Source organism: Microbulbifer mixtoriginis (SeqCode) (assembly GCF_052466695.1).
On the sequence record NZ_CP174285.1, the window covers coordinates 4,534,698 to 4,650,040 of the forward strand.

Annotated in this window: 95 protein-coding genes and 2 pseudogenes (2 of these 97 cut by a window edge); 58 read left to right on the forward strand and 39 right to left on the reverse strand. The window is 48.1% G+C overall.

The features are described 5' to 3' along the window. The 4 genes from ACJJI0_RS19850 to ACJJI0_RS19865 all read right to left on the reverse strand — a co-directional run. A protein-coding gene (locus ACJJI0_RS19850; RefSeq protein ID WP_252083158.1) for a Rieske (2Fe-2S) protein crosses the window boundary here: on the reverse strand, nt 1–109 show its start. The gene continues 236 nt to the left of window position 1, outside the view; 109 of the gene's 345 nt are visible here — the first part of the coding sequence; its start codon is at nt 107–109; its stop codon lies beyond the left edge, outside the window. 97 nt (nt 110–206) lie between these two features. Further along, on the reverse strand, nt 207–1,262 hold the full coding sequence (locus ACJJI0_RS19855) for a S1C family serine protease (RefSeq protein ID WP_444883910.1): 1,056 nt from the start codon (nt 1,260–1,262) through the stop codon (nt 207–209). Nucleotides 1,263–1,386: 124 nt separating this feature from the next. Next, nucleotides 1,387–2,271 (reverse strand): protease HtpX, encoded by an 885-nt coding sequence (gene htpX, locus ACJJI0_RS19860; protein ID WP_252083156.1) that lies wholly within the window; start codon nt 2,269–2,271, stop codon nt 1,387–1,389. A gap of 205 nt (nt 2,272–2,476) precedes the next feature. Then, nucleotides 2,477–2,761: a TfoX/Sxy family protein gene (locus ACJJI0_RS19865; protein ID WP_252083155.1), complete on the reverse strand. Its 285-nt coding sequence runs from the start codon at nt 2,759–2,761 to the stop codon at nt 2,477–2,479. Between the two features lie 243 nt (nt 2,762–3,004). On the opposite strand from ACJJI0_RS19865, the gene ACJJI0_RS19870 reads away from it, so the two are divergent. The 3 genes from ACJJI0_RS19870 (at nt 3,005) to ACJJI0_RS19880 (ending at nt 5,228) form a co-directional block, all read left to right on the forward strand. Further along, nucleotides 3,005–3,721 (forward strand): M15 family metallopeptidase, encoded by a 717-nt coding sequence (locus tag ACJJI0_RS19870; protein WP_444883911.1) that lies wholly within the window; start codon nt 3,005–3,007, stop codon nt 3,719–3,721. Nucleotides 3,722–3,863: 142 nt separating this feature from the next. Further along, nucleotides 3,864–4,688 (forward strand): serine O-acetyltransferase, encoded by an 825-nt coding sequence (cysE, locus tag ACJJI0_RS19875; RefSeq protein ID WP_252083153.1) that lies wholly within the window; start codon nt 3,864–3,866, stop codon nt 4,686–4,688. 51 nt (nt 4,689–4,739) lie between these two features. Continuing rightward, nucleotides 4,740–5,228, forward strand: a complete 489-nt coding sequence (locus tag ACJJI0_RS19880; RefSeq protein WP_252083152.1) for a hypothetical protein — start codon at nt 4,740–4,742, stop codon at nt 5,226–5,228. A gap of 121 nt (nt 5,229–5,349) precedes the next feature. On the opposite strand, the gene ppa is transcribed toward ACJJI0_RS19880, so the two are convergent. Continuing rightward, nucleotides 5,350–5,886 (reverse strand): inorganic diphosphatase, encoded by a 537-nt coding sequence (gene ppa / locus ACJJI0_RS19885; protein WP_020412430.1) that lies wholly within the window; start codon nt 5,884–5,886, stop codon nt 5,350–5,352. 162 nt (nt 5,887–6,048) lie between these two features. Here ppa and ACJJI0_RS19890 point away from each other — a divergent pair, with 162 nt between their 5' ends. The 6 genes from ACJJI0_RS19890 (at nt 6,049) to ACJJI0_RS19915 (ending at nt 12,607) form a co-directional block, all read left to right on the forward strand. Continuing rightward, nucleotides 6,049–7,422, forward strand: coding sequence for a glutamine synthetase family protein (locus ACJJI0_RS19890; protein ID WP_444883912.1), 1,374 nt, complete (start codon nt 6,049–6,051; stop codon nt 7,420–7,422). Nucleotides 7,423–7,503: 81 nt separating this feature from the next. Further along, nucleotides 7,504–8,892, forward strand: coding sequence for an aldehyde dehydrogenase family protein (locus ACJJI0_RS19895; RefSeq protein WP_444883913.1), 1,389 nt, complete (start codon nt 7,504–7,506; stop codon nt 8,890–8,892). A gap of 24 nt (nt 8,893–8,916) precedes the next feature. Continuing rightward, complete coding sequence (locus ACJJI0_RS19900; RefSeq protein WP_444883914.1) at nt 8,917–9,378, forward strand: hypothetical protein; 462 nt, start codon at nt 8,917–8,919, stop codon at nt 9,376–9,378. A gap of 232 nt (nt 9,379–9,610) precedes the next feature. Beyond that, a complete protein-coding gene (locus tag ACJJI0_RS19905) occupies nt 9,611–10,795 on the forward strand; it encodes an iron-containing alcohol dehydrogenase (RefSeq protein ID WP_444883915.1) in 1,185 nt (394 codons plus the stop codon). Between the two features lie 63 nt (nt 10,796–10,858). After that, a complete protein-coding gene (gene msrA, locus ACJJI0_RS19910; protein ID WP_252083147.1) occupies nt 10,859–11,461 on the forward strand; it encodes a peptide-methionine (S)-S-oxide reductase MsrA in 603 nt (200 codons plus the stop codon). Nucleotides 11,462–11,593: 132 nt separating this feature from the next. Beyond that, entirely contained in the window at nt 11,594–12,607 is a 1,014-nt protein-coding gene (locus tag ACJJI0_RS19915) for a hypothetical protein (protein WP_444883916.1), read from the forward strand. A gap of 154 nt (nt 12,608–12,761) precedes the next feature. Here the strand turns inward: ACJJI0_RS19915 and pdxR (ACJJI0_RS19920) are convergent, their stop codons facing one another. Then, on the reverse strand, nt 12,762–14,240 hold the full coding sequence (gene pdxR, locus ACJJI0_RS19920) for a MocR-like pyridoxine biosynthesis transcription factor PdxR (protein WP_444883917.1): 1,479 nt from the start codon (nt 14,238–14,240) through the stop codon (nt 12,762–12,764). A 923-nt stretch (nt 14,241–15,163) separates the two neighbouring features. Between pdxR (ACJJI0_RS19920) and ACJJI0_RS19925 the strand changes: the two genes are divergently transcribed. After that, complete coding sequence (locus ACJJI0_RS19925) at nt 15,164–17,614, forward strand: hypothetical protein (protein ID WP_444883918.1); 2,451 nt, start codon at nt 15,164–15,166, stop codon at nt 17,612–17,614. Between the two features lie 239 nt (nt 17,615–17,853). Here ACJJI0_RS19925 and pdxR (ACJJI0_RS19930) read toward each other — a convergent pair whose 3' ends face one another. Next, a complete protein-coding gene (gene pdxR / locus ACJJI0_RS19930; RefSeq protein ID WP_444883919.1) occupies nt 17,854–19,338 on the reverse strand; it encodes a MocR-like pyridoxine biosynthesis transcription factor PdxR in 1,485 nt (494 codons plus the stop codon). A 408-nt stretch (nt 19,339–19,746) separates the two neighbouring features. Here pdxR (ACJJI0_RS19930) and ACJJI0_RS19935 point away from each other — a divergent pair, with 408 nt between their 5' ends. Both ACJJI0_RS19935 and ACJJI0_RS19940 read left to right on the forward strand, forming a co-directional pair. Continuing rightward, on the forward strand, nt 19,747–22,200 hold the full coding sequence (locus ACJJI0_RS19935; protein ID WP_444883920.1) for a hypothetical protein: 2,454 nt from the start codon (nt 19,747–19,749) through the stop codon (nt 22,198–22,200). Between the two features lie 314 nt (nt 22,201–22,514). Beyond that, nucleotides 22,515–23,360, forward strand: coding sequence for an oxidoreductase (locus tag ACJJI0_RS19940; RefSeq protein ID WP_444883921.1), 846 nt, complete (start codon nt 22,515–22,517; stop codon nt 23,358–23,360). Between the two features lie 155 nt (nt 23,361–23,515). Here ACJJI0_RS19940 and ACJJI0_RS19945 read toward each other — a convergent pair whose 3' ends face one another. The 4 genes and pseudogenes from ACJJI0_RS19945 to ACJJI0_RS19960 all read right to left on the reverse strand — a co-directional run bounded on the left by ACJJI0_RS19945 (nt 23,516) and on the right by ACJJI0_RS19960 (nt 27,076). Further along, complete coding sequence (locus ACJJI0_RS19945; protein ID WP_444883922.1) at nt 23,516–24,424, reverse strand: 1-acyl-sn-glycerol-3-phosphate acyltransferase; 909 nt, start codon at nt 24,422–24,424, stop codon at nt 23,516–23,518. Between the two features lie 90 nt (nt 24,425–24,514). Next, the gene (locus ACJJI0_RS19950; RefSeq protein WP_444883923.1) at nt 24,515–25,354 is read right to left on the reverse strand and encodes a hypothetical protein; all 840 of its coding nucleotides are present in this window, start codon (nt 25,352–25,354) and stop codon (nt 24,515–24,517) included. 220 nt (nt 25,355–25,574) lie between these two features. Further along, nucleotides 25,575–26,230: pseudogene (locus ACJJI0_RS19955) on the reverse strand (IS30 family transposase); the annotation flags it as partial. A 663-nt stretch (nt 26,231–26,893) separates the two neighbouring features. Next, a complete protein-coding gene (locus ACJJI0_RS19960; RefSeq protein ID WP_444883924.1) occupies nt 26,894–27,076 on the reverse strand; it encodes a helix-turn-helix domain-containing protein in 183 nt (60 codons plus the stop codon). A gap of 113 nt (nt 27,077–27,189) precedes the next feature. On the opposite strand from ACJJI0_RS19960, the gene ACJJI0_RS19965 reads away from it, so the two are divergent. Further along, complete coding sequence (locus ACJJI0_RS19965; protein WP_444883925.1) at nt 27,190–27,567, forward strand: YybH family protein; 378 nt, start codon at nt 27,190–27,192, stop codon at nt 27,565–27,567. Between the two features lie 11 nt (nt 27,568–27,578). After that, nucleotides 27,579–28,490 (forward strand): alpha/beta hydrolase, encoded by a 912-nt coding sequence (locus tag ACJJI0_RS19970; RefSeq protein WP_444883926.1) that lies wholly within the window; start codon nt 27,579–27,581, stop codon nt 28,488–28,490. A gap of 404 nt (nt 28,491–28,894) precedes the next feature. Here ACJJI0_RS19970 and ACJJI0_RS19975 read toward each other — a convergent pair whose 3' ends face one another. Together ACJJI0_RS19975 and pdxR (ACJJI0_RS19980) are read right to left on the reverse strand one after the other, a co-directional pair. Next, complete coding sequence (locus ACJJI0_RS19975) at nt 28,895–30,235, reverse strand: hypothetical protein (RefSeq protein ID WP_444883927.1); 1,341 nt, start codon at nt 30,233–30,235, stop codon at nt 28,895–28,897. Nucleotides 30,236–30,549: 314 nt separating this feature from the next. Next, complete coding sequence (gene pdxR / locus ACJJI0_RS19980; protein WP_444883928.1) at nt 30,550–32,022, reverse strand: MocR-like pyridoxine biosynthesis transcription factor PdxR; 1,473 nt, start codon at nt 32,020–32,022, stop codon at nt 30,550–30,552. Nucleotides 32,023–32,125: 103 nt separating this feature from the next. On the opposite strand from pdxR (ACJJI0_RS19980), the gene ACJJI0_RS19985 reads away from it, so the two are divergent. Beyond that, nucleotides 32,126–32,725 (forward strand): pyridoxamine 5'-phosphate oxidase family protein, encoded by a 600-nt coding sequence (locus tag ACJJI0_RS19985; RefSeq protein WP_444883929.1) that lies wholly within the window; start codon nt 32,126–32,128, stop codon nt 32,723–32,725. Here the strand turns inward: ACJJI0_RS19985 and ACJJI0_RS19990 are convergent. From ACJJI0_RS19990 to ACJJI0_RS20000, 3 genes are read right to left on the reverse strand one after another with little or no spacing between them, the layout of a single operon-like run. Beyond that, nucleotides 32,718–33,188, reverse strand: a complete 471-nt coding sequence (locus ACJJI0_RS19990; RefSeq protein ID WP_444883930.1) for a GNAT family N-acetyltransferase — start codon at nt 33,186–33,188, stop codon at nt 32,718–32,720. The two genes, ACJJI0_RS19985 and ACJJI0_RS19990, sit on opposite strands and share 8 nt — an antisense overlap. Before the next feature lie 55 nt (nt 33,189–33,243). Further along, a complete protein-coding gene (locus tag ACJJI0_RS19995) occupies nt 33,244–34,206 on the reverse strand; it encodes a S41 family peptidase (protein WP_444883931.1) in 963 nt (320 codons plus the stop codon). Continuing rightward, entirely contained in the window at nt 34,203–34,742 is a 540-nt protein-coding gene (locus ACJJI0_RS20000; protein ID WP_444883932.1) for a MarR family winged helix-turn-helix transcriptional regulator, read from the reverse strand. The genes ACJJI0_RS19995 and ACJJI0_RS20000 overlap by 4 nt, the downstream gene beginning before the upstream one ends. 195 nt (nt 34,743–34,937) lie before the next feature. Between ACJJI0_RS20000 and ACJJI0_RS20005 the strand changes: the two genes are divergently transcribed. The 3 genes from ACJJI0_RS20005 to ACJJI0_RS20015 all read left to right on the forward strand — a co-directional run bounded on the left by ACJJI0_RS20005 (nt 34,938) and on the right by ACJJI0_RS20015 (nt 38,825). Beyond that, nucleotides 34,938–37,784, forward strand: coding sequence for an ExeM/NucH family extracellular endonuclease (locus ACJJI0_RS20005; RefSeq protein ID WP_444883933.1), 2,847 nt, complete (start codon nt 34,938–34,940; stop codon nt 37,782–37,784). 265 nt (nt 37,785–38,049) lie between these two features. Then, nucleotides 38,050–38,424, forward strand: coding sequence for a hypothetical protein (locus ACJJI0_RS20010; RefSeq protein ID WP_444883934.1), 375 nt, complete (start codon nt 38,050–38,052; stop codon nt 38,422–38,424). 35 nt (nt 38,425–38,459) lie between these two features. Next, the gene (locus ACJJI0_RS20015) at nt 38,460–38,825 is read left to right on the forward strand and encodes a VOC family protein (protein WP_444883935.1); all 366 of its coding nucleotides are present in this window, start codon (nt 38,460–38,462) and stop codon (nt 38,823–38,825) included. Nucleotides 38,826–38,941: 116 nt separating this feature from the next. Here the strand turns inward: ACJJI0_RS20015 and ACJJI0_RS20020 are convergent, their stop codons facing one another. Both ACJJI0_RS20020 and ACJJI0_RS20025 read right to left on the reverse strand, forming a co-directional pair. After that, nucleotides 38,942–40,753, reverse strand: coding sequence for a hypothetical protein (locus tag ACJJI0_RS20020; protein ID WP_444883936.1), 1,812 nt, complete (start codon nt 40,751–40,753; stop codon nt 38,942–38,944). A 707-nt stretch (nt 40,754–41,460) separates the two neighbouring features. Then, complete coding sequence (locus tag ACJJI0_RS20025) at nt 41,461–42,723, reverse strand: 6-phosphofructokinase (RefSeq protein WP_252083130.1); 1,263 nt, start codon at nt 42,721–42,723, stop codon at nt 41,461–41,463. Nucleotides 42,724–43,003: 280 nt separating this feature from the next. Here ACJJI0_RS20025 and mpl point away from each other — a divergent pair, with 280 nt between their 5' ends. The 4 genes from mpl to ACJJI0_RS20045 all read left to right on the forward strand — a co-directional run bounded on the left by mpl (nt 43,004) and on the right by ACJJI0_RS20045 (nt 48,040). Further along, entirely contained in the window at nt 43,004–44,392 is a 1,389-nt protein-coding gene (mpl, locus tag ACJJI0_RS20030; protein WP_252083129.1) for a UDP-N-acetylmuramate:L-alanyl-gamma-D-glutamyl-meso-diaminopimelate ligase, read from the forward strand. 29 nt (nt 44,393–44,421) lie between these two features. Next, nucleotides 44,422–45,048, forward strand: coding sequence for a flavin prenyltransferase UbiX (locus tag ACJJI0_RS20035; protein ID WP_435583650.1), 627 nt, complete (start codon nt 44,422–44,424; stop codon nt 45,046–45,048). Nucleotides 45,049–45,069: 21 nt separating this feature from the next. Then, nucleotides 45,070–45,345, forward strand: a complete 276-nt coding sequence (locus ACJJI0_RS20040) for an Rdx family protein (protein WP_286036977.1) — start codon at nt 45,070–45,072, stop codon at nt 45,343–45,345. A 118-nt stretch (nt 45,346–45,463) separates the two neighbouring features. Continuing rightward, nucleotides 45,464–48,040, forward strand: a complete 2,577-nt coding sequence (locus tag ACJJI0_RS20045) for an efflux RND transporter permease subunit (protein ID WP_252083128.1) — start codon at nt 45,464–45,466, stop codon at nt 48,038–48,040. Nucleotides 48,041–48,117: 77 nt separating this feature from the next. Here the strand turns inward: ACJJI0_RS20045 and ACJJI0_RS20050 are convergent, their stop codons facing one another. Continuing rightward, nucleotides 48,118–48,420: a peptidylprolyl isomerase gene (locus tag ACJJI0_RS20050; RefSeq protein WP_286037026.1), complete on the reverse strand. Its 303-nt coding sequence runs from the start codon at nt 48,418–48,420 to the stop codon at nt 48,118–48,120. Between the two features lie 33 nt (nt 48,421–48,453). On the opposite strand from ACJJI0_RS20050, the gene ACJJI0_RS20055 reads away from it, so the two are divergent. The 14 genes from ACJJI0_RS20055 (at nt 48,454) to ACJJI0_RS20120 (ending at nt 63,511) form a co-directional block, all read left to right on the forward strand. Then, nucleotides 48,454–49,170, forward strand: a complete 717-nt coding sequence (locus ACJJI0_RS20055; protein ID WP_252083126.1) for an LON peptidase substrate-binding domain-containing protein — start codon at nt 48,454–48,456, stop codon at nt 49,168–49,170. 88 nt (nt 49,171–49,258) lie between these two features. After that, a complete protein-coding gene (locus ACJJI0_RS20060) occupies nt 49,259–50,542 on the forward strand; it encodes a glutamate-5-semialdehyde dehydrogenase (RefSeq protein ID WP_444883937.1) in 1,284 nt (427 codons plus the stop codon). Continuing rightward, entirely contained in the window at nt 50,520–51,263 is a 744-nt protein-coding gene (gene nadD, locus ACJJI0_RS20065) for a nicotinate-nucleotide adenylyltransferase (protein WP_444883938.1), read from the forward strand. The genes ACJJI0_RS20060 and nadD overlap by 23 nt, the downstream gene beginning before the upstream one ends. Further along, entirely contained in the window at nt 51,263–51,640 is a 378-nt protein-coding gene (gene rsfS / locus ACJJI0_RS20070; protein WP_252083125.1) for a ribosome silencing factor, read from the forward strand. Before nadD ends, rsfS begins: the two co-directional genes overlap by 1 nt. Nucleotides 51,641–51,644: 4 nt before the next feature. Beyond that, the gene (gene rlmH, locus ACJJI0_RS20075) at nt 51,645–52,121 is read left to right on the forward strand and encodes a 23S rRNA (pseudouridine(1915)-N(3))-methyltransferase RlmH (RefSeq protein ID WP_444883939.1); all 477 of its coding nucleotides are present in this window, start codon (nt 51,645–51,647) and stop codon (nt 52,119–52,121) included. Nucleotides 52,122–52,243: 122 nt separating this feature from the next. After that, nucleotides 52,244–54,136, forward strand: coding sequence for a penicillin-binding protein 2 (gene mrdA, locus ACJJI0_RS20080; protein ID WP_252083123.1), 1,893 nt, complete (start codon nt 52,244–52,246; stop codon nt 54,134–54,136). Next, nucleotides 54,129–55,274, forward strand: a complete 1,146-nt coding sequence (gene rodA, locus ACJJI0_RS20085; protein ID WP_444883940.1) for a rod shape-determining protein RodA — start codon at nt 54,129–54,131, stop codon at nt 55,272–55,274. The genes mrdA and rodA overlap by 8 nt, the downstream gene beginning before the upstream one ends. A 43-nt stretch (nt 55,275–55,317) precedes the next feature. After that, nucleotides 55,318–56,328: a lytic murein transglycosylase B gene (mltB, locus tag ACJJI0_RS20090; protein ID WP_252083121.1), complete on the forward strand. Its 1,011-nt coding sequence runs from the start codon at nt 55,318–55,320 to the stop codon at nt 56,326–56,328. A gap of 148 nt (nt 56,329–56,476) precedes the next feature. Further along, on the forward strand, nt 56,477–57,343 hold the full coding sequence (locus ACJJI0_RS20095; protein WP_444883941.1) for a septal ring lytic transglycosylase RlpA family protein: 867 nt from the start codon (nt 56,477–56,479) through the stop codon (nt 57,341–57,343). Nucleotides 57,344–57,705: 362 nt separating this feature from the next. Further along, the gene (locus ACJJI0_RS20100; RefSeq protein WP_252083120.1) at nt 57,706–58,851 is read left to right on the forward strand and encodes a D-alanyl-D-alanine carboxypeptidase family protein; all 1,146 of its coding nucleotides are present in this window, start codon (nt 57,706–57,708) and stop codon (nt 58,849–58,851) included. A gap of 176 nt (nt 58,852–59,027) precedes the next feature. Then, the gene (locus tag ACJJI0_RS20105; protein ID WP_252083119.1) at nt 59,028–59,309 is read left to right on the forward strand and encodes an HP0495 family protein; all 282 of its coding nucleotides are present in this window, start codon (nt 59,028–59,030) and stop codon (nt 59,307–59,309) included. Beyond that, entirely contained in the window at nt 59,309–60,010 is a 702-nt protein-coding gene (gene lipB / locus ACJJI0_RS20110; RefSeq protein ID WP_252083118.1) for a lipoyl(octanoyl) transferase LipB, read from the forward strand. Before ACJJI0_RS20105 ends, lipB begins: the two co-directional genes overlap by 1 nt. Continuing rightward, a complete protein-coding gene (lipA, locus tag ACJJI0_RS20115; RefSeq protein ID WP_444883942.1) occupies nt 60,003–60,986 on the forward strand; it encodes a lipoyl synthase in 984 nt (327 codons plus the stop codon). The genes lipB and lipA overlap by 8 nt, the downstream gene beginning before the upstream one ends. An 815-nt stretch (nt 60,987–61,801) precedes the next feature. After that, the gene (locus ACJJI0_RS20120; protein WP_252083116.1) at nt 61,802–63,511 is read left to right on the forward strand and encodes an AMP-binding protein; all 1,710 of its coding nucleotides are present in this window, start codon (nt 61,802–61,804) and stop codon (nt 63,509–63,511) included. A gap of 88 nt (nt 63,512–63,599) precedes the next feature. On the opposite strand, the gene ACJJI0_RS20125 is transcribed toward ACJJI0_RS20120, so the two are convergent. Next, nucleotides 63,600–63,890, reverse strand: coding sequence for a DUF1540 domain-containing protein (locus ACJJI0_RS20125; protein WP_252083115.1), 291 nt, complete (start codon nt 63,888–63,890; stop codon nt 63,600–63,602). 612 nt (nt 63,891–64,502) lie between these two features. On the opposite strand from ACJJI0_RS20125, the gene ACJJI0_RS20130 reads away from it, so the two are divergent. Further along, nucleotides 64,503–65,021, forward strand: a complete 519-nt coding sequence (locus ACJJI0_RS20130) for a hypothetical protein (protein ID WP_444883943.1) — start codon at nt 64,503–64,505, stop codon at nt 65,019–65,021. A gap of 126 nt (nt 65,022–65,147) precedes the next feature. Here ACJJI0_RS20130 and ACJJI0_RS20135 read toward each other — a convergent pair whose 3' ends face one another. Both ACJJI0_RS20135 and ACJJI0_RS20140 read right to left on the reverse strand, forming a co-directional pair. Next, nucleotides 65,148–65,669 carry a GNAT family N-acetyltransferase gene (locus tag ACJJI0_RS20135; protein ID WP_444883944.1) on the reverse strand — a complete coding sequence of 174 codons (522 nt, stop codon included), beginning with the start codon at nt 65,667–65,669 and terminating at the stop codon, nt 65,148–65,150. Between the two features lie 134 nt (nt 65,670–65,803). Next, nucleotides 65,804–68,176 carry an autotransporter outer membrane beta-barrel domain-containing protein gene (locus ACJJI0_RS20140; RefSeq protein ID WP_444883945.1) on the reverse strand — a complete coding sequence of 791 codons (2,373 nt, stop codon included), beginning with the start codon at nt 68,174–68,176 and terminating at the stop codon, nt 65,804–65,806. Nucleotides 68,177–68,609: 433 nt separating this feature from the next. Between ACJJI0_RS20140 and arfB the strand changes: the two genes are divergently transcribed. Continuing rightward, the gene (gene arfB / locus ACJJI0_RS20145) at nt 68,610–69,017 is read left to right on the forward strand and encodes an alternative ribosome rescue aminoacyl-tRNA hydrolase ArfB (protein ID WP_444883946.1); all 408 of its coding nucleotides are present in this window, start codon (nt 68,610–68,612) and stop codon (nt 69,015–69,017) included. Between the two features lie 317 nt (nt 69,018–69,334). Here the strand turns inward: arfB and ACJJI0_RS20150 are convergent, their stop codons facing one another. Beyond that, entirely contained in the window at nt 69,335–69,964 is a 630-nt protein-coding gene (locus ACJJI0_RS20150) for a DUF2799 domain-containing protein (protein ID WP_444883947.1), read from the reverse strand. Nucleotides 69,965–70,649: 685 nt separating this feature from the next. Between ACJJI0_RS20150 and ACJJI0_RS20155 the strand changes: the two genes are divergently transcribed. Continuing rightward, nucleotides 70,650–72,206, forward strand: a complete 1,557-nt coding sequence (locus ACJJI0_RS20155; RefSeq protein WP_444883948.1) for a M20/M25/M40 family metallo-hydrolase — start codon at nt 70,650–70,652, stop codon at nt 72,204–72,206. Nucleotides 72,207–72,589: 383 nt separating this feature from the next. After that, nucleotides 72,590–75,187, forward strand: a complete 2,598-nt coding sequence (locus ACJJI0_RS20160) for a TonB-dependent receptor plug domain-containing protein (protein ID WP_444883949.1) — start codon at nt 72,590–72,592, stop codon at nt 75,185–75,187. Between the two features lie 152 nt (nt 75,188–75,339). Here ACJJI0_RS20160 and ACJJI0_RS20165 read toward each other — a convergent pair. From ACJJI0_RS20165 to can, 4 genes and pseudogenes are all read right to left on the reverse strand, one after another. Continuing rightward, nucleotides 75,340–76,071: pseudogene (locus tag ACJJI0_RS20165) on the reverse strand (glycerophosphodiester phosphodiesterase). Nucleotides 76,072–76,250: 179 nt separating this feature from the next. Next, a complete protein-coding gene (locus ACJJI0_RS20170; RefSeq protein WP_444883950.1) occupies nt 76,251–76,763 on the reverse strand; it encodes a flavin reductase family protein in 513 nt (170 codons plus the stop codon). 105 nt (nt 76,764–76,868) lie between these two features. Further along, the gene (locus tag ACJJI0_RS20175; RefSeq protein ID WP_444883951.1) at nt 76,869–78,527 is read right to left on the reverse strand and encodes an FAD-dependent oxidoreductase; all 1,659 of its coding nucleotides are present in this window, start codon (nt 78,525–78,527) and stop codon (nt 76,869–76,871) included. A gap of 85 nt (nt 78,528–78,612) precedes the next feature. Further along, complete coding sequence (gene can, locus ACJJI0_RS20180) at nt 78,613–79,269, reverse strand: carbonate dehydratase (RefSeq protein ID WP_252083105.1); 657 nt, start codon at nt 79,267–79,269, stop codon at nt 78,613–78,615. Between the two features lie 136 nt (nt 79,270–79,405). Here can and ACJJI0_RS20185 point away from each other — a divergent pair, with 136 nt between their 5' ends. Together ACJJI0_RS20185 and ACJJI0_RS20190 are read left to right on the forward strand one after the other, a co-directional pair. Continuing rightward, complete coding sequence (locus ACJJI0_RS20185) at nt 79,406–79,627, forward strand: hypothetical protein (RefSeq protein ID WP_444883952.1); 222 nt, start codon at nt 79,406–79,408, stop codon at nt 79,625–79,627. Nucleotides 79,628–79,790: 163 nt separating this feature from the next. After that, nucleotides 79,791–80,300, forward strand: a complete 510-nt coding sequence (locus ACJJI0_RS20190) for a GNAT family N-acetyltransferase (RefSeq protein ID WP_444883953.1) — start codon at nt 79,791–79,793, stop codon at nt 80,298–80,300. 51 nt (nt 80,301–80,351) lie between these two features. Here the strand turns inward: ACJJI0_RS20190 and ACJJI0_RS20195 are convergent, their stop codons facing one another. Continuing rightward, nucleotides 80,352–81,572: an MFS transporter gene (locus ACJJI0_RS20195; RefSeq protein WP_444883954.1), complete on the reverse strand. Its 1,221-nt coding sequence runs from the start codon at nt 81,570–81,572 to the stop codon at nt 80,352–80,354. 177 nt (nt 81,573–81,749) lie between these two features. Here ACJJI0_RS20195 and ACJJI0_RS20200 point away from each other — a divergent pair, with 177 nt between their 5' ends. From ACJJI0_RS20200 to ACJJI0_RS20215, 4 genes are read left to right on the forward strand one after another with little or no spacing between them, the layout of a single operon-like run. Next, a complete protein-coding gene (locus ACJJI0_RS20200) occupies nt 81,750–83,615 on the forward strand; it encodes an IucA/IucC family protein (protein ID WP_444883955.1) in 1,866 nt (621 codons plus the stop codon). 34 nt (nt 83,616–83,649) lie between these two features. Further along, complete coding sequence (locus tag ACJJI0_RS20205; RefSeq protein ID WP_444883956.1) at nt 83,650–84,630, forward strand: GNAT family N-acetyltransferase; 981 nt, start codon at nt 83,650–83,652, stop codon at nt 84,628–84,630. Next, nucleotides 84,627–86,441, forward strand: a complete 1,815-nt coding sequence (locus ACJJI0_RS20210; protein WP_444883957.1) for an IucA/IucC family protein — start codon at nt 84,627–84,629, stop codon at nt 86,439–86,441. Before ACJJI0_RS20205 ends, ACJJI0_RS20210 begins: the two co-directional genes overlap by 4 nt. A 2-nt stretch (nt 86,442–86,443) precedes the next feature. After that, nucleotides 86,444–87,757 carry a lysine N(6)-hydroxylase/L-ornithine N(5)-oxygenase family protein gene (locus ACJJI0_RS20215; RefSeq protein ID WP_444883958.1) on the forward strand — a complete coding sequence of 438 codons (1,314 nt, stop codon included), beginning with the start codon at nt 86,444–86,446 and terminating at the stop codon, nt 87,755–87,757. A 104-nt stretch (nt 87,758–87,861) separates the two neighbouring features. Here the strand turns inward: ACJJI0_RS20215 and ACJJI0_RS20220 are convergent, their stop codons facing one another. Further along, nucleotides 87,862–88,800, reverse strand: a complete 939-nt coding sequence (locus ACJJI0_RS20220) for a hypothetical protein (protein WP_444883959.1) — start codon at nt 88,798–88,800, stop codon at nt 87,862–87,864. 623 nt (nt 88,801–89,423) lie between these two features. On the opposite strand from ACJJI0_RS20220, the gene ACJJI0_RS20225 reads away from it, so the two are divergent. The 5 genes from ACJJI0_RS20225 (at nt 89,424) to ACJJI0_RS20245 (ending at nt 95,076) form a co-directional block, all read left to right on the forward strand. Continuing rightward, the gene (locus tag ACJJI0_RS20225; RefSeq protein ID WP_252083096.1) at nt 89,424–90,149 is read left to right on the forward strand and encodes a hypothetical protein; all 726 of its coding nucleotides are present in this window, start codon (nt 89,424–89,426) and stop codon (nt 90,147–90,149) included. Between the two features lie 309 nt (nt 90,150–90,458). Beyond that, a complete protein-coding gene (locus tag ACJJI0_RS20230; RefSeq protein ID WP_252083095.1) occupies nt 90,459–91,574 on the forward strand; it encodes a phospholipase A in 1,116 nt (371 codons plus the stop codon). A 33-nt stretch (nt 91,575–91,607) separates the two neighbouring features. After that, the gene (locus ACJJI0_RS20235) at nt 91,608–92,012 is read left to right on the forward strand and encodes an NUDIX hydrolase (RefSeq protein WP_252083094.1); all 405 of its coding nucleotides are present in this window, start codon (nt 91,608–91,610) and stop codon (nt 92,010–92,012) included. A 227-nt stretch (nt 92,013–92,239) separates the two neighbouring features. Next, nucleotides 92,240–94,303 (forward strand): aminotransferase class I/II-fold pyridoxal phosphate-dependent enzyme, encoded by a 2,064-nt coding sequence (locus ACJJI0_RS20240; protein WP_444883960.1) that lies wholly within the window; start codon nt 92,240–92,242, stop codon nt 94,301–94,303. Nucleotides 94,304–94,335: 32 nt separating this feature from the next. Beyond that, nucleotides 94,336–95,076: an SDR family NAD(P)-dependent oxidoreductase gene (locus ACJJI0_RS20245; RefSeq protein ID WP_444883961.1), complete on the forward strand. Its 741-nt coding sequence runs from the start codon at nt 94,336–94,338 to the stop codon at nt 95,074–95,076. A 4-nt stretch (nt 95,077–95,080) separates the two neighbouring features. On the opposite strand, the gene ACJJI0_RS20250 is transcribed toward ACJJI0_RS20245, so the two are convergent. From ACJJI0_RS20250 to ACJJI0_RS20275, 6 genes are all read right to left on the reverse strand, one after another. Next, nucleotides 95,081–96,841: a hemopexin repeat-containing protein gene (locus ACJJI0_RS20250; protein WP_444883962.1), complete on the reverse strand. Its 1,761-nt coding sequence runs from the start codon at nt 96,839–96,841 to the stop codon at nt 95,081–95,083. A gap of 200 nt (nt 96,842–97,041) precedes the next feature. After that, entirely contained in the window at nt 97,042–97,743 is a 702-nt protein-coding gene (locus ACJJI0_RS20255; RefSeq protein ID WP_444883963.1) for a UTRA domain-containing protein, read from the reverse strand. A gap of 79 nt (nt 97,744–97,822) precedes the next feature. After that, nucleotides 97,823–98,632 (reverse strand): phosphonoacetaldehyde hydrolase, encoded by an 810-nt coding sequence (gene phnX / locus ACJJI0_RS20260; protein ID WP_444883964.1) that lies wholly within the window; start codon nt 98,630–98,632, stop codon nt 97,823–97,825. A 49-nt stretch (nt 98,633–98,681) separates the two neighbouring features. Beyond that, nucleotides 98,682–99,236: an HD domain-containing protein gene (locus ACJJI0_RS20265; RefSeq protein WP_444883965.1), complete on the reverse strand. Its 555-nt coding sequence runs from the start codon at nt 99,234–99,236 to the stop codon at nt 98,682–98,684. Then, nucleotides 99,226–100,410 carry a TIGR03364 family FAD-dependent oxidoreductase gene (locus ACJJI0_RS20270; RefSeq protein WP_444883966.1) on the reverse strand — a complete coding sequence of 395 codons (1,185 nt, stop codon included), beginning with the start codon at nt 100,408–100,410 and terminating at the stop codon, nt 99,226–99,228. Before ACJJI0_RS20270 ends, ACJJI0_RS20265 begins: the two co-directional genes overlap by 11 nt. Nucleotides 100,411–100,429: 19 nt before the next feature. Then, on the reverse strand, nt 100,430–101,755 hold the full coding sequence (locus ACJJI0_RS20275; protein ID WP_444883967.1) for a DUF5690 family protein: 1,326 nt from the start codon (nt 101,753–101,755) through the stop codon (nt 100,430–100,432). Nucleotides 101,756–102,027: 272 nt separating this feature from the next. On the opposite strand from ACJJI0_RS20275, the gene ACJJI0_RS20280 reads away from it, so the two are divergent. Beyond that, nucleotides 102,028–104,613: a TonB-dependent receptor gene (locus ACJJI0_RS20280; protein WP_444883968.1), complete on the forward strand. Its 2,586-nt coding sequence runs from the start codon at nt 102,028–102,030 to the stop codon at nt 104,611–104,613. A gap of 65 nt (nt 104,614–104,678) precedes the next feature. On the opposite strand, the gene ACJJI0_RS20285 is transcribed toward ACJJI0_RS20280, so the two are convergent. Further along, nucleotides 104,679–106,367: an acyl-CoA dehydrogenase family protein gene (locus ACJJI0_RS20285; RefSeq protein WP_444883969.1), complete on the reverse strand. Its 1,689-nt coding sequence runs from the start codon at nt 106,365–106,367 to the stop codon at nt 104,679–104,681. A 668-nt stretch (nt 106,368–107,035) separates the two neighbouring features. Here ACJJI0_RS20285 and ACJJI0_RS20290 point away from each other — a divergent pair. From ACJJI0_RS20290 to ACJJI0_RS20315, 6 genes are all read left to right on the forward strand, one after another. Then, nucleotides 107,036–107,719 (forward strand): response regulator transcription factor, encoded by a 684-nt coding sequence (locus ACJJI0_RS20290; protein ID WP_252083083.1) that lies wholly within the window; start codon nt 107,036–107,038, stop codon nt 107,717–107,719. Beyond that, nucleotides 107,716–108,129 carry a CsgE family curli-type amyloid fiber assembly protein gene (locus ACJJI0_RS20295; protein WP_444883970.1) on the forward strand — a complete coding sequence of 138 codons (414 nt, stop codon included), beginning with the start codon at nt 107,716–107,718 and terminating at the stop codon, nt 108,127–108,129. Before ACJJI0_RS20290 ends, ACJJI0_RS20295 begins: the two co-directional genes overlap by 4 nt. After that, complete coding sequence (locus ACJJI0_RS20300) at nt 108,129–108,530, forward strand: curli assembly protein CsgF (protein WP_444883971.1); 402 nt, start codon at nt 108,129–108,131, stop codon at nt 108,528–108,530. The genes ACJJI0_RS20295 and ACJJI0_RS20300 overlap by 1 nt, the downstream gene beginning before the upstream one ends. Nucleotides 108,531–108,572: 42 nt before the next feature. Continuing rightward, on the forward strand, nt 108,573–109,421 hold the full coding sequence (locus ACJJI0_RS20305) for a CsgG/HfaB family protein (protein WP_444883972.1): 849 nt from the start codon (nt 108,573–108,575) through the stop codon (nt 109,419–109,421). A gap of 321 nt (nt 109,422–109,742) precedes the next feature. Next, complete coding sequence (locus tag ACJJI0_RS20310) at nt 109,743–110,222, forward strand: hypothetical protein (RefSeq protein WP_252083079.1); 480 nt, start codon at nt 109,743–109,745, stop codon at nt 110,220–110,222. Between the two features lie 55 nt (nt 110,223–110,277). Then, nucleotides 110,278–111,468 carry a hypothetical protein gene (locus ACJJI0_RS20315; RefSeq protein ID WP_444883973.1) on the forward strand — a complete coding sequence of 397 codons (1,191 nt, stop codon included), beginning with the start codon at nt 110,278–110,280 and terminating at the stop codon, nt 111,466–111,468. Between the two features lie 93 nt (nt 111,469–111,561). Here ACJJI0_RS20315 and holA read toward each other — a convergent pair whose 3' ends face one another. From holA to leuS, 3 genes are all read right to left on the reverse strand, one after another. Then, complete coding sequence (gene holA / locus ACJJI0_RS20320) at nt 111,562–112,566, reverse strand: DNA polymerase III subunit delta (RefSeq protein WP_444883974.1); 1,005 nt, start codon at nt 112,564–112,566, stop codon at nt 111,562–111,564. Between the two features lie 11 nt (nt 112,567–112,577). Next, the gene (locus ACJJI0_RS20325; RefSeq protein ID WP_252083076.1) at nt 112,578–113,102 is read right to left on the reverse strand and encodes an LPS-assembly lipoprotein LptE; all 525 of its coding nucleotides are present in this window, start codon (nt 113,100–113,102) and stop codon (nt 112,578–112,580) included. A gap of 100 nt (nt 113,103–113,202) precedes the next feature. Continuing rightward, nucleotides 113,203–115,343, reverse strand: the 3' portion of a protein-coding gene (leuS, locus tag ACJJI0_RS20330) for a leucine--tRNA ligase (RefSeq protein WP_444883975.1). It continues 457 nt past the right edge of the window; the window shows 2,141 of its 2,598 coding nt (coding positions 458–2,598); its start codon lies off the right edge, out of view; its stop codon occupies nt 113,203–113,205.

Below are 115,343 nucleotides of genomic sequence, written 5' to 3' on the forward strand. Positions count from 1 at the left end.
TCATTACCGCAAACACATTGTCGGTGCCGGCGGCGGTGTCACCGAGGGAGAAGCCCTTGGATTGCCCTTCCGCTAATTCCTCGTAACGGCACAGGAAGTATTTCTGCATAACTGGTCGGCCTTAGGCGCAATTATTTATTCGTTATTGTGGCGCCTTCTCTCCAGATAGGTTGATTTGGAGAAGCTGCGCCAGATTCTGCCCCGAGTTATTGGGGCGCCGCGAGTGTAATCGAGGTGTAGCGGATTGTCCCGTTGCGCATTATCCCCAAAGTGATCTGGTCGCCGGCGCGGTACTTCTCCAGTGCGTTGAGCAGGTCGTCGTAGCTGCGGACGGGTTGCTGCTCGACTTCCACGATAACGTCTCCGAGCTGCCAGCCCCCTTGGCGTGTGCGATAAATGCCTTGCAACCCGGCTTTTTCCGCCGGCATACCAGGGGCTGTGCGCAGCACCGCCACACCTTCAAAACCGTAGCGGCTGCTCCACTGATCCGGTGCGGATTCAATGCCGAGAATCGGTCGCACCAGGCGGCCGTAGTTAATCAGTTGCGGCACTATTTTCTTTACAGTATCCACAGGAATAGCAAAACCGATGCCCACACTGGCACCGCTGGGGCTATAGATGGCGGTATTTACCCCGATCAGACGGCCGAGGGAATCGAGCAGGGGACCGCCAGAGTTGCCGGGATTAATGGCGGCATCGGTTTGAATCACATTGCGAATGGTGCGGTTGTTGGCGGCCTCGATTTCACGCCCCAACGCGCTGACCACCCCGGTGGTTAGGGTGGTATCGAGGCCAAAGGGGTTGCCGATGGCGAGTACTTTTCGGCCCACAGAGAGTTCACTGGAAGTACCGGCAACCAGTGGTTTAAGTAATTTTTTCGGAGCCTCGATTTTCAACACCGCCAGATCTTTTTCTGGAGCGGAACCCACTACAGTGGCGGGCCACTCACTGCGGTCCTGCAGGGTGATTGTGACTTTACGCGCGCCCTCGATGACATGGAAATTGGTCACAACGTGACCCTGTTCATCCCAGATAAATCCACTGCCGGCGCCTTTGGGTACTGCGTGCAGGCGCAGGGTTCTGCGATCGCGAACCAGGGTTTCATTGGTGACATACACCACAGAGGGGCTGGCAAAATTAAACACCTGCATGGTGTTGCGTTCATCATCTGTGGCGAACTCCTGTACCTCTGCGTACAGGGGAGCACTGAGAATGAATAAAAGGATCGACAGAATAATGGGCAGAGTTTTAAGCGGTGTCATGGTCGCTGTCTTCGCTTTAGCACTTTAATGAAAAGTTTACTTTGCTCGTTGTGAGGGAGTGAAGATGGGGGCGCGGCAAAGAATTAAAACCTGCCCCTAAAACGTGCCAACAGCAATCAGGGTATTACTTACGGAAGTTCTGTAGGGCCAGGATACGATCATCCAAGGGCGGATGGGTGGCTAATAGTGCGCCCATATTGCCGAAAATACCGAAGGCTTTCATATTGCCCGGCAGCGGCTCCTCGTGACCCCGTTCAGATTCCACTTTGAGCCGTTGCAGTGCGGCGATCATTGAATTGGGACTGGCGAGGGTGGCGCCGGCGTGGTCTGCGCGATACTCCCGACGGCGGCTGAACCAAGCGATGATAAACATGGCGAGGAAGCCAAAAATTATATCCATCACGATAGAGGTAACGTAATAGCCGATGCCAAGGCCTTGCTCATTGCGCAGTATCACCCGGTCGACAAAGAAACCGACCAGCCGTGCGAAGAACATCACAAAGGTATTCACCACTCCCTGAATCAACGCCAGAGTTACCATATCGCCGTTGGCCACGTGACCGATCTCATGGCCGATCACCGCACGGGCCTCTTCGCGGCTGAAGCGCTGCAGTAATCCGGCGCTTACAGAGACCAGGGCATTGTTGCGATTCCAGCCGGTGGCAAAGGCGTTGGCCTGGGGCATGGGAAAAATACCCACATCCGGCATACCGATATTGGCCTTGCGCGAAAGCTCCCGCACAGTCTCCACCAGCCATTGCTCATCGGCGCTGCGCGGCTCGGTGATAATCTGGGTGCGGGTACTCATGCGGGCGATGGTCTTGGAGAGAAACAGGGATATAAACGAACCACCAAACCCAAAAAGAGCGCAGAGGAGTAACAGTGCCCCCAGATTCAGGTCGACCCCGTTGGCCTGAAGGATGCCCCCGATGCCAAAAATATTGAAGATGATGCCAACCAGAACTAATACCGCAAGGTTGGTCAGCAGGAATAGCCCAATGCGCAACATCGGCTCTCTCCGTCTCTTTGCCCTTAGACAAGTTTAGATAGGTTGTGGTGGTTTGTGTGACAAAAGCTCGAGTTATTGCGTAGCCGTAGCATGGGGTAAGGCATTAAGGGCCTGTGCGAACGTCTTGGTACATCTTGCGCAGGCACTCAGATGCGCAAGGGCCCCAGCGTAGCTTTTCCCTTTCTAAAATTGTTGGTGACAGGCTTTAGTTTGAGTTCTGTGTAGCCAGCAGGCGGTCGGCTTCAGTGACCAATTGCTGTTTAAGATCTGGGTCCAGATCGTTCCAGTGCACATCAAGTAGAGCACCTTGCAGTGCATAAAGCATGACGCGCGAGGCGTTGATCCCGCGGTTGCGAATACTAATAAAGGCCTCAACCGGGCCAATACGGTGGAGGTCTTCGTAGGTGCGAATACCAATGGAGTGAAGGATGTTAACGGAGGCGAGCCCCAAATTTTTCAGCTTAAGTAGTTCTGATTGACTTGGGTGCATTCAGTTTTCCCTGCAAGGTTTTCCGTCCAGTAGTCACGATCAATCCCCAATCGCGGGGCTGAACTTAACATAAATTAGCAAGCTGCCAACAAAGATAACCGCCGCATGGCCTAAGACAGCGCCTATTACTTTGCCTAGCATTTCCATTGGCCACTTATTCCATGCCGCTCTTTGGTAGAGTAATAGCTGGGGGTTTACTCACTTTAGCCCGCCTTTTGAAAATCGCCTGTCTATAGGAGCCAAATGTTATCCACACCGCTTAAGAGTATGCTCTTCGGGCTAACCGATATGCACGTTATCCTCGATCCACCCTCAGGACAGCTGCTGCACCCTGAGGCACTGGTGGCATTTCAGCGCCTGAGGCGCGATGCGCGAGATGCCGGTTTTGACCCCAAGGTGGTCTCAGGTTTTCGCAGCTTTGAGCGCCAGCGCACCATCTGGAATAACAAGGCACAAGGTCTGCGTCCAGTGCTGAACACCGATGGCGAAGAGCTTGAAGTCTCTGAGCTGCCACCGCAGGAGTTAGTGCTGGCCATACTGCGTTGGTCGGCACTGCCCGGTGCCTCGCGCCATCATTGGGGTACTGACTTCGATATTATCGATGCCGCCGCTGTGGCCGAGGATTACCAGGTACAGCTAACCCCACAGGAAGTGGCCGATGATGGGGTTTTCGGCGCTTTTCACCAATGGCTGGATCAGCGTATAGCCGCGGGGCAAAGTTACGGCCTGTTTCGTCCCTATGCCGAAGATCTCGGTGGCGTTGCACCGGAGCGCTGGCATTTGAGTTATGCACCGCGAGCCCTGGAGCTACAGCACCTGTTGACACCCGAACGCCTGGAGGCGCAGTTGCGCTCCTGCGACTTGGCGCTGTGTGACACGGTTTGCGAGCAGCTGGAGCAAATCTATACGCGCTTTGTATGGATTCCGGATCACTGTTATCCGACAGATATGCCGCTCTGAGCAAAATCTACGTAAATCGGTACGCTTTATTTTCACCGCCGGATGGCGCTTGAAAGGCCCTGGTATTCCTGCGAAGCTGCGCGGGCCCAATGGCGCAAAGTTGTGTGAGACAAATCAAATACATTAGGAAAGCGCCGGGAAAATGAGTACGACAGGTGAGGAACTGAATATCGACAGCCAAACTGAGCCCAGAGACGTATGGAGTGCTATGCGCGCAGAGGCTGCCGCAGCCGCCAGGGATGAACCGATTCTGGCGAGTTATTTTCACAATACGGTGCTGCGCCACAAGTCGGCGGAGCACGCAATCGCCGACCAGTTAGCCTCAGTCCTGGATCACAATGCACTCACCTCCACCGCTTTGCAGGAGGTGATCGCTTCGGCCTTACAAGCAGATACAGGGATATCCCGCAGTATGCTGGCGGATATCTGTGCCTGGTACGATCGCGATCCAGCCTGTGATCAGTACCTCACCCCCTTTCTCTACTTCAAGGGCTTTCATGCACTGCAGTCGCACCGAATTGCCCACTGGCTGTGGAAGCAGGGCCGCACGACGCTCGCGCTGTACTTCCAGAGCCGTGTGTCGGAACAGTTTTCTGTGGACATCCATCCCGCAGCTCAATTTGGTAGCGGCATTATGATTGACCACGCTACGGGCCTGGTCGTGGGAGAGACCTCGGTGGTGGGCGACAACGTCTCTATTTTGCACTCAGTGACTCTGGGCGGCAGCGGTCGCGGTTCCGGGGATCGCCACCCGAAGATTGGTCATGGGGTTATGATCGGTGCCGGCGCCAAGATATTGGGGCCTGTGCGGGTGGGTGAGGATGTGAAGATTGCTGCGGGTAGCCTGGTTCTACAGGACGTCCCCGACCACACCACAGTGGCCGGTGTCCCCGCGCGTCAAGTCGGTGGCCGGATAGAAAAGGCCCCCGCCTTTACCATGGATCAAACCCTGGATTCCGAAGAATAAACTGGCTGCAGCAAGTATTATCCAACCAGCATTACACATAGGGATTGAGTGATGACCCAAGCCACCTATAGCCTGATTTTCCGCGGCGACCTGATTGCCGGGTTTACTGCCGGTGATGTGAAGGCCAATTTGGCGCGCTTGTTTAAGAGCAGCCCGCAGGCAGTGGAAAAACTGTTTAGTGGTCGACCGCTGGTGCTGCGCAAGGGGTTGAGTCGCGCCCAGGCGGAGCAATTTCAAGCGACCCTGGCCAAGGTTGGGGCTCAGGTCAATCTGAAAAGCGAGGGTGGCCCTGAAGACGTCCCTCCGGTGCCCGAACCGAGTCAAACACCTCAGCCAGAGGGCCCTCGCGTTCCAAACTGGACGCTCGCGCCAATGGAGGGCAATCTGATTAAGGACCACGAACGCGAGTCGATAGCGGAGGTGCAGGTGCCCACCGAACATATCAGCCTGCGCGCGGCGGAGGGGTTGTTACTGGATGAGAGCGAGCGGGCCGAAACAGTTGCTGCACCAGTCAATATTCCCCAATGGGATCTCAATTAGATCTTCTGCGATTCGCGTTGATTACAGCGCCCAGGCATAAAAAAACCGGCTAGATGCCGGTTTTTTTATGCCTGTCAGCCCGGCCAATACAAAATCGTGCCGGGCTTAAGAGAAGCTGTGATTAGCCTTCTTCTTTCAGGTAGCGCTCGCGAGAGGAAAGCACTTCTTTGCGCGCTTCTTCAGCGTCGGCCCAGCCTTCCACTTTCACCCACTTGCCGGCTTCCAGAGCCTTGTAGTTCTCGAAGTAGTGTTCGATCTGCTTGAGCAGCAGCTCGGGCAGGTCGCCAATTTCCTGAACGTGATCGTACAGCTTGGTCAGCTTGGTGTGAGGTACCGCCAGCAGCTTGGCGTCAACACCGGATTCGTCGGTCATTTTCAGAACGCCGATCACGCGAGAGCGGATTACGGAGCCAACCATTACCGGGTAGGGTGCCACTACCAGTACGTCCAGGGGGTCGCCGTCTTCGGACAGAGTCTGGGGTACATAACCGTAGTTGGCTGGGTAGAACATGGGAGTGGCAACGAAACGATCCACAAATACGGCGTCTGAGTCCTTGTCCACCTCATATTTGATGGGGTCGGAGTTGGCAGGGATCTCGATGATTACGTTGATATCGCTGGGCAGGTCCTTACCTGCGGGGATCTTGTCGAAGCTCATTGCTGGTCCTGAACTGGGTAAAACGAAAAATTTGGAGCGCGGATTATATATGCAGTTCGGCACGGCTGAAAGTCACGCCCTTAAAGGAAATATGGGGCGTCAAGGCTCGGCTGGCGGGTCTATCCTGTAGGACATTGATAACAACAATGGGCAGGGATGGCCATGATCAAAGCGCGGGAGGTAAAAACCGTTCAGGAGGCTCGTGCCATCGTTGAGGGGCGCGGTCTCAGTCATGTGAAAGTGGGCCTGTTTGATTTGGATGGGGTCATGCGCGGCAAATATATGAGCCGTGAAAAATTCTTCTCTGCCCTGGAGCAGGGGTTTTCCTTCTGTGATGTGGTGCTGGGCTGGGATGTTAAAGACCAGCTCTATGACAATACCCGCTATACCGGCTGGCACACGGGCTACCCAGACGCGCCGGTGCGCATCCTGCCGCACAGCTGTCGCGATATTCCCTTTGAAGACAATATGCTGTTATTTCTGGCGGAGTTTGATGAACGTGCTCAGGTCGTGTGTCCGCGTGCGGCTCTGCAGCGGGTGGTAGACCGTTGTCGGGCTATTGGATTTGAGCCCTTCGCGGCTTTGGAATACGAGTTCTTTTTATTTGATGAGACACCCGAGTCGGTACGGGAAAAGGGCTTTCGCAATCTGAAGCCTTTCACGCCGGACTGGTTTGGCTATTCAATGCTGCGCAACTCGGTTCACGCCGAACTCTACCGGGAAATCCTCGAAATGGGTGAGTGTATGGACTTTCCTTTGGAGGGGCTTCATACAGAAACCGGCCCAGGGGTTCTCGAAGCGGCAATCGCCGTGGATAGGGTCGAGGCTGCTGGGGATAAAGCCGCACTGTTTAAAACCTTTATGAAAGTGCTGGCCCAGCGTATGGGCATGATGGCGACTTTTATGTCGCGCTGGTCTAGCGATCTTCCCGGGCAGAGTGGCCATATTCATTTATCGCTGCGCGATTTGAATAACGGCAATGCCGCGTTTTTCGATGGCTCTCAGCCCCAGGGAATCAGTGAGACCATGCGTTACTTTATCGCCGGCCAACAGCGCCTGATGCCAGAATTCCTGGCTCTGTTCGCGCCAACTATCAACAGCTACCGTCGCCTGGTTCCAGGTTTCTGGGCGCCTACCGGTGCGAACTGGGGCGTGGAAAATCGCACCACGGCCTTGCGTGCCATCCCCGGCGGGGAAAAATCACAGCGGGTGGAATACCGCCTGGGCGCTGCAGATGCCAACCCCTATCTGGCGCTGGCCGCCGCCCTTGGCTCCGGCCTTTACGGAATCATGCAGCAGTGGCAGCCCAGTACGCCCATCGAGGGCAATGCCTATGCACTAGCGCAAGAGGCACAGCAGGCGTTGCCTACCACTTTATGGGATGCCACCCAGCGCCTAAAAAATTCTGAGACGGCTCATGAATTATTCGGCAGTGAATTTATTGAGCATTTCGCCGCCAGCCGGGAATGGGAGGAGCGCGAGTATCGTCGCCATGTTACTGACTGGGAGCTGGATAGGTATTTTGAAATTATTTAAATGGCCCTTTTAAAAGCCCGCTTTTGTGATTTTTTGGATGGTAAGGAAATCAAAATAAGCCGCGGATAAGGAATATTTAATATGCACCACTTGCGCTGTATTTCCCCTGTCGATAACAGTGTATATCTGGAGCGGGCCCTGGCCGGCGAGGCTGAAATTCGTGTAGCCCTGGATAGGGCGGCAGCTTCACAAAAAGCCTGGCGATTGACCCCTCTGGTGGAGCGTATCGCCATTGTCCATCGTGCAGTGGAGTTTTTTACCGAGCGCAGGCATCGTCTGGCTGAGGAACTCTGTTGGATGATGGGCAGACCTATTCGTTTTGCACCGGGGGAAATAGATGGCTTTGCAGAGCGCGCTACGGCCATGGCAAATCTGGCAGAGGAGGCCCTTGTAGATATCCATCTGCCAATTAAACCAGGATTTTCCCGCTTTATACGCCGTGAACCACTGGGAGTTTCCTTGGTGATCGCCCCCTGGAACTACCCCTATTTAACCGCGGTAAATGCACTGGTGCCATCCTTGCTGGCTGGCAATGCGGTCATATTAAAACACTCGGCACAAACGCCCTTGTGCGCTGAGCGTATGGTGGAGGCTTTCAGGGAAGCGGGTCTGCCCTACGGAGTATTTCAATATTTGCACCTCAATCATTCCAATACGCAACGTTTAGCCTGTGCCGAAGAAATCCAGCATATTGCTTTTACCGGTTCTGTGGATGCCGGGGCTAATATAGAGCGTATTGTTGCCGGCCGATTTATCCAGTTGGGACTGGAGCTGGGTGGTAAGGACCCCGCTTATGTGCGTGAAGATGCGGACCTTGAATTGGCGGTAGAGGCTGTAATGGATGGTGCTTTTTTTAATTCCGGTCAGTCTTGTTGTGGTATTGAGCGTGCCTATGTGCAGGAAAATCTATTTGAAGAATTTGTCGAACGCGCCGTGGCACTAGTGGGTGATTACCAGTTGGGGCGCCCCGATGATCCTCAAACAACCCTGGGTCCGTTAGTCAATGCGGAGGCTGCCGACAAAGTGCGCACTCAAATTGATGAAGCTGTGGCCCAGGGCGCCCAGCCCCACCTGCACAGCAGTAAATTTTCCATGGACAGGCGCGGTACTCAGTATATGGCACCACAATTACTCACTGGTGTGCGGCAAAAAATGCGGGTAATGCGCGATGAATCTTTTGGCCCGGTTTTGGGGGTGCAAAAAGTCCATGACGATGGTGAGGCTCTAGAATTAATGAATAACAGCCCTTTCGGTTTGACGGCAGCTATTTTTTCACAAGATGAAGAAACTGCCCTGGCAATTGGCGATCACTTGCGAGTGGGCACAGTGTTTCTCAATCGCTGCGACTATTTAGACCCGGAATTGGCCTGGAGCGGCGTTAAACAATCTGGCAGGGGGTGTACTTTGTCCAGAGTCGGGTTTGAGCAGCTAACCAGGCCCAAATCATTTCACTTTAAAGTTGGGGGCTAGTAAACCAGTAAAGAGGGAAATGTTGTGAGGTGGATTGCTTGTTGTATTTATGGTGTGTTCTTAACTTATCCCCTAGTGCTAAACGCGGAGTCCTATGTTTATAGAGATATTGCTCTAGAGGTCCCTGATGGTTGGTCGATACGCAGAGAATATAATGACTATGTGGGAATAGAATTTTGCCAGAATGATACAGGCAATGTGATGGGGTTTTTTCTGAGGAAAGGGTTGCTGGTTAATGGAGGAGACCCCAGTGTGTTCTTAAAAATGCACCCATCGGAGCATCCAGTTTCTTCGGTACAGATTGGCAAATATTCAGGTTACTTTGTCACTTTTACATCGGAAGAAAAGTGTTCGGCAAATTGGTTTTTGGGGGATGGGAGCGATCTACTGATTGCGTCCTATCAAGGTGACTGTCATTCAGTGGATTTTACTCCAGTGATTAAGTTAGTTGAATCTATCGAGCCCTTCGAAGATGTAGTCGATTAATGATGCTTCTGCTGGTTTTATAGGTCCAATTACTAAAATGACAATCGCGCTTTTTTCAGCTGTAGTTTGGCCTATGGATAATAACCCCGAGCTTTTACAGGTGGGATATCCAGATAGCGGTGAGGTCATAAACAGAAGTTTGTTTTTAACCTTATCCTATCGGTTAAACGCATAGAGACTATGGATAACTAGAAATTTTAAATGGTTAGGCGGTAAAGGCAGAGAGGATAATGTGGATAAATACCGGGTAAACTGGAATTTTCCTACCAATATTTGGGTTGGTCCCGGCCGGATATCAGATCTTGCCAAAGCCTGCTCTGATCTCAATATGCAGCACCCCTTACTGGTAACGGATCCCGGTATTGCAGGCATACCACTGCTTCAACGCGCATTGGCGCCTTGTAAGGAATATGGCTTGGAGGTGGAGATTTTCTCCTCAATCAAGGGGAATCCCAACGGTGAGAATATTGACAGTGGTGTCGAGCTGTTACGAGATAAAAATTGCGACGGCGTAATCGCCTTCGGTGGTGGTTCAGCCATAGATGCCGGTAAGGCGATTGCCCTAATGGCCGGGCAGCGTCGTCCCATTTGGGATTTTGAAGATATTGGCGATAACTATAAGCGGGTTGACCCTGACGGTATGCTTCCAGTAATTGCCGTGCCTACAACCGCGGGCACTGGCTCGGAAGTCGGGCGGGTGGCGGTCATAACCGATGAGCAGGCGAAGGTAAAACGCCTGATATTTCACCCCAAACTATTGCCGGATATCGTCATACTGGATGCCGAGCTGACTCTGGATCTTCCCCCCCAGATTACTGCAGCCACAGGCATGGATGCACTCTCGCATAACCTGGAAGCTTATTATTCCCCCATTTACCACCCCATGGCAGAGGGCATCGCACTACAGGGGATGCGTCTGATTAAGAACTATCTGCCCCGTGCTTACATGATTGGCACTGAGTTGAAAGCCCGCCAACAGATGTTGGTAGCCTCCTGTATGGGAGCCACCGCATTTCAGCGTGGCTTGGGAGCTATTCATGCCCTGGCACATCCGCTCGGTGCCCTATATGACAAGCACCACGGTTTACTCAACGCCATATTGATGCCCTATGTGCTTGTAGCCAACCGGCCTGCTATAGAGGTTCCCATGGGGCAGTTGGCCCTCTCACTGCAATTGACCGGCAAAGATAGGTTCGAGAGCGGTTTCGATGCCGTGCTGAATTGGATTCTCGGTCTGCGTCAGCAATTAAATATTCCCCACACCCTGGTTGAAATCGGTATCAAAGCCGAAGACGCCGATAGAATTGCTCATATGGCTGCGGCAGATCCCTCGGCAGCCAGTAATCCTATGTCGTTTAGTGCAGTGAAATATCGCGATATTTTCCTGCGTGCTTGCCAGGGTAGTGTCACACTGTAAGAGTTTCCCTCTATGAGTCGACAGAAGAGTAACCATCAATAGAACATTCCATAGGAATTCGTTATGCGCGGTATTTTTACTCTGTTTATTCTTCTGGCTGCCACCCTCGGATATGCCCAGGATTCTCCTGATATACGAACCGCTATTTTTGCTGGAGGCTGTTTCTGGTGTATGGAACCGCCGTATGACAAAGTGAATGGCGTGCTGGAAACCACCTCAGGTTACAGCGGTGGTCATGTAAAGAACCCCTCCTATGATCAGGTCTCTGCTGGTGGCACCGGCCATGCCGAGGTGGTGCAAGTTAAATATGATGCAAATAAAGTGAGTTATTCCGAGTTACTCAATATTTTTTGGCACAACGTGGACCCCTTTGATGCCGGTGGCCAGTTTTGTGACCGGGGCGACCAGTACCGTGCTGAGATCTTTTACGGTAATGAAGAAGAGAAGAAGCTGGCCGAAGAGAGTAAGAAGAAAGTAGAGGCCGAGCTGGGTAAGAAAGTTGTCACCCAGATAAAGCCTGCCGCTACTTTCTATCCGGCAGAGGCTTACCACCAGGATTATTATCAGCGCAATCCCCTACGCTATAAATACTACCGCTTTCGCTGCGGGCGGGATCAGCGGCTTGAGGAAGTTTGGGGTAAAGGAAAAGGTAAGAGCAAGAGCTGAAGAGTTTGGGGTGTTTTTTGATCTCTTAAATAGAGGTGCCCTTAAGCGAATAAGTCTGCTGACTAGGATAATTCAGATGTGGTAAACGGCATGGGGAACACCGAATCTGGCAGGTTGCAAGAAGGGGAGGTAATGAGCACTGCAGCAGGATTCCCCGTTCTTTATCGCTATATAGCTGCAGATAAGTCCAAACCTCTAATGGTATTTGTGCCGGGTAACTCTCACTTGGCACGTATCTTTTATGGCTGCCCTGAGGCCAGAGAAGAAGACTTTATCAGTTATTGGGTACATTGTTCAGGCCACCCCTTCCTTGCTATATCCTTCCCCATCGCCAATAAGGCCTTTGAGGGATATTATCCCAATTTCACCATCGCAGACTGGGGTAAGCAGGTCGCGGAAGTAATTGACAAGATTGTCACTGAGAATAACTTACAACGTGAGGTAATCGTTTGTGGCTGGAGTATGGGATGCAAGATTGCCGGAGCTCTTGGGAGGGAAGCGATTGGTAAGAGCTTCTCAATAGTGATGTTTGTTGCCATGTCGGGGGATCCCGCTGTTCCAGGCTTCTTGCCAAAAGCAAATGCTGAAAATATCGCTATGACACCAGAAGGGCTGGCAAACCGGGAGAGCTTATACCCCTGGTTTTTTCAGGCACTGGAAGATCAAAGTACCTATAACGGCCATAGTATTCTCCCAAAAGATATTTATCGGCAGAGGATCCTGGGGGCCACCCCTGTGGGATTGATTGGCACGGGCCTGATGTATAAGAATGGCCAGTTTGTGGAAGACTTAGAATGGAGCCTTAGGTCCGCGAACACTTTCAATTACGACGATTATCCTTTTCCTGTAGTTATTCATGGTGATTCGATATCTGATGCGGAAAACGTATTACTGAATATCTCTAACTGGGCGTTTATTAGAAATAGAGTGCTCATTAAGAGGGTACTTGGGACTAATGCATTAAAGGGTCTCTCTCCTGCTCAGTGGGAGCGTCTTCAAGAACTGGTTGAATGCTCTGGTAGCCACTTTTCAATATCCCTTCCCGGGGGACACTTCTTTTTTTTAGGGGAGCTCGGTGCCAAATCAGTGGTGAAAAGCATATTTAAATTATTGCTGCGAACTAATAGTATCCCAAGATTTTTATGATCATAAAGTTTATTCCAAGCTTGTTTGGGGCGGAATATATCGAATATTTATTGTTAGATATCTTAATGGTAAGGTAGCCTTAGACTATACCTATCCAGCATAGGTACAGTCTAAGTGGAGGTTGGGAAAAGGAATTAGCAAGGTGTAATTTATATTATAAGGAATTATCCTTGTCCATTAGCAGATATTTTAAATACTCCACAAATTGTTCCCGCTGAACCTGTGTTGTATTTACACAGCCAATAATTAATCCCGATTTGGCCGGTTTATTTGCGTAAGATAGGGAAAGTGCTGTACATCCATAACCCCTCTGGTTAATTTTTTGTGCAAGTTTTATATCATTAAATTTTGGAGTGCTAATAACTACATACATAGAAGCACTGCTTTTGATTAACTTTACGCTTGGTTCAAGCACAGCTATGATTAACTCACAAAAATGTCTCCACTTGCCCTGGTAATGTTTTTGCATTTTACGTACATGTCTAACAAAGTGTCCTTCGGCAATAAAATCAGCTAATACTGCTTGATAGAGTAATGTTGATGGACCTGAAAGTATAGATTTAGTGTTGATGAAGGCAGAGACAACGGGTTTAGGCGCTACAAGATAGCCTAAACGTAAGCTGGGTATTAAAATTCTATTAAAACTTCCGATAAATATAACTGGACTATTCTTACGCATACCTTGCAAGGCTGCTAGTGGTTTTTCTCCAAATGAAAATACGCTATTAGATTCATCTTCTAATATCCAGCACTTAGTCTGTTCCGCCCAATCTAGTAGTTGTTCTCTTCCGTAAAGTGGAATAACTCCTCCCATGGGATGCTGATGTGTTGGGCTGGTGTAGAGAATTTTAGCTTTTTGATTATCTTCTAGTACTCTATTAACATCTAGGTGGTTGTCATTTAATCCGATCAGGTTTATTTTAGCGTTCATTGAACCAAAAGCAATCCTTGCTCCTCTATAACCTGGATCCTCCATAAGGACAGAATCATCATAATCTAAAATAGTTTGAGCGCAGATATTTAATGCTTCCTGCCTTCCGTTTGTAATAATAATTTGTTCTGGGTTGCAGCGAACACCTCGAGATAAAAGCAAATACTCGGCAAGATTTTCTCTTAAAGGTAAGTATCCGATCGGGTCGCCATACCCACTAATTGAGATCCTATCTTGATGCCGTCGATATATCTTATTCCAAATAGAAAAAGGGAAAGCCCTTAAATCTGGAACGCCCGGTGCAAACGGAAGACTTGAAGGCCAGCGCGATATAAGAGGAGGCTGAGATTTTAATATTTTACTATATTGAGATAATTCTGGAAGATCACTTAGAGTTTGTTCATTTTCAATAAGAAAGCTAACTTTATTGATATTTTTCACACAATAAGGTAGGTGATAAGATACAAAAACACCTTTACCGGCTTTGCTGAAAAGGAATCCTTCATTCTTTAATTGCTCTATAACTTGAGTGACGGTATTGCGACTGATTTTTAAACATTCAGACATCCTTCTTGAAGAGGGCAACTTGACTCCCGCTGCTAATCGACCATTAGTTATCCAATCGATTAACGCTTTATAGAGCTGTTTTTGAAGAGGTTGATTTCGATTAAGAATTAAATCAGAAAAATCTGGGGCACTCACCGGTGGTACCATTAAACTTCAGAAAACTTTATAGAAAATAGTGGTTGTCAATAGCTGTATGCTCATCTAATTCATTTTGTGAAAAGCATAACAAAATCTATATTCAATTAACTGTTTTTTTTTCTTTTGTAGAATATTTTTCGGCAAGGAGGTAATCATTTTTAATAGTAAGATTTTTAGTAATTTGCAAGCGAGAAATGGTTAATGTGAGGTGGGTTTATATTCACAATTCCTTAATGTTAATAGGGTTTTAGTTTGTTATCATAATTTTATTCTTTAAGCTTACCATCTTCAGCTAACTTTCAGGTACTGGTACCATAGTTTTTTCTAAACTGGACCTTTCTTTGGTCAGAGAGATCTGGCTTATCTACCTCAAAATTCCCAGGAGTGGGATTCGTAGTATTTGTAATGTAAAAATTCATATCACAAGATAGAGAATGGTTGTGATAAATTATATAGCTATGAACAATTGATCTTTATTGCAATTACCAGCATGTATGACCTATGAGCATGGGGCGGGGATTTGCCAATTCTAATACCTTTGCTAATGCTACTTATAGTGATAGCCTAGTTTATATTGAGAGCTATAGCTTTTGAATTATTTAAAATGAAGTGTTGAGAATGATAGTTTAAAGCTCGTTCATGATATAAATAATATTTCAAGGTGTTTTTTGCCATTTAAAGTTTTTGACGGTAGGTGTATTAATTATAGGTTGTAATGAAAATGTAATAATTAAGATTATATAGCATGAATAATTTAGTATCTAAATTTGAGATGTATACACGATGATTATTTAATATCTTCTGGCACCATACTTTTTTTAAAACTGGATCTACTTTTAGTGTTTTCTATTGAGTAATTTTAATGCGCCACTAATGGTTAGGTATTTTTAATTAAAAATTATTCGCTAGGAAAAGGATAAATGAAGATCATAAAAAGGGTTGGCATATGTGCTGGCGTTGCTTTGGCGGTTTCTTATCAAGGGGCCAGTGCAGCCGAGTTAACAGGAGCCTGTTATGACTACGCTACCAGGGAACCTACTTCAGCTGTGAAGCTTGATGGTGAGGCTATAGGTATGGCTGTTGCGAATAATGTAATTAGTTTAGCACTAGGATCTTCTGGGTACTCAGTTTTAGCAGGCTTGTACCCAATAATCTACGATTCAGTTACCGGTGGTTTTGTTACAGAGGGCACAGACGGAGCAGATCCAGAGCTTGTTGGTTGTCTGCAGCAATTTAATAACAGAATCTCCGACTTGGAATCGGCCTTTGTCGAAGCTGATCTAGTGGAATTAAATTCCATTTTATCAAGATCAAAATCGGAAATTATTGATTTAGGAAACTTGTATTACCATGATGAAATTGCAGACGAATACCAAGAACTGGCAGTAAAACTTGGGACGACTATAAAAAACACACTAGATGAAGTGTATGAAGAAAACCCTGTAGTAACCAAGGCCAAATATGACTCTTTAGTTTACAATGTCGCGCCTGCATTTGTTTCTATAATCCAAATGGAACTCCTACATAGAAGAGAATTTAATCGATTCTGCTTTAATCAAGAAGTTTATCCAACCTGGAATGATATTTCTAGTAATGAGTTGGTTGATCCAGAGTTATTGAAAACAATAAAGTATAATGATTCTGAGCCGCTCGATAATTATTTAACTACTCCAGAGGGTTCAGTGGCAAATTGTGATGCAGGGTATAATACCTTCTTAACATTTGATAGAGTGGCCGGTGATGAATTTGATTCATATAAATTGGTCTTAGAAAAGCTAGGCATATTTATTGCTGAAAGCACAAAAACACCAGGTATGATTTCAGTAGCTATTGATATATATAACTCTGAGTTAGGTGCCTATAGAGAGCTGATGTTAACCGAGTGTGATAATAATCATAAATTTATAGATAATTATTATAGCTATTCTTATGATGCCATCGGTTCGAGTTTATGTGAGGGGGCAAGAGAACATCATATAGAAAGGATTACACCTGATGGAGTATTTGCTGAAAATGCAAACTTTTCTTCTGAAGCAGAAAGAAATCATATATTTCGTAATCTGGCGGCGGTTGTCGATTCATGGGATTGGTATAGTCACACCATGCCAGAGGGGGTGGCTCAACTTGATGAAGATACACTACCACTCTATGAGACTTTTGGAGTGCCAACTTATAATGGCGTAAGACTAAAACATATAGATACAGATTTATGTGTTGGTTCAGATGCAAAAGCAACATACATTTGTGATATAAGTCAAAATCACTTTATGTTCCGTCCTTTTGAAGATGGATATAAGATTACTCGTATATCGGATAACAGAAACTTTAAAGATAAAGGGGAAGACTCAGATGGTTTTGTTATTCGCTCTGGCGAAGGGCTGGACTCCAAGTGGATTGCAGATTATGAAGGTGTTTGGGGGCTTGATATCGCACCGAATTTTATTAATGCAAGCACGGGAAGGTGTTTAGCTCTTGATGAAAAAAGCAATCTCACAGCCACTGATTGCGATGAAATAGCTAGTAATGTCTGGGAAATTGACGGAGTCGATATTCCCGATACTCACTCCTGGGTGAGTATGCGACATACTGGTGAGAATACGTGCATTGGCAGTGGTAACGCCGCAGTAAGCTGCGAAGTTGATTCAGTCGTCTATCAAATCCTTCCCTATAACGGCGGATATCGCGTGGTACGAGATGGAAAGAATATGAAAGATAAAGGAGATAGCGGTATATCATTTCTCAGTGGGCTTGGAGATGTTGCAACCTGGGACATAGCAGATTGGAATAGTGACGGAATTTTTCGCTTAAGAAATGTTGATACTAACAAGTGTCTTGACTATGTAAATGGAAGCCTTGTTGCTACTGGATGTGAGCTTGATCCAGCACTGAGTGAATTTTTTGCATTTGATATTGTAGACTTGCCAAACTCATCAAATGCGGAGAGAATTTATTTAGAAGATAATTTGTCTATAAGCAGATGTTTGGGTAGAAGATATACGACCAATTCGGGTACGGGTCATACTGCATATTTCAATACTGTTTGTAGTTTGGCAGATATGGCACTCGTAAAATATAATGGCGGGTACATGATCTATGATATCAATAATGACAAGTATATCGAAGACAGTGACACGGCTGGCGATAGCTATAAGAGCTTAGTTCCGAGCAGTGAACCGAGTGACTCTACCACCTGGGATTTCCTCGGACCATACGATCTTTCTGGTGTCAACCATTTTCGCATTAGAAATAGAGCCACGGGTGACTGCCTGCTAACAGAAACGGTGAGTACTACTACTGCCCCTGCTCTTTCAAAAGGGGACTGCAGCAATAGTACTACGCTAATGTGGAGCATTTACAAGGAAGAAGAGTAGGATATAACAGAAATCTCTTAAAAACGCTCGCTGATGCGAGCGTTTTTAATCGGACATTGTTCTTACATTTGCGTTCTTGATGCATAGAAATTAACCTCGAATTATTATTAAATTACATAAGTATAAAAATTATCGACAGCAATCATTATTTCAATGACCTAACGCAAATAATAATTTTATTAGCTAGTATACTTATTTAAAGTTAAAAACGCGTTCTTTTTAGTGAGTCGGTATTAAGTTTATTGGGAGGCACCTTTAATATTCATGCTTTTTAAAAATTTCGCCAAATATTCTACAAGCTGCTGACGTTGTAGCTGGGTTGTATTGGCGCATCCTAACACCAGGCCGGATACTCCTGACTTTTTAGCATCGGATAGAGAGAGTGGTGCATTTCCAAAACCTCTCTCAATGAGCTTCTCTGAAAGATAAGTATCATCATATCCAGGTGTAGTAATAACTACAAACATAGCCGCGCTGCTTTTAATAAGTTGAATATCTGGCTCTAAATGAGTCCGAATCAATTCGCAAAAATGTGCCCATTTCCCTTTATAGTTTTCTTGCATTCTGCGGATATGTCGAACATAGTGCCCATCGTTAATGAAATCAGCCAATACTGCCTGATGAAGTAAATTACATGGTCCTGAAAGTATGGACTTGGTATCAATAAAAGATGGGGCCACAGATTCTGGAACTATGAGATAGCCCAGTCTTAAGCTTGGTAACAGAGTTCTACAAAAACTGCCAATAAATATAACCGGAGTATTTTTCTTCATGCCTTGCAGGGCAGCGATGGGTTTTTCTTCAAATGAAAATATACTGTTGGCTTCATCTTCTAGTATCCAACAATTAGATTTTTCTGCCCAATCTAAAAGGTTTCTCCTGTCTTTGAGTGGAAGTACACCACCCATCGGATGTTGATAGGTTGCGGTTGTATAAATAAGCTTTGCATTTAAGTTTTCTTGTATTAATTGATCTACATCCAGGCGATTTTCTTTCAGTCCAACCAAATTTACCTTTGCATTCTTGGTATTAAAGGCGAACCTGGCCCCCCTATAGCCAGGGTTCTCCATTAATACAGTATCGCCATAATTTAATATTGTTTGAGCGCATATATTCAAAGCCTCCTGCCTTCCATTGGTAATAATAATTTGATCCGATGTACAGCGAACGCCCCGAGAGGCTAGTAAATGCTCTGCGAGCCTTTCTCTTAGGGCTAAATATCCAGCAGGGTCTCCATATCCACTAATTGGTATTCTATCTTGATGTTGCCGGTATGTTTTATTCCAAATAGAAAATGGAAAAGATTTTAAATCAGGCACTCCAGGTGAAAAAGGAAGAAGGGTAGGCCAGCGTGACTTAAGCCTAGGCCGAGATTTCATAGCTTCATTAAAATCTGATAATTTTGGCAAGGAAAATTCAGAAAAGTGCCCACTCGGAGGAGAGGAGGGCTCTAATTCCATTGCACAGTAGGGTAAATGTTGAGAAACATAAACCCCTTTTCCTGCTTTACTAAGCAGAAACCCTTCTTTCTTTAGCAGCTCTATAACATGAATAACTGTGTTACGGCTGATCTTTAGGCTCTCAGACATCCTTCGTGAAGAGGGTAATTTGGAATTTTTAACGAGCCGGCCACTAATTATCCACTCTATCAGGGATTGATAGAGCTGTTCCTGTAAGGGCCTCTTTCGATCGAGGAATAAATCAGAAAAATCTGGAGCACTCACCACTTGCACCATGATAAATACAAAAACGGAGTCTATCAGCTTTAATATAATTATCCACATTCGACTCGAAGTAATGAGCCGAATGTGGCTTAAATCGTGGGCTATTTCAAAAAAACAAAGTTTATACTCTTGTACCCAGGTAAATAGGGCTTTTATTTTTTGTCATTGGATGACTTTGGCGCTGGATGACTTTGGTGTAGTGAATGATTACCTAAAGCAATGATTTCAGGTGAAACTAGTTTCGTATAATTGTCTCTTTCCTTACAAAATGAAGAGTATGCCCACCTTCTCAAACTGGCACTATAGTTTTTCCAGAACTGGCTCTTAATAATTTGGATTATCTTGGCTAAATTGTTACTGCTATTTATAGCAATAGCAATTTAAAATATATTTTTTGGAAAGGGTAAAATGAATACTTTGGGAAAGAAATTAGCGCTATGCATGGGTGTTGCACTGGCGTTTGCACACCAATCTGCCAGCGCAACAGGCTTAAGCGGCGCTTGTTACGATTATGCTTCGACCGAGGCGTCTTCGGCTATTGGTTATGATAGTCAAAGTGTAGGAATATTGCTCGCAAATAATTTTCTAACTGCGGCTTTAGGTTCAAATGATGCATTTTCAACTGCTGCAAAAATCTATCCGTTTATTTATAGTGCAGTAAAAGGCGGAATAAAAGAAGAAACAACGCCGGGGGCCGATCCTTTATTGGTTGGTTGTCTAGAGCAGCTTGATTATCGTATCACTGATCTAGAGACAGACTATTTGACAACAGAGCTTGAAGAGCTCGAAGCTGAAGTCGGAGCAATTAAACAAAACATTGCAACTGAAGGGAATTACGCATATCACGATGATGCTGCTAATTTTTTACATAAAATAGCGATAAAAATCAGGAATAAAATAATTGATAAGTTGGATGATGGTATTACTACGGCTGAATATGCTGAAATGAATACCAAACTCATACCAGGGTTTATTGCTACCATTCAGATGGAGTTACTACATAGGAATGAATGGAATCGTTACTGTCATCGAAATGGTGTGTCCTCGTATTGGAAAGATTTAGATCGTTTTGAGTTTGTTTCCCCACTTTTATTGGATGATATTGTCAATGGTAGTTTATTTGTAAATGACTACTTAATTGATCCTGAGGGTTTTATTAATGAATGTAATGACGGTCTTGATACGTACGAGACATTTAATCGTATAAAAAATATTAATGCCTTTAACTCATATAATAAGGCATTAGATTATATTGGTATAAAAGTTATTGAAAATAGCGATATTCCTGGTCTCATTAACGCTACATTTGATTTTGAAAATTCGAAATTAGGTGAACAGAGGGCGGCATTTGTAACCGAATGCGCCTATGAGGGGCGGGATTGGTATTCATACACGGATACACTTACTGGTAATGAGGTTCGCACCCTAGGTGAAAATAGATGTGAGCAATTACGTGATAATCTTATAGAAGATGCACTGAGTAGTAGTATTTACTCAGCTGAGCCTGAAATGAAAAGATCTTTTCGGAATCTCACGTTTATGGTGGATTCATGGGATTGGCAAAACCATCATATAGATGCGCAAAGAGCTAGTCTAGATGTAGAGTTAACAGAGTTTTATAATAAAACTAGCTTCCCTTTATATAGCGGCGTAAGACTTAAGTATGTGCCTAGTAATTACTGTTTAGATTGGCGTTATACTATGGATACGGCGGTTTATTGTGATTCACAGGCCAATGATTTTATGATTAGGCCGTTTGGTGGTGGATACACAATTACCCGCATATGGGATAATGGGCATTTCGCAGATGACGGCGGAGATAGTAAATACAGCGTTACGACGTTAGATAATGAGAACGAACAAACGGTCTGGAAGTTTAGAAAAGCCTCAATACTTGATGCTTATCATGAAATTTATAATGAAAAAACGGGAAGATGCTTAGTCGGCGGTAAGGATTCGGTAATCACAGTACAAGAGTGTGATGGCACTCAGCTCTGGCATATTAACGGTGTTTCTGTGCCAGATCATGGACCATTTGTAAGTTTACGTCACGCACCTGAAGACGTCTGCTTAGTTCCTGGCTCAGGAGAAGTTAACTGTGATATTGATGCCTTAGTTTATGAGGTTGTGAAGTATAACGGTGGCTATCGAATAACTAGCCACACTGATAATAAGAATCTGAAAGATCGAGGCGGTAATGATATTGCCTTTTACAGTGGGCTTGGAGATTCCGCCACCTGGGACCTCTTAGATCAAGATAAGAATGGTATTTTTAGATTGATCAATCGTGATACTGAGCAATGTCTTGCTTATGATAATTCTTCTCTAGTTTCCATAGAGTGTGTATTTGATTCTGACCAGGTTGAGTTCTGGTCTCTTGAGACGATGGTATTACCCACTGCGTTAAGTGGAAGCCTTATAAAGTTATCTCCAGATGGTTTGTCAGAGTTTGGCGGATGTATTAGTGATTATGTGGGGAATAGCCCAGGAACTCAATCTCCGGCAGGATATTCACATTATGGTTGTCGAATGGCGGTCAAAAATCATAATGGGGGTTATTTAATAGTGGATACTGATACTGGCAAAGAAAACTTCTATATTGCTGATTGGGATCTGGGGTTAGGATACGACAGTATAGCTCCACGTAAAATTAAAGACCATGATACTACCTGGGATTTTATTGGGCCATTTAAATCTGCTAATGGTACTCACTTTTATAAAATTAAAAATAGATATACCGGATATTGTTTAATACCTCAATCTTATAGCTCTCAAACAAGCGGTTGGCGGCTTGGTAAGGTTAGCTGTGACGATGCTTCATCCGAGATATGGACCATTACAGAGATTCCACCTGAAGTTTAGATAGTTTGTGATGAAGATGATGAGGAAACGGATGAAGAGCAGTGTACCAATTAGGAAGAAGTATAAGATAAATGAAAATTCAATGGTAGTAATTCAAATAACTACTTGATTTACTTTAGGGCTTACATCTGTAGGCCCTTTTTTAATTTTCCTAGTACTTGAGACTGGTGGTGTTTGCCTTTTTGGAGAGTTGATTTATATACCATGTGCTAGCTGACAAATTTTTATTGCTGTTGGATTAAGATCTAAGCAAAAAGATACAATAGAGGCATTAACGTTCTACAACTAATCTAGGATATGGAAGAAATATTGAAATGATAGAAAAAAAAGTATGGTTAATAACCGGTGCATCGAGAGGATTTGGGGCATTAATTGTTGAAAAAGTACTTGAGCAGGGCGATTGCGTGGTTGCAACTGCGCGTAAGCCAGAGGCGATTACTGACCGCTTTGGGGTTAACCCGAACCTGATCGCTGTGGCACTTGATGTTACTAATGAAGATCAGGCCCACTTGGCGGCAAAAACAGCTATAGATACCTTTGGTCGTATTGATGTACTTGTCAATAATGCCGGCTATGGGCTTCTTGGTGCAGTCGAGGAAGCCACCGCTAAAGAAGTAGAAGGGCAGTTTGGCACCAATGTTTTTGGTCTTTTAAATGTCACACGAGCGGTTCTCCCTTATATGCGGAAGCAGCGATCTGGCCACATTCTCAACTTCTCATCAATCGGAGGCTATCAAAGTGGACCGGGCTTCGGTGTCTATTGCGCCACCAAATTTGCGGTGGAAGGTTTGACAGAAGCTTTATACGCGGAGTTAGCACCACTTGGTATCCATGTTACGGCTATTGAGCCGGGGTACTTCCGAACTGACTTCCTTGATTCAAGCTCATTAGCCGTGAGCCCTAAAGTCATCGACGATTATGCCGAGACATCAGGTGCTGTGCGTAAACTGGCTAACGATATTAGTCGCAAGCAACCGGGTAACCCGGCAAAACTGGCGGATGTCATCATGAAGTTAGCTAGCGCGTCGAATCCTCCGGTACGCTTGCCTTTGGGTAGTGATACTGTTGCTGCTATCAAAGAAAAGCATGATTCAGACAAAGCCTTGCTGCAAGAGTGGCTTCACCATTCAGTTTCGACTGACTTTCCTGAGGGGGAGTAATTTAATTTGAAGGGGAGGTTGATTGGCTAGTGTGAACTATTATTAGTTCACGAATAGTGAGGCTAACAAAGCAGCTTATTATAGGTTTTGCGGAGAGTAGTCTTGAAATAGACTACTCTCCGCGCATTTTCTTTACCGTGCTCTGTCAATTAAAGCTAAATATCTTCTAGTTGAGCCCTATGCTTAAATGTGTTTTGAACACCTAAAGCACCAATATTTTCTGCAATAAGATCTCTGATTCTCGCGGAATACTCTGATACCGGCTCACCATCTTTTTTCTTTGTGGAATTGAGTATACGGTATTCAAATACAACAAAAGGTATAAATAAAAACCACAACATATTAATGTTGTGATTCGCACCCAAAGGATGCGGATTGATAAAGAAAGACCATTTTATATTAATTGAAACAGGCAGTACTTCACCCGCAATTCTAAAAGGGTACTTCTGAAACTTGTGTACTGTGCGTACATTTCCAATAGTCCCCTCCGGAAATATTACTACTTTGTTATTTTTGTTTTCTGATAAGTAGTTGATGATATTTTTATCAATCCCGTTGCCAGTTACTTCTAAGATTGACGGGTATAGTTCTTTTGATAATGAAAATACCTTGTTTACTCTCTTGTCTTTTAGGTGTGTGGCTACAACACCAACTCCCCTTTCTACAAAGAAAAGTGAATCCAATAGAGAAATATGGTTACAGATGATGATTCCAGACTTAAATTTCTTCAGTAATTTATTTCCACGAGAGATGAATATAAATCCACAGATTCGAAATAGTATTTTGAAATATTTGCTGGGTACTTTTCTTTTATAGTGAGAGAAAATTCTGGGAATGATAAATAACATGAAAAGGATAAGTAAAGCTCGAATAAATGCAAGGCTTATCCCGATTGGGGCATATAAGATGGTAAGTGGAATGGATAGCCAGGGTACTATAAATCTATTTGTGTCATAGGCTTTAAGGTAAGGTATTTCATTCATTGTTTTAGTTCTCGAGAATCCTGTTTTCGATATTGGTATTTTATTATATAAACCTTTATTAAATGTTGTTCTAATCCCCACATTGTGTTTTTTGTGATTTTTTCTAAAAAATAAAATGTTCAAGTGAGAGGGGGAGGAGTTATGTATTGCTGGATATCAGTTTAGCCAGGATTAAGTCTGGTTGATAATTAATTTTTTGTATTGTCTATAAATATCTACAAGTATCAATATATAAAATAAAGGAATCAGTGTGAGTGCTGCCAAGTGCAATGCTATTATATCGTTTTCTTTGCTGGATGGGGTCACTGAAAATACAATTATTTCCAGGATGAAAAACAAGATAAACAATAGATATTTATCCAGCTTAGATATGGATTCAAACACCTTGGAACCAAGCATCCAGTAACGCCAGGATTTGTATTTTAAGGCATCAAAAAGATAATAAAGGCCACAGGTTAAGCTCACTAAAGTTGTGAGTAGTAGCTCAAACACCCAGGCCGGGGGCTTGCCAGGGGTTGGGGGCCAAACATTGGTTACTCCAAATTCGGTAAAGGAGAGAATGGCGAATAGTCCGGTAGTTAATAGAACAATAGGGAACCGAAAAACTAATATGACCATACAGATTGCGGCAGAGACTTCGAAAACCCTTTGAATGGGCATAAAAATATTGGCATGCTCTGCAACCCAGGCTAATGCATTGCGAAACCATAGCGGGGTGCTTCCGTATTCTACATAGGAGTTCACCAGCCCTCTATAGCCCTCTACGGTAAACCAGTTCAGTAAGCTGTCTTCATAAACCTGGAAAATCAACATAACACCTATGGTGATGGTGAACAGGTTAATCCAACGCCCTACCAGCAGATTGGATTGTTCTGTCTGTAAGACTATTCGATATCGGTCTAAAAATTTTGAAAGTATTGCTAGGGCGGCAATGGTGATACTGGATAAAAGGCTGACTAGAAGTATGTAATTTCCGCCGTTGCGCGACATCAAAAATATCGCGAACAACACGCTAGATGCCACAATCACCCAGAGCACCAGGACAAAAAGCTTATATCGGGTGCCAGAATACTGCCTAATAGACGCTGGTGATAGGGCGTTGGATGGGATGAAGCTTGATACTTGTCCGACCATGTTATGATTAGGGTGTTTGAGTGGTTGTTGCTAAATATTACTTGCTTCTTGGTTTCAAGTAATAGCTGCAATACTTCCATGCTGTAAGAAGATAATCTTACAGCCCCATTAATAGCTCATTCGGAGACCCTCCACCCCAACTCGCTTTTGGTCTACTATTTGGGCGATCTATTACAAATTGAATCTGCTCTTCTGTTACTTAATTGAAGTAGGTACTCTTTGGGAAATACTGCCGAATGAGGTCGTTAATGTTTTCATTAATTCCCCTCTTCCAGATGAGTATGGGTGAGTAAAATAAATATCAGCTTCCAAGCCTTCTGCAATCGTTGTATGACCAGTGAATTCAAGACCATTGTCAAATGGTAATTGTTTTGATTTTTTCTTTAAAACTCACCATGTGGCTAACTGCTGCTTCAGCCAGCAAGCCTGATCGTTTGCCTGTCAATCTGACAATAACAGTAAATAATTTTGGTACTCAATCATATTCAGCAAAGCTCCGCCACGGCTCTTGCCTATAACGGTATCACCTTCCCAGCCGTCAATCCGATTCATTCGGTCTACAACAGCTGGTCGATCATCTATGTACACTTTGTTTTTGATCTTTCCGTGTCGATCATACTTACCGTAGCACTTACGATGGGACTTTGATGCACTCCTAAGATACTTGTATAAGTCCTCACCAATTGTCTGATCTAAGTAAATTAGCTGATAGATCATTTCATGATGTAGCGTTACACCCGTATGTTCCTTTAACTGGCTTGTAGTCTACTTAATGCTTTTAACGAAGTACTGAGCATTCGCTGAAAGTCTATATAGTGAATTGGTGCTAAGTCTACTGTTGTTACTGTTTCCAGAACCCCCTCTTTGACGAGCTTAGCTGCGGTAATATCCGCTTGCCTCGCAATCTCCAAGCCCATTTCTGTTATTTGAAAAATACTGCGCAAAGAGTTACCGCGGACTTTGGTGTGACTCGTATTGTATCTGTATTAGGCAACTTATATTTAACCAGAATTCACTGCTAGCCACTGGCGATATGACTCCATTGGCGTAAATAATAGAGATTCTCTAATAAATTACCTTGCCTATCTATTTACTCTCTATTCGGATTAAGGCTTTCACGGAGCACACCTAGATCGGATACTTTGGTTGACTGCAAATCCAGGCTGATCAGGCGAATTGCAATATCTACCTGGTATTCAATCAGGTCGATAGGGGTATCGTTAGCGAGTAATCGAACACTAAGCTGTGTATGCTGCTCTGTGAGCTGGCTGGAACAATAACCGGCTCGAAAAGTGCGTGAGACGCAGTAATTGTCAGTGTCCCCGAGAGTTTTTCACAGGTGCTTTTTAAGTCTGCCAGGGCAGTGCTATAAATATCTCTGATTTTATAGCAAGGAATGTAGAACTGCGTGCCTGCTTACGTTAACGAGAGCGCTCGGGTACTTCGGTATAGTAGCCTTATTCCCAGACCTTTTTCCAGTTGGGTTACCGTCTGGCTTATTGCCGGTTTAGTACGTGCCAGGCTATTAGCCTCTGCCGTAAAACTGCACACTTTAACAACAGCTAGAAATACTTGCATATCCTCTAAATAGGGTTTCATTGTTTAATTTTGCTAAACACTAATTTAACTTTATGGATGTTTATCAAAAGGCGGTGACTGAGGCAATATGCTTGCAGAACGAGAATGCTTAATATCGTGAAGAGGAATCTGATATGAATAAGGCATTAATTGAAAAAACTGTAATGGCCAGCGAGCGTTGGAAGTCATTTTTCAACCAAGGAAATGCAGAAGGCTGCGCTTCTATGTACGAAAAAGATGCGCAAATGATGGCCAAGCCATTTGGGCTATTCCAGGGGCGGGAGCAGATACAGGCTTTCTGGGAAAACCTTGTGGCTCAGGGGTTCTCAGATGTGACTTATCTGGATACAAAAATCGAGGCAGTAGATGACTCTTCAACCGTACTTTCCAGCAACTGGAGAATGAATAACGCGCAAGGGGTAATTACACGGGAGCTCTGGGTTCTCCAGGAGGACGGCACTATGCGCCTGCGTGAGGACCATTTTGAAGCCTTGGACAAAAATACGAAGTGAAAGGATATAACATGAACGAATATTGGAATAGTTTTACCCGGGAAAAAACTGACGAACAGTACAATCCAACTCTGTGGAATCATCGTTTGCCACCAGAAAAATTGTTACCAGCTCATGTAGAATTCACAGAGAGTCACAGCTCCAATTACCGACAGGCGATCAAAGGTGGACTGCAAACAGTTAGTTTTGGGGAAGGGGAATTTTCAGGTTCAATGGATATTTTTAGGCCTGAGAATGTTGCTGAAGATGCACCCATAGTCATTTATATCCATGGAGGTTGGTGGCAATGGTTCTCAAAAGAGCAGTTTTCCTTTCTGGCTGAGCCTTTTAATAGAAAAGGGATTGCTGTTTATATGCCTGGTTATCGTATGGCCCAGGATTGGAATAATGGCGTGCCTATGGAGTCCATAGTAAAACAGACACAGTATGCAATGGCTAAGGTACTTAAGGAAGCAGAGCTAAGAGGTACGCCTGCAGTTTACCTGATGGGGCACTCGGCAGGTGGTCAGTTAGTAGGGATGTTGCATCAGACAGATTGGAGCCAGTTTGATATTTCAAAATCTACGCAAGATAAGTTCAAAGGCGCATTTTCTCTGGCTGGACTTTTCGATATCCGTCCACTGGTCAATAGCTTTGTCAATGACACGATTAATATGTCAATGGAGTCGGCGGAGAAGGTAAGCCCACAGTTAATGCCGCTAAGTGAAGGTAGAAAGCTCTGTCCACTACATTTAATAGTACCTGAATTTGATACTCCTGAGTTTTTTCGTCAGACAAAGGAGTATCAAGAAAAGCTATTAAAATCCGGAAATCCCTGTCATTTTATTATTGCAAATAATCGTGATCATCTTGATTTACTTGAAAGATTAGTTGTCGAAGATGATGAGGTGCTAAGTTATCTCTTGAATCATATTTTGGTTTAGTTTTAAAGTTAGGGCATGGCAAGTAATGTCCATGTCTTCCTTTCTAAACTGTATTTAAAATTTTGAAATAAATTGTAGAGAAATCCTAGGTGGGGTGTCTTTTAAATAAATAGCTTAATTTTTCTAACTTGGTTTCAAGTAATAAAGATAAGCCTCTATTGACAACCAAGTTGTATGGCTCAGAGTTTGTCTGTTTTTTTAATATAGAAATGCTGTGCTCAGCTTTAACAAGCTTTTAATTCTTTAGTAACCTGTTTTTGATGTTGGATTTTTATCCAAACCTTTGGTTTAGGTTTTTCTGATTCCTGTGCTAAATTTTTGTGTGGATAAATCATGTGGATAAAAGAGTAGAGAGCCGCGAATGGACGCTTATCAGTTTGACCAAGATTAAGTCGGATTGATGATTAGTGTTTTGTGCTGTCTTTTCTATAAATATCTATAAGTATCAATATATAAAATAAAGGAATCAGTGTGAGTGCTGCCAAGTGCAATGCTATTATATCGTTTTCTTTGCTGGATGGGGTCACTGAAAATACAATTATCTCCAGGATAAAAAACAAGATAAACAATAGATATTTATCCAGCTTAGATATGGATTCAAACACCTTGGAACCAAGCATCCAGTAACGCCAGGATTTGTATTTTAAGGCATCAAAAAGATAATAAAGGCCACAGGTTAAGCTCACTAAAGTTGTGAGTAGTAGCTCAAACACCCAGGCCGGGGGCTTGCCAGGGGTTGGGGGCCAAACATTGGTTACTCCAAATTCGGTAAAGGAGAGAATGGCGAATAGTCCGGTAGTTAATAGAACAATAGGGAACCGAAAAACTAATATGACCATACAGATTGCGGCAGAGACTTCGAAAACCCTTTGAATGGGCATAAAAATATTGGCATGCTCTGCAACCCAGGCTAATGCATTGCGAAACCATAGCGGGGTGCTTCCGTATTCTACATAGGAGTTCACCAGCCCTCTATAGCCCTCTACGGTAAACCAGTTCAGTAAGCTGTCTTCATAAACCTGGAAAATCAACATAACACCTATGGTGATGGTGAACAGGTTAATCCAACGCCCTACCAGCAGATTGGATTGTTCTGTCTGTAAGACTATGCGATATCGGTCTAAAAATTTTGAAAGTATTGCTAGGGCGGCAATGGTGATACTGGATAAAAGGCTGGCTAGAAGTATGTGATTGCCGCCGTTGCACGACATCAAAAATATCGCGAACAACACGCTAGATGCCACAATCACCCAGAGACACCAGGACAAAAAGCTTATATCGGGTGCCAGAATACTGCCCAATAGACGCTGGTGATAGGGCGTTGGATGGGATGAGGCTTGATCGGATGGTTTCTGAATGTTTGAGGTGAAGCTACAGCTGCTTACCGCCAAGACTAATGCATATAAAGCCGGTGATAAAAACTCAAAGAACCAGCTATTTTCGCCCATATAAGTAAAGCCCCATAATACTATGAAGCTCACAAACATGAGTAGGGCGCCTAGGGGCATTAATATCCGCAATATTAAGAGTGCCCCGGCAAGTAGAATGGCAAAATGCAGTGAGTAGGTCAGGCTGGTGATGTGCGGGGTGAAAAATATTGCTAAAGATTGAATGGCTGCGGGGGCTTTTTCTGTTCGAATAAGCTGCTCTAATACGGCTGCAAAGGCCTGCGGAGCCATCTCGCCATTCAGGTAGCGCATAATGACTAGTTGGATACAAGCGGCGCCTAAAAAAAGGCTTATCATAGCTAGCCATGCAGTTGGCGTGGTTGCCGCTTTTGTTTGGCTAGTATCTAAAGTTTGGCTGGAATTGTGCATAAACCCAGCCTAGTTGAATTCGACCCCCATAGATCAATACTTGTGCCAAAAAAAGTTCGCTATTTCAGCGTGTATCCATCCAAGTTGTTGTCTTTATCGGCAATAGGAAAGTGTGGATAACTTCAGGCTAGGGCTGGCCTGGCATATGCGGGGTGAGTGTATATAGGAGATACACTAACAGTATTTTCTACTGGTCATAGCATAGAAATGCTGTTGCCAATAATAATGATATTGAAAGTTGGCTAGCTGAATGAGTGTGTTAAAAAACTCTGCAGAAGATCTATACAGTCCTCTCTCTGCTGTTTACTGGTATTGGCAAACCCTAATACCAGGCCATGGTTCAATGATTTGTCGGGATAGAAAAAAGAAAGTGGCGTGCTACCGAAGCGGTGTTCGGCTAATTGCTTTGATAGTTCTAGGTCATTCCTGCCGGGCGTGGCGAGTACCAAGTGCATTCCGGCACTACTTGCGATGAGTTGCGCCTGGGGTTCCAGTTTATCTCGTGCCAAGTCGCAAAAATGCAGCCATTTTTCCCGATAGTTGATGCGCATTTTGCGCAGGTGTCGTACGAAGTGTCCTTCGTCAATAAAGTCGGCAACAACCGCCTGGGCAAGTAGGGGGGAGTGGCCGGAGAGTATTTCCTTTGCTCGAGCAAATGCCTGTACAAAGGGTTTGGGAACGATCATGTAACCTAAACGCAGGCCGGGCTGCAGGCTTTTACTGAAACTGCCCATATAGATAACCGGGGTATGCTCTGCCATTCCCTGGAGAGCGGCGACAGGTTTGTGCTGAAAGGAAAATTCGCTGTCGTAGTCATCCTCTAAAATCCAGCATTGCGTCTTGCTGGCCCAGTCCAACAGCTTTAGCCGTTCACTGGCAGGCATGACTCCGCCCATGGGGTACTGATGGGTTGGCGTGGTGTAGAGGACTTTGCCGTGCAGTTGGCTTTTGATCAGTGCATCCACGTCTAAATAGCCGCTTTGCAATTCGGCCAATGCCAACCTGGCGCCGCAGGCTTGAAACACCCAGCGGGCGCGGCGGTAGCCAGGGTTTTCCATGATGGCGGTATCTCCGGGGCCAAGTAGCACTTGTGCGCACAGGCTCAAGGCTTCCTGGGCGCCATTGGTTATGATGATCTGGTCTTCATCACAGAGCACTCCGCGGCAGCTGCGCAGGTATTCTGCCAATGCCTGGCGTAAGGGTGGATGGCCCTGGCTGTGCCCATAGCCAAGCAGTGGAAACCTATCTTTATGGCGCCTGTAGAGTCTGGACCAAATAGCTAAAGGAAAGGCATTGAGATCCGGTATACCCGGTGAAAAAGGTAGAGATACGCCGCTGTCGGTTTTAAATGCCGTTGCAGTCTGCAGCTTTTGGCCAAGGGCTGAGAGTCCTGGTAAGGGAGCTGTACTATCGGAGCCTTGGGAATGCCATGCCTGGTGCTGTGGTTTCTGTACGTAAGCGGGCAGGGTACTGGATACAAAAACGCCCTGTCCGACATGGCTGGTAACAAAGCCCTCTGCTTTGAGCTGCTCTAACACCAGTGTGACCGTATTGCGGCTGATATTCAGGGTGGAGGATAGTCTGCGAGAGGAGGGGAGCTTGCTCCCTGCTGCGAGACGTCCGCTGCAAATCCATTCCACCAGGCTGCGGTATAGCTGGCTTTGTAATGGTTGCCTGGGGTCCAGGGTTAAGTCGGCAAAATCGGGGCTGCTCAAACTGGCACCATTAACTGATTAAAACTGGATCTAATCAGAGTACCAGCAACTCCCTATATTGGCGATATCTGTTGTTGATAAATCGTTGTGGGAGTTTTTAAGAATGGTAGTTTTAGATTCCGCAAAGAGTGAACTGCCGGTAACTGCGAAAAGCCGGGTGCGCCGTGCTGCCAAGAGGGCCAGTTATCGCCGCGAGGATATTTATCGTTTGGTCGATGAGCTGAAGCTGGGGCATATTGGCTTTACCCAGGATGGTGAAGTGATTGTTATCCCCATGACGGTATGGCGCCATGGGGACTTTTTGTATTTTCATGTGCTCAATAAAAGCCGCCTACAGAAATTACTGGATTCGGGGCAGCAGGTGTGTATTTCCTTTGCCCACTATGACGAATGGGTCCTGGCTAAATCCGCCTTTCATCACAGTGCCAACTATCGCTCGGCAGTTTTGTTTTGCCGCGGTGCGCGGGTACAGGACCCAGAGGAGTTTGATGTGGTTTTCAAATCTATTATCGAAGATATCGAGCCCGGCCGCTGGAGCCAGGTGCGCGCTCCAAACCCTCAGGAGCGCAAGGGTACGGCCCTGATGCGCCTGACCATAGAGGAAGGTTCTTTTAAGAGTCGCACAGGGGCGCCATCAGACAATAAAGAAGATCTCGATTTACCGGTTTGGAGTGGCACTAAGCCCGCCTGCCCGTTTAGATAGCATCAGCCTCTTCAGGAGTTTTATTGGTGAGATTGATAATGGCAAGCATATCTTCGTTGTCCTTATCCATACCCACTTCAGTAAAACCAAAACTGGAATAAAAGTCTTTAGCCACTGGGTTTTTGGGGTTGTAGCAGATTTCTATTTGCTCGATATTGGGTGTTTGCCGGATTTCTTGTAGGGCTAGCTGAAGCGCTGCCCTACCTATCCCCTTCCCCTGCTGCTTCTGGTCAACCATAAATCTCCAAATGGAAATTTTTTCACGGCTCTCTTTCACCCACATAAGAAAACCAACGGGCTTTTCTTCCGTATAAATCGCACGGGTTTCATATCCAGAATTGAACTGTGCCTCCACCAGTGACCACATATTGCAGGCGACGTATTCTTGCTGTGCTTCGGCGACATCCAGATCGCAGACCGCCTCATAGTTATTCTGGGTTATAGGTTGTAAAGAGGTACGCATTGTTGAGTTCTACAATTCCATTGCTTTAAAGTTTAGGTGTGCTTTAAAACGCAGTTTATTTTTTAAGAACCTCTAATGCCACCTGTAAAATTTCTTGCTCGCTGCTTTCAATATTCGGTCTCACCCCCCGACCCTCCCAGTTAACCAGCTCCTTAGATAAAGTCGAAACCGGGCGACTAGAGGGAATTCCAATTTCAAAGTTAAATGGCAGGGTCTGAGGCGCATCCATCATATGGGCTCCGCCGGCGCTGGCACTACCGATAATAGTGGCTCTATCCAGTTGTTGCAGCGAGAAGGCGATGCTTTCTGATGCGGAGAAGGAGCGCCCATTGATCAGTACTACCATGGGTCTCTGGGTGCCATAGGCTGGCCAGGGAAGTTCTTTGATGCGTTCAGGGGAATGTTGCTTCTCTCTGGTTTCAATGACATATGGCAGGGGGTTAGTGGGGTCCACAAAGGATTCGAGGATGGCAGTGGCTGTATCACTATCACCACCGCCATTATTGCGCAGGTCTAATATCAGACCGTCACTGTGTTGCAACAGGGTAAATGCCGCGGCCAGGCTTTGCCGGGCATTTTCAAAAGTGTGGAATGAAGAGAGTTTGAAGTAGGCAATATTACCGGGCAATAATTCTAGTTTCTTTACACCATAGTTGTTCTTGGGCGCCTCGGCCCGCCACTGTGCTATCCAGTTGTTGGAATCTTCGTTAGGGCTTACCGGCTCCAAATAGAAATGCTTGTCTCCGGACAGTGTTCGGATTTTCTCGGTAATTAGCTTGGCAAAACTTTGGGAGTCCCGACAAAGGCGCAAAGCTTCAGGGCTACTGGCCATCTCAGACAACGCCAGGGAAACACTCTGGGCTTTGTCTGCGAGTACATAAGTTTCTGCAATAGCGCTGGCGGCGGATTGGATAACTACGGTGGGATTAAACTGGCAATCCTCATCGTTGTCACTTGCGTAAGTCGCTGAAGAGATGGTGTGGCATAGGGCCAGGCTGAAGGGGGCAATCAGTTTCATGGTTTTTTATTCTCCTTGGCAGTGCACTGCTGAATGCGATCGAGATAGGGGTGTTCCTGCAGAGCGGCAATCGCCTCTTCGACGAGTGCTGTTAGAGGTGTAGACAGTTGCCGATTTAATGAACGTTCCGCTTCAACGGTGGCTTGCCAGTGGACTTCAAGCTTTGGTAGTAAGCGCTGGCCTTTACGGCTGAGGCGGACCTTGCGCTGGCGTGCATCCTCCCCGGTGAGGATTTCTAACAATCCCTGCTGGACCATATCTCTGACTGTCTGGCTAACCGCCGGCTGGGAGATTGCGGCACTGGCCGCGATTTCATTGATGGTGACCGGGCTCTTATGGATAAGGGCTCGCATCACCGGTGTATAACGCGGCTTGTAGTTTTTAATACCGCAGGTGCGGTAACTATCTGCGACATCGCCGTCCAGTAATTCGATTAAATGCCTGAGGCGAGTACCCAGCTGGCTGTATTTCATAGTGTTGAATTTATATAAGTGCTTATATAAATGATTGTAGAGTATCTCCCTACGCTGTGGCATTTCCTCAACCTCCTGTGGACCCGTTAACCCTTCGCTTGATCGCGGACACACGGTTTTAGGCTGCCGGCAAATGCCAAGCCTTTCCAGTCACCACACATTGAAACCGAAATTTAACATTTGTTTCATCGAAATTTAGGAATTCCCCGCCACTCTTTGCGCCGCTTAATCCGTATCAGGCAACTGGGAATAACGACGATGAAACAATTTGGCTTGGCTGCTCTGGCAGCCCTGGGTCTTCCACTGATGGCTGCAGAGGTCCAAGCCAGCGACCTCATTATTTCGGAATACATCGAGGGCAGTGGTAACAATAAGGCGCTGGAAATTTTTAACGGCAGCGAAACTGCGATTGATTTGAGCGATTACTCAATCCAGCTCTTTTTCAACGGTTCCGATAGTGCCTCAGCGAATATCGCTTTGAGTGGCACCTTGCAGAGCGGTGCGGTATTTGTTCTGGCCCACGGCAGTGCCGATACAGTGTTGCTGGATCAGGCCGACCAGATTTATACCAGTGGCCTGTTTAATGGTGACGATGTAGTAGCACTTGTAGGTCCCAATGGTTTTGTTGATGTGATCGGCCAAATTGGTACTGACCCCGGCAGCCAGTGGGGCAATAGCAGCCTCGGCACACAAAACCAAACACTGGTACGCAATCTTGATGTGCAGACAGGCCGCTCCGATGGCAACAGCACCTTCGATCCCGCTCTGGAGTGGTCCAGTGAGGGATTGAATAATTTTGATCACCTGGGCTGGCACGGCGCCGATGGTGGCAATGGAGATGGTGACGGTAATGGCGGTATCGAGCTGGGGGCCTGTGGCGATGCGTCAACCTTAATCAGCCAGATTCAGGGCAGCGGCACCGCGAGTGCGCTTGAAGGCGAGCGCCACGAAATTGAGGCGGTGGTTGTCGGCAATTTCCAAGATCCCAATACCGGCCTGGCTGGTTTCTTCCTACAGGAAGAGGACAGCGATCAGGATGGCGTGGATGCGACTTCAGAAGGACTGTTTGTACACGACAATGGCTTCGGTGTGAGTGTGCAAGTTGGCGACCTGGTGCGCGTGGGGGGTATCGTCGATGAGTTTTTTGATTTCACAGAGTTGAATCAGATCGATGGTGTCAGCATTTGTGGAAGCGGCTATCAGGTAACGCCCGCTAATGTGCAAATGCCATTTAGCTCAGTAGAAGAGCAGGAGCAGCTCGAAGGGATGCTGGTTGAATTCCCACAGAGCCTCACCGTTAACGGTCATTACAACCTGGGCCGCTATGGCGAAGTGATCCTGTCCAACGGCCGCCTGTACATCCCCACCCACAATAATATGCCGGGCGCCGCAGCGGCGGCTCAAGTGGAAGCCAACGCACTCAACCAGATTATTCTGGACGATGGTTCCACAGTGCAAAACCCCGAGACAATGCCTTATCCGGCCTCGGGTCTCAGCGCTTCTAACACCTTGCGCAGTGGCGATACTCTGGAGGGGCTTACCGGAGTGATGGGGTACGGCTTTGGTGCCTACCGTGTTCACCCTGTGGAAGTCCCCCAATTTACCCCGGTCAATCTACGCGATGAAGCGCCCATCTTACCGGGTGATGGCAGCCTGCGCGTTGCCAGCTTTAACGTGCTGAATTACTTCAACGGTGACGGCAACGGAGGTGGCTTTCCCACTTCGCGCGGTGCCGATACTTTGGAAGAATTTGGGCGCCAAAGAGAGAAAATTATTTCTGCAATCTTGCGTATGGAAGCCGATATTGTCGGCTTGATGGAACTGGAAAACGACGGCTACGGTGTCGATAGTGCCATCCAGGATCTGGTCAATGGGCTCAACGCAGCAGCATCAGGACAGAGCTACCAGTTTGTGCAGCCGGATCTCACGCAGCTGGGCAGTGATGAAATCGCCGTGGGCATGATTTACCGCAGCGACCGTGTTATGCCGATTGGCAGCGCCGTTACTCTGCAGGATTATCCTTTTGATGACGGTAACCGCCAGCCGCTGTTGCAGGCATTTGCCGAACTCTCCTCTGGTGAGCGTCTCGCCGTGGTGGTGAACCACTTTAAATCCAAGGGAAGTTGTCCAAATGATGGCAGCCTGAACAGCGATCAGGGGGATGGTCAGGGCTGCTGGAATGCTCTGCGTACTCAGGCTGCCGATGCCCTGGTGAGTTGGGTTGAGAATGACCCTACCGGAACTGGAATTGACCGTGTTTTAGTGCTGGGCGACCTCAACAGCTACGCCATGGAAAATCCAATTACGGCTCTTGAGGGGGCGGGGTATACCGACCTGCTGGAATGGTACGGAGCGGGACAGGCTTATTCCTATGTCTATGACGGCCAGTCTGGCTACCTGGATCATGCGCTGGCCAGCCCTTCACTGGCTCCGTTGGTTACTGCTGCTGTGGACTGGCATATCAATGCCGATGAGCCGCGAGTGCTGGATTACAACCTTGAACACAAGAGCCTAGAGCAGCAGGAAAACCTCTACTCTACAGGCCCCTTCCGTGCATCCGATCACGATCCCTTAATTGTTGAGCTGGATCTGAGTGCAGATAACCTAGCGCCCACGGCAGAATTCAGCTGGGAGTCTGAAGGGTTGTTGATTAATTTTATCGATAACAGCACTGATGCAGATGGTGAGCTGTTGAGCTGGTCCTGGGATTTCGGCGACGGTGTAACCAGTAGCGAGCAAAATCCCAGCCACACTTTCGATGTTCCGGGTAATTACTTGGTACGTTTGCAGGTAAAAGACGATCGCGGTGCGGTATCCACACAAGAACAGATTGTTGAAGTGATGGATGATGCGATTTCATTGCAGGCCAACTTTAAACTCCATCGCTTTTTCCGTTGGGTATGGGTAGAAGATCGCAGCCAATACAGCGGTGATAATAAACTGCAATACCACTGGGATTTTGGGGATGGAGTGCAGCGCAACGGTCGTTGGGCGTTACATCGCTACGCACAAACGGGTAATTACGAAATTACCCTCACAGTGACTGATGGTGAGGACGCTGAAGACAGCGCCTCTCAAGTAGTAAAAATTTCCTGGCCACGATGATATATGTCAATTTTTGATTAATAATAAATATTCTGGTTGCCCTGGCGCTGGGGTTTTGAATTCCCTGTCGTCGCTTCACCAGGATTCTTTGAGTTGATAGCTTTTCCCTAGAAGCGAATGGCCGCACCCTGGTGGTGCGGTCTTTTTTATTTCGCTCTCCTTAAAAAATTAATTGCCCCCATTTGTTTTTAAGCTGATGGCCCCCTTTGGGAGAAAGAAGGACCATACTAGGTTCTGTCTTGTTGGGTTACAGGGGCGCCCCTTTATGTCGTGTGCATTCAAAAATCTCGTAGGTTTAAGCCTGGAGTGGACTGGCACCCATTATTCCGAGGTGGGGGATTTCCCTGATCTCTCCACCTATGTTGTCAGTTATGAGTCAGAATCCAACTGCTATATCACTGCCGGTGGCAAGCTGGTATGTGAAGCCAGTTACTCGTATGCGCCTATGGGAGTACGTATGGCAGCACTGGTTTATCGGCCAAATATCTACCAGGGGCGACGTGGAGTTGTTCTTTACGCCATGTTGGATTTTGACCTGATGATGGATCGCGCCGTTATTATGCATAACGATCAACCCCTCGCGCTAGCCAATGGCAGTTTTCGGGTGGTTGATACACCGGAGAAACCCGTCGTTGGTTAGGGGAGAATTAAATTAAAATATCGGGAGAGTTTGGTATGGATAATCATGAAAAAATTAATTATGTAGAGTTCCCATCTAAGAGTCTGGCAAAGACCAAGGCTTTTTTCACTGAGGCCTTTGGCTGGGAATTTACAGATTATGGACCCGAGTACTCCGCTTTCTCCGGCGCAGGCTTGGACGGTGGCTTTTTCCAGGCGGATATGCACAGCTCAGCAGTGAATGGTGCCGCGTTGGTAGTACTTTATAGTTCTGACCTGGAAGATACGTTACAAAAAGTCGAGCGGTGCGGTGCTAAGGTGGTCAAACCTATTTTTTCTTTCCCCGGAGGAAGGCGCTTTCATTTTGCCGAGCCCAGCGGCAATGAATTTGCAGTTTGGTCAGATACCGGAGAGAAACAGTAATTTTTAGGTTGCACCAATAAAAAAGCCCCCGAGGGGGCTTATTAATTTTTGCTAAGAAATTTTCGCTGAGCCCTCAAGCTGATAATTCAGTTTGTTTCTCATCGGCTAATTAAGCGCTAATAGATATATACTGCTCCGCTAGAGTATGCTGAATTATCTTGCTGATTGCCGCCGATGCCCGTGGCGCCACTATCTTCTTGAAAGGCCCCTACCGCTAAGGTCTGGCCATCTGCGCTGAGGCTGATATTACCAAAACCAAAATAGTCTCCCTTTTCGGTATTACTGGCTTTTAGATAGGCCTTCTGTTGCCAGTTGTTCTCACTTCGAGCGAAGATATACACGGCACCAGACCAATCTGCACTATTATCGCCTTCATCGCCATTAATGCCAATGGCACTGCTACCCTCCCGAATGGCTCCTACCGCTAGAGACTGGCCATCGGCGCTAAGACTGAGAGATCCACCAAATCGGTCATAAGAATTTGTATTACTTGCCTTAATATAAGCCTGTTGCTGCCAAGTATCGTTGTTGCGAATAAAAATATAAGCTGCGCCAGCACCCGTTGCCTGGTTGTTATTTGCATCGCCATTAATACCGGAAGCATTGCTACTCTCAGCTGTAGCTCCTATCGCCAGGACCTTGCCGTCTGCGCTTAAACTGAGTGAAGAACCAAAATAATCACCTTCATCAGTGTTACTAGCTTTTATGTAAGCCTGTTGTTGCCAGTCGGTGTCACTGCGGGTGAAGATATACACCGCACCAGAATTATATGTACGATTGTTACTTTGATCGTTGTTAATACCGGTAGCACTGCTATTTTCATTTGGTGCGCCCACTCCGAGTATCTGGCCATCGGCACTGAGGCCGACAGTATAACCAAAAAGGTCATTTTCATCGCTATTGCTAGCCTTTATGTAGGCCTGCTGTTGCCAGGTGCCTTTATCTCGGGTGAAGATATAGACTGCTCCGCTATCCTCTCTTGAAGCCCCAACAGCTAAAGTTTGGCCATCGCTACTAAAGCTGAGTGAATCACCGAAGTTTTCAGAGGCATCTGTATCACTGGCCTTAAGGTAGGCTTGTTGCTGCCAGTCATCTTCATTGCGGGCGAAGATATAAACACCACTATCAGTACCTACTGCGAGAGTCTGGCCATCGGCATTCAGACTGAGTTCTGAACCAAAATACTCCCACTTTCTATTGTTGTTGGCTTTAAGGTAGGCCTGCTGTTGCCAGCCGCTTTCACTGCGAGTAAATATATACACCGCACCGGATTCATCTGCATCATTATTGCTTCCATCTCCATTAACACCTGTGGTGTTACTATCCTCTCTAGGTGCCCCTATTGCTAGGGTCTGGCCATCAGCACTAAGGCTGATTGCTTTGCCGAAATCATCGTGGGCATCTGTATTACTCGCTTTGAAATAGCCAATGCTTCCGGTCAGTAAAAAATCGTCAACAGAAAGTATCGTTGAATCACTACATCTTTCTTGAGATCCCTCACCGTTGCAGGCCTGTAGAATATATTGCGCATTAGTTCGGGAATAGAGTGCTGTTTCTAGCTTGAGTGTTAGGGATTCATTACCTTGGGGAATATATTCAGCAACCCGTCTAAAACCGGAGACCCCATCGGGGTTTTCCAGTAAATGATAGTGGCTGGCATTTTCAGCATCAATCCACGCGAAGCGGAACTTCTTTATTGCCTCAAAACTTAAAGCAATTAGCTTTACTTGCTCTGGTGCAATAGAGGTGTCACCTCCATTTGAGGGATCTTCTGTTGCCGGTGGAGTACCGTCTCCTGTTGAAGGGGTACTTGCTACCGGTGGATTTTTTTCAGCAGTATCGCCGGTGCTACTGCTACCAGATCCGCCACCGCTACAACCGGATAGGAGTAAGGCAATTAGGGAGATCTTTATAATTTTTCTGTTCATAACTTTTAACCGGTTATCTTTGGCGCCTGATTATGCAGTTTGAATCTATAGGAATTCAAATATTACTTTCTATAATTTTTATATTTCCAAAAAAAAATTTTTAATTGGCGGGCTTCTATAGAATATGTTTTCGAGAATTGAAAATTTTGTACTTTTGTGCCACTTGCTATTTGGATGTTTCTTTAAGAATTCTGTACCAAAAGGAAGGGTGTATTTTTGCAATTTTCAGGATTTTTGATTTTATTTTTGTTTGGTGGGTGAGCTGGAGCGGCGATTTCTGCGGTTGTGGCTGATTTTTTTGAGTGGGTTGTGTCTACATGCTAGGGGTTGGTTGAGATGTGAGAAAATATAAAGTTACCACAAAGAAAAGAGCATCTTGTTAGATATTTTTAGCGGTAATTTTAGGGGGTTTAGGGTGATGGTTTTTTCTGGCTTTAGTGGCAAGTTGGTGGTGTCAATAAGATATTTGAGATTTTAAAATGAGAATAAAGGGGGATCTGGTGGCATTTCAGCTCCAGGCAGTCAGAGTTGAAGATAGTAAGAGCTAAATCAGGAACAGACGTTTCATTTAGCTAAATTGTATAGTAATAATTTTTTATTTTGATTGGATGTAGAGTAGCAATAACAAGCGCTTAAACAATATTCAATAAAAAAGCCCCCGGTTTTATTCGGGGGCTTTTTAAAATCTGGATGAAAGAGTTTTAAGATTACACCTTAAACTCAGTATCCAGCTTCTTTTCCACCAGCTGCTTTTTTAATTTCGCATACTGGGGTACGCCGTTTTTGTAGGGTGGGTAGTCCTCGCCCTGAATTAACGGTAACAGGTACTCGCGTCCCGCATCGGTAATGCCGAAGCCGTCCTCGCTAATATATTCTTTCGGCATAAATTTTTCGACGTTGGCCACTTCAGACAATGGCGCTTCCGCGATAGACCAGCTGTACTCTTCACCTTCTGCACGAATAATTGCCGGCATAATGGCGTTTTTGCCGGCTGCCGCCATTTCCACGGCGGCGCGACCGACGGCGTAGGCCTGCTCCACATCGGTGGCGGAGGCGATATGGCGGGCGGCGCGTTGCAGGTAGTCGGCCAGTGCCCAGTGGTATTTCAGGCCCAGCTCGCTTTTGATCATATTGGCGAGGGTTGGTGCCACACCGCCCAGCTGCTTGTGACCGAAGGCGTCGGTAGTGCCGGCATCGGCGAGGAAGGTGCCGTCTTCGTACTGGGCGCCCTCGGAGGCGACGATTACGCAGTAGCCTTTCTCGTCCACGGTCTTTTGCACCTTGGCCAAGAACTTCTCTTTATCGAAGGCCACTTCTGGGAACAGGATAATATGTGGTGCATCGCCTTCCTCTTCCTGGGCCAGGGCGCCGGCAGCGGCAATCCAACCCGCGTGACGACCCATCACTTCGAGGATAAAGACCTTGGTGGAGGTGGCGCACATGGAGGCTACGTCCATGGCCGCTTCCTTGGTGGAAACCGCAACGTATTTGGCTACGGAGCCGAAGCCGGGGCAGTTGTCGGTTAGCGGCAGATCGTTGTCGACCGTTTTGGGAATATGGATGGCCTGAATTGGGTAACCCATGGTCTCAGACAGCTGCGAGACTTTCAGGCAGGTGTCAGCGGAGTCGCCGCCGCCGTTATAGAAGAAGTAGCCGATATCGTGGGCCTTGAATACTTCGATCAGGCGCTCGTACTCTGCGCGGTTCTCTTCCAGGCTCTTCAGCTTGTAGCGGCAGGAGCCAAAGGCGCCGGAGGGGGTGTGACGCAGTGCGGCGATGTCTTCCACACTTTCCTGGCTCACGTCGATCAGTTCCTCACGCAGTGCGCCGAGGATGCCGTTCAGCCCCGCATAGACTTTACCAATTTTGTCCTGGTTTTCACGGGCAGCTTCTATTACGCCGCAGGCGGAGGCATTGATTACGGCAGTCACACCACCGGACTGCGCGTAAAAGGCGTTCTTCTTCGACATGGTTATCCTGTTTTCATAGAGATCTTGGGAAGTGACCCGATCCGGTTGTCCGCCGGACGCTCTTCGGCGGCGCCAGTGGGGAACTCCGGGAGCTCGTATCGGGTGTCGGCCGTAGCTGGAAAATTCCTACCACCCTACCGGGGGTGAGGCCGATCTGTGCGGGGGCGGAGTCTAATGGAATAGCGAGTAAATTGCATGGCAAACGGGGCATTTGGCAATTACTGGCCTGTTTTGCCGTGGTAAGCTTGCGCCGCAACCCCCAGGAGTACAGATTTTCGCCATGCATATCCATATTCTCGGTATTTGCGGCACCTTTATGGGCAGCCTAGCCCAATTAGCGGTGGCCGAAGGACACCGGGTCACCGGTAGCGATGCCAATGTTTACCCCCCCATGAGCACTCAACTACAGCAGGCGGGTATTCAGATCACCGAGGGCTATGACCCGGCTCAGTTGGAGCCGGCCCCAGACCTGGTCATTATCGGCAATGCCATGTCCCGCGGTAATCCCGCCGTGGAAGCGGTACTTGAACAGGGGCTGGCCTATACCTCCGGTGCCCAGTGGCTCTGTGACCACTTCCTCGGTGGGCGCTGGGTACTGGCAGTAGCGGGCACTCACGGCAAGACCACAACTGCCAGCATGTTGGCCTGGATTCTGGAAGCGGCGGATATGCAACCGGGCTTCCTGATCGGGGGGGTGCCAGGCAACTTTGGAGTGTCTGCGCGCTTGGGGGATTCCCCTTTCTTTGTGGTGGAGGCGGACGAATACGATACTGCCTTCTTCGATAAGCGCTCTAAGTTTGTGCATTACCGCCCACGCACAGTGATTATCAACAACCTGGAGTTCGATCACGCCGATATCTTCGACGATTTGGCGGCGATCCAGCGGCAGTTTCATCATCTAGTTCGCACGGTGCCCGGCAACGGCCTGATTGTCAGCGCCGCAGAAGATAATGTGGAGCAGGTATTGCAGCAGGGTTGCTGGAGTGAAGTTCAGCGCTTTGCCAGTGAGGATCAGCCGGGAATCAGTGCCGGCGACTGGCGAGCGGTGAATATTGCCGCGGATGGCAGCAGCTTTAGTGTGCTGTTCGAGGGTGCCAAAGTGGCGCGTGTGGAGTGGGATCTCACCGGTATGCACAATGTGCGCAATGGTCTTGCCGCTATGGCTGCAGCTCGTCATGTGGGCGTGGTACCTGAGCTAAGTGCCACCGCACTCGGACGTTTTCAGGGCGTAAAGCGCCGTATGGAATGCCTGGGCGAAGTGGCTGGTATCCGCGTTTACGATGATTTTGCCCACCACCCAACTGCGATCGAATCCACGCTTACGGGCCTCAGGGCCAAAGTGGGCAAGGACAAGATCATCGCCTTGATTGAACCCCGTTCCAACACCATGCGTATGGGCGTGCATCAGGGCCAGTTGGCCAGTGCCTGTAGCGGTGCGGATATGGTGTTGTGGTATCAGCCCCAAGGGATGAATTGGTCGCTGAATGAAGTTACTCACCACTCTCCGGTGCCGGCCAAGATTTTTGACACTATCGAGAATGGTGTGGAATCGGCACTGCAGCTCGCCGGTGAGGGCAGTCATATCGTGGTGATGAGTAACGGCGGCTTCGGTGGTATCCATCAGCGTTTGATTGGAGCCCTGGAGCAAAAATATAACTATTCGACCTGAAAAGAGTCAGCACTTTAGTGATCGGGGAAGTGATCTTGCAGCAAGCCACATTTAATAAAACCGTTACCCTGGCCATGACTGGGGCTTCCGGGGCCCAATACGGCCTGCGTTTGTTGCAGTGCCTGCTCGCTTCTGGCGTGCGCGTCTGGCTGTTGATGTCTGAGGCGGCCCAGGTAGTGATCAATACAGAGACCGACCTGCAACTGCCGGAGGGCGACGATGACACACTGCAGGCTTTTCTCGCCGATCGCTTCGGCGCGCAGGAGGGCCAGTTGAAATTGTTTGGCAAGCGCGACTGGTTTTCGCCGGTGGCATCCGGCACTGGAGCGTCGGCCAGCATGGTGATCTGCCCGGCCAGCGGTGGCACTTTGTCGGCCGTTGCCTGTGGAGCTTCCAATAATCTGATTGAGCGCGCTGCGGATGTGGCGTTGAAGGAGCGCCGCCAGTTGATTTTGGTTCCGCGCGAGGCGCCTTACTCGGAGATTCACCTGGAAAATATGCTCAAACTCACCCGCATGGGCGCGATGATTCTGCCGGCCAGCCCCGGTTTTTATCAGAAGCCGCGCACGGTCGAAGACATAGTCGATTTTGTGGTGGCGAGACTGCTCGATCAGTTGGGCGTGGAACAAAAGTTGTTGCCGGCTTGGGGTGAGTAGGTCACAGGGAGATAAAAAATAGTGAAAGCGAGCATAACCATCCACTACTGTGTGCAGTGCAATTGGATGTTGCGGGCTACCTGGATGGCCCAGGAGTTGCTTCACACTTTTGCGGATGACCTACAACAGGTTGCATTACAACCCGGAACTGGAGGAGTATTCGAAATCCGCATTGGTGAAAATTTGATCTGGGAGCGCAAGCGCGATGGCGGTTTTCCCGGAGCAAAGGAACTCAAGCGGCGCGTGCGGGACCTATTGTTTCCCGAGCGCGATCTGGGACATATCGATACTCCCTGAAAATATTTCCAATAGCGCCGTGTAAACGCAAATTTTGTATTTGCACCAGCACTGCCGGGGCGATCAAAATATGCGCCGTACTGCGGCCCACTGATTTATTGGATAGAAGCAAAAACCTATGCTGTCAGCTTTCAAGAACTCGTATGAATACCTGGTAACCAAGCGGCCACTGGCTGTGTTGGTAGTTATCGGCCTGCTCACCCTGCTGGCAGCGATGGGCTTGCCCCGCTTCAAGATCGATGCCTCGGCGGACTCCCTCACCCTGGAGGCCGATGAGTCCCTGGATTATTTTCGTGAGATCGCCGAGCGCTACGCTAGCGGGGACTTCCTGGTGGTCACCTATCGCTATAAGGATGGCGACCTGTTTAGCGATAAATCTCTACAAGCTCTGGCCAAGTTACGCGATGAGCTGGCCGGAGTAGATGGCGTTTCCAGTGTACAGACCATCCTCGATGTCCCTTTGCTGTACAGCCCCAAACTGTCTTTAACCGATATCACCGATGAGATTCGCACTCTGTCCCAGGCAGATACTGATCGAGACCTGGCCCGACAGGAGTTTCTCTCCAGCCCTATTTACCGCGAATTGATTCTGAGCCCGGATGGCCAGACCACCGCACTGCTCGCCAATCTGACGCTGGATAGCCACGGTATAGAATTGGTACGCGAGCGCGATGCCCTGCGCCGCAAGCGCAATAGTGAGGGCCTGAGCCCGGAAGAGGCTGCGCGCTTGGAAGAGGTGAGTGCCGTCTATTTGGAGCACCGCACTGCTCAGGAGTTGGAAGCGCGGGCGCGAGTTGATGAGGTGCGGGGGATTCTCGCCGGTTACAAAGGCGAGGCAGAGTTGTTCCTCGGCGGTGTGACCATGATCACTTCGGACATGATCACTTTTATCAAAAGTGATCTGGTAGTGTTTGGTGTGGGCATCCTCGTCTTCATTATTCTGACTCTGTTGCTGATCTTCCGTCAGCCCCGTTGGGTGCTGTTACCGCTGCTCACCTGTGTCACCACCGCAGTGACGATCCTGGGCCTGCTCAGCTGGCTCGACTGGCGCATGACTGTGATTTCCGCAAACTTTGTCGCGCTGCTGCTGATTATTACCCTGGCGATCACCATCCACCTGGCGGTGCGTTACCGCGAATATATTGCGCAAAACCCCGACTGGAGCCGTGAAACACTGGTGCTGCAGACTGTGCGGTTTATGGCCAAGCCCTGTCTGTACACGGCCCTGACCACTATCGTTGCGTTTGTATCGCTGGTGGTGAGTGGTATTCGCCCGGTTATCGACTTTGGTTGGATGATGACGATGGGGGTAACTCTAGCCCTGATGTTGTCCTTCCTGATTATCCCCAGTTTTCTGATGATCCTGCCCAAGCGCCAGGGCAAAGTGAGTGCGGATAATTCCCATGCATTTACCCTGCGTTTCTCTAGCTTTGCCGAGCGCCATAAGTTTGTGGTGTTGGGGGTGTCCCTGGCCGCTGCGGTGATCAGTGTGGCGGGAATGCTGCAGCTTAAAGTGGAAAACCGCTTTATCGATTACTTCGATGATTCCACCGAAATTTACCAGGGTATGCTGGTGATTGACCGCCGCCTGGGCGGCACTGTGACCCTGGATATTATCCTCGACAAGCCTGTGGAAGAGGAGCCTGCCTTCGAAGGTGAGGAAGATCCTTTTGCCATGGAAGTGGAGGAAGATCCGTTTGCGGTAGAGGAAGATCCCTTTGCCTCAGATGACCCTTTCGGCGGAGAAGAGGAGTCTCAGGAACAGAGTTATTGGTTCACCGTAGCTGGTCTCAATACCTTGGAACAGTTGCACGATTACCTGGAGGAACAGCCAGAGATCGGCAAGGTGCAGTCCCTCGCCACTCTGTACAAAGTGGCTCGTGACTTGAAAGGTGGCCAGCTCAATGACTTTGAGTTGGCGGTGGCCAATACCAGCCTGCCGCCGGAAATTCGCGGCGTATTGGTAGATCCCTATCTCTCGGTTGAGAACAATCAGGCCCGCATTACCCTGCGGGTGATGGAGACTGATCCGAATCTGCGCCGTGGCGAATTGATCGAGCGCATTTACGATTACGCGCATAATGAAATGGGTATAGCGCCGGAAAACATCCACCAGACAGGACTGCTGGTGCTCTACAACAATATGCTGCAGAGCTTGTTTAAGTCCCAAATCCTGACCCTGGGGGCGGTATTTGTGGGCATCCTGTTAATGTTCCTGGTGTTGTTCCGTTCTCTGTCGATTGCCATTATCGCGCTGGTACCGAATATGCTGGCGGCCTGTGTGGTACTCGGTGGTATGGGGCTCGCCGGTATTCCATTGGATATGATGACCATCACCATTGCGGCGATTACCGTGGGTATTGGGGTGGATCACGCGATTCACTATCTGTACCGCTTCCGCGCCGAGTTTGCCAAAGACGGCAATTACCTGGCTACCATGCATCGCAGCCATGCAACTATCGGTCGCGCCATGTTCTACACGGCGATCACCATTATTGCCGGCTTCTCGATCCTGGCGCTGTCCAAATTTGTGCCTTCTATTTACTTTGGCCTCTTGACCGCCTCGGCCATGTCCGCGGCACTGCTGGGCTCACTGACTTTGTTGCCATTGTTATTGGTGATATTCAAACCTCTGGGTGCCGGTTCTGTAGATAGAAGTGAGGTGGAAATTCCAGAGGGGGCAGCCAAGGCCTGAGGGAATATTTTTTAGAGTTAGCAATAAAAAGCCGGGCAATTGCCCGGCTTTTTATTAGCAGATTAATTCGCGGAGAATTAATCCTGGCGGCTGGTGATTTCCAGAAGGTGGTAACCAAACTGAGTTTTTACCGGGCCGTGTACCTTGTTCAGTTCCTCAGAGAAAACGACCTTGTCGAACTCCGGCACCATCATACCCTTGCTGAACTCACCCAGGTCACCGCCGGAACGGCCGGAAGGGCATTGGGAGAACTGCTCCGCGATTTTGCCGAAATCGGCGCCATTTTCGATCTGATCTTTCAGTTCCAGGCACTTGTCTTCGGTCTGTACCAGGATATGGCGGGCTGTTGCTTTAGGCATGAATAGTCTCCATTCGTTAATAAACCGCAGCAGCTTAATGGCTGTGGGTCGTGCTTGCCACCGACAATTACCGGGATTCCGTGGAATATTGCACTCAAACAATTGGATTGGCGCTTAAAGGCCTCGCCAGAAATCTCGGTGATCCTGTTGGCAGTGGTATCTTTAGTACTTCAACCCACCCAACGAGAGAGCATTTTGCAACAGATCCCCCTTTTTCCCCTGAGCGTGCCCCTCTATCCAGGTGTTGCGCTACCTCTGCGTATCTTTGAACAGCGTTATCTGCATTTGGTTAGCGAATCTCTGAAAAATGAGAGCGGCTTTGGTGTTGTTTTGATTCGCTCTGGCGGCGAGGTGGGCAACGCCTCGGTTTGGCCCCTTGGGGTCTATGTGCATATTGTCGATTGGAGTCAGGGAGAGGAGGGCTTGCTGCATGTGCAGGTAGTCGGGCGGCGGCGCTTCCGCATCAGTCACACCGAGCGGGCTGAAGACGGCCTGTTGCTGGGGGATGTTGAGTGGTTGCCGGATAATGCCCCCCGGCCGATACCTGCAGATTGCGATGGCCTAATGGCAGTGCTGGAAGAGTTAAAGGAGCGTGCCAAGGATCTTTCACTCAAGTTCGATAATGTCGACTCCGCCGATGCCCTGTCCTGGCAACTGGCCCAGTTGTTACCCCTTGAGGATAAAGCGAGAGTGGATTTGCTGGCCCTGGAAGACCCCTTGGCCCGTCTCGCCAATATTGCTGAGAACCTGGATCGTTGGAGCAGGGAGTAACCCAGCAGTAGGAATCCATTTATGCCGTTTAAACCCCCGGCTGCTGGGTTATACTGCGCGGCCGACCGGATTTCGCACGGAGAGCCAAGTGACCACGACAGCCAGCACTGATCAGCAATCTACCCGCGACAAACTCGAACAGATGGGGCGAGCCGCTAGAGAAGCTTCTCGCACAATGGCGCGCGCAGATACTGAGGTCAAGAACCGTGCCCTTGCAGCAATTGCTGCCGAGTTGGAAGCCAATCGGATCGAACTGGCCAAGGCCAATGCGGCTGATATGCAGGCCGGACGCGAGCGCGGTCTGGATGCGGCACTGCTCGACCGATTGGAACTCAATGATGAGCGCATCGACGGTATGATCGAAGGGCTGATACAGGTGGCCGACCTACCGGACCCGGTGGGGGAAATTGAGGATTTGTGCTATCGCCCCAGTGGAATTCAGGTGGGTAAGATGCGTGTGCCCCTGGGAGTAGTGGGCATTATTTACGAGTCCCGTCCTAATGTGACTATCGATGCGGCCAGTCTCTGCCTGAAATCCGGTAATGCGACTATTTTACGTGGCGGTAGTGAGGCGTTGCAGTCCAACCGGGCTATCGCCGCCTGCATCAGTGCAGGGCTGCGCGAGGCCGGCTTGCCACAAACGGCTGTACAGGTAGTGGATACTAGCGACCGCGCTGCAGTGGGCGCCCTGATCACCATGCCCGATTATGTGGATGTCATAGTGCCACGTGGTGGCACCGGCTTGATCGAAAGGGTCAGCCGCGAAGCCAGTGTGCCGGTGATCAAACACCTGCACGGCGTTTGTCACGTCTATATCGATGACCTGGCTGACGAGCAGAAGGCCTTTGAGATCGCCTTGAATGCCAAGACCCACCGCTACGGCGTTTGTAACGCTATGGAAACGCTGTTGGTGGCCGAGGCAATTGCCGGGAAAATTCTGCCGCGCTTGGCTGAGGCCTATACGCTGAAAGGCGTAGAATTGCGCGGGTGTGAACGCAGCAGAGAGATATTGCCACAGATTAACGTAGCCAGTGACAGCGACTGGAGTGAGGAGTACCTTGCGCCCATTCTCGCTATCCGTGTCGTGGCGGATATGGATGGCGCAATGGATCATATTGCCCGCTATGGCTCTGGCCACACCGAGGCTATTGTGACTCAGGATTACAGTCGCAGTCGTCGCTTTCTTGCCGAGGTGGATGCCAGCTCGGTGATTATTAATGCCTCCACGCGCTTTGCCGACGGGTTTGAATACGGCCTGGGGGCGGAAATCGGTATCAGTACTGATAAAATCCACGCCCGAGGACCGGTGGGGCTCGAAGGACTCACCTCGCAAAAGTGGATTGTGCTCGGTGACGGGCATATCCGCCGATAGTTTTTCGGACCCGGCAGCCAGTAAAGAGGTAATTTTGGCAACTAAGCGGCAGACCATCGCCTTATTCGGCGGCACTTTCGACCCGGTGCATTTCGGCCATCTGCGCATGGCGCTAGAGCTGCGCCAGGCCCTGGGTTTCGATGAGATGCGTCTGCTACCCAGCCATCAGCCTCGCCACCGTCAGAGTCCGGGAGTTTCCTCACGCCAGCGCAGTGAAATGTTGGCACTGGCATTGGCGGGTTGTGATGAATTGCAGCTGGATGAGCGGGAACTGCAGCGCGGTGGCGACACTTATACGGTAGATACCCTCGAAGCGCTGCGTGAGGAATTGGGGCCACAAGTGTCCATCAGTTTCTGTATGGGTACTGACTCCTTGTTGACCTTGCATCGCTGGCATCGTTGGCAACGCCTGTTGGAGCTGGCTCACCTGGTCGTTGTGACCAGACCCGGCTGGCACTTGCCGGAAGCGAGTGCAGCCACTGGCAATGCCGAGCTAGCGAAATTGCTGCAGCAGCATCGCGGCACCCTGGCCGATTTACATGAATATGCCTCAGGCCGCCTGGTCTTGCGCGAGCAAACCCTGCTGCCAATTTCTGCTACACAGATTCGCCAGTTGCTGGGCAGCGGCCAGTCTCCGCGTTTCTTACTGCCAGCAACGGTGTTGCAATACATTGAAGACCATCAACTCTACACAGAATCGGTTGCCACTGGTGACCCGTAATGAATCAAGGTGTTATGACAAATATTAAAGATATCGCGCTAAATGCTCTGGAAGATCTGAAAGGCAAAGACATTGTCGCTCTGGATGTTTCCGAATTTTCTGATGTGATGGATAACCTGGTGATCTGCACCGGTACCTCCAGCCGCCAGGTAAAATCGCTGGCGGAAAATGTGGTGGACGAACTCAAGAAAGAGGGTGTGCGTCCGATTGGTGTTGAGGGCAAAGAGCAGGGCGAGTGGGTACTGGTGGATTATGGGGATCTGGTAGTGCATGTAATGCTCGCGGATGTGCGCAATTTCTACGACTTGGAAAAACTCTGGTCTATGACTCCAAATACCCGTGACGAGGCGGATGGTAGCGATCCCCATCAGGGTTGATTAAGTGAAGATTCGCATCCTCGCCGCCGGAGGCAAAATGCCGGCATGGGTCCAGGAGGGTTATGCCGAATACGCCAAGCGTCTGCCCCGTGAAATTGCTCTGGAAATGGTGGAGATTCCCCTGGGGCAGCGGGGTCAGAAAAGCTCTGCGGCACTGATTGATAAAGCGCGCAAGAAAGAGGGCGAGGCCATGCTCGCTGCTCTCGGCCCGCGCGATCATGTGGTGGCGCTGGATGTTAAGGGCAAGCCTTGGAGTACAGAGCAATTGTCCGACCAGCTGCGCGACTGGCAGCTGCTGGGGGAAAATGTCAGCCTGTTGATTGGTGGCCCAGACGGGCTTTCGCAGGACTGCCTGAGCAGGGCGCGCCAGCGCTGGTCTCTGTCACCTTTGACCCTGCCGCACCCTCTGGTACGTGTGGTTTTGGCCGAGCAAATTTATCGCGCCTGGACCCTGCTTGCCGGCCACCCTTATCACAAATAAGTCATTTGCGACCAAGTGCGGAGAGATTTGCCAACTGGAATTCTCTCTCCGTGCGTTCGCTGTGGTAATGTAGTCCGAATTAGTTTTTTCCCGCGCCAGTCATAATCGTTTAAAAAACGCCAATGCCCCACGATCATCACCTCAAGGACCCCCACACGGAGCAGCGACTGTTTCGCAACCGCATGTTGGTGGCCATTGTTGGTGTCATCGCGTTGCTAGGGGTTCTGATTGCGCGTTTTTATAATTTGCAGGTGGTTGATTACGATGACTACCGCACCCAATCCGATGATAACCGTATTCAGGTACGCCCCGTCGCTCCAACTCGCGGGCTGATTTACGATCGCAACGGTATATTGCTCGCGGATAACCGCGCCAGTTATAACCTTTCTATTGTGCGTGAACGGGTGAAAGACCTGGACGCAACCCTCGAACTGGTCGGCCACCTGGTCCGTCTGGGTGACGGCGATGTGGCCAAATTTCGCAAACGCTTGCGTCGCCGCCGTCCATTTGAACCGGTGCCCCTGAGGTTTCGTCTGAGTGAGGAGGAAATCGCACGGATCAGCGTGAACCAGTTTCGCATGCCCGGAGTTTCCGTGGAGGCCGAGTTGGTGCGCTACTACGCCCTGGGAGACCTGTTTGCCCACAGTGTTGGTTACGTGGGGCGTATCAGTGATCGCGACCTGAGTAATTTCACTAAAGAGGACGTGCGCCTCTATCGCGGCACCCGCAGTATCGGCAAGGTGGGACTGGAGCGCTCCTATGAGAAAACCCTGCTCGGCGAAGTAGGTTATGAAAATGTGGAGATCAATGCACGCGGGCGAGTATTGAGGGTATTGGAGCGCCAGGACCCCAAGCCCGGTGCTGACCTTACCCTGCATCTGGATGCACACCTGCAACAGGTGGCCTCGGATGCCCTGGGCGATCGCCGCGGTGCAGTTGTCGCCATCGATGTGAACACCGGTGGGGTGCTGGCCTTCGTCAGCAAGCCCTCCTTCGACCCCAACCTGTTTGTAACCGGAATCAGCTTTGCTGATTATCGCGCCCTGAGTGATTCCCTTGATGTGCCGCTATTTAACCGTGCGGTACAGGGCCAATACCCGCCGGGTTCGACCCTGAAGCCGCTGATGGGGTTAGGCGGGCTCGAGGCTGGACTGATCACCCGTGAAACCAAAATTAAGGATCCGGGATTCTATAAGCTGCCAAATGATCCACGTCTATACCGCGACCATGTGCGCTGGGGCCATGGAGAAAAGGTGGATCTGATTCAGGCTATGGCGCAGAGCTGCGACGTCTATTTCTGGGATATGGCTCACCGCTGGGATATTGATGGCATGCACGATATGGCCGCTCACTTCGGCCTGGGTTCCAAGACCGGTATCGATCTGCCGATGGAACGCTCCGGCCTCTTCCCCTCGCGGGATTGGAAGCGCGGTGCGCGGGGTATGCCCTGGTTCCCTGGCGATAGTCTGAACGCCGTGCTGGGGCAGGGGTTTGTCCTGGCGACGCCACTGCAGCTGGCGGTGATGACCGCTACCATTGCCAATCGCGGTACCCACTATCGCCCGCAAATGGTGAAAACCATCAACGGGGTCGAACAGCCGGCGGAAATTCTGCATAACCTGGAGGCGCACCCTGATAATTGGGACCTGGTGTTCGAGGGCATGGAGGCGGTGGTCAATCGCAGCTATGGCACGGGCAAACGCGCGGGTAAAGACCTGAACTTTCGTGTCGCTGGAAAATCCGGCACCGCCCAGGTGGTGGGTATAGCCCAGGGTGCCCGTTACGACTCAGAGGCTCTTCAGGAGCGCCACCGCGATCACGCCCTGTTTGTCGCCTTTGCTCCTGTGGATAAACCGCGTATTGCTGTAGCGGTCTTGGTCGAGAATGGTGAAGCCGGTGGCGGCGTGGCGGCGCCTGTGGCGCGGGAATTATTTGCCGAGTGGGTGCCACGACCAGACACCCAAGAGAATACGGCACAGAAAACCAGATTGAGCAAAGGGGTGGATAATGGCTAGCCGCGATTTTTCTCACCGGCTGTCCGATGCTCACGGCAGTCTCCGAAAGCCGGTGAGTCTGGCGAGGCGCCTACACATTGATGTGCCACTGCTGGTGCTTTTATTGGTGCTTGCCTCTGTGGGGCTGGGGGTGCTCTACAGTGCTTCTGGCGGCGATATGAACTACGTGCGGCGCCAGTCTATATTTATGTGCCTGGCGTTCACCGGCATGTTTATTGTCGCGCAGATTCCGTTGGATTTTTATCGGCGCTGGTCTCCCTGGGCCTATCTGGGCGGCTGCGCTCTGCTGGTGGGGGTGTTGCTCTTTGGCACCGGTGCCAAGGGCGCCCAACGTTGGCTGGAGATTGCCGGCTTCCGCTTTCAGCCTTCGGAGGTGATGAAGTTGGGAGTGCCGATGATGGTGGCGGCTTTCCTGCACCAGCGCGCCCAGCCCCCGTCCCTTGTGACTGTCATTGGGGCTCTGGCCATCGTGGCGGTTCCAGCCGCTTTAATTGTGCGCCAGCCAGATTTAGGGACCTCTATCCTGATCGCCGCTTCCGGCCTGTTCGCGCTCTATTTGGCCGGGTTGAGCTGGAAGATGATCGGAGCGGCGGCCATGGGCTTGCTGGTTTCCGCTTGGCCAATCTGGCAGTGGGGGCTCAGGGACTACCAGCGCCAGCGTATCCTGACACTTCTGAATCCTCATGATGATCGCTTTGGTGCTGGCTGGAACATTTTCAATTCCAAAGCCGCCATAGGTTCCGGGGGGGTGTATGGCAAAGGCTATTTGCAGGGCACCCAATCGCAGCTGGACTTTCTGCCGGAGAGCCATACCGACTTCATTATCGCGGTGTTGGCTGAGGAGTGGGGGATGCGAGGTGTTCTGTTACTGCTTTTACTCTATGTACTGGTGATCGCCCGCGGCATCTATATTAGCTTTATGGCGCAACATCTATTTGGGCGCCTGCTGGCGGGGAGTATTACCCTCACTTTTTTTGTCTATGTGTTTGTAAACATTGGTATGGTTACGGGATTGTTGCCAGTGGTGGGGGTACCCTTACCAATAATCAGTTACGGTGGAACCTCACTGATTACCTTAATGGCGGGATTCGGTATTCTCATGGCCGTAGGGACCGAGCGGCGCAGGGTACATTTTTGATGAACCAGCGGCGCAAATCAAAAACTGGATGTAGAGACGCGAGATGAAGACAGGAGCGGTGGTTTTGAAGTGGACCTCGGGACTATTGGTTGGTATGGGGCTAGCGCTGGCAGCTTGTGCACAGGAGCCCGGCCACGGCGATAATGCCGACGCGCAAAAGTTCGTGGAATATATGGTGCAAGAGCATCAATTTGACCGCAACGAAATGCAGGAACTGATGCGCAATGCCAAGCGCAAGGACTCTATCCTCAAGGCGATCAAGCGCCCCGCAGAAAAAGCCAAGCCCTGGTATCAATACAAAAAGCTATTTTTAACTCCGCAAAGCATTGCCGGCGGTGTGGATTTTTGGGATAAGAATGCTGAGGCCCTGGCAGAAGCTGAGAAAAAGTATGGTGTCCCAGCTGAGGTTATTGTCGCGATTATCGGGGTTGAAACCCGCTACGGTGGCAATATGGGAGGCTACCGGGTACTGGATGCACTCTCCACCCTGGCCTTTAATTACCCGCGCCGCTCTGAGTTCTTTACCAAGGAGTTGGAAAACTACCTGCTTTTAACCCGTGATCAAGGTATGGATCCTCTCGCGCTGAAGGGCTCCTATGCCGGTGCCATGGGTTACGGCCAGTTTATGCCTTCAAGCTACCGCGCCTATGCGGTGGATTTCAGTGAAGATGGCAAGGTGGACATCTGGACCAATACAACCGATGCGATCGGCAGTGTGGCTAACTATCTGGCCAGACACGGCTGGAAGCCCGGTGAGCCAACGACTGTATTAGCCAACCCGCGCCCCAATGCAGATATGACCATCGTCAACGATACCCTACAGCCCGAGTGGACAGTGGGTGAGCTGGCGGAAAAAGGTTTTAATGCTACCAGCCAAGTGGCACCCGAAATGCCCGCGATTGTTTTCTCTCTGCAGACTGAGCAGGGCAAGCAGTACTGGTTAGGCCTGAATAACTTCTCCACTATTACGACTTACAACCGCAGCCGCCTCTACGCCATGGCAGTGAATGAACTTGCCCAGGAGATTGTTAAAGCGCGCGGCGGAAAGAGCTGAGTTGGAGATAAATAATTCCTGAGAATAATTGCCAAAGCCGGGAACTAATGGTGATGGTGGTAATCAATAATTTTCTGTTTTACTAAGCAGTTATAGATAACAGCGGCTTGGAGACGGCAGCCTGGGGTTGCCGCGCGCCGGGGGGATTATGTTTCAGCGCAATATACGGCGAGTGTTCCTACTCGCCGCTTTGTTTTTGGTCGCTTGTGGCGGCCCGCAAATTAAGCCGAATAAGCAGGGCGAGCAGGACTTCGATAGCCTTAAGGATAGCGGCCCAGCCAAACCGGTAAATATGCTCGCTACGCCGGAGCCCACACCCGTGCGGGAACCAATCGGACCGGCGGGCAATAAAAGCCCTTATAAAGTCAAAGGTGTAACCTATCACGTGCGCCCTGCGGTTAAGGGCTACAAAGAGCAGGGTAAGGCCTCCTGGTATGGCACCAAATTTCATGGGCGGCGCACTGCCAATGGCGAAATTTATAATATGTATGCCATGTCCGCCGCGCACAAAACCCTACCGCTACCCAGTTATGCCAAGGTAACCAACCTGGATAATGGACGTAGTATTATTGTGCGCATTAACGACCGCGGCCCCTTTGTTCACGGCAGAATTATCGACCTGAGTTATACAGCAGCGCAAAAGTTGGGCTATGTGAACCAGGGCGTTGCCCGTGTTGAGGTAGAAGCGCTGGACCCAAATACCCTGCCACCGGTGACGGAAACCCTATTGGCTGGCGATGTAACTGGCGGTCTGCCCCAGGATGCCAGTATCCGCCTGCCGGAAAATACCTTCCTGCAAGTGGGAGCCTATAGCAGCCCAGCCCAGGCCGAGAAAATTCGGGCTCGCTTGGCTGCAGCAATTGACTATCCTGTTTCTGTCAGTCCGGTTGAGCGCAGTGGCAAGCAATTTTATCGGGTGCGCATAGGCCCAATCTCCCAACAGCGGGCCCTGGCCAATGCACGGGAAACTGTGCAGAAGAACCAGCTGGGAGAGCCCCAGGTTGTGTATGAATAAAACCCATCGGTAAAAGTGCGGTCCGAACGGTGAATATTCCAGTTTGTGGAGAAAGGTCACGGTTACCGGAGAACCGTAAATTCCTGACGATATTCTTTTCTCGAACTCGCTGAAAAACCCGTCATCAGCTGTGCCGGCAGCACAGGAGGGATAGCAAGTCGTTAGTGATCACCAATGGAATTGACGGTCATAGGAACGACCGTTCACAAAATACTGCGCAATGGCGCGAATTTTCTTGTATTTTGTCTTTATTACTGGCTCACGGCATAAGGTGATAAGCCTTCGCTGTGAATTAATCGCTTAAAATAAGTAATAGGTTAACAGCCAGCCAACGAACACGAGGATTAACGAGACTCTCACCTATGATCACACGGATTATCGCCTGCTCTTTTCTGTTGCTTTGTGCGGGCCTAGCCCAGGCGCAATCACTTATTCCAGCGCCGCCCCAGCTGGCGGCTACCTCCTACTTGCTTGTGGATGCCAATACCGGTCAGGTATTGGTGGAACACGAGGCTGATAAGGAGGTTCCTCCTGCCAGCCTAACAAAAATGATGACGGCCTACATTGTCTCGGAAGAGATGATCAAAGGCAGCATTAAAGAAGATGACAAGGTACGTATCTCTGAGAAAGCCTGGCGCAAGGGCGGCTCTAAGATGTTCGTTAAGGTTGGCGACCAGGTACCGATTATGGACCTGATGCGCGGCGTTATTATCCAGTCTGGTAATGATGCCAGTATCGCCCTGGCTGAGCATGTTTCAGGTAGTGAGGAGGTATTTGCTGAAGTGATGAACCAGCAAGCCGAACTGCTGGGGATGGAGAACACCAATTTTGTCAATGCTACTGGCTGGCCGGCTGAGGGGCATGTGACCACTGCCCGGGATTTGGGGGTTCTCGCACGTGCTCTGATTGCCAACCACCCGGAGCACTACGACATCTACTCCGAGAAGTATTTCAGTTATTCCGGTATCAACCAGCCCAACCGCAATCGCCTATTGTGGCGTGATTCCGCAGTAGACGGCATTAAAACAGGCCATACCGAAGAGGCTGGCTACTGTTTGGTGGCTTCTGCCATGAAGCGCGGTATGCGCCTGATAGCCATCGTGGTAGGCACCGATAGCGATGAAAAACGCGCTTCAGAGACCCAGAAGCTACTGGCTTATGGTTTCCGCTACTACCAGACCCACAAAGTATATGGGCAGGGCGAAGTACTGCAGACCGAGCGTGTCTGGGGTGGTAAAGAACCCAGTGTTGGCATAGCGGTTGAGAAGGATATTTTTGTAACTATCCCACGCGGTGGCGAAGAGGGTATCAAGGCCGACCTGATTGTGGATGGAGAGTTGGAAGCTCCCGTCGAGAAGGGTCAGTCTGTTGGTAAAGTTGTTGTGACTCTCGATGGCGAAACTGTCGCGGATGTTAAAGCGGTCGCCGCAGAAGAGGTAGACCGAGCCGGTTTCTTCAAGCGCATGTGGGATTCTATCAAGCGCTTTGTTATGGGCTTCTTCAATTAAATTTGCTCAGTTTTGACCAGCCAGGGGTGGCAATTTTGCCTCCCTGGCCGGCTCGCCCGGTTCCCTGACCAGTTCCTCTGTCATTCCCTGTCCACTGCCCTGCGCTCACGGTATAATCGCCGCCCGGCTGCACCTAAGCTTTTCTTAATGTCCAAAGGCCGGTCCCGGAGAGTGGTATGAGTCAAGATCCCAATCAGAAACCCCCGAAGATTGAATTCCCTTGCGAAGACTATATGGTCAAAGTGGTACGCGATGCCAATGAGGACGCGCATCAGTTCGTTCTGGAAGTTATGCGTCGCCATGCCCCCGGTTTGGATGAGGAGCGCGTTACTCTGCGGGATAGTAGCAGTGGGAAGTTTACCTCGATGACCTTTTTTATCCTCGCTACAGGTGAGGACCAGCTCAAGGCCCTCTTTGAGGAGTTGAAAGTACATCCTGCGGTTCATATGGTGCTTTGATGACCATTGTCCGCAACCTAGCCCGGCGGGACTACGAGATCGTCTGGCGTGCCATGTCCCGATATACCGATCTTCGTGATGAAAGTAGCGCAGATGAAATTTGGTGTGTGGAGCATCAACCGGTATTTACCCAGGGGCAGGCCGGCAGGGCAGAGCATCTGTTGAATACCGGTGATATCCCAGTGGTGCAGGTGGACCGTGGTGGCCAGGTGACCTATCACGGCCCCGGCCAGCTTGTGGTTTATCCATTGCTAGATCTACGTCGCGCCCAAATCGGCGTGCGCGATCTGGTGACGGCCTTGGAGAAAGCTACGGTAGCAATGCTGGCAACATTGGGTATAGCGGCTGCGCCTCGTGCTGATGCACCAGGGGTCTATCTCACGGAAGGGCCTCGCAGTGGCAATAAAATTGCTTCCATAGGCCTGCGTGTGCGCCGCGGCTGCAGCTTCCACGGTATTGCCATCAATATCGATATGGATCTGGCCCCTTTCCTCCGAATTAACCCCTGTGGATATGCCGGCATGCAAATGGTGCAGATGGCCGAGTTATTGCCACAGGTACCCTCCTGGGAACAGGTGGCGGAAATTTTTGTGCGCGAATTACTGCGTACCTTGGAGCTGCCCTCGGCCAAGTGGCAGCCACTAGAAGAACATGTATTGGCGCAACTGAGCGCGGAACAGCAGGAATTGAGTAATGGCTGATAAACCCGATCTGGTGCCGGTAAAGCGCACCCGCCGCCTTCAACAGGGGGAGAAACTGCGTGATGGTGACAAAGTAGAGCGTATCCCAGTCAAGGTTATTGCCAGTGATACTGTGCTGCGCAAACCCGACTGGATCCGGGTGAAAGTGCCAGCCTCAAAAGAAGTGGATCGAATTAAGAGTATCTTGCGCTCGCAAAAACTCTCCACCGTATGTGAAGAAGCCAGCTGTCCGAACCTGGGTGAATGTTTTAGTGGCGGTACTGCCACTTTCATGATCATGGGGGAAATCTGTACCCGCCGCTGCCCCTTCTGCGATGTTGGCCACGGTAAGCCCAACCCTCTGGACCCGGAAGAGCCCAAGAATCTGGCGGAGGCCATTGCCGCCATGAGTCTGCGTTACGTGGTTATTACCTCGGTGGATAGGGATGACCTGCGCGATGGGGGGGCTCAGCATTTTGCCGAGTGTATCCGCGAAGCTCGCGAGCTCTCCCCGAACCTGCAAGTGGAAATCCTCACCCCCGACTTCCGCGGGCGCATGGATATTGCACTGGATATCCTTGAAAAGCAGGCACCGGATGTATTCAACCATAACCTGGAAACCGTACCGCGCCTTTATCGTGAGTCCCGCCCAGGTGCCAATTACAAGTGGTCCCTAAAGCTGCTGCAAGAGTACAAAAAGCGTCGCCCGGATGTACTAACCAAGTCAGGTTTGATGGTGGGCCTGGGTGAGGAAAAGGAAGAAATTTTCCAGGTAATGGACGATATGCGCGAGCATGATATCGATATGCTCACAATCGGTCAGTACCTGCAGCCGAGTAAAGAGCACCTGCCCGTGCAGCGCTATGTACATCCGGATGAGTTTGAGGAATATCGTCGTTATGCAGAACAAATCGGCTTTAAGCATGCCGCTTGTGGTCCGCTGGTGCGTTCTTCATACCATGCAGATAAGCAGGCTCATGGTGAGACAGTAAGCTAAAAATAAGTAAATAAAAGAGGGGAGAGTTGGATGAGCTTTCCTCTTTTTTAAGATACTTTAATTGTAACTTTTATCTTCCTCATCCTTTATCCTCTCAACTCTATTGCGCATAAAGTTCTTCGCAGCAGTGAGTTATTTAAAATAACTTTTAATTTAGTAAATATTTTTCACTGGTTGAGTGTTTCTAGCGAAGCTTTAGTCAGAGTCAGCGATGGTCTGCTAATTCGATTATGATTCCAGTTTTTATCTTTTAAAAAACGATACTGTTTAGCTCTTGTCATTTATGTGAACACACATTTGCTTTGACGGTTTAGGCTGGAAAGTAATTAGATTTTTTAAAGTGTGAAAGTATAAGAATATAAGTATTCACAATTATTACTACCGTGATTATAGTTGGTACTAGCTAGTCATCTCTTGCGCCGTAAGCTTTTCTAAGTTTTTTCATTAACTCAAGCTTTTGCCTTTCCACAAAAAGTGCACCAGATACTATCTTATTGCAACCTCATTGCAGCGGACTGGGTAGTCTACACTCTTGCTGAAGTGGTACATCCTTTCGTAGTGCTTAGTAATTGCACTAAGCGAGCATATTCAGTAACTTTAAGTTAAATAATAACGATAAGTTGACGTTGACCTATATATTTGTGACTGCACCTCTTAGAAAGCTGCTAGTCAGAGTGCACTAAAATGGTGATTTAGGTGCGCGGTCAATTGAATTGGCGATCTGGAATTTAAGTCGCTGCTATTACCCAAGTGCAGGGTCTTACAGTGCTATCCAATATCAAACCATAATAAACACAATAATGAGAGAGAAAGCGATGACTCCAGAAGAGCGATACGAGAAGGTGAAGGGCCTGCAGCCATTGGAGCTTCTCTACAAGAGAGAGGCGGAAGAACCGGAAACGGTATTTCTTCGTCAGATGCAGCGCCGCGAGTGGCAGGATTACACTTGGCGTGAGGTAATGGATCGGGCCAGACGTATCGCGGGTTACCTGCGCAGCCGATTCGAACCAGGCGATCGAATTGCAATTCACGGTAAAAACTGTGCTGACTGGATCATTGTTGATGTAGGTATCATGCTTGCTGGTATGGTTAGCGTGCCTCTGTATCCTGGGCAATCTGCATCCTCTATGTCTTATGTTTTGCAGCACTCCGAGTCGAAATTGCTTTTTTGTGGAGCTACAGATAACAATGCCGCTCTTCAGGAAGTGGCGGACACTCTACCTTCGGTAGCGATTCAGCGCTGTGAAATACACTGCGATGAAGAGTTGGGGGCTGTTATCGCCTCTAATGAACGCTATGAGGAAAGTCCCGTTTTTAATGAGGATGACCTCTTCACCATTATGTACACCTCTGGCACTACCGGTAATCCCAAAGGCGTGATGCATACATGGTCGTCGGTAGTCTTTGTAGTACCCAATATGATTCGTGGTTATGGCTTTAATGAGAGCGACCGCGTGCTTTCCTATCTGCCTTTGGCCCATGCTGCAGAGCGAATTCTGGTGGAATTCCACTGTCTCTATTCAGGTACGCCGGTACACTTTCCGGAGTCCCTGGATACTTTCCTTGAAGACCTACAGCGTACTAAGCCCACTATGTTCTTCTCGGTTCCCAGGTTGTGGACCAAGTTTAAGGAGGGAATTGACGAGAAGATCCCGCCTGCGTTGCAAAATGTATTGCTCAGAATTCCGGGCCTGAATAGCTGGTTAAAAAATAAGGTACGTGCCGGGCTTGGATTGGATCAGGCTCGAATGCTGGTAAGCGGAGCCTCACCAATTTCCATCGAGCTATTGCGCTGGTATGAGCGTATGGGAATGCAGATAGCTGATGGCTATGGGATGACGGAAAACTTCATCTATGGCTGTTTTGTGATGCCTGGTGAGGACCCCGTACCTGGTACGGTGGGTAAACCTTACCACGGTTGCGAGGTGAAAATTTCTGATGAGGGTGAAATCCTTTTCAAGAGCGGCTCTCTGATGAAGGGGTATTACTTGGAGCCAGAGAAAACTGCAGAAGCCATTCGAGATGGTTATTACCATACCGGGGATTCTGGTTTTATCGATGAGAGGGGCTTGCTGCATATTACAGGCAGGATCTCTGAAACTTTTAAAACGAGTAAAGGAAAATTTATTCAGCCCAGCTTACTGGAGGGACACTTCGGTAATGAGACCCTTTTGGCACAACTTTGTGTGTTGGGGCATGGTATGGATCAACCTGTGATGTTGGCGACCATATCGGAATCTGCGGAAAAGCTTCCTCGTACTGAGGTCAATGAACAGTTGCGACGTATACTGGAGTCAGTTAATGAGCGTTTACCGTACCATGAACGTATCCGGGCAATTTTTATCTGTAAGGAGGAGTGGACTCCGTTAAATGAATTTCTGACTCCCACTCTAAAAATTAAACGCAAAGTGCTGGAATCCCATTATCAACCACTCTTTAAGCAGCATGCGACTACTCAAGGGGTAGTTTGGGAGCCCCGGGATATCAAAGAGAAGTCTCAACGGGATTTACAAGCTGTAGATTAAGATCGTGTAATGCCTTAAAAGAAAAAGCCCGATAGCGGATAGCTTTCGGGCTTTATTATTGGGGGGGAACTTGCCAGCTGATCCAGGCTCAGTGGGTATAGCTTAGGCAATTTGTTGAGTTGCCATTGCGCCCAACCTCTATACGGTCCGCTGAACATTCGAAGTCATCGTTAAATTTACAGTCTTCCATTTTACAAGCGCCAACACCCGCGGTGCGGGAACTGCGGGTGTGCCTGGAATTAGTGAAGAAAGTGTCGCAATCTGGGTCCGCGCCTTCACCTATGGTTATCGCCCTGGCGTGGCAGGCATCATTAGCATTATAGGCACACTGAGTTGCGGCACATTTGCTCACTTCAGGCATATCTGTCGCGATTATCATGGCTTTCTTCTCCTAGATTAATAAGTTGGAGACTAGCTTAGCGCCGTGGCATGTCAATAAAGAAACCATGATTTTTGTAAGGCATTAAAGCTTTATCATATTTGTCTTTAATTGATAGTGTAATTACTCAATGGAAATGATTTAAATAGACAATTATGATTTAAAAGTAGTTGTTTATATTCATTTTCGAAATTTCACGATTCTTGGCCGTGTCGACTATCTCTTCAGATGCAATGTTTCTGCAAAAAAACAATATTTAATTTATTGGCCTGGATGCCGGTCCAAGATATTGACTAATCGAATAGCTCAAAAGTAAAAATTTATTTTTTTAATTGTATTTTGATTGTATTTGTAGGGACGATATCTGGTAAAGATTGGACTTGTCTCTGGTGATAAGCTACCAATCAACGCAGTTCATAACTTGGTTTGGAGTTCTGATATAAAGAGAAGGGACTTTTGGGTTCAAATGAAGAATAGCCATCTTGAAGTTTTACTGCTGTAGTCAATCAGTGTCATTACGTGTGATTACTGTCAGCATGAAATCTCTTGATTGGTATTGTTCTCATGCCTACTATCCGCCCCCTGTTCATGGTCTTTAGATTGAGGGGATAAATGAAAAAAATAGCTGTGCTGGTATTATCTGTCATATTTCTAGCCTCCTGTGGAGAAAACTCAACGCCAGAGGATTTGGCAGAGGATCTTGTAGATGCGCTAACCTCCCAGGATCAGGAAGGCTACAACGATTTATTTATGACAGCGGAAGATCATGAAGGCTTGATTGAGTTGGCTCTAAATGCTGATATTCGTGAATCCAGTAAAAAAAGTTTTATGAAGCGAACCAATGAGTTGGTAGAGAAAATGCAGGGTGCAGATTATATACGTACCCAGAAAAGTAGAGTTCAAACCGCTTACAAGAAAATCCTGTTGAAAAGTAAAAATCATTCCTTTGATTGGGATAAGGCTGATCTGGAGTCTATTGACTACTCTATCGAAACTAAGTTTGGCGTTGAGCGGGCAAAACTTGTTATTACGATGGAATACATGGATATGAAATATAAAATTAATGCCCCCAGAATAATAAAAAGCCAAGATGGTTGGAAGTTGGACCTGATGCCAAGCTGGAGAGGCTAAGTTTAGGTCGCTGAGTCGGTGGTTGAAACTGTCGGCTCAGAAGAGACATTCTATCCAGTCATTTTTCATGAGTTGGTCATTATTGGTGGCAGTATTTTTGGACACCAAATGACTTCTGTTATTCTGTTAAGCTTCCCATGCCATCAGGAGAAGCTCTTCTGTTTCCCCTGGTAAAACAATCTTTTTCTCTACTTGAAGCCCAATTTTATTCAGCAGCTTTATTGAGGATGTGTTTTCGGGTAGCGTGATCGCGACAATTCGCTCTAAGTTTAATTGGTGTTGAGCATATTCCAGCACGGCTTGTGCTGCCTCTAACGCGTAGCCTCTGCCTCTATATTTTGCTAAGAAAGCGAAGCCAATATCTACATCATCAAGACAGTCCCGCTTGATTAAGCCGCATATACCAATGCCGATACCATTGCCAAGTTCAACTTTATAGAGACCAAAGTTGTACTTGCGGTACATGGCTATTGGCCCTTTTTTAATGTAATCACTAGCCTGCTCAAGAGTGCGCACTCCGCGATCGCCAATATATCTCACGAAGTCCTTATCATTGAGTAGGTTGAGCATCAGTTTCGAGTCACTTTCACAGAGCTCACTGATCACTAAATTAGGTGTTGTGATTTGAAACATACTGGTTTTTTTCACAATGAGGGTTGGCTTTGTATTGTGCCGGTAAGCTGTTTATATAGCGAGAAGGAGGCTCGGGAGGAACTTAATTGTTAGGAGAGGGAAGAGAGTCGCGCCCCCTGAGGGGCGCGAGTGTTAGCGCTATCGCTGGATTAGAAGCGGTAGGTAACATTGACCGATGCTTGCTCAGCCGCTGGGCGTGAGGTCACATTGGCACTTAAAGCGAGGGAGTCAGCCGCTTGCCAGCGAATACCAGCAATCAGGCCCATACCATCGTCGAAGAGGCCTTGGTCCACGCTGGAATAGCTGGGCATAGCGTTCATGTTACCAGCCATAGACTTAACACCTACCTCAAGGGTATCTGTGTCAGTACCGTTGGTATCTTCATACCAAACCTGCGCGTAGGCATTGATGGTGTTCCAGCTCTTATTGGCAAAAGCACCGAAGCGCAAGGTGTTGTAGTCACGCTCTTGGTCACCGTAATTCATGCCCAGGGGGTCGTACTCATTACCCATGGAGTCGGTGTAAGTAAAGCCCTCGATGGCCTTTTCGGTATAGCCGTCAACTTCCATGGTCGCTCGGGTTACGCCGATGAAGGGCCCTAGCTGGAAGCTTGCTTCGCTAAACAGATTGGCACCAACCGTCAGGCTCAGAGTGGTATTTTCACCGGAGGTATCGCCTTCCAGCTCGGAAGCAAAATTATTGCCGAGGGTCAGGGCGCGGTTTGCCTGGTCGAAGTCTACATCGGTCAGGGTCATGCTACCTTCAACGAAGAATACATCGTGATGGAAGCGGCCAAACAAGCTGTAGTTGGTAGAGGTGGACTCGATATCGGAGCGGGCGTTATCCACATCGATATCGGAGCGGCTCACCGCGAAGCCCAGTTCCAGGTTGTCGCGAAGGGCGTAGGTCATACCGATCAGGTTGGCATTACTATCGCCGCTCATATCGGCGGCAAAGCCGTTGTCGTAATCGATATCACCGAAAATGCCACCAGCAAATACTGCGGTTTGGGCCTGGCTATAGCGTACACCAGCCAGGTTTTCATCCAGGCTGTTAATGTGTGTGCGAGCAGCCTGAGCGCCGATGTCAGGCAGCTGACCGGCGACCTGAGCGGCATTCACAATAGCGGTGTAGTAGTCGGCGAGAACCTGCTGACCAACTTGGGTGGGGTGAACGGTATCGTTGAAGATCAGTTTGGATGCATCGGCAGTGTCCTGGCTAATGCCGTATACAGGGTGCTCAATGCAATCACCGCCGCTGCCGTCAAAGCAATATTGGCCCTGGTCGAATTCTGTAGACAGGCCCAGTTGGCCGGCATTATTCAGGGCCACCTTGAGCAGGCCGGCTTGGTCGACCATTAGAACGCCGTCGATATCTTTGGCTTGAGCCAACAGGTTGGCATTAAAGCCTTCGGACGCCTTACTTGCATCAAGTAAAGCTTTGTCAATAGCAGCCGTCAGTTGAGCATCAGCCTCATCTTGGGTAACCAGGCCTGCTGCTACTGCCGCCTTAAGCTGAGCTGCGCTCTCACTGGAGTCTACAGCGTCTTTAACGGCCTTATAAACAGCTGGAGTCTTGCTGATATCCGGCACGTTGGATACCAGAATATAGTTAGCCCCTGCGTTGGATAAGGCGCCGGCAGCGCTCGCGAGCATCACGGATGCCAGACCTGCATTTGCAGTGGCTTCCTCAATGCTCATTTCACCTTTGGCGACACTTTCAAAGCCGCTCAGTAAGTCATTGCCGCCGCCATTTACCCAGTAAAGGGCGTTGGCGTCGGCAGTTCCAAGAGTGGTCTCCAGGTAACCTCTACCCAAAGGGTGTGGGTTGCCAGAAGTACCTAATTGTTCTAGAGCTTGATCAGCCTCGCCTTTGGCTGCTAATGCTTGTTGCTGATACCCGGCAGCAGCGACTAAATCACCTTGCGCTTTCGCAGCTTCTGCCATAGCGGCGTAGGTCCCAGCTTCGGTTAACTTCTGTTTTAGCAAGCCGGCCAATTGTTGGTCTGGGTAGGCTGGTTTTCCTTCCGCATCTACAGCTGGCATAAAAGCGCTAAGAAGATTATGTCGATTGACGTCAGCGTCTAAACCATTAGCTTGAAGGAAAGCCATGTAGTTCTCGGCACCGATAATATTCATCAGTACGTCAGCAGCTTTGTGGCCACCAACAGCCCATACAGACCCTGCTTCGTTGACTCCGTTAAAAACCTGCCGCGAAACATCTGCTTCAAGCTTGGCGGGGTCAGTCATCAATGCAGGGTCAATACTGGGTAGGCAGAGAGAAGATTGCATACCAGCACAAGATGCTGTTAAAGAGCCCAGGCCAAGATTCTGGGACATGACATTGATAGCGATATCATTTGCATCGCCACCATTAGTGAATACATCGTAGTTGCCTACGTCGGTGAGGCTGTCACCAAAAGCAATAACCTGGCTGAAGGCCGATTCTTCTGCAATTGCAGAAACGCTGGTAAGGGATGCAAGTGCAATAGCCGCCGCAAGGCTGCGCTTGGCGTTAGGCATGGTTTTCTCCTAGTCGCGGTAATGGCACACCCGCGGAGACATCGGGAGGAATCCAGAGGAAACAACTGGGCGTGCATCTTTATTGTTTTTTGTTCCTGTACCTCAAGGAAGCTTGGCAATACTAGCGGATTTGACCCAGACAATAAAATAAGTCACGGGTTAAGTGGCTGGCTGCTTGGTCATCCCAAAATTGGGGGCCTTGAGGCACGCACAAAGTGGCGCAATAGTACTGAATGATTCTTTTTAGGTAAATGCGCTATGGCTTTTTAATCGTTCGATTCATGGTGCGTCTGATTAATGGGAAGGGCAAGTGTTTTTCTAAGAATGAGGGGTACCAGGGTACCGAAAGGAGAGTGTCCTAAAGAGTGATGAATTTCAGTAAAATATAAGTTCTCACCCTGATGGTCGTCGAGTTGGTTTTGGATTTGAAATTATGTTAAGTGCCCGTCTAAAGATTAACCTGGCTGATGTGCAGTTCAGCGCTGTCCGCGCCCAGGGGGCGGGTGGTCAGAATGTAAATAAAGTCTCCAGTGCAATTCACCTAAGGTTTGATATTAGAAGCTCCTCTCTGCCTGAGGCGGTTAAGTCCAGGCTACTACAATTACGTGATCAGAGAGTTTCAGCTGATGGTATTGTGGTTATTAAGGCGCAGCGCTTTCGGACCCAGGAGAAAAATCGGGCAGATGCTTTGGAGCGTTTACAGCAATTGGTCGAGCAGGTATCCAGGGTGGATAAGCCACGTATAGCGACGAAACCCAGTCGAGGCTCAAAGGAGCGGCGCCTGAAAAATAAAAATCGCCGCTCTCAAGTAAAGGCGATGCGGGGAAAAATTAGGGACTAAATAAGCAATTTCTTTAGTCTTCTTTTTATAATGACTGTTTTTATAGAAGCTAAATAGACAGAGCCCAGAGAATTTAGTGTTAGCTAGATACGGTTAGAGTTTTGTTTCAGCCGTTTATTTTAGAACAAAAATAAAATAAAACTATACTCCCAGTAAATTATATTGGATTCTGCATTAGAAACTTATTTTAAGGCGGAAGATAATAACTCTTTACAGTTAGGGCTATTTGAAGAGTAGCGTTAATAACTAATTTGTTCATGCTCCAGGTCGTTTAATGAACAGTTTCTCTTCTCCTCCGCCCGGGTTTACCCTGTTACTTATTGTGGGTAGGGAGATATAGCCAATAAATCCTGATATTCCAATTGTCTTTGTGTCAGCTCGAATAGTAGGTCGTCAATCTCTAGTCCCAGCTCGGTATGGCGCACTTTAAGACGTGCGATGTCGGCCAATAGGGTAACCCGCTCTTCGCGTGTCGCTTCATCTTCAACCAGTTGGGCACCTATTTCAGTCATGTCATCTAGGAGGTGCTCACGTTCCAGCTCCCGATCGTGAATAGCCGCTTCAATTTCTTCAACTGCAGTTTTGGCAATGAAAAGATTCCGGCCGGTTTCATAGCCTTTCAGAAAGAGCCCTTCAAGGCCCGCGGGACAAACGCCGGCGTAGTTTTCCCCTGAACGCCCTTCAGAAAAGCCGCGTAGCTCTGTACAAAAAAGTTCTAACCCCTCATCCCGCCCGATGCGGTAGGAACTGGTATTGAGCTGAACACCATACTTTGCACAGGACTCCCGTCGTTTGCCCATGTAACTCAATCCTCTTCCTTCGGCGCCGTCTTCATAACCCAGTGCCTGCCAGTCGGCTACTTGGCATTCATCTTTGCTCATGGTGGCGCAACCGGTGCTTAAGAGCGTGATGGCGACCAAAGAAAGGGTTCCAAATCTTAGCTTCACTGCTGTTTCCTATGATCGGGATAAAAGGGCAACTTACCTGAGCCAACCTGACTGTAAGCTGAAGAGAATGGGTTAAAGGCTCATAAACCTTGTGCGATACCAAAGTGTCTCTGCACTCTCTACATAAGGTGAAAAAGAAGAGGGGTAAGAGTTGAGGCATAGAGTTAAGAAGGCAGTGTAATTCATTGCTCGATAGGACCTGTCTAATCCAATAGAGTTTATTATGTTGAGTGATTTCGATCGTTTTCTAATAGCCCTTTATTAGATTTAATTCGCCTGGTGATTGTCGTTCTCTATTCACAATAGTGAAACTTTTTATATTCAGAATTTTTTAAGTTCTCTTCAGTCTTAAAAATTATTATTTGTTTTTTGGTGAGTGGTGCTAAATTGTTCAAGTACCATTTTTCTGTTGGTGCTTGTTTCTTTGATTTTTATTGAGTTTTTCTATCTGTTAACCCCAGCGTTTATCAAAGTTTAAATAATAAAAATAAATCCATATGTCGTACAGTATTTCTTCTTGAGTCAGGTTGCGTATTTAAGAACGTTTTTTATGGGTTTTTTTAACTTCGTCGGCATCGAAGCATGCTGTTTGTGCAAGGATTTTGCATGAGTCTCCAGTGCCTCCCAGCGTTTTTTGGGAAATTGCCGACTTACGCTGGGGGAATCAATCAATGTGGAGAAGATAATGAAAAAAATGATTTGTACATCGCTACTAGGGTTACTGGTGGTACCCGGTGTAACTTTAGCTGAGGACTTGTGGATAACGATCGGCAGTGACGGTTATCAATCCCTGAAAAAAAGCAGTGCGTTAATGGCTAAGGAGCCCCTGAATGCACTAGGAGAGCGCAATGGTATAACCATATTGAAGGTGAATGAGGATAATTTATCCGAAATTTCTACGATAATGCATAATAGCCACAATCGTTGTGGTGGCTTTATGGTGCATGATTCCCTGCAGGAGGCGCAAACTGCGCAGCTCTCTCCACTGGCTAACACTGTGTCGAGTATTGCCAGCTATACCATTGATAATGCAAATGTGGTGAATGCCCTACAGGCGGAAATCTCTGAGGCAAATATTCGCTCGACAATCACCAGCCTTTCCAATTTTACCAATCGCTATTACACCACTACTACAGGCGTAGCTGGTGCTGAATGGATTCGGGATAAATGGCAAGCATTGACTAGCTCTCGCAGCGATGCATCTGTGCAGCTCTATAGCCATAGTTGGGCTCAGCCTTCGGTCATTCTCACTATTCAGGGGCAAACAAACCCTGATGAAATCGTGGTATTGGGGGCGCATTTGGATTCCACCGTTGGCTGGGGTACCGGGGAAGGCACCAGGGCACCGGGTGCCGATGATGATGCCTCGGGTATCGCCACTCTGACCGATGTGGTGAATGCCATAGTGGCAACAGGTTACAAGCCTGCAAAAACTCTGGCTTTTATGGGGTATGCGGCAGAGGAGGTTGGCTTGCGTGGTTCCGATGATATTGCTACGGATTACAAGAACCAAAATAAAAATGTGGTTGGTGTTCTACAACTGGATATGACCAATTATTATGGTTCAAACAGTGATATCTATATTATTGGTGATTACACCAACAGCTCACAGAATGCCTTCCTGAAAGATCTTGCTCAGACCTATCTGGGGAACCTTAGTGTCGGCACAACTACCTGTGGCTATGCTTGTTCGGATCATGCCTCCTGGCACAACCAGGGCTTCGCGGCCTCTTTCCCTTTCGAGGCCACATTTAATGGCTCTAATCCTTATATCCACACTGTCAATGACACTTTAGCCAACAGTGGTGGCGATGCAAATCACGCTGTGAAGTTCGGCAAACTGGCTGCCGCTTATGTGGCAGAGCTGGCCAAGGGATCCATTGGTGATGATCCAGGTCCTGATCCCGACCCGGATCCCGATCCCGATCCAGGTCAGGAGAAAACGGAAAGTTTCTCTGGCAGTGTGACTCGTGGTGGAGAGGAGCATTACGGGCCATTTAGCGTGACACCGGCAACCAATTTTGTTGCGGATATGACCGGCACCAATGACGCTGATCTATACGTGCGGTTTGGAGCAGCCCCGACCTGGCGCTACTACGATTGCCGGCCCTACGAGAATGGTTCAGCTGAAAATTGTTCGCTACAAGTGCCGAGCGGTGATAGTCAAGCTTTCATCATGGTTCGCGGATACAGCCGTCAAACTTCCAGCTTTGAGCTGGATGTCACCTATACCCCGCAATAAAAAAAGAGGGCCCAGGGATTTTTCTTCCCTGGGCCTATTATCTCCATCCTCGATTTTAAAATATCAGTAAAAAAATGACATGATTGGCAGTTAAGGCTGGCAGTCGGCTCTGACAGTCATTGCTATAAATTAATTTAAACGCCATGGATTTTGGTTTCCAGAGTAACTGTTGTCTAATCGAACGAGGGAAAATGCCAAAAAGTGAAAATCTTTTAGCACTGACGCCAAAATTTGCAGCTATCTTGGCGAACTGACATATTCCCACAGAAATAAGTCGCGCACAGTTATTGAAATTGTGCGCATGAAAATTACTGTGCATCACTTATCAGGGGTAACCTGTGGTGTGCTGTCCGAATTAATAATGAGAAGAGAGGACGGGCAATATGCAAACCCATTTGCTAAAACCTTTATCGTTGGCAATCGCCATCGCGCTGACTGCTCCAAGTGCTTTTGCGCAGGATCGAAATGAAAAATCTTCGACAGCCGATGATCGTACTATGGAAGAGGTGATTACTACTGGTACCCGTAAGGAAGGTGTTTCCCCAACAGAAACTCTTTCACCGGTTGACGTAGTTGGCGGAGAGGAGTTGGCAGATCAAGCAGGCTTTGACCTCACTGAGTCTCTGGCAAAAATTGCTCCCTCGTTTAATACCCAGCGCTTTCCCATCGCGGATGGTACGGCATTTATTCGTCCAGTAACCCTGCGTAATTTGTCCCCGGACCAAACATTGGTACTGGTCAATGGCACTCGTCGGCATCGTTCTGCCCTGGTGAATTTACAGCTGGCCCCTCTGGGTACGGTCAATCAGGGAGCTCAGGCGGTGGACTTTTCCACGTTGCCTTCACTGGCTATCGAAAGAGTCGAGGTGCTGCGTGATGGTGCTTCGGCCCAGTATGGCTCCGATGCTATTGCCGGCGTGGTTAATATCATCTTAAAGGATGATGCTGAAGGTTTTGCTCTTTCTGCTCAGACTGGTGAATATTTTGAGGGGGATGGAACTCGTAATTCTTTTGCCGCTAATGCTGGTTTCAACCTTTTTGATCAGGGGTTTGTTAATGCCACTGTAGAATATTCCAAAGCTGATAAAACTTGGCGTGGTGTCACTCACAATCGCGCAGAAGAAGTAGGTTCTATTCTGGGTAGTAATCTGGTGCCTCTAGATGGACTTGGTCAACGCTGGGGTGATCCGGATGTGGAGGCTCTGAAATTTTTTGTCAATAGTGGCCTGGATATTAATGAGAATGTAGAGCTATATGGTAATTTTGGGTATTCCAGTAATGAAACGATTTCTGATTTTTTCTATCGCGAACCGGTGCTGGATCCGGAATATGAATTTGCAGCTGAGCCGACTTTACAGAAGGATGATGATGGCGATTTTCTTCCCGATGCCGCCCCTCAGTCACTGATTGATTATATTGTTGCTCAAGGCTTAAATCCGTCTGATTACCTGGTAGCGGATGACTCCAGCCCCAGTGGCTATGTATTGCGCAATCCGATTTATACCCAATTCCCGGGTGGTTACAATCCACAATTTGGTGCGGAAATTCAGGATATCTCCGCTGTAATAGGTGCTCGTGGAGAATTTCAAAATGGTTTGACCTGGGGTCTGCGTGCTCGTGTTGCAGAGAATGAGGTGGAATATGTATTGAAAAACTCTATTAATCCCAGCCTCGGGGTTTTGTCACCCACTAGTTTCAAACCGGGCACCCTCACCCAGGAAGAGTCCAGTCTAAATGCAGATTTTGTGAAACCTATTGATGTTGCTGCCTTTGCCTCCCCACTGAATGTTGCTTTTGGCGCTGAATGGCGTGAGGAAACCTATTCAATTGGAGCTGGTGATACTGCATCTACTGAGGTTGGCCCAACAGCGGTGTATTTTGGAGTGGGCTCAGATGGTTTTCAGGGGTTCTCCAAAGACTCAGACGGTAGTTTCAATATTGAGAGTATTGCCGCTTATATCGACCTCGAAGCGGATGTTACTGATGCACTAACCCTTGGCGTGGCGTTGCGCTTAGAAGAATATGATGAGTTTGGTTCCACCTCCGACTGGAAGCTTTCAGCTCGTTACGATGTCAATGAGAACCTTGCTCTGCGCGGGACAGTGAATACGGGCTTCCGTGCGCCAACACCTGGGCAAGTGAATACCCTTAATGTCACTACCACTGCAGATTCCAGTGGTAACCTGATTCCGAGTGGTACCTATCCGGTGGACCATCCGGTAGCAATGGCCTTGGGGGCAAAAGAGTTGACGCCAGAGGAGTCGACCAGCTTTACCTTAGGGGCAGTGTTTACACCGTTTAGCAATACCAGCGTCACTCTTGATTACTACAACATTGACATCGAAGACCGCCTTGCATTGCGCAACAATAAAATCGGCGCAGAAGAAATCGAGCTGCTACAGAATGCAGGGGTAGAGGATGCTGCCTTATTGAAAGACAGCAATGCCAACTATTTTGTCAATGCATACGATTCAGAAGTTTCAGGTATCGACTTGGCCATTACCAGTGATTTTGAAGTGGCAGGTAATTTACTGGTTGTGGATTTACGTCACAACCACAATAAGCAAGAAGTGAGTAAAGTAGAAACTAATACGATTAATGCCTCCAGAGTCTTCGACCTGGAAAATCAGGTGCCCAGTGATCGCACAACTCTGACTTTTGATTTTGATACAGGTGATTTGTTTAGAGGCTACTTAAGATTCAATCGCTACAGTGATTGGGAGTCTACTGGCGGTTTGTTTGGTCCTGGTGATGCTACGGATACCTACAGTTATGGTAGTGAAATTTTGGTGGACTTGGAGGCGACCTTTACTCTCTATGAAAATTATAAATTATCCATAGGTGGTGAAAATATTTTTGATGTGCAGCCCGATGATGAACTAGACGGTACTCTGCAATATTTAGGCGTTCGCCATGCTCTGACATCACCGTTTGGTTTTAACGGCGGCTTTTGGTATCTCCGTGCGAGTGCAGAGTTTTAGTGGATTGGGTTTTTTGATTGGGGACTGGTATCAAGCCTTCATTAATTGATAGCCGATGCCAATCAAAATTTACTCTGAAGTACTTATTGTAAGCAATAAAAAACCCGGTATTTGCCGGGTTTTTTTGTTCATGGACCAATCTCTATGAAGACTCAGATCGATTTTCCGCTCGTAATAACCTGCATATTGAAGTCCAGTACTATCTTTGGTTGATCAGTAAAAACACCGTCCACACCTTGAGAGGCTAGGAGTATCAGGTCATCAGGGCTGTTAACCGTGAAGACATAGTTTTTTAAGCCTCTCTGTTTTGCATCGGCAATCAAATCAGCACTGATAAAATCCAAGCTGGTATGCAGGGAATAAGCCTTCAAAGGCACTGTGCTCGCGGCTAAGTCGAGGGGAATACCACTGAATAAAACTCCGCGGCGCACACTGGGTATCAGTTGTAAGCACTCGTGGAGCTGTCGGTGATCAAAAGAGGAAACAATATATTGATCAAAGCTTACGCCCTTGTCGCTGACAAATGTTTGTATTTCTTTGGCTACTAGCGCAGCTGAATTTGGACCCTTGATCTCTATATTGAGTTGGGCGTTACTACCGATTAGCTCCAGTACTTCACGCAGGGTTGGAATCTTATTACCGCAGGGTAGGGGGCGTTAGCGCAGGGCGTCTGGATGTAGATCAGTTATTAGCTCGTTGCCGGAAAGTAGTCTACCCAGGCGCCTATCGTGTGTTACCAAGAGCTGCCCACCAATATTCCAGACATCGATTTCAATACCATCAACATCCAACGCCAATGCTTGGCTGATGGCCTGTAAAGTGTTTTCACTGGCCTGGCGTTGGTATCCCCGGTGGGCAAAACAGAAAAGTGTGCTTGGGCCCATTGTTGCTTAACTCCCCCCGATAATTTTTAAAAGCTTATTATTAAATGATGAGGCAAGGGTGATTTAAGTCTATCGGTTGTTAACCCAGCCAGACAGGCAAATACCTTTATAGGTTTGGAAAATTTAAAAGGGGGCAGAGTGCCCCCTTAAAAGTCTTGATGGTGGAGCCTCTGGGTTTTTTATTCTCCAGACAAGGCGCGGTAGCGTCCGCGGTGGAATATTAGGGGTTCGCCGCCGAAAGCACTGAACTCCAAAACTTCTCCCAGCAGGATGGTGTGATCCCCACCTTCAATACACTGAACACGGCGACAGTGGAAATAGGCGGCGCACTCTTCCAGGCGAGGTATTCCATCTGGGCCCTCGCTCCACTGAATCTGCCCAAACTTATCGGCCCCGCGACCGGCAAACAGGTTGGAAACGTGTTGCTGATCTGCGCGCAGTACGTGTACTGCAAAGTGTTCGCGGGTGGTGAAGGCCTCGTAGCCCAGTGATTGTTTGTCGATACTCCATAGAACCAGTGCGGGGTCCAGAGATACTGAATTAAAGCTGTTGGCGGTCATCCCCGCAGGCTGTCCCTCAGAGTCCTGCGTGGTAATAACGGTGACCCCAGTAGCGAACTGGCCCAGAGTATCGCGCAGCAGGCGACTTTGTTGAGGGGAGGGAGTGATAATGGAGCTTCTTTCTGTCGACATACGATGGTTGCTTGTACAAAAACTGTGCTAGCCAGCCATTTTACGGCAAAAGCGTACTGATTGCGCGTCTTGCCTCGCAAGCTAGTAAAAGAAGCTCGAATATCGTTATTCGAATGACTTATTGTCCATAAGCGGCATGCACTCACTCATCAGTCGCTCCCTTTCTGTAATTGCGGCGCCAGTCAGTGCGAAACCGAGCAGTTCTCCCCTACTGTTGCGAAACTCGGCACAGACGCCTTTTGTGTCTTGAGATACTTGCCAGCTGCCCTCGGCGCCTGGATGGGGAGGGCAGAGGGTTGTGGGGCGCAGGGTTGTTTTAACCGCAACCGGTATAACGCCGTAGTGTACGGGACTGGGATTACCGCTAAGGGTTTGAGCCAGGGCGCGGGCACAAGTCATTAGGGGAGCGACGTAAAACAGTTGGTGCCCCTCTACCTCCGCACAGTCGCCAATGGCAAATATATGCGGATTGTTACTCTGTAATTTCCGGTCTACGGCAATTCCCTGCTGAATTTTCAGTCCCGCAGTTTCAGCCAGGGCAGTATTGGCTTCAAGACCCAGTGCCGCCAGGGCGATATCTGCCACTAGCGTCTCACCGTTATCCAGCAGGGCTTCAATACCTTTAGGATTTTGATTTAGGGAGCGAATGGATTTCCCCAGATAAAAACGAACGCCACTGTTATTGAGCACCTCCTGGAGATCGCGACCGGCAGCTTCTGGCAAGAGAGAGGCGAGCGGCCACTCCTGAGGATCTACCACAGCCACTTCATATCCGGCTTGCACCAAATCATTGGCAAACTCACAACCAATCAGACCTGCACCGATCAGGAGGACCCGCTGGCAGCCAACGAGCGCGGTGCGAAAGCGGTGGTAGTCTGTCAGGTTGTTAATTCTAAATAGCCTTGCGTGGGCATTGCCCGCGATAGCCGGCAATTTGCGGCAGTGGGCACCAGTCGCCAATATCAACCTGTCGTAAGGAATATCTGTTACGTGGTTATCAACATCCTGCTGCAACTGTAATGTTTTGCTGTGGGGGGAAATTGAAGTAACACGGGTATGTACGAGAATCTGTGCGTCCAATTTACGCGCCATTTCTTCGGCACTGGTTTGGCATAACTGCTGGGCTGTTTTTCCATGGGAAAGGGAGGCTGATAGAAGGGGTTTAGAGTAAAAGGCCCCGTCATCACTGGAAATCAGAACCAGGGGGGTTACAGAATCGAGCTTGCGAAACTCCAAGGCTAGGTGATAGCCGGCCAGGCCTGTGCCGACAATCACTAGTGGGGCTTGATTCTCGTTGGAGACTTCACCGCCACTTAGCTCAGTGTCATTTTCTATAGGTTTTGATGCCGGAGTCACCAGCACCATGTCGAAGTCTTCCTTACCCACTCCGCATTGCGGGCAGCTCCAGTCCTCGGGGATATCCTCCCAGCGGGTGCCGGGAGCAATGCCTTCCTCTGGACACCCCCTGGCTTCGTCGTAGACCCATCCGCACACCATGCACTCCCAGAGGCGAAAAGTAGCTGTGCCCTCATGAGTTGGTAACGGGGAGTCAAGCGCGGTATCAAGTGGAGAAGGGGGGGGGGCTTTTTTATCCAACTCACACATTGCAAAGTCTTGCTTGTGTGCTCCGCACTGGGGACAGCACCAGTCTTCGGGGATATCTTCCCAACGGGTACCAGGGGCTATCCCATCCTCAGGCCAGCCCTTGGCTTCATCGTAGATCCAGCCGCAGATTTGACATTCCCACTGGCGATAGTCTGGCATGGTGCCCCCGTGCTAGCTAGACAGTAGCCGGCTGTAGGGCAACCGGCTTTAGGGCAAATATAAGGGAGATCGTCGGAGGGTGCTGCTAATCGTGTTTGCCTTGGGAAATATTTGTCAGTGCATTTTGATAGACGTCTGCAATCTCTCCTGGGTGGCGAATGGAAATCCCCAAATCGTGTACGAGCCCGTCTTTTAGCCCGTAGACCCAACCGTTAATGGAGAGTGACTGACCTGAGCGCCATGCGTCGCGTACTATTGTCGTTTGGCAAATATGGATTACTTGCTCCAAGACATTGAGCTCGCACAGTAGGTCTGTACGCTGTTGTTCCTGGAATAAGTCAACCAGAGTGTGGTGCTTGTCGCGAACATCTTGGATATGGCGCAGCCAGTTATCAATTAGACCAAGCTGTTCGTTGTGTAGTGCCGCCTGTACGCCACCACAGCCGTAATGCCCACACACGATAATATGCTTGACCTTCAAAATCTCTACCGCGTACTGCAAAACGGATAAGCAGTTGAGGTCAGAATGCACCACCACATTGGCGACATTGCGGTGTACGAACAGCTCACCGGGCAAAAGCCCGACAATTTCATTCGCGGGCACACGGCTGTCTGCGCAGCCAATCCAAAGGTATTCCGGTGATTGCTGCTTTGAAAGCTTTAAGAAAAAGTCCGGGTTGTCCTTGTGGGTGGCCTCGGACCAGTTCTGATTATTTTTTAATAGATGATCTAGCGGGTGCAATGGGTTTGTATCCTGATATGACTAATTGGACATAATGTTGGGAGGATAGCGGCTTTATTCCTGCGGGCCAAGAGGGTATGGGCTAACCTGAAAGATGACTATTTTTTAGCATTGGGTCTCAATTTAAGGAGAAATGATGGCGAGAAGGAATCACTCCGGTCCCGGTAGGCGACAGCGCACATCCTTGCGCTCTGGATTTGCTGATCGGCACCGTTTGCGTATGCGCCAGCTACAGGCGCGGCGGACTCGGCTACGTGGATACACCTCTAATTCTGATGAAGAGGAAGGAGCTATTGAACCAATGAATGGTGGAGAGGACCCCTTTAGTCGAGAACTGGAAAGGGAGCCCTTGGCTTGAGTTTTGCTGTTTCCGATAAATTAACCAGGAAATGAAAAGAGCGCTTAAAAGCGGTATGGATTTTATTTGGCAGTAATAATCGTCAAATTAACAAAAATTTGTTTACATACTCGCTTTTCAATACTTTTGCATTTCCCAGGTGGAAAAAGTCGGAGGAATAATAATGGCCTTGGTTACCCCGGAGACTTCCAGCGCATTGCGTGTGGTTTTGGCGAATTATACGGACTGCCATCAGGCTGAGGATATTATCCATTTAATGGATGAGTACTCCCGCCATCCTTTTGGTGGAGGGGGGCCATTGCCAGAGCCTTGTCGCAATGAGCTGGTGTCTAAATTGGCAAATTTTCCCGGTGCTTTCAGCGTGCTCGCCTATGGCGATAATGAGGCCTTGGGTTTGGTTAATTGTTTCACCGGTTTTTCCACATTTTCCTGTATGCCGCTGATTAATATTCACGATGTTATCGTCAGTGAGCGCGCCCGGGGGCAGGGCGTTTGCGCTGCCATGATGGACTTTGTGGCGTTAGAGGCAAAAAAGAGAGGGGGCTGTAAGCTGACTATGGAAGTACTGGAAAAAAACTTTGCCGCGAAGAATGCCTATCGCAAGTCGGGGTTCAAGCCTTATACGCTGGATGAAGAGTTTGGGCAGGCCGAATTCTGGCAGCGGTATCTCTGAATCTTGAGGGGTGGCACAGGCCACCCTTTTTCAAATTAAGCAATAACTTTGTTACCTGGCAGTGTACTGGGTCTGTCCCACTTTCTTTTTCTTGCTGATTATGCTGCTGAGTAGTGCAAAAAACGCGATAAGTGAGACGCTGACGAGTAATCCCAATAAGGGTTGCTGCGGATCCCTTTCATAAAGCCAGCCACCGATGGCAAAACCGATAGTGTAACCGCCGGTGTGCATCAGTGATAGAAATCCAAATAGCCGGCCTCCGCGTCGATTCGCTTGGCTCAAAAGTGTGCTGTAGCCCGGTACCAAAAAGGCAATCCCCACCACAAAGATCAGCAAGCCGGCAGCTGCGAGCAGGCTGCCTAGGGTACTGGAGAGCAAGATGGTGCCTGTGCATAGGGAGCTTACGCCCAACATAAAACTCATCTGCGGCGCCTTGAGTTTGCGCACCAGACTAATCTGAACCAGGAACCCACAAATCGCCACTGCAGCCAACAATACGGCAGTAGCTGATGAGGCGCCCATGGCACTGAGACCGTAGAGATCTTTAAGGGCAGGTCCCATGACAACCTGCAGCTGACCAACGCTAACGGTACCGAGCAGAGCGGTGGCAAAAAGGGCCAGGGCACCAGGAGGGAGGGAGGAATTTTCAGAGGATTCTGTTTCTGCAATATGGCTCTTTCCCTTCGGCAGACCGGCGGTTAGAACGAGGGTGATGAATGGTAGCAATATCAGCCACGCCAGTGGCCAAAGAGCACCAGCGAGGAGAGCTGGCAAGGCAAGTAGTGGCCCGAGTCCTCGTCCCAGATTAGCCGCCGCACTCAAGCCTGAAAGAATTGATAAACGCTTTTCCGGCTCCCCCAGGTCAATAGCCCAAGCCTGGCAACAGGGGTAGATGGCCGCAGCGTTCAACCCATAAATGACACGACTGATTGCCAGAGCTATTAGGGCATTACTTTCCTCCAGGTACCCCTGGGACATGGCCACCAACAGGGCCACAAAGAGGCACTGGGCCAGCAGTGCTCCAGTCAGCCCTGCGAGTAGTACTGGCTTGCGGCCAACCCTGTCCCCCATTTCACCCCAGAGTGGTCCGGCAATCATCAGGCAAAAAGTACCTAGGGCCACTAACCCCCCGATGCTGGCCAGACTCAGCCCACAGCGCTCAACGATGAGCGGAATTTGAGTCAGTAGAACAACCTGGGCAGCTCCCTGGCTGGCCACCACCATATTGATTTTACGCAGGTGATGTTTCGGGTGATTCAGGGATCTCCGCATCCGGGACTCCACAACAAATTCATAAAAAATCACAGAAAAACGCGACCCTTTCCTGTGCAAGAGTTCACAGCCAGATAATTTCTCTGGCAATGGGCTTGAAGTGCGAGAAATTTACCTGCATCATAAGGCTAATGCAAACCATTCTCACTTAGATTTAGCCGATAAAGAATCACCACCATGAATAATTCTCAATCCGATGCAGCCAGCACTGGCGGCGTCGACGGCGATGCTTTTGCTCAAAATCCAGTTATGACCGCCGGGGATACGGAGGTCAATATGGCTGCGGAAAGAATGTCAGCCAACTGCTTCTTCAATGCGTTACTGCGAGAGACAGATAGCGGTATTTGGCACGAACGAGCTGGCGAGCAACTTCCACAAGGGGTCAGTGTACCGGCGGTGCATGTTCCTCTACCGGCCAGTGGTGCCGAACTCTGGCTGAGTGTCTCCTATCGAAGTGAGTGTGGCAGGCACCAGTTTACCCTGCCGATGATATTGCGTAACGCAGAGGGTGCCAGCAAAACTATTGGGTTTGCCGATGCGGCGCAGCAGGTTGCACAGGAGCCTGCTTTTTTCCCTGGCGCCACAGCAGAATCCAGAGCGCAATTTACTCGCAGGGTCTCGGCCAGTGTGAAAAATATGGCTCAGGCACTGGATGCTCGTCACGCAGATACAGAGAAACTATTTACTCAGCCCCTCACTTTTGTCGAGTCGGAACAGGCACTTTTATGCGGACACTCTATCCATCCGACTCCTAAAAGCCGCGATCCATTTACCGATAAGGATGCCGAATGTTACGCCCCGGAATTTGGCAATAGCTTTGCCCTGATGTGGCTGGGAGTGGACCCACAATATTTGCTTGGAGCGAGTGGAGCGGAAATTAGCGAGGCGCAGTTTGCCGATCTGGTGCGTGCAACGGATGGTGCTCCGGTGGCACCGAAAGGATTTATTGCTATCCCGGCACATCCCTGGCAGTGGCGTCAGCTAGGGCAAGACCCACGTGTGGCCGAATTACTTGAGAGTGGAAAAATTATTGAGTTGGGTGAGGGCAGGGAACCGTGGCGGGCAACCTCTTCACTGCGTGCAATTTACAGCGCTCAAAGCCCTTATATGCTCAAGTTTTCTCTCAGCCTGAGGCTGACTAATTCGGTGCGTACTCTGCAACCAAAAGAAATGGTGCGTGGTCTCGAAGTTTTAAAAGTAAGAGATACGCCTCTGGGGCAGGAGTTTGCCAGCCGCTACCCGCGCTTCCAGGTGTTGGCGGAACCGGCTTACCTGATGCTTGCCGATAGTAGAGGTGAGCAGATTATAGAAAGCCTGGTTATGTTTCGGGAAAATCCTTTCTTGGAAACAGCCGCAAAAAATACCTGCCTGTTGGCAACATTGACTCAGGATCATCCTAATGGTGCTCCCTGCCGGGCTGCGCAATTGGTACAGCGCCTCGCTGGAGAGGAAAATATTTCCATTGAGGCTGCTAGCAAACGCTGGTTTAAGGCTTTTCTCGATGCAGTTATTGAGCCCTTGCTAATTGCCCAAGCCGATTTCGGAATTTTATTTGGCGCCCATCAACAAAATCTGATTTTGAGCTTCGAGGGTGCTCTGCCTGTGGCTGGTTTTTTCAGAGATTGTCAAGGCAGTGGTTATAGTCGCCTGGGCGAGGAATTACTCAAACCTTACCTGCCTAATCTGGCCCAGGACAGTGAGAATGTCATTGACGAAGAAATGGCCAACCGCCTTTTTGTTTATTACCTGATCGTTAATAGCTGTTTTGGTTTGATCTGTGCGCTTTCCGCTGCAGGTTTAATTTCCGAGCAGGAGTTGTTGCGCCAGCTGCGCGAGCGCCTGCAATTACTGTACGAAGGCTCACGACGTGACTTTAGCTGTTTGGCGTATTTGCTCAATGCCGATGAAATTTGGGCTAAGGGCAATTTTCAATGTGCGGTGATTGGTATGAATGAAACCACCACCGAAGACCCGCTTTCCATCTATCACACTATGGCGAACCCCCTGAGAACGGTAGTAGAAGCTGAAGTTGCCGAAGCTTGATCACCGTGACGATAAAAATTGAAAGGAAAGAATTATGACCAGCTCAACAGCTGCGCTTGAAGTATCTTTAGGGGAACACGGTCAGCTTCCCGATGGGCGCTCTTGGCAAGTTGCTGTGGGAGGATATCGTTGCCAGTTAAATGGCGATAATTATTTTCAAATTGAATATGTTCCCGGACAGGAAATAGCAATTTTCATCCTGTCGTCTGGTGAAAATTCGTTAGAAGCGTTAGATCTCTGGTTCGACTGGCTTTTTGCGCTGAATCCAGCATTGCAAAATATGGATATTGTCAATGCGGATACTGTGGTAAGCCGAGTTTCCCGCAGCAATTTTTATCAACGTACAGAGCTCTGGTATCGAGGTAATAATGCCGGTGAGTTTCCCTTGCAATGGGTAGAAAATACGCAGGGAGTTCGCCACCCTCTCCGTGCGAAACCACCTAAAGGGGAAGTTTATCGCCGTCATTTCCACGCACTGGGAATAGATTTCAGTTTACGTCACCTGGATCCAGAGAAAGATCTGGAGCGCTTTACCAACTGGATGAACCAGGAGCGTGTAGCAAAATTTTGGGAAGAAGAAGGTGATAAAGAAAAGCAGAGACAGTTTATTGACTCTGTTATTCAAGATCCCCATAAGCATCCATTGATCGCTTGTATTGATGGTGAGCCCTTTGCCTATTTTGAAATTTATTGGGCGCTTGAAGATCGTATCGCACCTTACTATGACTGCCAGCCATTTGATCGTGGTGCACATATGTTGGTTGGCGACCAACGCTTCCTGGGAGGCCGTTTTGCTCAGGCTTGGTTTAATGGTGTTACCCATTTTATGTTTCTGGATGACGCTCGCACAGAAACTTTGGTTGGAGAGCCGCGTGCAGATAATCGCGCATTGCTTAAATACATCAACGGCACTTTTGGCTGGAAAAAAGTTAAAGAATTTGATTTTCCCCACAAAAGAGCTGCTTTGATTATGTGTAAGCGAGACGAATTCTTTCAGAGTATGGGGGGAATATGAGCGGCGATAAATATTGGAAGCAGGCGAATAGAAACCTGCTGGTGAAATCGCTGGCTGAGCTTTGTTATGAACAGGCTCTGACGGCAAAGCTAGAAACGGGTGCCCGTTACTTTGTGGAACTTGCTTCTGGTGTTATCTATCGTTTCCAAGCTCAGTTAACTGTGTGGGATTGGTTATTAATTGATGCGCAAAGTATTGAGCGGGAAGGTGATGGGCAAGTAATACCTGCGGATGACGCAGCACAGTTTTTTATTGATGCTGCTCTGGATCTTGAAGCCTCCCCCAGTACTTTGGGCAATTTATTACACGAACTGGCCAATACCCTGGTTGCGGATGTTACTTTGCTGCAAAAGCGTGAATCGCTCACAGCGCATACCCTAGCCACACTGACTGATGAAAAATTGCAGTGCCTACTGGATGGTCATCCTAAGGCTATGGTGAATAAAGGCCGTATCGGTTGGGGTGCACAAGAGTTTAACGCCTTTGGTACAGAGGCCGCTCAGGGGGTCAGGCTGTTATGGCTTGCTGTTCGCCGGGATCTCGCTGTGAGTGGCAATAGCGACCTGTGGGATTGGCCTCAGCTATTGGCAGAAAGCCTGAGTGAATCACAGTTACAGCAGCTGGACGATAAATGTCGTGAGAAAGGGGTTAACTGGCAAGAGTTTTTGCCCTTGCCGGTGCATCCATGGCAATGGCAGCATCATATTAGTCAGCATTATGCACAACAGATTTTTAGTGGTGACTTGGTTTTACTCGGTGAGTTTGGCGATGAATATTTGCCGCAGGTTTCACTACGTACCTTGTCCAACTTGAAGCGCCCGCAGGCTCTCCATGTGAAGTTGCCATTAACGGTATTGAATACTTCCTGCTACCGTGGAATTCCAGGCAAGTTTATGCGCTGCGGACCGGCGTTATCTGAATGGATGCAGTTACTCTGTGAGCGTGATGAGCAATTACAATCGCGGGGCACCGGTGTTCTTCAAGAAGTAGCTGGCCTGCATGTACCACACTTACACCAAGAGTCGATAAAGGGCGCGCCCTATCGTTACCGTGAATTACTGGGAGCTACCTGGAGGCAGAGCCCGGCAAGCTTGTGTGCTGAGGGCGAGCGCCATCTTTTAATGGCCGCGTTATTACAGAAAGATAGCAGCGGTAAGTCTGTAATTTCTGCTCTGATTGAAGCCTCCGGCCTTTCAGTAGAAGCCTGGCTTGAGCAGCTATTCGACGCTACGGTGGTGCCTCTTTATCACCTGCTTAGCCGTTATGGCATAGGTTTGGTAGCTCACTCGCAAAACCTAACGCTTGTATTACGCGACAACAAAGTTGTTCGTGTTCTTCTGAAGGATTTCCAGGGAGATCTGCGTCTTGCTCAGGGTGATTTTCCTGATCGTGCGGACCTGCCGGAATCGGCGGCACAAGTTCTCGATCAATTGCCTGCTAATTACATTATTCACGACCTGTTTACCGGTCACTTTGTCACAGTGCTGCGCTATCTGTCCGCCCAATTAATGACAGAGATTGGTCTAGAGGAAAGGAAATTCTACGGAGTTTTAGCCAAGGTCCTACGCCGATATCAAGAATCCGCACAGCGAGATAATGGCGGTATGGCGGAGCGTTTCCAGCAGTTTAATTTGTTCCGTCCCCATATCGAGCGCGTTTGTATTAATCGCGTGCGCCTGCGTCAAGGTTACGATGACAGCGCTGAACGCCCGGTCCCCATTGTCGGTGGAGACCTGACTAATCCCCTTTGGCTCGCAGAGCAAGAGTCACAGCAACACCAACCAGCAACCGCTTCCGCTTTAGAGGCATAATCATGAGCAATTTCCTAGATCTCGCCGGTATCGGAGCCGGTCCTTTTAATTTGGCTGTGGCCGCTCTAATGCGGGACACATCTTTGAGCCATCGCTTTTTTGATGCTAAAGCGGAATTCTCTTGGCATCCCGGTTTAATGTTGCCGGGGGCTATGATGCAGACTTCTTACCTGAAAGACCTGGTAACGCCGGTTGATCCAACCAATCCCTGTAGCTTTCTGGCGTACCTGGTAGAAAATAAACGTTTCTATGACTTTCTGCACGCAGAACAGCGTACCGTAACCCGTCGCGAGTTTGCCGATTACCTGGCGTGGGCTGCCCGTCGCTTGGATTCTATCCAAATGAGCAGCCGTGTACAGAGCGTGGTGGATAATGGGGAGTTTTTTGAGCTGGACGTGCACGGCCCCAATGGTCGCGAACAGGTACTCACCAAAAACCTGTGTGTTGCTGCGGGTAAAAAACCAAATATTCCAGAGTGCAGCCGCCCATTCCTGTCTGATAATTGCTTCCATGCGCTGGAAATTGCCCTGCGTAATCCGGATGTAAGTGGTAAGCGCGTCGCCGTGGTCGGTGGAGGCCAGACTGGTGCGGAAGTGGTTATTAATCTTTTGAGTAAACACTGGGGCCGCCCACAGCAGGTAACCTGGGTATCCCGCCGCAGCAATTATTTGCCATTGGATGAGACCCCCTTCACCAATGATTGGTTTACCCCAGAGTATGTCGACGTGTTCCGTCAGTTGAGCCCTCAGCGTCGTGAGGAAGTGGTTTCAGAGCAGAAGCTGGCTTCTGATGGTATATCTCCTGATACCCTCAAGGAACTTTACCAGTTGTTCTACCGTCTTGTGCACCTGGAAAAGGATGCTGAACGAGTAGCATTATTGCCCAATCGCGAACTGGTGGAGATGTCTCACCGCGGTGACTATCAACTGCAGCTGGAAAATCACTTGCTGGGTGAGGCAGATGGTACCGAGTGGGTTAATGCGGATATCGTTATTCTATGCACTGGCCTGTGTGAGGCTCTACCTCCTTGTCTGGCGCCTTTACAAGAGCGCATTGCACGCGATGCAGAGGGTCGCTTGCTGTTGGATGATGCTTTTGCGGCAAGACTTAGCGGCGATGAGAGTGGTCGACGTTTGTATTTCCTTGGTACTGGCCGGACAAGTCACGGCATTGCGGAGCCACAGCTGAGCTTATCGGCCTGGCGTGCGGCACAAGTAGTGAATGATTTACACGGTAATGCGCTCTATGACAATCAGCAAACCGGCAATTTTATGAAATGGATTACCCCGCAAGCTCAGCAGGCAGCTGTTGCTTAAATAGAGGGAAAAATCATGATCGACCTCCAGGTGTCCACCAATAAGGTCGATCATGGATATACAAGTTTTTGCAATCCTATCTATAGCCGAAGTGGCTGCCAGCCTTACTTGGTTACGTCAACAAAAATACCCATGTGGTCAGTGACAGCTGCAGCCATATTGACACCGTCAATATTGACTGCAGTACTCTGTGATAAGTAGTCCACATTTACGATATTGATAGTCGCAGTATTGTAAACCGCTACATCATATTTTTTACTGGCAGTACTATTGGTGCCAGAAAAACTGCGTTGATGGGAATCTGAGGGTGTTACCTCGCTTGCAGGGTGTGCGTCGTGAAAGATCATGTTTGTTGCCCGGCTTATTACTGAAGGGGTAAAACTGTTGCTGCCTTGGTTGGTATCTCCCATCACGAGGTCAATTGCACCGTGGCCCTGCTGCAACAGGTATTTATTAATATTCTGATAAAACAATGTTGCTTGCCCTTCACTCTTGGCAATGCTATTGGGGACATGCACAAATACAGCATTGACATTGCCTGTTTTCACCGCGATCCAGCCCATACCTGACCCCAGGACTTGGTGTTGGGTAGTTTTTGCGGCATGGACACTAAAACTGTTGCAGGCCTTGCCTGTGGAGCTTGATCCCACCAGCGCTCCGGCATGTTGCTGCATGGAGCTCCATTCGCTATTAGCCCCATCCATTTCACCATATACCAATAGATCGCAAGTTTTTCTTAGCGAGCGATAGAGATGTTGGTGAGTCTGTCGCGCCTTGCCCTCAACCATAGTGAGAAATTGGCTGTTGCTGTGTTGGCCCTTGGCCATATAACCCACAGGTGCCTGGGAGACCAGCTGGGCGGGGCCGTAAAGCGGAGTGTGGGGGTCCAGTCCTTTGGCGGTTGGCATTACCAAAAGCCAGGGACTCTGATTGGCGGCTTGGTGGTTATGGGTAACACGAGTGAAATGCTGGCTGTTGGAAGCACCAATATCATGATTGGTACTGGCGTTTGAATTTATGGATTGATAGGCAAAGGTTGGCATGTCGGTTACTCATTTTTATTGAATCTTCCAATGAATCACGAGGTTTAATACCTTTTGTTAATAATAAAAGCCAGATCTTTTTTGCGATTGTGGTCTTTTAACGTAGGTGCTTGTTACTGCATTTTGGCGTCAATTTTATTTTCCTGGCTGTAGTTTTGTAGGGTGATTAAAAGTTTTTATTTGCTCGAATGAATTTTCAGTTGATGCCAGGTGAATTAGTTTTAAATTTCAGTGCTGGAGCAATGAATAAGTTGCCTTATAAATAAATGAATTGCGGATTGGATCAATCAGGATTTCACTTTTATTAAGCATTGTGTCTGATCGATAGGTATTATCAAAGATTAACGAGTCGGATTTGTCAGTCGCTGTTTCTTTATTTTTCTTAATAACTAGTCTATGACAGCATGGAATAGTGCGAGTAAATGCTTGCGTTACTTGTTTTGATAGCGATGAGATATATCCATTTTTCTCCTCTTATTTCTGCTCAGAAATCCCCGTACAAGCGCATAAATATATAGTTAATTTTCGCGCCAAAGCCCGGGTGCTCAACCCACCTTGTGCAATACTTTTTGGGTACTGAACCATCGGTCTGGTGCATGCAGTGAGCAGGGAGGAAATCTGTAATGCGTTTGAACTCAACCCTTGCACAAGGGCGTTATCATTACAGCTGTGACGGGCGTGAGATGCCTGTTCAAGATAGCTGGCAGTTGGGCTTTGATGCCCTTGGACGCCGCTCTCTGGTCAGCCAGAGACTGGTGGGTGATCGAGGCTTCGGCATAGAGGTCTTTGCGCTGCTAAATAATGGCTTGGTGAGTGAATGCCAAGTGAATTGGCGCGATGAGGTTGATGAGGTCAGCGCGCATTATCATTTGTGTTTCCCTGAAGGTCAGCCTCCCCGATTAGGAGATGAAATAGAGGCTAACTGGAGTGGCCCTAACGGCCCTCAAGAGTTGCGTTTGGGGGGAGAAAACCGTCTGCTATTCCCTCTAATGCGCGTTTTTATGGGGCCGCTATTGAAAACACTGGTAAAACACCAAGCGGGTTTGGAAGTGGTTTCTCCAGATATTGTCGACCCCTCCCAGCGAGGAAAACTATTGGCTCCCAGAGTAAGCCATCGCACGGCGCGAATTATGGCGGGTGATCAGGCTAGTCAGCGCTCTCAGGATCTGGGCCCAGATATCAGCGGTTATATTTATCAGGGGGATGAGGCTGAGCGGGATGCGCACTGTTATGTGGATAACCGCAGCCTGCTAGTCGGTTATGATTGGCCTTCTAGTACCGGGCGTTTGTGGCAGGTTCGCCTCAGAGACCTGGAGTGGTCTCCCAGTCTTACCAGTCTCCTTTTTTAATTATTATCTTGATATTGTGTTCACCGGACTTATGCCCTGTGAACACAACTGGTTTTATCAGTCTAGTGAATAATGATGATTATTTGACGCATCATTCACTCTGCCAGAGGCTTATAGCCTTTCCAGCCTGGTAAGAATTCCCTCAAAATATCTTTTCTCCCACATTTTGAACTTTTTGTGTCTGATGCACATCGTAGTCAACCGCCGGTAACAGGACTTTGAGAGAGTGCCGGAGGAATTTATACCGCGGGATTTTTTCAGTACCGCAGTGTAAGATTTCGTCACTTATGTGCTAATGGGGGAGCCATTTTGCCTTTATCCAAAACCAATTCGCGCTGGGGTATGCCGCTGGCGGTCATCTTATTTGTGACTTCACAGTTACCGCTTAATGTTGCTTTGGCAAGTATTGATGGTGAGACCGAAATAGAGCTTAAGGAGTTAGACACAACCCCGGAGCAACAACAAGAGCAGTGCTTGCACGAGCAGCTGCTGATTTCCTCCGCCGATACCACACTGAGGGATATTCGCCTGCTCTGTGCCGATCGGGTGAGAGCCCAGCTTGGTCTGGAGGAGGATTTCTTCGAAGTCGACCCTGTGGTGGAGGAGTACTCTGAGGAATTGCCTACGGATGAGGTCTTACTTGGTGGCCGGGCCCAGGCCATTCGCGATGCCGCCAGCAACCCCTTTACACTTGCCTCCCACAAGACCAACTACATATTGCCATTTACCTATAACCCAACTCCTGAGAAGGGTGGGCTATCGGATTACGAAGGCGAAGGGAAAGACCTTGATAATATCGAGGTGCAATTCCAGTTATCAGTACAAGTACCGGTATGGCGGGGTTTTCTTGGCAGCGCTTCATTTATGAGCGTGGCTTACACCAACCGGAGTTTTTGGCAAGCCTATAACTCTGATAACTCGGCACCATTTCGTGAGACCAACCACGAGCCAGAGCTGATTCTCACCTGGCTCAATAACTGGAGCCTGTTTGGCTGGCAGAATGTCGCTAACCAGATCGCTTTCAACCACCAGTCCAATGGACGCAGCGAACCTTTCTCCCGAAGTTGGAATCGGGTATATGCCAACTTTATTTTTGAGCGGGATAATTTCTCGATTGGTATAAAGCCCTGGTATCGTCTCAAGGAGGATCGTGAGGATGATGACAATCCGGATATAGAGCATTATTTAGGACATTTTGAGCTGGGTGGCCGCTACCGCGATGGCGATCACACCATAGCCGTTATGGTGCGCAATAACCTGCGCTCGGAAAATCACGGTGCGTTTGAACTGACCTGGGGTTTTCCCCTGGGTGACCGGGTGGATGGCTACATTCGCTACTTTAATGGTTACGGAGAAAGCCTGATCGATTACGATGAGTCAGTGCAGACTCTTGGCTTCGGCTTCACCCTGGCACAGGGGTTCTAACTCCTATTGGGCAAAGATTCAGGGATGGAATCGATGGGATTTGAAGATAGCTACCGGCTCAGTGCGCATGCGGTGATTACCAATGACTCTGGTGAGGTCCTGCAGCTGCTGGCGACCTATGCCAACCGCAGTTGGGGGTTACCCGGTGGTGCACTCGATCCCGGAGAGACCATTCACGAGGCTCTGCGGCGGGAGTGTCATGAAGAGTTAGGGCGTGAAGTGCGTATCGAATACTTGAGCGGCGTCTATTACCATAAGATCTACAACTCTCATGCATTCATATTCCGCGCCCACTTTACCGACAGAAGACATATCACCCTCTCTAGTGAGCACTCAGAGGTAGCTTATTTTCCCCTTGAGCGCCTCTCCGAAGTGCAACGGCAGAGGGTCAGGGACTGCCTCGAATTCGACGGCGTTGTTCGCAGCGCAAAGTTCTAACTTTACCCCCTTCTTTGGCAATAGATCTGGTCGGTCAGCACGCTTTTGGCGATTTTCGCCAAAAGCACTGACATCGCGGAATTCCCCGGTCCGCTCCATTAGTATTTGCCTCCTGGTTTTTTACCCAAGAACTCCAGATTCTCCGCTTTTGCCGGGGGACTAAATAAAAGTTAATAAAATCAAACAGTTGAATAATTAAGGCAGCGGCCCTCAGCAAGTTGCGGGCTATGCTGGTGGATAAGAATATGGGTTTGGAAATGAAGATGCCTGAACTGGGCAACCTGAAGCACAGCGTACAGAAGCTGGAATGCCATGTCGCGCTAGTGAGCGCAGACAGCAAATTAGCGGGAGACTGGGTTAGCGCCCTCAATAACACCGCGACTCTGCATGAAAACCCCTTTGGCCTGGTGTTTGAGGCGGTGTTACCGACAGATGTGGAACAACTGGCACTGGAGGAGTCTCGTCTTCAGGCGATTATCGTAGATGGTGGCACCGATACTCAGGGGTTGGAAGCTGCCGATCTGCTTGCTGACCAGATACATGCACTTCGTTCTCAACTCAATATTTTTTTGGTGGCACAAAGTGATGTCGCCGGTGGTACACCTCTAGCTGGTAAGAGTGGGGTCAAGTCACTGACCAACCTGCGCCGCCGCTTTGACGAGTTGTTTGATCGCCGAGAGGGCAATTTCAACCATATGTTCCGCCTGGTACAGGCGTTTATTGCCCGCCGCGCCTCCACGCCTTTTGCCGATACCCTGAAGGAATATGTATTCTCCGCACGTGACGCTTGGCATACTCCTGGTCACTCCGGTGGCGACAGCCTGCGCAACAGCCCCTGGGTAGGGGACTTTTACCGCTTTATGGGCGAGCATGTATTCAATACGGATTTGTCTGTTTCCGTACAGATACTCGACAGCCTGCTGGAACCGCACTCGGTAATTCAGGAAGCACAGGATCTTGCCGCCCAGGCGTTTGGTTCGCGCCATACCTTTTTCCTGACCAATGGCACCTCCACTGCCAACAAGGTCGTGATTCAGCAGATACTCGGTGGCGGCGGCAAGATTATCGTCGACCAGGCCTGCCACAAATCGGTTCACCATGCGATAGTGATGAATCGCTGTGAGCCGGTTTATCTGAAGTCGGTACTGCACCCTGAATTCGGCATTTATGGCCCGGTGAAGCGCTCGGATATCGAGGCGGCGCTTGATGAACATAGCGATGCGCGCTTATTGGTTATCACTTCCTGTACCTACGATGGTCTGCGCTACGATTTGAAACCTATTATCGATTACGCCCATGAGCGCGGTGTCAAGGTGCTGGTCGATGAGGCCTGGTTTGCCCACGGTTTCTTCCACCCAGAATTGCGCCCGACCGCGCTCGAGTGTGGCGCCGACTATGTGACCCAGAGTACCCATAAGATGTTGTCGGCTTTCTCCCAGGCCAGCATGATTCATGTGCAGGACCCGGACTTCGACGAATTCCGTTTCCGCGAAAACCTGAACATGCATGCGTCTACCAGCCCGCAATACGCCATGATCGCCAGTCTCGATGTGGCGCGTAAGCAAATGGCGATGGAGGGTTATGGACGTCTCAAGCAGTGTCTGCAGATGGTGGAAACCCTTCGCCGTGCAGTCAATGAAACCGGAGTATTCCGAGCCCTGACCCGCGACGACCTGATTGCTGAGCCTCTAGCAGGTGACAATATCGGCCTGGACCCCACCAAGGTAACCATCGATATTTCCCGCAGCGGTTTCTCGGGCAACGAGATGCAGATCAAGCTGTTTGATCAGTACGGTATTCAAGTGGAAAAGACCACCTACAATACCATCACAGTACTGGTAACCCTGGGCAGTACTGAGAGTAAATTGTTGCGCTTGATTCATGCACTTAAGCAGCTGGCGGGGAATACTCACAAGCGTATTCATGTCGGTACTCCGCGCCGCCTGCCTGAGTTTACCCGCTTCACCTGTCTGCCGGCGGATGCCTACTTTGCCGATACGGAAGAGTTGCCGTTGATGGACAATGGGGTGGACGCTACACAGAATCTTATCGGTCGCACCAGCGCCGATGAGATAGTGCCTTATCCGCCGGGCATCCCTGTTCTGGTACCTGGCCAGGAGATTTCTGAGCAGATAGTGCAGTACTTGCAGCAGTTGTTGCAGGGGCAGAATACTACTGAGATTCACGGCCTGATTTTCCGCTCAGATGAACCTATGCTGCGTGTAGTCAAGGAAGTCGCTGAGAAATCAGAAAACAAAGACAAAAAGTCCGGCGGCAAAAAGGCAAAATAAAGCCACACGAGCTATCCGGCATGGAGGCCGGTATGTTTGATCAACCAAGGATGGTATTACTGGCTGGTGCCTCGGGCGGTTTGGCTCGCGCGATCGGCGCCGAAATTGTTCGGCGCTATCCCGATATTACTTTGGTGACTTTGAGCCGTGGTACAGTAGATCGGGTACCTGGACACGCCGGCGAGCGTCGTCACCTGACAGTCTCTCTCGCGGACGAGCACTCTATCAGGGCTGTCGAGACCTTCCTTTCTGAATTTTCCTCTCCGCCTGACTGGATAATTAACTGTTGTGGATTGTTGCACGATGAATTTCATGGCCCGGAAAAATCTCTAGCGCAATGTGAGGATGATTGGTTGATACGGTCTATGCGTATCAATCTCCTCACTCATATGCACCTGGCCCAGGCGCTGGATAGAAAATTACAACGCAAGCAGCCGCTGCTATGGGTATCCCTGTCTGCCAAGGTGGGTAGTATCGGCGATAATGAGTTGGGGGGCTGGTATAGCTATCGTATCAGCAAGGCGTCACTCAATATGTTGGTAAAAAACCTGTCTATTGAATGGGGGCGCCGATTGGAAAACAGTTGTGTGGTGGCAATTCATCCGGGCACTACGGATACAGCACTTTCCAAACCCTTCCAGGGTAATCTGGCGCCGGGAAAATTATACAGCCCGGCACTGAGTGCCGGGCGTATTGTGGATGTACTACAACAACTGGCGCCCGCCGATAGTGGTAATCTGTTTTTTTGGGATGGTAGCCGTTTGCCCTGGTAGTGAATCAGGGGGTCATCAAGCCTGGCCAGGTTTCATTATCTGTTGTTCTCGGATACCCACTGTATGCTTGATCAGATGTGATGGAGTAGCGTATATAGCGCTGGTTTTTGAGGAAAAAATATGCACGAAATGTGTTCCATTGGTGGGCTGCGGTAATCTCCGTAGCATAAGGACCGAGTCCTGGCCAATTGCTGTCATTGATAGGTTGGGGATAGCCGCTGTCAAGTTGGTCTTCTTCCAGGTCATAGCGTAAATAATTCCCGTCTTTGAGAAAGAAATAAACTTTGCTATTAGGCCATTTCAAGACAGCGCGAATTTTTGTCGCGTAGGTAGCCAAACCAGGCCAAGTATTGTTGCCCACCAATTTGGGATAGCCGGAATCGACCCGATCTTCATTGAGGTCATAGCGCAGGTAACGCCCGTCATTTAAGAAGAAATAGCCTTTGTCACTGTTGGCTTTAAATGCAGCAACAATCAGGTGGGCATAGTCGCCCAAGCCAGGCCATGTACTGTTATTGGTTATGCGTGGATAACCGCTAGAGGCTTTGTCCAAGGTTTTATTGTAGCGTACATATTGATCGTCACCGCGAAAATAGTAAGCACGTGCAGTGCTCCAGTCCAGGCCAGCAGTAATTTCCAGGGCCGATTTACGCAAAGCAACTGGGGTATCGTTATGTACGAATACATAGTCCAGGACTCCCTGTGCTTCTGTATAGTCGGTCCAGCTTTGTGAGCTAGCGTCGACGACATCAATGAACTGGTCGTTCTGGTGAATCTCCACGGGTCCGCTATCTGTGGAATACCATTTAATTGTCTTATTGTCAGCAGCCATCATTTTACGTATTCCAGGGCTGCCAATCAGTGGGTTACCTTCCAGCTTCCAATTCGTTTGCAGCTCTATATCCATAAAACGCAACACCGTTGGTGCAATGGAGGTTTGGGCAGCATGGCCATAAATTCCATTGAAATCTCCATTGTGGATATCTCCAATAAACTCGCTGTGCTCAGCATTTAACGGCAAATTACTGCCAATAAAAATTGTTTTCTCGCTGGCAGTTTGTGCCCCATGCCCGCAGCCGCGAGAATCACGGCCGTGGTCTGTAGTTACAAGCACTAACCATTCTTCACCTTTTGCAATACGTGTATCTACGGCATCTAACAGAGCGCCCAGCTGAGTGTCGCTTGTGCGAATGCTTTCGTTATAGTGATTGCCAAAACAGGAGCTGTGACCGACACCATCGGGGTCATCCAGGTGCAGGAAAAGGAAATCCACATGACCTGAGGCTATTTCCTGCACGCCGCGTGTGGTGACATCCGCATCGGAAAGGCCACTTAAAACCAGGTTAGCCTGTGCCAGGTCGGTAGTAAAAAAGTTGGTATTTATAGGGCTCCAATGGGATATGCTGCCCACCCAAAGGCTATTATCAGCCTCCTTTATCCGTTTGAACAAACTGGGGAATTCTGCATTTGCCAGGCCTGAGTCATTGGACGTGACTTGGTGCTTGTCAACCCAAACTCCTGTAAGGATAGTGGACCAGCCGGGGCCACTTTTAGTGTCCTGTTGACTTTGAGAGCCACTGATACCACCGGTATAAGCCTTGTGTAGAATTAATCGATCATAATTGGGGGTGTCTATATCCTTGAGCTTTTCGTACTGCAGCCCATCAACGCCAATTAGAAGTACCTTTTTATTATTCTGGGCAAAAACGAATTGGTTACTGGAAACAAACGAAATTAACAACAGGCAGGAGATAAGTGTCTTCATATCGAATATCCCGTATTTTCAATGATTTTCTGGTCTAGACCAGTAATGATAGAATAGACGATAGCTATTAAATCCCAATGAAGGGATTTTTACAGCGATACTGCAAAGAAAAGACAGCTATTTAAAAGCTAACAACTAACCAATCTCCCTCATTAAAATTAAAGAGCAAGGAATTTTTTAGGTGCGGTAAAAAATAAGTACTATCCAGTGGCTACTTCCATTTCTATGGCGTGGGGTAGCCAGTATTCAATATTGTAATCAATCAGATATTCAGCAGAATCATAGCGAAGTCTTAAGATTCTCAGGCCTGGAGCACCAGCGTGTATACCCAATGGCTCTGCATATTGCAACTCCAGGTTCGCAACCTGAATATTACAGCGCTCGTGAGTGATATTTACCCTATAATTATCTTGCAATATTTCGGTAATAGATCCGGATAAATCGAAGTCAGATAATTCAGGAAAACACTCTGATGAGAGATAACTCTCTTCTACCATGACAGGCCTTTGGTCCAGGTAGCGGACTCTTCGGATTTCAAAGTACCTGGTACTTTTAGTGGCGTTAAAGGCGGAATAAATATCGTGTCTTACGGTCAGCTTACGGACCCCAAGTACTTTGGTGGTTGCTCTAAAACCCTGTTGTCGGGCCATGGAGTTGAAATTTACCTTTTGTGTCGGATTCATCACAAACCGATTTGGTGCAACAAACCAGCCTCTGCGATTTTGTCGGTACACCAGCCCCTCACCTTCAAGACGGTTTAAACCATCTCGTAAAGTAATACGTGTGACTTGCAGCTGCTCCGCCAGCTCGCGCTCAGCGGGCAGCTTGTGATTGGCGGCCAGGCGACCATTACCGATCAACAGTTGGATATGTGATTTAATTTCTACGTAACTGGAGGACACAGTATTTCTCTTGGGTTTGACTGAAACTCGGTCTTAAGCCTGGGCTACCAAACTGGTATTCCTGAAGTTTGATAGCCTATCAGGGGCGTTGTCCAAGAGCGAGTCGGCGATTGATATCGACCAGTACGGGTTCAAGCTTATTGATATCGTCTATCAAATAATGAGCGCCGCAATTCTCAAGTTTTTGATAAGCGCCAATACTGTGATTTCTTTTTTCTTCCTCCGAGAGTGCTTGCCAACTTCCCAGGGATAATCCCGAAGCATTTCCTGAAAGTACCACTGCAACTGTCCACATGCCGGCATTGCGCCCCTCATAAATGCCTGCGGCGGTATCATCAATCTTGACACATTGGTTGACAGACGGGATTTCCATTTCAATGACGTTCTTTAATGCAGCTGCGGGTCCTGGTCTTGCGCCCACAGCTTCATCTGCTGCAATAACACAGTCGGGCTCTAGGCCTTGTTGTTGAGCTTTTGCCAGCATGCCTTCAATCATTATGCGACTGTAACCTGTGGTGCTACCAATACGTATATTACGCTCACGCAAGCGGACAAATAGTTTGTCGGTTCCGGGTATTATTTGGCTGTGCCTATCGATTTCCTGAATCTGTATCGGGGCCAGACGGCGATATAGTCCGTCTATATCAGATTCCTGGGATGGGCGCCCATGAACCACTTGCCAGGCAGTTTGAATGGAATTTTGTTGTAGCATCTGGCGAATATGTTCTTTCTTCTCAGTACCCATTGGAATACGGGTTTGCTCTTCACTGACCGTAACTCCAGCCTCAGCAAAAATTTGCATAAACGCTTGTAAAGGGGCGCGGGAGCCAAAATCTACTAAGGTTCCGGCCCAGTCGAGGATAGCAGCTTTAAGTTGCAGTGGTTCCATGGATTATCTCCTTTTTGGTAATTGATAAGGGAGTTGAGCGGTAAAATATCTATCGACTAAGTACCTTTGAGCAGATCTTTAGCCAGTGATCCAAAGGAGCTACGGCTAAACCAGGCACTTTTCCTGAATCATCCCACTCGCGCAGACGTAGAGCATCCTCGGCGAATGGGGTATTAAGAAAATTATCTTTTTCTTTATCTGTCATTCTTTTTCCTTGTTTTTTTAGGGTTTTGTGGCTTGCTGCGGATAGCCGTGTCTCATAAATGTTATCTGTACTCATTAAAAACCTTTTAGCTTGAACATGTAGGGCGATAGGCTTCGTGACTGTATTGGGAAAACCCCACCTTTCGAGTAAATCTGCACCTATTAGGTCATGTGCACTGTAGCCTTCAGTATCCGTCCCGGGTATTTTTTCCTTTATAGCGTGGAGATGGCCGATATCATGAAGAAACGCGGCAACAGTCATTTCATCGGAGATACCAGAGTGTTCCGCCAAGGTGGCACACTGGGTAGCATGCTGTAGCTGCGTGCATTTTTCTCCAAGTGTTAAATACCCGTACTGCAAAAATAACTGTTTAATTTTATCTACAACATTAGCTCTCATCGAGTAAGCCCTCATCTAGAGGGATCTTGTCCAAAATACCCTTCACCACCCGTTCCATTAATGCTGGTCCGGTTGTCATACCTTTTCCTCCAATACCGGTTATTAAATGAATATTTTCTGTTGCGGATTTTAGGAATACGCCTTGGCTACTTTCCTGGCTGTAATAGCCATTCCAAATCCTGGCAACATTTAAATGGGGTAGATTAAGAATACGCTTGGCTTCGGCTACCATCAGTGAGTTGATTTCCTGACATATTTCATAGTCCAAAGTGCCTGAGTCCTGGGCAGTGAAGTACTCATGAGAATCGCCAATGATGATGCTGCCATCGGCAGATTGTCGAAACAGAAGGTGGATACCAAATTTTCCATAGCTTGGATCAATATGGGGCTTCGGTAGATTTTTATAATTAGGGCAACTTTTAAATGCTTCATAGCGGCGTATTGTCAGACCTGTAAGCAGGTTCCCTGGTATTTTGACTCCCTTGATTTGTTGGGTGCGTAACATCTGCAATTTACTAAGCTGTAGTTGTTCTGTTTGTAATAAGTGCGGAAATAAATGACTAAGTTGGTGGCCACAACAAATCATTACCTGTTCTGAAATAAAAGACTCACCTGTTGAGCAGCGAAGCTGGACCCCATTTTTGACTTCCTCTACGGCTATTACCGGAGATGCCTTCTTAAAATGTAAATTTTTCGTGTCTTCAAGTAGTTTCCAAAAATACTTCATTAGCAGGGAGCTTTCGGCACTCATTTCCTGTGGATAGTAGAGGCCACCATGGCAGTAACTCTGCTTTAGTAAATTAATTTGTTTGTGACACTGCGTCGAGGTAAGAAGCTTGGAAACGTAGTTAGTCTCACGATTAATCTCATGCATTTCCTCTAGTAGATTGGCCTCTTCTAAAGAAGAAGCCACGTAGAGAGAGCCATGCTGCCAGAGTGCGTCCGGCATTATTGTCGCCAACTCGCCATAAAGTTCCAGCGATCGTCGCCCCAGATTTCGCCATAGTTTTAGATTCATACCAGATGGTACTATTTGGCCAAAATTGCGTACCGTGGCTCCGTGAGACTTAGTGCTGGCTTCAATTAACAGTATTTTTTTTCCGGATTTGAGTGCATGGTAAGCAGCAAAACTGCCTAGTATCCCGGCACCGACAATGGCAATATCAAATTTCATAACTGCTCTATAACCTTTTTTATACTGGAGAAGTAATAAGCCTCGACCGTGAAGAAGAATTACGGTGCAAGCGGCGAAAGAAAAGAAGTGATAGCAGCATTAACAAAATACATGCAAAACCAGTAGCATAGGAAAGTTGCTGAGTAAACTGTAACCAGTTTAGGTTTGGTTGCGCGAAAGTCTTATAGAGCATGACACTAATGCTGCCGATATAACCCGCACTATCTGCCAGATAAATCACAAATCCTGCGTTTCCTAGGCTCTTGGTGCAGGCGACCAGACGTTCAAATAACAAACAGTTAAATGGAACATAGCCTATATAGAGCCCGATATTGATCCCAATCATCCAGGCAGCCCCGGACACAATATCTAACTCAAATGCGAGAGTTGAAGTTATGCAGATTACTCCCCCACCCGCGACTAATAGCTGGTTTAGCTGCAGTGCGCGATAGTTGTTACGTACAAAAATAAGTAGCGCCAGGGATGCTAAAACTATCAGTGCCACGGGTAGAGTGCTGGTAAGGAAGATCTGGGGTGCTTGACCATGACCCAAAGCTTGCCAAAGCTCTGCAGCGAAATTATCAGAGAAGTCACGAAATGCCGTTAGGAATACATAAGCGACGATTAAAGCCAACAGTCCCAGATTCGTTTCGTTGACGAAAGTCCAACGCATTTCATTCGTCATTGGTACTCTTTGTTTTCGTGCACGGATGTCTGCTTGGTTGGGTTGGGGAATTCTACTGAGTGTAAATGTCGATAGAATCAGTGCAGGTAGAAATAATAAGCCCACGGTTGCAGGCATCCAGATTTCCGGCACTTTCCATTCCAGCATTAGATATGCGGCTACTGCTTTTACGGCTCCTGAAGAGACGATTAAGCTAACACATAAAATGGCGCCTAGTGCTTCAGTAAGACGACGCCCCTCTAAATAGCTGAATACTAGTCCCCACACCATTCCAAGTGGGAGGCCATTAAAAAAAAGCATGACAACATTATAAGGAGCGGGGATCAATGCGAATGCTATCAAGGCCAGATGACTGAAAAGAATTAGAATTACCAGTATTCTTCCCCGCTGCAATGGCCGTAACTCTGAGACAACCTTAATCCCGATAATTTTTGAAAACGCATAACCCAGTACTTGGGAAATTATAAGTGCGGTTTTAAAGTCTAGAGTGAAATCCCAGCCGGAAATGTTGGCGTAAGATGCTGCTGCAAAGGGCTTGCGGAAAGCATACATACAAAAATAAGTGAAGAATGCAGCAACTCCGGAAAAGAGTAGCAAGAAAAGCTCACTGTTGAAATCTTCACTGGAATCAGGTTCCTGTTTTTTACCGGTTTTTTCCATTTTTATCGATAGCTGCAATTTGGTCTAGACCAGATTTTAGGTGCTTATGATTGCGTTTTTGTGACAGTCTTTTTTAAGTTCAATAACCATTCCAGATGGTAAAAATTTTTCATTTATATATTCGCAGGGAATATTCACACACCTGTTATACAAACGTCATAGCGGCAATTTAGGATTCTGGTCTAGTCCAGATTTATGTTGATGATCGAGCAAGTTAATTTGTGTCGATAAAAATTTGCCAATCATTTTTTGATGGATACAGGGGAAGTAAAATGATTTATGTCAAATTATTGCCTGCAACGATTACTCTGCTGGTGGGACAAGTAAATTACGCTCATGCACAAGAAAGTAGTAAGCAGAGTGTCCAGGATGATAGCGAAATAGAAGAGATTGTTGTGCTTGGACGAATGTTTGAGACAGAGTTACGTTCCCTGGAGTTACAGAGGGAATCCAACCGGATTGTTAATGTGGTATCGGCAGATGGTATAGGAAAGTTACCGGATCGTAACGCCGCAGAGGCAGTTCAAAGAGTCGCAGGCGTATCTATCGAGCGTGACCAGGGGGAAGGACGGTTTGTCGCTGTGCGTGGCCTCCCGTCCCAATGGAGTTCTTCTAGCCTTAATGGTCATCGTTTGCCATCTGCAGAAGAGGAAACTACCAGCAGGGCTACGGCGTTTGATTTCTTTCCATCGGAGCTGATTGAACGTATTGAGGTCTCTAAGGCTGTTACCGCGGATCAGGAAGGTGACTCTATTGGCGGCAATGTTAATTTTGTGACTCGTACAGCCCCTGAAGAACGCACTTTGGATATATCCCTATCTGGTGGCTATGCGGATAAAGCCGACGGTGATATTAAATCCATGAGCATTCTTTATGGGGATAGAAGTGAAGGTGGTAAATGGGGATTTTTGGCCAATGTAACTGGTTGGAGCAGGGATTGGGCAACAGATAACTACGAGCCTCGCCGTAAAGGGGAGGGAATATATCGATTGGAACTGCGGGATTATACCGGAACCAGAGATACCCTGGGGTTAAACCTTGCTACTGAATACCGATTGGAAGAAGGAGGTAAGATTTTTGCTCGTGGTTTGTATGGGACATTAGAAGATGAGGAGACACATTACAAGCACAGGTTGCGGTTCGATAAAGATAGAATGGAACTTCAGCATATCCACAATACTTTGATAACACGTATGCAAGGTGTTGAAGTTGGTGGAGAGCACTTTTTTGGTGATGATAAGCAGCTGAATTGGAATTTAGCCAGCTATGATAATGAATTCCGCTATGGGAATACACCCAATAAAGATGATCGCTCTTATTTTGTAATGCGTTTTGATCAAACGGAAGTAGGTTATGTTGGTCTGGATGATGATGGGCTGGCTTACAACCAAATCGATGGTGGTACTGACCCAGCAGAAAATATACCCACTCACCTCCCGGATGGTTTTGTAATGGACCCAACCCAGTCCAGCCTATCTTGGGTTGAACTATATAAAGTGTATGTCAACGAAAAGGATAAAGTGGTAGCCACTTTTGACTTTACCTCCCAGTTTTCCAGTGAGCTGGAATTAAAATTCGGAATGAAATATCGGGACAAGGAACGGGTGTCTGAATTCTCCGATGCATTTTACAGTTGGGATGAGGAAAACTATGGGCCTGCCCCAGCTCTCTCTGACTTTACCTTGTCTGATCAGCCTGGCAGAAATGATTTCCTATCAGAGTTGGATATCAACTATGACTCCCAATTCTCTCAGGTTGCTGCAATGTCTCAATTGGAGAATTTTTGGAACCAAAACCGGGATAAATTCATTTTGATTCCCGAAGAATCAGCTCTAGTTGAAAATGGAGGGGCTCTTGGGCGAAATTTTGAGCTAACAGAGAGGCACCTATCGGCTTATGGTATGGGTAATTATGAGCTTTCAGATAGAGCCACTCTTGTAATGGGATTACGACTCACTCAGACACAAACGAAGGTGGAAAGCCAGGTATTTGTTAACGATGAAGCTAATAACGGCTATTTGGTGCCGTTTAATGGTGATAAAGAGTATTTATCCATTCTACCATCGGCACATCTAAAATATGCGCTCACAGAGGATAGCAATATCAGGCTCGCGCTGACCAGAACCTTTGCCAGGCCGGACTTTGGTGACCTGAATCCGGGAGGGTACTATGCCGAGCACGATAATGAGTTTATAGGAGGTAATCCAGATCTTGATCCTACTTACTCTTGGAATCTGGATTTTATGTATGAATACTATTTTAATGACTCCGGGATTTTATCTGCTGGTCTATTTTATAAAGATATTACAGATCCAATTTTTAAGGATGTGAAAGAAGGTGAATATAATGGGGTGTCAGGAGTCGATATTTATAGTCCGGAAAATGGTGAAGATGCGTGGTTGGGGGGATTGGAATTTAATATCGTGCGAAAATTGGATTTCCTCCCTGGATTTCTTTCAAATATTGGGGTGTCGACAAATTTAACCATGATGGATTCAGAAATGCGTGTTCCGGGCTGTGATGGTGCGGTGCCGATTTCCCGTCAGGCTGATTTATTACATAATCTCTCTATCTATTATGATGACGGTGCTTTCTCCATTCGCTTAGCTCAAAACCATAAGGGAGAGTATATTGAAGAGCATGGTGGCAATAAAAATGAAGACCAGTACTACGGTGCTTACACAAGCCTGGATATGAGTGCAAATTATACGATTGGGGACAATTTAGTTATTTTTGCTGAGGCCTTAAACCTTACGAATGAACCTTTAACTTATTATATTGGTAATAAAGATAGGCCAAAGCAAGTTGAGTATTATGGGGTTCGTGGTCAACTGGGTTTTCGCTATAGTTTTTTTTAGCTAATCTTTTATCTTGCACAGGAGAAACATCTCGGTTGTCGTCGAGTTGCTTCTCCCAAAAGCAGTTAAACACCAATTGTAAGCGGGTCGCCGCGTCTGAGTAATGTTTCAATGTCAACACCCTTTGGTAGACTGCCAGTGCTATGAGCTCCTCTAGTTTCCAGTCTTGATCGAATAAATGCATCACTAATCGATTCGTTGCCTGACTGTAAAAGTAGATGAACCTGCATTGCAATCGCCATTTGATCAATAATACTGCGTGCTCTGTATTCAAATTGATCCAAATCAGCAAGCTCTTTTTTTAGTGAATCTATAGCTTTATCGAAGCGGATATCCATACCAATGCTTGTTGCCATCTCATCCAGCCAGTGATTTACGACATTGGGTGTTTTTGTGATGGCACGCAGCACATCAAGAGCCTGGATATTACCGGAACCCTCCCATATGGCATTAATTGGAGCATCGCGGTAGAGTCGTGCAGTGATAAAACTTTCAATAACACCATTTCCACCGAGGCATTCCATCGCCTCATAGGCATGATGCGGGCTGCGCTTACAAATCCAGTACTTACCCACAGCTGCTCCCAGTCTTAGGAGCATTTGTTCGTGTTCTTGATCTTCATGATCCATAGCTCGGGCCATGCGCATGGTCAAGGCCACTGACCCTTCAACTTCTAATTGCAGGTCTGCCAGGACATTTTGCATTAGGGCTTGATCAATTAGCTTTTTTCCAAAGGCTTCTCTATGGGATGCATGGTATATCGCTTGCAATATGGCTTGGCGTTGGCCCCCAGAGGAACCGACCATACAATCAAAACGAGTTATCGCGACCATCTTGATAATTGCATTGACTCCCCGACCTTCTTCACCCAAGAGCCATCCTAAGGCACCTCGCATCTCCACTTCGGAAGAGGCATTGGATACATTGCCAGATTTCACTTTGAGCCTTTGGATTTCTAATGGGTTTTTACTTCCATCCGGACGCCATCGGGGAACCAAAAAACAAGAAAGCCCGCCCGGTGCCTGAGCCAGAATTAGAAAACCGTCACACATAGGAGCAGACATAAACCATTTATGCCCAAGTAGCTCATAAGTTCCGTCATCCATGGGGATTGCACTGGTTGTGTTGGCACGTACATCTGACCCCCCTTGTTTCTCTGTCATACCCATACCGATAGTCAGAGAGTGTTTTTCATAGTAGGGGCGATTACTGCCATCGTAGCCCCGGCTAAGAATTTTAGGGATCCACTCCTTGGCGATTGATGGGTTTAATTTTATCGAAGGAAGAGAGGCAAAAGTCATCGTGATTGGGCACCCATGACCCGCCTCAAGTTGACAATGCAGATAGTTCTTTGCCGCTCGAGCAACATTGGCACCGCTACAAGGATGACTCCAGGGGGAGCTGTGTAGTCCTTCTGATAAGGCAAGCTGCATAAGTTGATGGTAAGAAGGATGATAGCGAACTAAGTCTATACGGTTTCCGATTCGGTCATGACTTTCAAATATGGGTTTAAACTCATTGGCAGCATAACCCCGTTCAATCATTTCTGGTCTTCCACAAACCTCGCCATAGCGTTGTAGATCATTTTCGGCCCAATGTCCGCCATTAAGGTGTACCGAATCGAGTAGAGCCTGATCGCCGGCATACAGGTTGTGCCCTGAGAGAGGGGAAGTCTGATTCTTTACCGTATGAGTGGTTGCATGGGCAGAGGGGTGAAGGTGATCGCTCATGATCAGGGCCTCAATGGTTAACATAGTTATATGTTCTTTGATTCATCTACTTGTACCAAAACACCAAACAGGTACCAAGAGACATGGTGATAGCGTACCAATACAAAATCATAAAGTAGTCCCACCCTGATTACTATTTGCGCACTCATTAAATCTATTACGCACTATAAAAATATTTAATAAGTATAATTTATAGGGTTTCTTTGGATAGGTTATCCAAAATAATATTACTTTCATGAAAGAGAGTGTATTTATTATTTTAGTGTGATTGATTAGCTAAATTTTAATTTTTGTTGCTACTTGGCTTTTTGTGCCGTTTATAGGTTTTTAACTTTTCTAGGTATGCTTTTTTTCATGCTAATATTTAAAATAAATCCATTAATTTTGTGGGTTAGTGCAAATTTATTACTGTTTTTTAAACGCTTTATTTTTTTTTAAGTTTAGACAAAAGGATGTTTCTAGTTGGTTACTTAATAATCGTCTTTAATACCTTTGTATGAAAAAATGACATTTGTAATAATCGCTGGCACACTTAAGATTGAATTTTTGTTATCTGTATCACTTACTGTTGCAGTGTGTTGGTTGATCGAATAGATTTAGCTCTCAATATCGAGAATGTGGATAGAAAATAATAAAAAAGTAAGAAGTCATTAGATAAAATCTTAAAGAGATTGCATATTGGGGGAACCCAGATGAATTTGCATAAGGAATATGCACGCCTCAAAGTTGTTTCGCAGGATCATGTTTGTAAGGGTCCCGCTGTTACCTTCTTAACCTCATCAGTCAACTTGCAGAGTTCAATTTTTGCAGGGCATATTGAAGAGGAGTTTAAAACCAGATGCTCCATTGTTCAGCGAGTCCCATCTTTTTCACTTGATGGAGTTAAGGCTGATTATCTCTTGCTCGACTGTGTTGGGCTCTTTAAAGCGGATCTTGATCAGTTATTACGTGATATTCATGCTTCTACTAACTCGCCTGGCATTATTCTCTTAAATGTTGACGACCCTAATGAGTTTGACTTTGTCTTACACTGGGAGAAGGTCCTAGGATTGATGCCGGCAAAATGTGAGCCCGGGGTTATTATGGAGCGATTAGGTAAGATATTCCTGGGGGAATATTGGTTCCCTAGAGATGTTCTGCATAACTTTTTAAGGCAGCATAGACGTCCTAAAAGATGGATGGATTCTAGCGCAAACCTTACACAAAGAGAAAGACAGATATTGGAGCTTATTTGTGAGTGTAGAACCAATGCAGATATTGCGGAGGTACTATGTGTCAGTGAGCATACCGTTAAAAGTCACCTATACAAGGTTTATAAAAAGATTGGTTGCAAAAACAGATTGGAGGCAAGTAGTTGGGCGAGTCAAAATCTGTGAAATTAAAAATTCTTTTTTTTTCTATTTGGTTTATTTCTAGTACAGTTATTTCCCAGGAGTCAGAGTTTACTCAGAGCGAAGAGTCAATCCTTACCGGTTTGGTGATTGATAACACAGTAAGCGGCATAGGGCATGAGTTCGCACGCTCTTTATCGTTGTATATTACATCCAACTTGACTGACTTTGATTATAACCTGACTGTGTATGAAAGGCCTTCTGCGCGGTGGGGTAGTGTTGTGTGGGTAAATTATGAGAATAAGCAGGTGTTCAGGACTGTTATTTACCCAGGCAGAAGACGTTTTGGGCAGATAGTTGAGCAAGCTGTTGCTCAAATCAATAATAATGTACGACAGCAAAGGCTGCAGCAGTTATTTTCACAAAACTTGGACTTGGCCGGGGAGGAATTATAGTGAGGTTGTATGCTTTATTGGTTTTATCTTTCTTTTCTGTCTCTGCCTATTCGACAGAGCTAATTTACACTCCAGTAAATCCATCCTTCGGAGGTAATCCATTAAATGGTAATTATTTGTTAAATAATGCCAGCGCTCAAAATAGTAAAAAAGATCCTAAAGCTGGTAAGTCACCATACTCTGATTCATCTTCACTTGACAGGTTTACGGATACACTAGAATCCAGATTGTTGTCTCAGTTGCTCACAGATGTTGGAGATGGAAATGATGGTACTCTCGTAACCGATGACTTTATCGTTAACATACTTGATGTAGATGGTACCCTAACTATAACTATTACAGATGCTGTCACAGGAGAGCTTTCTGAGATCGTAGTCGTTGGCCTAAATCCTGGTAACTGATTTAATTGGTCAATAGATTGTTTGTTCTTTAGGGTGGTGGTGATGGTGGTTAGAATAATAGTTATATTTTTGGTTTTTATTTTAAGTGGTTGTAGTTTCTTTCAAAATGCAGGAGAGGCGTTGTTTGGCCCAGGGCATCAAAAAGCCACTTTGACGGATCGAATGAGTACTTATGCAGATCTTTTGAATTTGCCCTTACCGAGGGGGAAGATCGTAGTAGCGGTTTATGGGTTTAGTGATCAAACTGGCCAGTACAGGCCGGCACCGTCTAGCTCTTTTTCTACTGCAGTAACACAAGGTGCTGCCTCTATGCTCGTACAAGTACTCAACGAGTCAGGTTGGTTTGTTACTCTTGAACGTGAAGGGCTGCAAAACCTGCTTACTGAGAGAAAAATCATACGAGCAGCAATCAAAGAGCAAGAAACTCCCCAACCCTTTGAGCTCCCCTCCCTGATGTCAGCAAATATAATGTTGGAGGGCGGTATAGTCGCTTATGATACCAATATCAAAACCGGCGGAGCCGGTGCGCGTTATTTTGGTATTGGACTTTCTGAGCAATATCGAGTAGACGAAGTGACCGTGAATTTGCGTGCGGTCGATGTTAGAACTGGAAGGGTTTTAAATAGCGTTTTAACCAGTAAGAAAATTCTATCAAGGCAGATTCAGGGAGACGTTTATACATTTGTTGAGTATAAGCGTTTGTTAGAGATTGAGGCTGGAATGACGACCAATGATCCGGCTCAACTTTGTGTGCTTTCTGCGATTGAATCTGCAGTTATTCACCTTATTGCCAATGGTGTGACGAATAATATTTGGGCAATGCAGGATGTCAATGAATTCCCAGCATCTGTATTGAGTGAATATGCGGATGCAACTGTGAAAATTCTTTAGAATAATTTTTTTATTAAATATTCTGACTAATTTCTTTGTCTTGCAATGGTTGCTAGCTGCTCACATTTTTGTGTGGGCGGTTTTTCTTGTTGAATCTTTGTGTAAGTTTGTGTAATTTAGTAAATCTACTTGTCGATATCTTACATCTTCGTATTAAATCAACTTTCTAGAAAGGCTTTCATACAAAAGTCTTAAATATTTATTGTTTTCCCACCCCAAAAAATATTCTTTTTTCTGATTTATTGTTTTCGCTTAAATTCCTATAGTGGTCCTCGATGAGCGGAATGGCTCTCTCTTTAATTAACCTTGAGGAGAATTTTGGTGGGCGTTATCAAAGTGAGCCTATGTGGTTTATTTTTACTCCTTACCTGTATTAACTCTGTCTGGGCTGGTGACTTAGATGACCATGATGAGCTGTTTTCTGGTCAGGGAAAGCTGGATCTCATGTTGCAACGGGATGAGTCTATTACTGGTCAGTTAGCTGAGGTCGTTCAGACAGGGGAATATAATTTTGCAGAAGTTTCTCAGTTTGGGCAGTTCAACCAAGTTTTTTTGGTTCAGGATGGCTATTCGAATGAAGCAGCAATTCAGCAGGCTGGGGAATATAACTATGCTGCAATTTCCCAGTCTGGAGCTTATAACCAAGCTACCGCTATACAAAATGGTTTAGATAATATTGCTCTAATAAATCAAGTGGGCAATGGAAACTCAGCCAACATCATCCAAAACGGAGATGGGCTCTTTGGATTTGTCGCGCAGTTCGGTGACAACCATGCGGTGCAGGTCGTTCAGCACGATTAAAGCACTGCTTTCTTTTTGTTTGTATTTGTTTACTTAGTCTGATGGAGAAACATAAATGAAAAAGCTTTCACTTGCTGCTGCGATTGCAATGCTTGTTGGTGCTGGTCACGCAATGGCCGATGCTAATTATGGTGATCAACTGCAGGTTGGAAATGACAACGCTGCTGATATCTATCAAATGGGCGAGTCCACTAATAATGCGGCTTATCAGTGGCAGGAAGGTAATGACAACCGTGCTTACGCAAGTCAATCCACCGCCGATGCGAACTATATCGACCAGACTCAGGTAGGTAACCGTAACTACTCTGAAACCACGCAATTCGATCAAAACAGCTCCCAAGCCTATTCCTATCAGCAGGGAGAGGGTAACTGGGGAGTTGTTCATCAGTGGGGCGGTAATGGCAATGCAGCTTATGCTACTCAAATGGGTAGTGAAAATACTATGCATCTAGATCAGTACCGCTCAGATGGTGGTGAGGCTAATTACAATACCCTTGATGCGGTTCAGGAGGGTAATGACAATATGGCTGCCCTGCAGCAGGACGGAGATAGTAACCTGTTTGTCAGCACTCAGTCTGGTGATGGAAACAGCGTTTGGAGCAGCACCTGGATGAGCTCTGATGAAGGCTTCGTAGGAGGCCAAGTTGGTGAAGGTAACGTCGGTTTTGTTTATCAAGGCGGTGTTGAAAATACTTCTAACTTGGTGCAGTCAGGTGACTTCAACTATCTGAATATGTCCCAGGATGGGGCCAATAACTTCAATACTATTGCTCAGAATGGCACTGGTAACTCTAGTGTTACTGGTCAGTATGGTGATGCCAACACCATGACCGTTACGCAGAATGACCTCAACAATATTGGCGATATGTACCAATACGGCAATGATAATGCTGCAATTCTGCAACAAACGGGTGATCATAACGAAGCTGAATTCTCTCAGTTTGGGGATCTCAATACAGCTAATATTGATCAGCTGGGAAGTGCCAACTTCACTTATGGCCATAGCGAAGGTATGGCCAACACAGTTGATGTTGACCAGAGCGGTGAGCTGAACTTGGCTGAGATCCATCAGGACATGGGTGAGTTTAACCTGATGGTTGTATCTCAGGATGGCTTTGAGCACGGTGCTCACCTGGGACAGTCTGGTAGCGAGAACACTACCTATGTAACTCAGGCTGGCAATTTCAATATGGCCAGTGTGCACCAGGTCGGCAACAGCAATATGGCTACAGTTTCTCAAAACTAATACGCCTATAATGACTATTGTCTAAACCCTCCTCGTTTCGGGGGGGGGTTTATTAGCGGCGTTTAAAAGAATCCGATTGCTTGGGCTAACTTTCTAAACGCTTTTCTGTCCACTCAAATTAAGCGTGAGTTCCATAAGGCCATTCCATGGGGACTGGTGAGTGTTGCCACCTTTGATCGCCGAATCCACGGCTCTGGCTTTTAAAAGAAGAGCCTCCAGTATATTTGGAGTTAGACGGTTTAAGGCATTTTGTACAAGTGGTTGGCGTTTTTGGATGCGAACTAAACGTGCTAGTTGCTGGCCCTGATTGAGTTTCTCCATTAGTTCCAGTAATGAGCGCATCTCTCTTGTTAGGGCCCAGAGCACCACAGGTGGCTCAATACCTTCCGAGCGTAAGCCTTGTAGCGTTTTGATCGCTTTCTCGGCTTCTCCTGCCAAAGCTCTGTCAATTAAATCGAAAACACTGTATCGCGCAGAGCTGGTTACACTTTGCTCTAACAGTTCGACCGTTATTGTCCCGTCACTATTTAAAAGTTTGAGCTTTTCGATTTCTTGGCTTGCTGCGAGCAGATTACCCTCTACTCTTTCGGCGAGAATACGTATAGCTTCTTTCTCAGCAGATAACCCTGCGGCATTGATCCTTTGGTTGATCCAGTGTGGCATTTCCTGGGCGCTAACAGGCCAAATTTGTACGAGAGCACCATGCTGCTCAAGTGTTTTAACCCATTTGCTATTGAGTTGTGATTTGTCCAGCTTGGGCAAAACCAGCAGTAGTATCAAATCCTGACTGGCGAGAGCGGCAAATTCCTGTAAGGCTTTACTGCCTTTATCCCCTGGTTTTCCACTGGGAGCGCGTACCTCGATAAGCTTCCTCTCTGCAAAAAGAGACATATTTCCGGCTGAGGCAAGTAATAAACCCCAGTCGAAATTATGCTCTGCATGTAGAAGTTCCCGCTCAGCGAAACCATTCTGCCTCGCTGCCGCACGTATTTGGTCGCAAGATTCCTGAACCAGGAGTGGTTCATCGCCTGAGATAATATAAACCGGCGCAAGCCCTTTCCGTAATTGCTGGGGAAGCTGTTGGGGATTAATACGCATGACAGAACTACCTAGTAGCTCTTATCTTGCAAGGGGGCATTGACATCGATACGGCGCAAACGGTTGATCATTCGGCTAATCAACTCGCGGCGCATTTCCGCGCGTAAGAGGCGTTCCTCTTCTCCCTTGCTGACTATTTCTGAGACGTTCCACTCCAATGATCTATAGACATCGGCCTGAGCTTTATTTAGCAGTACTTCGCCACTGTGTGTACGCACGCTATAAATCGCGCTGGTGATCAACTCGTACTCAGAAGCCCGTCCTTCAGAATCCACGGCGACAGTTAATTTTCGTTCTATTTCTTTATGAATGGTGAGTAGGTAGTCCGCTTCAATAGGGGATGGAGCAACAGGGACCCCGCCGTTTTCCAGAAGACGGCTAATTTCATCGGCAATATCACTACGAGGGTTCTCACTCGATATGTAAATAGTACTGCCTGGAGGAAAGTTTTTTGGCGCTCCCCGCAGGTGCCAACCGCAACTGGCGATGGCCACAAGGGTAACTAGCAGGACGATACGACGTGCAAATGTTTTCATAAACTACCTGGCTATAGTGCCAGCAAATAAAGGGTTTGCAGATATGGGCCGGGAGCATAATGCTCCCGGCTATTGGTTGGATATAACTGCGCAGTAATTTTTACTTCGCGACAATATTTACCAGTTTGCCTGGCACAACGATGACTTTGCGTACGGTGGCATCGCCAATAAATTTCTGGACGTTTTCGTCGGCTAGGGCGAGTTTTTCCAAGCCCTCTTTGTCCGCATCAGCAGGCGCATCCAGCTTTGCACGTACTTTGCCATTGACTTGAACGACCAAAGTAATTGAGGTACGCACCAGAGCCTTTTCATCTACTACTGGCCAGGGAGCATCAATTAAGGTGTTGTTATTGCCCAGGATTTGCCACAGTTGGTGGCAAATATGCGGAGTTACCGGAGCCAGTAGTAAGACAGCTGCCTGTAGAGCCTCTCTCTCCACTGCCAGCCCCTGCTCATTACTGCGATCCGCCAGTTTACCAACCTCATTGAGAAGCTCCATCACTGCGGCAATAGCCGTGTTGAAGGTTTGACGGCGTCCGTAGTCGTCGCCAACCTTCTGAATTGTCTCGTGGGTTTTTCGGCGTAATTGTTGTTGCTGGTCGCTCAAAGACTGTTGGTCAATCTGAGCGCTGCTAGTGCTTACAGCAGCATGTGCATGTACAGTTTTCCAGAGTTTTCGCAGGAAGCGGCTGGCTCCCTCCACGCCGGCATCGTGCCACTCCAAAGTTTGCTCGGGCGGAGCTGCAAACATTGTGAACAGGCGTACAGTATCGGCACCGTATTCTTTAACAGCAGCATGGGGATCGATGCCATTGTTTTTTGACTTGGACATCTTCACAACGCCACCGGCAATTACTTCTTCACCTGTTGCGCGCTCAACTGCCTTGATGGGTTTTCCTTTCTCATCCCGCTCGACATCAACATCGGCGGGGTTGATCCAGGTTTTATGGCCGTTTTCTTCCTTGTAGAAGGATTCAGCCAACACCATGCCCTGGCACAAAAGCTGCTTGAAGGGTTCATCGCTGTTGACCAAGCCCTCATCCCGCATCAATTTGTGGAAAAAGCGCGCGTAGAGAAGGTGCAGGATGGCGTGCTCAATACCACCTACATATTGGTCGACAGGTAGCCAGTAGTTGGCGCGATCGGGGTCGAGCATGCCCTCTTCGAAGTCTGGGCAGGTATAGCGAGCGTAGTACCAGCTGGACTCCATAAAAGTGTCAAAAGTGTCGGTCTCACGCTCGACCGGCGTACCATTGAGTTCGTCTTTGCGCCACTCGGGATCGGCTTTAATGGGGGACTGAACACCGTCCAGCTCCACATCTTCCGGCAGTAAAATAGGGAGTTTCTCGGCGGGCACCGGGATTTCTCCACCATCTGCGAGGTTGAACATGGGGATAGGGGCACCCCAGTAGCGCTGGCGGGATACACCCCAATCGCGCAGGCGATAATTGGTGGTCACACGGCCTTTGTCTGCTGCTATTAAAACTTCGGAAATCGCGGTAAAGGCACCATCAAAATCCAGACCATCAAAATTGCCGGAGTTCACCAGTTTGCCTTTTTCGGTGAAGGCTTCTTTGTTGAGATCGATTTCCTGGCCATCGGCGGGCGCTATGACTTGAGTCAAAGGCAACTGATACTTGTGTGCGAACTCCCAGTCGCGTTGATCGTGGGCGGGTACTGCCATCACCGCGCCAGAGCCATAATCCATCAGAACATAGTTGGCTACCCAGACAGAGACTTCCTCCCCGCTGATGGGATGAATGGCCTTGAGACCGGTGTCCATGCCTCTCTTGTCCATTGTGGCCATATCGGCTTCAGACAGAGATTGCTTTTTGCACTCAGAGATAAATATTTTCAGTTCGGGGTTAGTCTCTGCTAACTCCAGAGCGATTGGGTGTTCAGCGGCGAGGGATACATAGGTGACGCCCATCAGGGTGTCTGGGCGGGTGGTGTAAACATCGAAGTGATCCATACCAGCCACAGTGGTGGGCAGGCTAAAGCTCAGCTCCACACCTCGGCTCTTGCCGATCCAGTTGCGCTGCATGGTGCGCACCTGCTCGGGCCACTCCGGTAGCTTATCCAGGTCCTTGAGCAGCTCTTCTGCGTAGTCAGTGATCTTGATAAACCACTGGGCCAGCTCGCGCCTCTCCACGGTAGTGCCGCAGCGCCAACAGGCACCATCTTCAACCTGCTCGTTGGCGAGCACGGTCTGGTCATTGGGGCACCAGTTCACCGCGGAGT

Coding starts and splice junctions, on each gene's coding strand:
- ACJJI0_RS19855 (WP_444883910.1), bottom strand. CDS start 1,262: ATGACACCGCTTAAAACTCTGCCCATTATTCTGTCGATCCTTTTATTC.
- htpX (WP_252083156.1), bottom strand. CDS start 2,271: ATGTTGCGCATTGGGCTATTCCTGCTGACCAACCTTGCGGTATTAGTT.
- ACJJI0_RS19865 (WP_252083155.1), bottom strand. CDS start 2,761: ATGCACCCAAGTCAATCAGAACTACTTAAGCTGAAAAATTTGGGGCTC.
- ACJJI0_RS19870 (WP_444883911.1), top strand. CDS start 3,005: ATGTTATCCACACCGCTTAAGAGTATGCTCTTCGGGCTAACCGATATG.
- cysE (WP_252083153.1), top strand. CDS start 3,864: ATGAGTACGACAGGTGAGGAACTGAATATCGACAGCCAAACTGAGCCC.
- ACJJI0_RS19880 (WP_252083152.1), top strand. CDS start 4,740: ATGACCCAAGCCACCTATAGCCTGATTTTCCGCGGCGACCTGATTGCC.
- ppa (WP_020412430.1), bottom strand. CDS start 5,886: ATGAGCTTCGACAAGATCCCCGCAGGTAAGGACCTGCCCAGCGATATC.
- ACJJI0_RS19890 (WP_444883912.1), top strand. CDS start 6,049: ATGATCAAAGCGCGGGAGGTAAAAACCGTTCAGGAGGCTCGTGCCATC.
- ACJJI0_RS19895 (WP_444883913.1), top strand. CDS start 7,504: ATGCACCACTTGCGCTGTATTTCCCCTGTCGATAACAGTGTATATCTG.
- msrA (WP_252083147.1), top strand. CDS start 10,859: ATGCGCGGTATTTTTACTCTGTTTATTCTTCTGGCTGCCACCCTCGGA.
- ACJJI0_RS19915 (WP_444883916.1), top strand. CDS start 11,594: ATGAGCACTGCAGCAGGATTCCCCGTTCTTTATCGCTATATAGCTGCA.
- ACJJI0_RS19925 (WP_444883918.1), top strand. CDS start 15,164: ATGAAGATCATAAAAAGGGTTGGCATATGTGCTGGCGTTGCTTTGGCG.
- ACJJI0_RS19935 (WP_444883920.1), top strand. CDS start 19,747: ATGAATACTTTGGGAAAGAAATTAGCGCTATGCATGGGTGTTGCACTG.
- ACJJI0_RS19940 (WP_444883921.1), top strand. CDS start 22,515: ATGATAGAAAAAAAAGTATGGTTAATAACCGGTGCATCGAGAGGATTT.
- ACJJI0_RS19960 (WP_444883924.1), bottom strand. CDS start 27,076: ATGAAACCCTATTTAGAGGATATGCAAGTATTTCTAGCTGTTGTTAAA.
- ACJJI0_RS19965 (WP_444883925.1), top strand. CDS start 27,190: ATGAATAAGGCATTAATTGAAAAAACTGTAATGGCCAGCGAGCGTTGG.
- ACJJI0_RS19970 (WP_444883926.1), top strand. CDS start 27,579: ATGAACGAATATTGGAATAGTTTTACCCGGGAAAAAACTGACGAACAG.
- ACJJI0_RS19975 (WP_444883927.1), bottom strand. CDS start 30,235: ATGATAAGCCTTTTTTTAGGCGCCGCTTGTATCCAACTAGTCATTATG.
- ACJJI0_RS19985 (WP_444883929.1), top strand. CDS start 32,126: ATGGTAGTTTTAGATTCCGCAAAGAGTGAACTGCCGGTAACTGCGAAA.
- ACJJI0_RS19990 (WP_444883930.1), bottom strand. CDS start 33,188: ATGCGTACCTCTTTACAACCTATAACCCAGAATAACTATGAGGCGGTC.
- ACJJI0_RS19995 (WP_444883931.1), bottom strand. CDS start 34,206: ATGAAACTGATTGCCCCCTTCAGCCTGGCCCTATGCCACACCATCTCT.
- ACJJI0_RS20000 (WP_444883932.1), bottom strand. CDS start 34,742: ATGCCACAGCGTAGGGAGATACTCTACAATCATTTATATAAGCACTTA.
- ACJJI0_RS20005 (WP_444883933.1), top strand. CDS start 34,938: ATGAAACAATTTGGCTTGGCTGCTCTGGCAGCCCTGGGTCTTCCACTG.
- ACJJI0_RS20010 (WP_444883934.1), top strand. CDS start 38,050: ATGTCGTGTGCATTCAAAAATCTCGTAGGTTTAAGCCTGGAGTGGACT.
- ACJJI0_RS20015 (WP_444883935.1), top strand. CDS start 38,460: ATGGATAATCATGAAAAAATTAATTATGTAGAGTTCCCATCTAAGAGT.
- ACJJI0_RS20020 (WP_444883936.1), bottom strand. CDS start 40,753: ATGAACAGAAAAATTATAAAGATCTCCCTAATTGCCTTACTCCTATCC.
- ACJJI0_RS20025 (WP_252083130.1), bottom strand. CDS start 42,723: ATGTCGAAGAAGAACGCCTTTTACGCGCAGTCCGGTGGTGTGACTGCC.
- mpl (WP_252083129.1), top strand. CDS start 43,004: ATGCATATCCATATTCTCGGTATTTGCGGCACCTTTATGGGCAGCCTA.
- ACJJI0_RS20045 (WP_252083128.1), top strand. CDS start 45,464: ATGCTGTCAGCTTTCAAGAACTCGTATGAATACCTGGTAACCAAGCGG.
- rsfS (WP_252083125.1), top strand. CDS start 51,263: ATGAATCAAGGTGTTATGACAAATATTAAAGATATCGCGCTAAATGCT.
- mrdA (WP_252083123.1), top strand. CDS start 52,244: ATGCCCCACGATCATCACCTCAAGGACCCCCACACGGAGCAGCGACTG.
- rodA (WP_444883940.1), top strand. CDS start 54,129: ATGGCTAGCCGCGATTTTTCTCACCGGCTGTCCGATGCTCACGGCAGT.
- mltB (WP_252083121.1), top strand. CDS start 55,318: ATGAAGACAGGAGCGGTGGTTTTGAAGTGGACCTCGGGACTATTGGTT.
- ACJJI0_RS20095 (WP_444883941.1), top strand. CDS start 56,477: ATGTTTCAGCGCAATATACGGCGAGTGTTCCTACTCGCCGCTTTGTTT.
- ACJJI0_RS20100 (WP_252083120.1), top strand. CDS start 57,706: ATGATCACACGGATTATCGCCTGCTCTTTTCTGTTGCTTTGTGCGGGC.
- ACJJI0_RS20105 (WP_252083119.1), top strand. CDS start 59,028: ATGAGTCAAGATCCCAATCAGAAACCCCCGAAGATTGAATTCCCTTGC.
- lipB (WP_252083118.1), top strand. CDS start 59,309: ATGACCATTGTCCGCAACCTAGCCCGGCGGGACTACGAGATCGTCTGG.
- lipA (WP_444883942.1), top strand. CDS start 60,003: ATGGCTGATAAACCCGATCTGGTGCCGGTAAAGCGCACCCGCCGCCTT.
- ACJJI0_RS20120 (WP_252083116.1), top strand. CDS start 61,802: ATGACTCCAGAAGAGCGATACGAGAAGGTGAAGGGCCTGCAGCCATTG.
- ACJJI0_RS20125 (WP_252083115.1), bottom strand. CDS start 63,890: ATGATAATCGCGACAGATATGCCTGAAGTGAGCAAATGTGCCGCAACT.
- ACJJI0_RS20130 (WP_444883943.1), top strand. CDS start 64,503: ATGAAAAAAATAGCTGTGCTGGTATTATCTGTCATATTTCTAGCCTCC.
- ACJJI0_RS20140 (WP_444883945.1), bottom strand. CDS start 68,176: ATGCCTAACGCCAAGCGCAGCCTTGCGGCGGCTATTGCACTTGCATCC.
- arfB (WP_444883946.1), top strand. CDS start 68,610: ATGTTAAGTGCCCGTCTAAAGATTAACCTGGCTGATGTGCAGTTCAGC.
- ACJJI0_RS20155 (WP_444883948.1), top strand. CDS start 70,650: ATGAAAAAAATGATTTGTACATCGCTACTAGGGTTACTGGTGGTACCC.
- ACJJI0_RS20160 (WP_444883949.1), top strand. CDS start 72,590: ATGCAAACCCATTTGCTAAAACCTTTATCGTTGGCAATCGCCATCGCG.
- ACJJI0_RS20170 (WP_444883950.1), bottom strand. CDS start 76,763: ATGTCGACAGAAAGAAGCTCCATTATCACTCCCTCCCCTCAACAAAGT.
- ACJJI0_RS20175 (WP_444883951.1), bottom strand. CDS start 78,527: ATGCCAGACTATCGCCAGTGGGAATGTCAAATCTGCGGCTGGATCTAC.
- ACJJI0_RS20185 (WP_444883952.1), top strand. CDS start 79,406: ATGGCGAGAAGGAATCACTCCGGTCCCGGTAGGCGACAGCGCACATCC.
- ACJJI0_RS20190 (WP_444883953.1), top strand. CDS start 79,791: ATGGCCTTGGTTACCCCGGAGACTTCCAGCGCATTGCGTGTGGTTTTG.
- ACJJI0_RS20195 (WP_444883954.1), bottom strand. CDS start 81,572: ATGCGGAGATCCCTGAATCACCCGAAACATCACCTGCGTAAAATCAAT.
- ACJJI0_RS20200 (WP_444883955.1), top strand. CDS start 81,750: ATGAATAATTCTCAATCCGATGCAGCCAGCACTGGCGGCGTCGACGGC.
- ACJJI0_RS20205 (WP_444883956.1), top strand. CDS start 83,650: ATGACCAGCTCAACAGCTGCGCTTGAAGTATCTTTAGGGGAACACGGT.
- ACJJI0_RS20210 (WP_444883957.1), top strand. CDS start 84,627: ATGAGCGGCGATAAATATTGGAAGCAGGCGAATAGAAACCTGCTGGTG.
- ACJJI0_RS20215 (WP_444883958.1), top strand. CDS start 86,444: ATGAGCAATTTCCTAGATCTCGCCGGTATCGGAGCCGGTCCTTTTAAT.
- ACJJI0_RS20220 (WP_444883959.1), bottom strand. CDS start 88,800: ATGCCAACCTTTGCCTATCAATCCATAAATTCAAACGCCAGTACCAAT.
- ACJJI0_RS20225 (WP_252083096.1), top strand. CDS start 89,424: ATGCGTTTGAACTCAACCCTTGCACAAGGGCGTTATCATTACAGCTGT.
- ACJJI0_RS20235 (WP_252083094.1), top strand. CDS start 91,608: ATGGGATTTGAAGATAGCTACCGGCTCAGTGCGCATGCGGTGATTACC.
- ACJJI0_RS20240 (WP_444883960.1), top strand. CDS start 92,240: ATGCTGGTGGATAAGAATATGGGTTTGGAAATGAAGATGCCTGAACTG.
- ACJJI0_RS20245 (WP_444883961.1), top strand. CDS start 94,336: ATGTTTGATCAACCAAGGATGGTATTACTGGCTGGTGCCTCGGGCGGT.
- ACJJI0_RS20250 (WP_444883962.1), bottom strand. CDS start 96,841: ATGAAGACACTTATCTCCTGCCTGTTGTTAATTTCGTTTGTTTCCAGT.
- phnX (WP_444883964.1), bottom strand. CDS start 98,632: ATGGAACCACTGCAACTTAAAGCTGCTATCCTCGACTGGGCCGGAACC.
- ACJJI0_RS20265 (WP_444883965.1), bottom strand. CDS start 99,236: ATGAGAGCTAATGTTGTAGATAAAATTAAACAGTTATTTTTGCAGTAC.
- ACJJI0_RS20270 (WP_444883966.1), bottom strand. CDS start 100,410: ATGAAATTTGATATTGCCATTGTCGGTGCCGGGATACTAGGCAGTTTT.
- ACJJI0_RS20275 (WP_444883967.1), bottom strand. CDS start 101,755: ATGGAAAAAACCGGTAAAAAACAGGAACCTGATTCCAGTGAAGATTTC.
- ACJJI0_RS20280 (WP_444883968.1), top strand. CDS start 102,028: ATGATTTATGTCAAATTATTGCCTGCAACGATTACTCTGCTGGTGGGA.
- ACJJI0_RS20285 (WP_444883969.1), bottom strand. CDS start 106,367: ATGTTAACCATTGAGGCCCTGATCATGAGCGATCACCTTCACCCCTCT.
- ACJJI0_RS20290 (WP_252083083.1), top strand. CDS start 107,036: ATGAATTTGCATAAGGAATATGCACGCCTCAAAGTTGTTTCGCAGGAT.
- ACJJI0_RS20305 (WP_444883972.1), top strand. CDS start 108,573: ATGGTGGTTAGAATAATAGTTATATTTTTGGTTTTTATTTTAAGTGGT.
- ACJJI0_RS20315 (WP_444883973.1), top strand. CDS start 110,278: ATGAAAAAGCTTTCACTTGCTGCTGCGATTGCAATGCTTGTTGGTGCT.
- holA (WP_444883974.1), bottom strand. CDS start 112,566: ATGCGTATTAATCCCCAACAGCTTCCCCAGCAATTACGGAAAGGGCTT.
- ACJJI0_RS20325 (WP_252083076.1), bottom strand. CDS start 113,102: ATGAAAACATTTGCACGTCGTATCGTCCTGCTAGTTACCCTTGTGGCC.